This window comes from Bacillus sp. GBSW19, from assembly GCF_002998655.1.
Taxonomy (GTDB): Bacteria; Bacillota; Bacilli; order Bacillales; family Bacillaceae; genus Bacillus.
The window spans coordinates 690,765-806,107 of sequence record NZ_PVRF01000001.1 but is presented as its reverse complement, the minus strand read 5'-3'; the positions used below and the strand labels follow the sequence as shown (position 1 = coordinate 806,107).

General features: G+C 40.6%; 120 protein-coding genes (2 of these 120 cut by a window edge). 13 read left to right on the top strand and 107 right to left on the bottom strand.

Annotation, left to right across the window (positions count from 1 at the left end):
- The 21 genes from C6344_RS04265 to C6344_RS04165 all read right to left on the bottom strand — a co-directional run.
- Positions 1–605 carry the 5' portion of a major tail protein gene (locus tag C6344_RS04265; protein WP_106072763.1) on the bottom strand. It extends 22 nt beyond the left edge of the window, so the window shows 605 of its 627 coding nt (coding positions 1–605); its start codon is at positions 603–605; its stop codon lies off the left edge, out of view.
- 11 nt (positions 606–616) lie between these two features.
- On the bottom strand, positions 617–985 hold the full coding sequence (gp17, locus tag C6344_RS04260; RefSeq protein WP_106072762.1) for a tail completion protein gp17: 369 nt from the start codon (positions 983–985) through the stop codon (positions 617–619).
- Positions 982–1,365, bottom strand: a complete 384-nt coding sequence (locus C6344_RS04255; RefSeq protein WP_106072761.1) for an HK97-gp10 family putative phage morphogenesis protein — start codon at positions 1,363–1,365, stop codon at positions 982–984. Before C6344_RS04255 ends, gp17 begins: the two co-directional genes overlap by 4 nt.
- Positions 1,358–1,723 carry a phage head closure protein gene (locus C6344_RS04250; protein ID WP_106072760.1) on the bottom strand — a complete coding sequence of 122 codons (366 nt, stop codon included), beginning with the start codon at positions 1,721–1,723 and terminating at the stop codon, positions 1,358–1,360. The genes C6344_RS04255 and C6344_RS04250 overlap by 8 nt, the downstream gene beginning before the upstream one ends.
- Entirely contained in the window at positions 1,641–2,000 is a 360-nt protein-coding gene (locus C6344_RS04245) for a head-tail connector protein (protein WP_106072759.1), read from the bottom strand. The genes C6344_RS04250 and C6344_RS04245 overlap by 83 nt, the downstream gene beginning before the upstream one ends.
- 14 nt (positions 2,001–2,014) lie before the next feature.
- Positions 2,015–2,416: a collagen-like protein gene (locus C6344_RS04240; protein ID WP_106072758.1), complete on the bottom strand. Its 402-nt coding sequence runs from the start codon at positions 2,414–2,416 to the stop codon at positions 2,015–2,017.
- Between the two features lie 24 nt (positions 2,417–2,440).
- Positions 2,441–2,737, bottom strand: coding sequence for a hypothetical protein (locus C6344_RS04235; protein ID WP_106072757.1), 297 nt, complete (start codon positions 2,735–2,737; stop codon positions 2,441–2,443).
- Between the two features lie 20 nt (positions 2,738–2,757).
- Entirely contained in the window at positions 2,758–3,945 is a 1,188-nt protein-coding gene (locus tag C6344_RS04230; protein ID WP_106072756.1) for a phage major capsid protein, read from the bottom strand.
- 36 nt (positions 3,946–3,981) lie between these two features.
- A complete protein-coding gene (locus C6344_RS04225; protein ID WP_106072755.1) occupies positions 3,982–4,614 on the bottom strand; it encodes an HK97 family phage prohead protease in 633 nt (210 codons plus the stop codon).
- Positions 4,607–5,848, bottom strand: a complete 1,242-nt coding sequence (locus C6344_RS04220) for a phage portal protein (RefSeq protein WP_106072754.1) — start codon at positions 5,846–5,848, stop codon at positions 4,607–4,609. Before C6344_RS04220 ends, C6344_RS04225 begins: the two co-directional genes overlap by 8 nt.
- 6 nt (positions 5,849–5,854) lie before the next feature.
- Entirely contained in the window at positions 5,855–6,034 is a 180-nt protein-coding gene (locus C6344_RS18940; RefSeq protein ID WP_106072753.1) for a hypothetical protein, read from the bottom strand.
- Between the two features lie 11 nt (positions 6,035–6,045).
- Complete coding sequence (locus C6344_RS04210; protein ID WP_223254312.1) at positions 6,046–7,743, bottom strand: terminase large subunit; 1,698 nt, start codon at positions 7,741–7,743, stop codon at positions 6,046–6,048.
- Positions 7,744–7,757: 14 nt separating this feature from the next.
- On the bottom strand, positions 7,758–8,264 hold the full coding sequence (locus C6344_RS04205) for a phage terminase small subunit P27 family (protein WP_106072751.1): 507 nt from the start codon (positions 8,262–8,264) through the stop codon (positions 7,758–7,760).
- 401 nt (positions 8,265–8,665) lie between these two features.
- On the bottom strand, positions 8,666–9,022 hold the full coding sequence (locus C6344_RS04195) for an HNH endonuclease (RefSeq protein WP_106072749.1): 357 nt from the start codon (positions 9,020–9,022) through the stop codon (positions 8,666–8,668).
- Positions 9,023–9,140: 118 nt separating this feature from the next.
- On the bottom strand, positions 9,141–10,370 hold the full coding sequence (locus tag C6344_RS04190; protein ID WP_106072748.1) for a PIN domain-containing protein: 1,230 nt from the start codon (positions 10,368–10,370) through the stop codon (positions 9,141–9,143).
- A 183-nt stretch (positions 10,371–10,553) separates the two neighbouring features.
- Positions 10,554–11,306, bottom strand: coding sequence for a hypothetical protein (locus C6344_RS04185; protein ID WP_106072747.1), 753 nt, complete (start codon positions 11,304–11,306; stop codon positions 10,554–10,556).
- A 98-nt stretch (positions 11,307–11,404) separates the two neighbouring features.
- Positions 11,405–11,992 carry a hypothetical protein gene (locus C6344_RS04180; RefSeq protein WP_106072746.1) on the bottom strand — a complete coding sequence of 196 codons (588 nt, stop codon included), beginning with the start codon at positions 11,990–11,992 and terminating at the stop codon, positions 11,405–11,407.
- A gap of 211 nt (positions 11,993–12,203) precedes the next feature.
- Complete coding sequence (locus C6344_RS04175) at positions 12,204–12,638, bottom strand: ArpU family phage packaging/lysis transcriptional regulator (protein WP_106072745.1); 435 nt, start codon at positions 12,636–12,638, stop codon at positions 12,204–12,206.
- A 16-nt stretch (positions 12,639–12,654) separates the two neighbouring features.
- Complete coding sequence (locus C6344_RS18810) at positions 12,655–12,801, bottom strand: hypothetical protein (protein WP_189313006.1); 147 nt, start codon at positions 12,799–12,801, stop codon at positions 12,655–12,657.
- Positions 12,802–12,915: 114 nt separating this feature from the next.
- Positions 12,916–13,098, bottom strand: a complete 183-nt coding sequence (locus C6344_RS04170; protein WP_223254311.1) for an XtrA/YqaO family protein — start codon at positions 13,096–13,098, stop codon at positions 12,916–12,918.
- A gap of 91 nt (positions 13,099–13,189) precedes the next feature.
- Complete coding sequence (locus tag C6344_RS04165; RefSeq protein ID WP_106072743.1) at positions 13,190–13,705, bottom strand: putative metallopeptidase; 516 nt, start codon at positions 13,703–13,705, stop codon at positions 13,190–13,192.
- 227 nt (positions 13,706–13,932) lie between these two features.
- Here C6344_RS04165 and C6344_RS04155 point away from each other — a divergent pair, with 227 nt between their 5' ends.
- A complete protein-coding gene (locus tag C6344_RS04155) occupies positions 13,933–14,373 on the top strand; it encodes a hypothetical protein (RefSeq protein ID WP_106072742.1) in 441 nt (146 codons plus the stop codon).
- Positions 14,374–14,378: 5 nt separating this feature from the next.
- Here C6344_RS04155 and C6344_RS04150 read toward each other — a convergent pair whose 3' ends face one another.
- The 9 genes from C6344_RS04150 to C6344_RS04115 all read right to left on the bottom strand — a co-directional run bounded on the left by C6344_RS04150 (position 14,379) and on the right by C6344_RS04115 (position 20,717).
- Positions 14,379–14,918, bottom strand: coding sequence for an ERCC4 domain-containing protein (locus C6344_RS04150; RefSeq protein WP_106072741.1), 540 nt, complete (start codon positions 14,916–14,918; stop codon positions 14,379–14,381).
- Positions 14,915–15,352 carry a hypothetical protein gene (locus tag C6344_RS04145; protein WP_106072740.1) on the bottom strand — a complete coding sequence of 146 codons (438 nt, stop codon included), beginning with the start codon at positions 15,350–15,352 and terminating at the stop codon, positions 14,915–14,917. Before C6344_RS04145 ends, C6344_RS04150 begins: the two co-directional genes overlap by 4 nt.
- A 270-nt stretch (positions 15,353–15,622) precedes the next feature.
- Positions 15,623–18,043: a phage/plasmid primase, P4 family gene (locus tag C6344_RS04140; RefSeq protein ID WP_106072739.1), complete on the bottom strand. Its 2,421-nt coding sequence runs from the start codon at positions 18,041–18,043 to the stop codon at positions 15,623–15,625.
- A gap of 60 nt (positions 18,044–18,103) precedes the next feature.
- Positions 18,104–18,541, bottom strand: a complete 438-nt coding sequence (locus tag C6344_RS04135) for a DUF669 domain-containing protein (protein WP_106072738.1) — start codon at positions 18,539–18,541, stop codon at positions 18,104–18,106.
- Positions 18,542–18,562: 21 nt separating this feature from the next.
- Entirely contained in the window at positions 18,563–18,760 is a 198-nt protein-coding gene (locus C6344_RS04130) for a hypothetical protein (RefSeq protein ID WP_106072737.1), read from the bottom strand.
- A complete protein-coding gene (locus C6344_RS04125) occupies positions 18,750–19,688 on the bottom strand; it encodes an AAA family ATPase (protein WP_106072736.1) in 939 nt (312 codons plus the stop codon). Before C6344_RS04125 ends, C6344_RS04130 begins: the two co-directional genes overlap by 11 nt.
- A gap of 3 nt (positions 19,689–19,691) precedes the next feature.
- The gene (locus tag C6344_RS04120; protein WP_106072735.1) at positions 19,692–20,246 is read right to left on the bottom strand and encodes a host-nuclease inhibitor Gam family protein; all 555 of its coding nucleotides are present in this window, start codon (positions 20,244–20,246) and stop codon (positions 19,692–19,694) included.
- A 41-nt stretch (positions 20,247–20,287) separates the two neighbouring features.
- Positions 20,288–20,452: a hypothetical protein gene (locus C6344_RS18805; protein ID WP_189313004.1), complete on the bottom strand. Its 165-nt coding sequence runs from the start codon at positions 20,450–20,452 to the stop codon at positions 20,288–20,290.
- Entirely contained in the window at positions 20,442–20,717 is a 276-nt protein-coding gene (locus tag C6344_RS04115) for a YqaH family protein (protein WP_106072734.1), read from the bottom strand. The genes C6344_RS18805 and C6344_RS04115 overlap by 11 nt, the downstream gene beginning before the upstream one ends.
- Before the next feature lie 62 nt (positions 20,718–20,779).
- On the opposite strand from C6344_RS04115, the gene C6344_RS04110 reads away from it, so the two are divergent.
- On the top strand, positions 20,780–21,157 hold the full coding sequence (locus C6344_RS04110) for a DUF2513 domain-containing protein (protein ID WP_034665894.1): 378 nt from the start codon (positions 20,780–20,782) through the stop codon (positions 21,155–21,157).
- Here the strand turns inward: C6344_RS04110 and C6344_RS04105 are convergent.
- From C6344_RS04105 to C6344_RS04085, 4 genes are all read right to left on the bottom strand, one after another.
- A complete protein-coding gene (locus C6344_RS04105) occupies positions 21,154–21,399 on the bottom strand; it encodes a hypothetical protein (RefSeq protein WP_106072733.1) in 246 nt (81 codons plus the stop codon). The two genes, C6344_RS04110 and C6344_RS04105, sit on opposite strands and share 4 nt — an antisense overlap.
- Before the next feature lie 40 nt (positions 21,400–21,439).
- The gene (locus tag C6344_RS04100) at positions 21,440–21,751 is read right to left on the bottom strand and encodes a MerR family transcriptional regulator (protein ID WP_106072732.1); all 312 of its coding nucleotides are present in this window, start codon (positions 21,749–21,751) and stop codon (positions 21,440–21,442) included.
- A gap of 14 nt (positions 21,752–21,765) precedes the next feature.
- Positions 21,766–22,539 (bottom strand): phage antirepressor KilAC domain-containing protein, encoded by a 774-nt coding sequence (locus tag C6344_RS18935; protein ID WP_223254310.1) that lies wholly within the window; start codon positions 22,537–22,539, stop codon positions 21,766–21,768.
- Positions 22,540–22,641: 102 nt separating this feature from the next.
- Positions 22,642–22,893: a helix-turn-helix transcriptional regulator gene (locus C6344_RS04085; protein WP_045209998.1), complete on the bottom strand. Its 252-nt coding sequence runs from the start codon at positions 22,891–22,893 to the stop codon at positions 22,642–22,644.
- Positions 22,894–22,989: 96 nt separating this feature from the next.
- Here C6344_RS04085 and C6344_RS04080 point away from each other — a divergent pair, with 96 nt between their 5' ends.
- The 3 genes from C6344_RS04080 to C6344_RS04070 are packed head-to-tail and all read left to right on the top strand — an operon-like array spanning position 22,990 to position 25,544.
- The gene (locus tag C6344_RS04080) at positions 22,990–23,346 is read left to right on the top strand and encodes a helix-turn-helix domain-containing protein (protein ID WP_034665907.1); all 357 of its coding nucleotides are present in this window, start codon (positions 22,990–22,992) and stop codon (positions 23,344–23,346) included.
- Complete coding sequence (locus C6344_RS04075) at positions 23,327–24,373, top strand: ImmA/IrrE family metallo-endopeptidase (RefSeq protein ID WP_223254309.1); 1,047 nt, start codon at positions 23,327–23,329, stop codon at positions 24,371–24,373. The genes C6344_RS04080 and C6344_RS04075 overlap by 20 nt, the downstream gene beginning before the upstream one ends.
- Positions 24,374–24,389: 16 nt before the next feature.
- Positions 24,390–25,544, top strand: a complete 1,155-nt coding sequence (locus C6344_RS04070) for a site-specific integrase (RefSeq protein WP_189313002.1) — start codon at positions 24,390–24,392, stop codon at positions 25,542–25,544.
- 110 nt (positions 25,545–25,654) lie between these two features.
- Here the strand turns inward: C6344_RS04070 and glnA are convergent, their stop codons facing one another.
- From glnA to spoVK, 5 genes are all read right to left on the bottom strand, one after another.
- Complete coding sequence (gene glnA / locus C6344_RS04065) at positions 25,655–26,989, bottom strand: type I glutamate--ammonia ligase (RefSeq protein ID WP_060596374.1); 1,335 nt, start codon at positions 26,987–26,989, stop codon at positions 25,655–25,657.
- A gap of 59 nt (positions 26,990–27,048) precedes the next feature.
- The gene (locus tag C6344_RS04060; RefSeq protein ID WP_060596372.1) at positions 27,049–27,459 is read right to left on the bottom strand and encodes a MerR family transcriptional regulator; all 411 of its coding nucleotides are present in this window, start codon (positions 27,457–27,459) and stop codon (positions 27,049–27,051) included.
- A gap of 91 nt (positions 27,460–27,550) precedes the next feature.
- The gene (locus C6344_RS04055) at positions 27,551–28,831 is read right to left on the bottom strand and encodes a methionine gamma-lyase family protein (RefSeq protein WP_060596370.1); all 1,281 of its coding nucleotides are present in this window, start codon (positions 28,829–28,831) and stop codon (positions 27,551–27,553) included.
- An 18-nt stretch (positions 28,832–28,849) separates the two neighbouring features.
- Positions 28,850–30,112, bottom strand: coding sequence for a GTPase HflX (gene hflX / locus C6344_RS04050; protein WP_106061490.1), 1,263 nt, complete (start codon positions 30,110–30,112; stop codon positions 28,850–28,852).
- A 121-nt stretch (positions 30,113–30,233) separates the two neighbouring features.
- Positions 30,234–31,193, bottom strand: a complete 960-nt coding sequence (gene spoVK / locus C6344_RS04045) for a stage V sporulation protein K (RefSeq protein WP_034662129.1) — start codon at positions 31,191–31,193, stop codon at positions 30,234–30,236.
- 320 nt (positions 31,194–31,513) lie between these two features.
- Between spoVK and C6344_RS04040 the strand changes: the two genes are divergently transcribed.
- The gene (locus tag C6344_RS04040; RefSeq protein ID WP_106047822.1) at positions 31,514–32,272 is read left to right on the top strand and encodes an N-acetylmuramoyl-L-alanine amidase; all 759 of its coding nucleotides are present in this window, start codon (positions 31,514–31,516) and stop codon (positions 32,270–32,272) included.
- Between the two features lie 66 nt (positions 32,273–32,338).
- Here C6344_RS04040 and C6344_RS04035 read toward each other — a convergent pair whose 3' ends face one another.
- From C6344_RS04035 to C6344_RS03995, 9 genes are all read right to left on the bottom strand, one after another.
- A complete protein-coding gene (locus tag C6344_RS04035) occupies positions 32,339–32,956 on the bottom strand; it encodes a hypothetical protein (RefSeq protein ID WP_066030873.1) in 618 nt (205 codons plus the stop codon).
- Positions 32,957–33,040: 84 nt separating this feature from the next.
- On the bottom strand, positions 33,041–34,021 hold the full coding sequence (gene nrdF / locus C6344_RS04030; protein ID WP_024424085.1) for a class 1b ribonucleoside-diphosphate reductase subunit beta: 981 nt from the start codon (positions 34,019–34,021) through the stop codon (positions 33,041–33,043).
- A 17-nt stretch (positions 34,022–34,038) separates the two neighbouring features.
- Positions 34,039–36,141 (bottom strand): class 1b ribonucleoside-diphosphate reductase subunit alpha, encoded by a 2,103-nt coding sequence (gene nrdE, locus C6344_RS04025; protein WP_066030874.1) that lies wholly within the window; start codon positions 36,139–36,141, stop codon positions 34,039–34,041.
- Positions 36,101–36,493: a class Ib ribonucleoside-diphosphate reductase assembly flavoprotein NrdI gene (nrdI, locus tag C6344_RS04020; RefSeq protein WP_008360380.1), complete on the bottom strand. Its 393-nt coding sequence runs from the start codon at positions 36,491–36,493 to the stop codon at positions 36,101–36,103. Before nrdI ends, nrdE begins: the two co-directional genes overlap by 41 nt.
- A gap of 265 nt (positions 36,494–36,758) precedes the next feature.
- Positions 36,759–36,971: a hypothetical protein gene (locus C6344_RS04015; RefSeq protein WP_003212415.1), complete on the bottom strand. Its 213-nt coding sequence runs from the start codon at positions 36,969–36,971 to the stop codon at positions 36,759–36,761.
- Between the two features lie 79 nt (positions 36,972–37,050).
- Positions 37,051–37,377: a YmzC family protein gene (locus C6344_RS04010; RefSeq protein WP_106030919.1), complete on the bottom strand. Its 327-nt coding sequence runs from the start codon at positions 37,375–37,377 to the stop codon at positions 37,051–37,053.
- Positions 37,378–37,538: 161 nt separating this feature from the next.
- Positions 37,539–37,760, bottom strand: a complete 222-nt coding sequence (hfq, locus tag C6344_RS04005) for an RNA chaperone Hfq (protein ID WP_003211269.1) — start codon at positions 37,758–37,760, stop codon at positions 37,539–37,541.
- A 25-nt stretch (positions 37,761–37,785) separates the two neighbouring features.
- Complete coding sequence (miaA, locus tag C6344_RS04000) at positions 37,786–38,742, bottom strand: tRNA (adenosine(37)-N6)-dimethylallyltransferase MiaA (protein WP_106071503.1); 957 nt, start codon at positions 38,740–38,742, stop codon at positions 37,786–37,788.
- A 69-nt stretch (positions 38,743–38,811) separates the two neighbouring features.
- Positions 38,812–39,213: a YmaF family protein gene (locus C6344_RS03995; protein WP_060596355.1), complete on the bottom strand. Its 402-nt coding sequence runs from the start codon at positions 39,211–39,213 to the stop codon at positions 38,812–38,814.
- A gap of 104 nt (positions 39,214–39,317) precedes the next feature.
- Between C6344_RS03995 and C6344_RS03990 the strand changes: the two genes are divergently transcribed.
- From C6344_RS03990 to erbB, 4 genes are all read left to right on the top strand, one after another.
- The gene (locus C6344_RS03990) at positions 39,318–39,569 is read left to right on the top strand and encodes a spore coat protein (RefSeq protein ID WP_066030877.1); all 252 of its coding nucleotides are present in this window, start codon (positions 39,318–39,320) and stop codon (positions 39,567–39,569) included.
- Between the two features lie 112 nt (positions 39,570–39,681).
- Positions 39,682–40,224 (top strand): TetR/AcrR family transcriptional regulator, encoded by a 543-nt coding sequence (locus C6344_RS03985; protein ID WP_066030878.1) that lies wholly within the window; start codon positions 39,682–39,684, stop codon positions 40,222–40,224.
- Positions 40,225–40,226: 2 nt separating this feature from the next.
- The gene (gene erbA, locus C6344_RS03980) at positions 40,227–40,544 is read left to right on the top strand and encodes an SMR family multidrug efflux transporter EbrA (RefSeq protein ID WP_060596350.1); all 318 of its coding nucleotides are present in this window, start codon (positions 40,227–40,229) and stop codon (positions 40,542–40,544) included.
- A 15-nt stretch (positions 40,545–40,559) separates the two neighbouring features.
- The gene (erbB, locus tag C6344_RS03975; protein WP_034662159.1) at positions 40,560–40,928 is read left to right on the top strand and encodes an SMR family multidrug efflux transporter EbrB; all 369 of its coding nucleotides are present in this window, start codon (positions 40,560–40,562) and stop codon (positions 40,926–40,928) included.
- 47 nt (positions 40,929–40,975) lie between these two features.
- Here erbB and C6344_RS03970 read toward each other — a convergent pair whose 3' ends face one another.
- Positions 40,976–41,425, bottom strand: a complete 450-nt coding sequence (locus C6344_RS03970; protein ID WP_106061493.1) for an OsmC family protein — start codon at positions 41,423–41,425, stop codon at positions 40,976–40,978.
- A gap of 77 nt (positions 41,426–41,502) precedes the next feature.
- Positions 41,503–42,237, bottom strand: coding sequence for a poly-gamma-glutamate hydrolase family protein (locus tag C6344_RS03965; RefSeq protein WP_034662166.1), 735 nt, complete (start codon positions 42,235–42,237; stop codon positions 41,503–41,505).
- 584 nt (positions 42,238–42,821) lie between these two features.
- On the opposite strand from C6344_RS03965, the gene aprX reads away from it, so the two are divergent.
- Positions 42,822–44,147: a serine protease AprX gene (gene aprX, locus C6344_RS03960; RefSeq protein ID WP_060596349.1), complete on the top strand. Its 1,326-nt coding sequence runs from the start codon at positions 42,822–42,824 to the stop codon at positions 44,145–44,147.
- 90 nt (positions 44,148–44,237) lie between these two features.
- Here aprX and C6344_RS03955 read toward each other — a convergent pair whose 3' ends face one another.
- From C6344_RS03955 to C6344_RS03945, 3 genes are all read right to left on the bottom strand, one after another.
- Entirely contained in the window at positions 44,238–45,386 is a 1,149-nt protein-coding gene (locus C6344_RS03955; RefSeq protein ID WP_034666524.1) for a Rap family tetratricopeptide repeat protein, read from the bottom strand.
- A gap of 165 nt (positions 45,387–45,551) precedes the next feature.
- Positions 45,552–46,301, bottom strand: a complete 750-nt coding sequence (locus C6344_RS03950; RefSeq protein WP_034662173.1) for a poly-gamma-glutamate hydrolase family protein — start codon at positions 46,299–46,301, stop codon at positions 45,552–45,554.
- A 312-nt stretch (positions 46,302–46,613) separates the two neighbouring features.
- Positions 46,614–47,087, bottom strand: a complete 474-nt coding sequence (locus C6344_RS03945; RefSeq protein ID WP_034662177.1) for a CarD family transcriptional regulator — start codon at positions 47,085–47,087, stop codon at positions 46,614–46,616.
- A gap of 568 nt (positions 47,088–47,655) precedes the next feature.
- Here C6344_RS03945 and C6344_RS03935 point away from each other — a divergent pair.
- Positions 47,656–48,054 (top strand): hypothetical protein, encoded by a 399-nt coding sequence (locus tag C6344_RS03935; protein WP_034662180.1) that lies wholly within the window; start codon positions 47,656–47,658, stop codon positions 48,052–48,054.
- A 125-nt stretch (positions 48,055–48,179) separates the two neighbouring features.
- A complete protein-coding gene (bslA, locus tag C6344_RS03930) occupies positions 48,180–48,716 on the top strand; it encodes a biofilm surface layer hydrophobin BslA (RefSeq protein ID WP_060596340.1) in 537 nt (178 codons plus the stop codon).
- A 208-nt stretch (positions 48,717–48,924) separates the two neighbouring features.
- Here bslA and mutL read toward each other — a convergent pair whose 3' ends face one another.
- The 54 genes from mutL to C6344_RS03655 form a co-directional block, all read right to left on the bottom strand.
- A complete protein-coding gene (mutL, locus tag C6344_RS03920; protein ID WP_106072730.1) occupies positions 48,925–50,826 on the bottom strand; it encodes a DNA mismatch repair endonuclease MutL in 1,902 nt (633 codons plus the stop codon).
- Positions 50,827–50,846: 20 nt separating this feature from the next.
- Complete coding sequence (gene mutS / locus C6344_RS03915) at positions 50,847–53,423, bottom strand: DNA mismatch repair protein MutS (RefSeq protein ID WP_106072228.1); 2,577 nt, start codon at positions 53,421–53,423, stop codon at positions 50,847–50,849.
- Positions 53,424–53,547: 124 nt separating this feature from the next.
- Entirely contained in the window at positions 53,548–54,093 is a 546-nt protein-coding gene (gene cotE / locus C6344_RS03910) for an outer spore coat protein CotE (RefSeq protein ID WP_003212450.1), read from the bottom strand.
- A 484-nt stretch (positions 54,094–54,577) separates the two neighbouring features.
- A complete protein-coding gene (ricA, locus tag C6344_RS03905) occupies positions 54,578–55,012 on the bottom strand; it encodes a regulatory iron-sulfur-containing complex subunit RicA (RefSeq protein WP_003211238.1) in 435 nt (144 codons plus the stop codon).
- Position 55,013: 1 nt separating this feature from the next.
- Positions 55,014–56,540 (bottom strand): tRNA (N6-isopentenyl adenosine(37)-C2)-methylthiotransferase MiaB, encoded by a 1,527-nt coding sequence (gene miaB, locus C6344_RS03900; protein ID WP_060596336.1) that lies wholly within the window; start codon positions 56,538–56,540, stop codon positions 55,014–55,016.
- Positions 56,541–56,698: 158 nt separating this feature from the next.
- Entirely contained in the window at positions 56,699–57,880 is a 1,182-nt protein-coding gene (locus C6344_RS03895; RefSeq protein WP_106072729.1) for a glycine C-acetyltransferase, read from the bottom strand.
- Positions 57,877–58,941 carry an L-threonine 3-dehydrogenase gene (tdh, locus tag C6344_RS03890; RefSeq protein ID WP_106072230.1) on the bottom strand — a complete coding sequence of 355 codons (1,065 nt, stop codon included), beginning with the start codon at positions 58,939–58,941 and terminating at the stop codon, positions 57,877–57,879. The genes C6344_RS03895 and tdh overlap by 4 nt, the downstream gene beginning before the upstream one ends.
- 175 nt (positions 58,942–59,116) lie before the next feature.
- Positions 59,117–62,161, bottom strand: coding sequence for an efflux RND transporter permease subunit (locus C6344_RS03885; protein ID WP_106072728.1), 3,045 nt, complete (start codon positions 62,159–62,161; stop codon positions 59,117–59,119).
- A gap of 202 nt (positions 62,162–62,363) precedes the next feature.
- The gene (gene spoVS / locus C6344_RS03880; protein WP_003211281.1) at positions 62,364–62,624 is read right to left on the bottom strand and encodes a stage V sporulation protein SpoVS; all 261 of its coding nucleotides are present in this window, start codon (positions 62,622–62,624) and stop codon (positions 62,364–62,366) included.
- 201 nt (positions 62,625–62,825) lie between these two features.
- Positions 62,826–63,620: a TIGR00282 family metallophosphoesterase gene (locus C6344_RS03875; RefSeq protein ID WP_034662209.1), complete on the bottom strand. Its 795-nt coding sequence runs from the start codon at positions 63,618–63,620 to the stop codon at positions 62,826–62,828.
- 88 nt (positions 63,621–63,708) lie between these two features.
- Positions 63,709–65,271 (bottom strand): ribonuclease Y, encoded by a 1,563-nt coding sequence (gene rny / locus C6344_RS03870; protein ID WP_003211958.1) that lies wholly within the window; start codon positions 65,269–65,271, stop codon positions 63,709–63,711.
- A gap of 500 nt (positions 65,272–65,771) precedes the next feature.
- The gene (recA, locus tag C6344_RS03865) at positions 65,772–66,812 is read right to left on the bottom strand and encodes a recombinase RecA (RefSeq protein ID WP_034662211.1); all 1,041 of its coding nucleotides are present in this window, start codon (positions 66,810–66,812) and stop codon (positions 65,772–65,774) included.
- Between the two features lie 176 nt (positions 66,813–66,988).
- Positions 66,989–68,239, bottom strand: coding sequence for a competence/damage-inducible protein A (locus C6344_RS03860; RefSeq protein ID WP_060596326.1), 1,251 nt, complete (start codon positions 68,237–68,239; stop codon positions 66,989–66,991).
- Positions 68,240–68,255: 16 nt separating this feature from the next.
- Positions 68,256–68,837, bottom strand: coding sequence for a CDP-diacylglycerol--glycerol-3-phosphate 3-phosphatidyltransferase (gene pgsA, locus C6344_RS03855; RefSeq protein ID WP_066030887.1), 582 nt, complete (start codon positions 68,835–68,837; stop codon positions 68,256–68,258).
- A 75-nt stretch (positions 68,838–68,912) separates the two neighbouring features.
- On the bottom strand, positions 68,913–69,824 hold the full coding sequence (locus C6344_RS03850) for a helix-turn-helix domain-containing protein (RefSeq protein WP_106038724.1): 912 nt from the start codon (positions 69,822–69,824) through the stop codon (positions 68,913–68,915).
- A gap of 23 nt (positions 69,825–69,847) precedes the next feature.
- The gene (locus tag C6344_RS03845; RefSeq protein WP_003211480.1) at positions 69,848–70,639 is read right to left on the bottom strand and encodes a DUF3388 domain-containing protein; all 792 of its coding nucleotides are present in this window, start codon (positions 70,637–70,639) and stop codon (positions 69,848–69,850) included.
- A 131-nt stretch (positions 70,640–70,770) separates the two neighbouring features.
- Complete coding sequence (locus C6344_RS03840) at positions 70,771–71,028, bottom strand: DUF3243 domain-containing protein (protein WP_003211590.1); 258 nt, start codon at positions 71,026–71,028, stop codon at positions 70,771–70,773.
- Between the two features lie 73 nt (positions 71,029–71,101).
- Positions 71,102–71,830, bottom strand: coding sequence for an elongation factor P 5-aminopentanone reductase (ymfI, locus tag C6344_RS03835; protein WP_106038725.1), 729 nt, complete (start codon positions 71,828–71,830; stop codon positions 71,102–71,104).
- A 31-nt stretch (positions 71,831–71,861) separates the two neighbouring features.
- Positions 71,862–74,981, bottom strand: a complete 3,120-nt coding sequence (locus C6344_RS03830) for an MMPL family transporter (RefSeq protein ID WP_060596318.1) — start codon at positions 74,979–74,981, stop codon at positions 71,862–71,864.
- Positions 74,959–75,435 carry a MarR family winged helix-turn-helix transcriptional regulator gene (locus tag C6344_RS03825; protein ID WP_060596316.1) on the bottom strand — a complete coding sequence of 159 codons (477 nt, stop codon included), beginning with the start codon at positions 75,433–75,435 and terminating at the stop codon, positions 74,959–74,961. Before C6344_RS03825 ends, C6344_RS03830 begins: the two co-directional genes overlap by 23 nt.
- Positions 75,436–75,587: 152 nt before the next feature.
- Positions 75,588–76,880, bottom strand: a complete 1,293-nt coding sequence (gene yfmH / locus C6344_RS03820; protein ID WP_106072727.1) for an EF-P 5-aminopentanol modification-associated protein YfmH — start codon at positions 76,878–76,880, stop codon at positions 75,588–75,590.
- Positions 76,877–78,157, bottom strand: a complete 1,281-nt coding sequence (gene yfmF / locus C6344_RS03815) for an EF-P 5-aminopentanol modification-associated protein YfmF (protein ID WP_106072726.1) — start codon at positions 78,155–78,157, stop codon at positions 76,877–76,879. Before yfmF ends, yfmH begins: the two co-directional genes overlap by 4 nt.
- A 145-nt stretch (positions 78,158–78,302) precedes the next feature.
- Positions 78,303–81,419, bottom strand: coding sequence for an MMPL family transporter (locus C6344_RS03810; protein ID WP_106047801.1), 3,117 nt, complete (start codon positions 81,417–81,419; stop codon positions 78,303–78,305).
- A gap of 317 nt (positions 81,420–81,736) precedes the next feature.
- Entirely contained in the window at positions 81,737–82,966 is a 1,230-nt protein-coding gene (gene bcbE, locus C6344_RS03805) for a bacillibactin exporter BcbE (RefSeq protein ID WP_223250456.1), read from the bottom strand.
- A 102-nt stretch (positions 82,967–83,068) separates the two neighbouring features.
- Complete coding sequence (locus C6344_RS03800) at positions 83,069–83,794, bottom strand: GntR family transcriptional regulator (protein ID WP_060596309.1); 726 nt, start codon at positions 83,792–83,794, stop codon at positions 83,069–83,071.
- Positions 83,795–83,959: 165 nt separating this feature from the next.
- Positions 83,960–86,332: an FtsK/SpoIIIE family DNA translocase gene (locus C6344_RS03795; protein WP_106072725.1), complete on the bottom strand. Its 2,373-nt coding sequence runs from the start codon at positions 86,330–86,332 to the stop codon at positions 83,960–83,962.
- Positions 86,333–86,442: 110 nt separating this feature from the next.
- Positions 86,443–86,679: a YlzJ-like family protein gene (locus C6344_RS03790; protein WP_066030893.1), complete on the bottom strand. Its 237-nt coding sequence runs from the start codon at positions 86,677–86,679 to the stop codon at positions 86,443–86,445.
- The gene (locus tag C6344_RS03785) at positions 86,676–87,404 is read right to left on the bottom strand and encodes a ClpP family protease (protein WP_034662249.1); all 729 of its coding nucleotides are present in this window, start codon (positions 87,402–87,404) and stop codon (positions 86,676–86,678) included. The genes C6344_RS03790 and C6344_RS03785 overlap by 4 nt, the downstream gene beginning before the upstream one ends.
- 119 nt (positions 87,405–87,523) lie before the next feature.
- Positions 87,524–89,191 (bottom strand): ribonuclease J2, encoded by a 1,668-nt coding sequence (gene rnjB / locus C6344_RS03780; RefSeq protein ID WP_060596304.1) that lies wholly within the window; start codon positions 89,189–89,191, stop codon positions 87,524–87,526.
- Positions 89,192–89,362: 171 nt separating this feature from the next.
- Positions 89,363–90,229, bottom strand: a complete 867-nt coding sequence (dapA, locus tag C6344_RS03775; RefSeq protein WP_044142095.1) for a 4-hydroxy-tetrahydrodipicolinate synthase — start codon at positions 90,227–90,229, stop codon at positions 89,363–89,365.
- Between the two features lie 30 nt (positions 90,230–90,259).
- Positions 90,260–91,474 (bottom strand): aspartate kinase, encoded by a 1,215-nt coding sequence (gene dapG, locus C6344_RS03770; RefSeq protein WP_034662253.1) that lies wholly within the window; start codon positions 91,472–91,474, stop codon positions 90,260–90,262.
- A gap of 92 nt (positions 91,475–91,566) precedes the next feature.
- Positions 91,567–92,586 (bottom strand): aspartate-semialdehyde dehydrogenase, encoded by a 1,020-nt coding sequence (asd, locus tag C6344_RS03765; RefSeq protein ID WP_034662256.1) that lies wholly within the window; start codon positions 92,584–92,586, stop codon positions 91,567–91,569.
- A 139-nt stretch (positions 92,587–92,725) separates the two neighbouring features.
- Positions 92,726–93,319, bottom strand: a complete 594-nt coding sequence (dpaB, locus tag C6344_RS03760) for a dipicolinate synthase subunit B (protein ID WP_060596299.1) — start codon at positions 93,317–93,319, stop codon at positions 92,726–92,728.
- Positions 93,316–94,218: a dipicolinic acid synthetase subunit A gene (dpaA, locus tag C6344_RS03755; protein ID WP_003212195.1), complete on the bottom strand. Its 903-nt coding sequence runs from the start codon at positions 94,216–94,218 to the stop codon at positions 93,316–93,318. The genes dpaB and dpaA overlap by 4 nt, the downstream gene beginning before the upstream one ends.
- 123 nt (positions 94,219–94,341) lie before the next feature.
- Entirely contained in the window at positions 94,342–94,614 is a 273-nt protein-coding gene (locus tag C6344_RS03750; RefSeq protein WP_060596407.1) for a YlmC/YmxH family sporulation protein, read from the bottom strand.
- A gap of 70 nt (positions 94,615–94,684) precedes the next feature.
- Positions 94,685–95,608 (bottom strand): aminoglycoside phosphotransferase family protein, encoded by a 924-nt coding sequence (locus C6344_RS03745; RefSeq protein ID WP_060596298.1) that lies wholly within the window; start codon positions 95,606–95,608, stop codon positions 94,685–94,687.
- A gap of 73 nt (positions 95,609–95,681) precedes the next feature.
- Positions 95,682–96,911, bottom strand: a complete 1,230-nt coding sequence (locus C6344_RS03740) for a M16 family metallopeptidase (RefSeq protein ID WP_034662267.1) — start codon at positions 96,909–96,911, stop codon at positions 95,682–95,684.
- 33 nt (positions 96,912–96,944) lie between these two features.
- Complete coding sequence (locus C6344_RS03735) at positions 96,945–97,838, bottom strand: polysaccharide deacetylase family protein (RefSeq protein ID WP_223250457.1); 894 nt, start codon at positions 97,836–97,838, stop codon at positions 96,945–96,947.
- Positions 97,839–98,012: 174 nt separating this feature from the next.
- On the bottom strand, positions 98,013–100,130 hold the full coding sequence (pnp, locus tag C6344_RS03730; protein ID WP_106072724.1) for a polyribonucleotide nucleotidyltransferase: 2,118 nt from the start codon (positions 100,128–100,130) through the stop codon (positions 98,013–98,015).
- 181 nt (positions 100,131–100,311) lie between these two features.
- Complete coding sequence (rpsO, locus tag C6344_RS03725; RefSeq protein WP_008354438.1) at positions 100,312–100,581, bottom strand: 30S ribosomal protein S15; 270 nt, start codon at positions 100,579–100,581, stop codon at positions 100,312–100,314.
- A gap of 140 nt (positions 100,582–100,721) precedes the next feature.
- On the bottom strand, positions 100,722–101,687 hold the full coding sequence (ribF, locus tag C6344_RS03720; RefSeq protein WP_106072723.1) for a bifunctional riboflavin kinase/FAD synthetase: 966 nt from the start codon (positions 101,685–101,687) through the stop codon (positions 100,722–100,724).
- Positions 101,688–101,705: 18 nt separating this feature from the next.
- On the bottom strand, positions 101,706–102,635 hold the full coding sequence (gene truB, locus C6344_RS03715; RefSeq protein WP_066030895.1) for a tRNA pseudouridine(55) synthase TruB: 930 nt from the start codon (positions 102,633–102,635) through the stop codon (positions 101,706–101,708).
- Between the two features lie 68 nt (positions 102,636–102,703).
- Positions 102,704–103,054, bottom strand: coding sequence for a 30S ribosome-binding factor RbfA (rbfA, locus tag C6344_RS03710; protein WP_007499525.1), 351 nt, complete (start codon positions 103,052–103,054; stop codon positions 102,704–102,706).
- A 17-nt stretch (positions 103,055–103,071) separates the two neighbouring features.
- Entirely contained in the window at positions 103,072–103,350 is a 279-nt protein-coding gene (locus C6344_RS03705; RefSeq protein ID WP_106072722.1) for a DUF503 domain-containing protein, read from the bottom strand.
- Complete coding sequence (gene infB / locus C6344_RS03700; RefSeq protein ID WP_066030896.1) at positions 103,347–105,467, bottom strand: translation initiation factor IF-2; 2,121 nt, start codon at positions 105,465–105,467, stop codon at positions 103,347–103,349. Before infB ends, C6344_RS03705 begins: the two co-directional genes overlap by 4 nt.
- 19 nt (positions 105,468–105,486) lie before the next feature.
- Entirely contained in the window at positions 105,487–105,789 is a 303-nt protein-coding gene (locus tag C6344_RS03695) for a YlxQ family RNA-binding protein (protein WP_034662287.1), read from the bottom strand.
- Positions 105,776–106,066, bottom strand: coding sequence for an RNase P modulator RnpM (gene rnpM / locus C6344_RS03690; protein WP_034662290.1), 291 nt, complete (start codon positions 106,064–106,066; stop codon positions 105,776–105,778). Before rnpM ends, C6344_RS03695 begins: the two co-directional genes overlap by 14 nt.
- A gap of 15 nt (positions 106,067–106,081) precedes the next feature.
- The gene (gene nusA / locus C6344_RS03685; RefSeq protein ID WP_007499530.1) at positions 106,082–107,197 is read right to left on the bottom strand and encodes a transcription termination factor NusA; all 1,116 of its coding nucleotides are present in this window, start codon (positions 107,195–107,197) and stop codon (positions 106,082–106,084) included.
- Positions 107,198–107,229: 32 nt separating this feature from the next.
- Positions 107,230–107,703: a ribosome maturation factor RimP gene (gene rimP / locus C6344_RS03680; protein ID WP_003211398.1), complete on the bottom strand. Its 474-nt coding sequence runs from the start codon at positions 107,701–107,703 to the stop codon at positions 107,230–107,232.
- 241 nt (positions 107,704–107,944) lie between these two features.
- Positions 107,945–109,075, bottom strand: coding sequence for a glycoside hydrolase 5 family protein (locus C6344_RS03675; RefSeq protein ID WP_106072721.1), 1,131 nt, complete (start codon positions 109,073–109,075; stop codon positions 107,945–107,947).
- Between the two features lie 18 nt (positions 109,076–109,093).
- Complete coding sequence (locus tag C6344_RS03670) at positions 109,094–110,323, bottom strand: endo-1,4-beta-xylanase (RefSeq protein ID WP_106072720.1); 1,230 nt, start codon at positions 110,321–110,323, stop codon at positions 109,094–109,096.
- An 84-nt stretch (positions 110,324–110,407) separates the two neighbouring features.
- Positions 110,408–112,513: a glycoside hydrolase family 48 protein gene (locus C6344_RS03665; protein ID WP_106072904.1), complete on the bottom strand. Its 2,106-nt coding sequence runs from the start codon at positions 112,511–112,513 to the stop codon at positions 110,408–110,410.
- A 31-nt stretch (positions 112,514–112,544) separates the two neighbouring features.
- A complete protein-coding gene (locus C6344_RS03660) occupies positions 112,545–114,395 on the bottom strand; it encodes a glycoside hydrolase family 9 protein (RefSeq protein WP_106072719.1) in 1,851 nt (616 codons plus the stop codon).
- A 419-nt stretch (positions 114,396–114,814) separates the two neighbouring features.
- Positions 114,815–115,343, bottom strand: the 3' end of a protein-coding gene (locus tag C6344_RS03655; RefSeq protein ID WP_240667871.1) for a PolC-type DNA polymerase III. It continues 3,725 nt past the right edge of the window; only the last 529 of its 4,254 coding nucleotides appear in the window; its start codon lies off the right edge, out of view; its stop codon occupies positions 114,815–114,817.

Here is a 115,343-nt window from a genome sequence, read left to right as displayed (position 1 = left end):
ACTGAACTCGTGGAATCCTCTGTGTCTTTTCCCGTTGAAAACAACGCACCGTCGTATACAACTTGTTTAAACCATTCATCCGGGTCAAAGCCTTCGTCGAACTCAGCTTGAGCCTTCCAGCGGTTTTTCCCCTTCTTATTTTGAAGGGTCATGAAACCTGCTTTAAATTTTGGTGTTTCAGGATCGGCTTTCCCTTCGGTAGTTTTGTGTTCATTGCCCAGCAATTCAGGAAGCCCCTTCAAGAACCAATAATATCTGTGCCCGCCTGTGGATGTTTTCGCTCTAAACCCGAAAGCCAAGAAAACAGCCTTATCATCAGAGCTGGCAAAAGAAATCCCGTTCTCGACCTTGTGACCGTAAATTTTATTTTGTACCTCAATCGGGAGATCTGCTATCTCAGCCTCAAGATCGATATCGCCCATGTTGTTAAAAGAATCAAAGACGCCGTTATCAGCCCAAAATTTAGATTGCTCTGATTTAGGATCGACTTTGACGTTTACAGCTCCTGGCAGTCTTTCAGGCTTTGCATATTCAAGTCCTTTGTCGTCGTCTTGAATAAGCTCAGCATAATGGAACATGTCTAATCCGTAGATTGTTTTCCCCATCTGTTTTCCTCCTAGAAAAATGTTTTGACGTATCTCATGCCCCGATGAAAGATTTTTGTATCTGTTTCGTAAAGATCCACTGAATCATATCTTCCGTAGCCTAAATCTTTCATCAGTTTGTCTATCAGTTTTGCTATTTCTGTCTCATGCTTTCGCGTGTCTGCTTTTGAAAATATACTTAGCTGGAATCGAACCTCACTTGCTGCGGAACGGTTGTCTCTGTACTCCTGGTCCCTATTTGTAATCTCTGAAAATACAACCCTGGGGAATGCGGCCACATCATCGGCCACAAGATTATGAAAACCACCCGTGACAAGCTGCTTTAATTCATTGTTTTTTATTAACGCTGCACTTAATTCTTTTTTTGCATCAAAACTCATTTAATAGGTGCCGTGATAATTCTTTCCATGATCTTCACAGCTTGTCCCTCCCCTTCAACTGCGCTTTTTTCAATGAATGGATGCGGCGGCATTTTAGACGTGCCCCACTCTAAAAATCGCCCTCTGTAAGCGACTTTTCTATTCGGACCAACCGAAACAAACAGCTCACCGTCTTTGGATTCTCTTGCAGCTGAAACGGTAATGTTATCGACCATGTGAGGCTGATTTTTTGAACTTTTATTCACGTTACGTTTTTGGTGCGCGGCTATTACCTCGCCCCCAGCTTTAAGGGCAACCTTTTCTGCTTTTTCCACGTCGTCACCGATTTTATTAAAATATCTCGTTAAATCTTCGAATCCTTCAATATCCATATCAGCCATTTATGCCGACCTCGTTACAAGTGACTTCAAGTCGCTTCTTTTTGTTTTCTATGTCGTTATAATCCATTACATCGAAAGTGCGATAGATTGGCTCTCCTGCCTCGTCTGTTCCAATTTGAAGAAGGATTCTCATGTCTTGCTTAACGTCTTCCCGGTATCTTATTGTGATTTTCTTTGGTGACTTAACGCCTAATGCGCCAGCAACAAGCGTATCTGATTTTGTGCCGGAAAATCCTTCAATTGAACCCCATGTCTCAAAGACATTTTCATAGGATTCATTCCAATTCAGCTCGTCGTCCTGTACCCTTTTCCTTACTTGAAAGATTAGCCGCCGATTCATCTTGCTTATCTTCTTCATCCTCTTCTACCTCCACATAGCGAAGTTGAGTTAGTTGATCCCGAATAGTAAAAGGGATGGATGAGCCGGAAACGCCTGACTCATACACCCCTCGATTTTCGTACCAATGAGCAACAAGCATTCCTGTTACAAGTGCATACTGCTCGTTACTTTCAACATAACGCCCTATACCATTTTTGATATATCCCTTTGCTGCAGTAATTAAGGATTTAAGCAAGGCGTCATCTTGATCGGTATCAATTTTTAAATATTCATCTTTCAGCATTTTTAAATCCATAGAAGACCGCCTACTTATTCAGTATTTTCTTTACCCTCTAGTTTGTCGACTCGCGACTTTAAATCAGTGATCATTTTTTGCACTTCTGAATTGATATTGTCCCATTTAACGCTTCCTTTACCGATTGTCCGTGAGTTCACAGATCCATCGCCTAAGTGATCGTTTTTAATAGACCCAGTTTCAATTACTGCAGGATCTCCTTTGTCACCTTTTGGACCTTGCTCTCCTGGATCGCCTTTTTCTCCTTTCGGACCTTGAGGACCTTGTTCACCAGGATCACCCTTTAACCCCTTCACATAAAGAGGATTTTCTTCGCTATTGTCTTTCACCGTAACTGCTGTGATAGGTTTACCATCAGGACCCGCCTCTGCAGACGTGAATACTCCATTACTTTCGTTTAGGTAATCTTTAGCCATGTTTAATCCATTCCTTTCAATTGTTTATTCTTTGTTCAGTTTGCTTTTCAGCTCTTTTATTTCGTCTTCCATTCCTTTGAGTCTAGTTTCTATTAATGAGTTAAGATGCTCCGGCATGACGCTCCCTGTCCCGATGTTTGCCGAACGGACAGCTTTTTCAGCAAGCATTTCATGTGTCACGCTTCCTGGTGCAGCTGATCCGCCGCCACCTAGACTCACTTCCTGACCATCTTTGACGATTTTTCCACCTGCAAACTCTAAAACACCACCGATGACAGTTCGATCCCCGCCATCAGTGGTGTAATTTTTTGTCACTCGCATGACTTATTCACCTCTTTTTTTTACTCACTAATTGACAACTGGCCGTATACTACCGCTTCTTTGTCCCAAGCCACAACGTCTTCACGTTCAATCGCTCGTACTTTCGTTGTGTTTGTCTCAAACGATCCTGCAGCAAGATTCGTATAGTCAATAGACTGTTGCTGACGATCAAATAAGACAACTGCCTCTTTTAAATCACCAACGATTACAGGTGCTTTCCCTGCTTTTGTTTTCAAGACTTTGTTTGAGATCACCACCACGCGGCGACCAAACAACATTTTGTTTGTCGGTTCAGAAGGAATATCCTTGAGTAGATATTTACCGTCCGCATCTTTCAATTGATCAAGATAGTTAAACCCGTCTTGGTTTGTCATGATGATGGCACCAGCTGCAATGGCGGTATCTAGGGTAACGTTTAAAGTCTTTTTAATGTCTTCCAAGCCCTTAAATTCAACCTTTTTCAAACCGTCAAGGATAGCCAGGATAAGAGCGTTTCTTGTTGCAACTGATTTTTTAACGAACCATTTTGCGACATATGTCATGATCGCTTGATCTGTATCCTGCAGCAATGTGTTTGAAAGTGGTAAAAGCCCTGCATAGTCGGTGATGCTATATGTTAATTTTTTAAACTTAGGCTGATCTGTTTCTGGAATTTCCCCCATTTCCTCAATGTCTTGGAACGGTGTCATGTCCGCATTTTTTTCAAGCATACGACTACCTGAACGGGTTGCCACCGGCTCGACTGTTACATATTGCTCAAGCTGATGTAATTGCTCCCGCTTTAATTCTTTAATGGTTCTTGAAATATCTTCAGGGATTAGGATTCCGCCATCTTCTTCATTTTTTCCTGACATCGCTCGGAATTCAGGATTTTCTAGGAATTCACGTTCTTCATGTGTTAAGGATTTACCTCGAAGAGACTTCATGAACAACTTAGTGAATTTCTTTTGACGTTCTTCCTTATCCCCTTCGGCTCCTTTTCGCCCCTCCGGGTTTCGTTCTAGCTCCGGCACAAAATTTTCACCGCCAGGTAAATCAGGCACGTTCAGTGAGCGACCTTCTACCATCAATTCAATTTGATTCTTAAGCTCTTTCACTTCATCGAGAAGCTGGCGCGCCTCCTCTGTTTTTCCTTCTGCAAGTGCTTTGTCAGCATCTTCTTTCTTTTGCGTAAACTGCTGACGCAGTTCAATTTCTTTTTTTGTCATCTTTATTTTTCCTCCTCATAGAACGCAAAAAAAGCCTTATTCGGGAAGATCAAGGCTTAATAGTTCCAATTCAATTTTTAAAGTTGCATCTATTGGTGTGCTTCGTTGTTCTTTCATTTCTTCTACTTTCTCTAAGCTCCGGGCACCTACTACAGCTTCGGTATCGCTATATGCAGGTGTCGTTACAAGAGATATGTCATAAATGCGGTGAATGTTGTTTATTCTTCGTTCGTATATGTCTTCATTTTCATTTATGCGCCATTCGTCAGGCTCTTCTCCGTTATAATCCAACGAAAAAGCAAAAGAACATTGATTAATAACGCCGCTGCGTATATTCTCCATGAGATCGCGCGCATATGACGTGTCTGACGGTTTAAATCTGAATTTAAGACCTATGCCATCTATTTCGAGTTCAAGCCGTCCTGACTCCCCTGAAACGGTATTTCTAGCTAGGGGAAAATCCTCTCGATGGTTAAAAAGTGCAATGACGTTTGATAGGTCGGTAGATTCTAAGGCGCTTCTACTGATAATTTCTTTGAACCACCCTAAACGTTCGGACCATTTTTCAAATTTCAAAGCATAGCCTTCCACATATTCGGATTGTCCTTCTCCATCAGAACGGATCTCAATTGGCGTCGTGAGCAGCCGCACTTCTTTTTCTTTACTCATTCTTGCTGTCACCTCCCTTCATGGCTGAACCAGCTTTAAGCCGCTGGTATTCTTCCATAAAGTCAAGGAACACATAGTTCAAGCTAGATAGATATTTTTCGCCATGTTCAATAGGGTTTCTTTCAATCAAGTCGCGAATCTCATTTTTATTTAAAAGACCCGCTTCGCTCATGGTCTTAAAATACTCTGCTTGAGTTTTACTGTCGCCGCGCAGCTCACTATCAACATTGAATTTTACATAATGGCCCGCTTTTTGATCATTGTCAGTAAACAGCTTAATATTTAATTCCTGTTCAAAATTCACGATCCACGGTTGCAGTGTATTTTTTACGTATTCCAAGGATTGATGCTCAATGTTTGAAAATGTGGCTTTATCAAGTTCATTGAGTTTATGCAAAGGAACTTTGTAAATCATGGCAATTTGAGCTTTATTGAATTTCATAGATTCTACAAACTGCGCTTCTTGCAACGGCATCGCAATGGATTGATATTCTAGTCCATTATCAATAATGGCTATGTTTTCACCTTGGTTGACCCGCTTCCATTCTTTTCTGACGTTTTCCTTGGGCTTTTCATCCAAGAAAGAAGGAACCTTTAGAATACCTCGCGGCGTGGCTTCATTTTTATACAGCTTGGCGTTGTATTTCGTTGCAGCTGCTTGAGCGCCTATATGCTCTCGCACTACCCCAATAGGCGACTTGCCATATATGCCATCCGTAGATAACCCTTTAAAGTGCAGCACTTGGTGTTCGTATAGTTCCTTCATTCTTCCGTTAACAGTGGTTTGATACCAAATCATTCCTGTTTCGGGATGGATGTATGCGTTTGTCGCATCTGGCCGCAATGGGTAAAGATTTTCAGGGAAACCATGTGCCCCAAATTCAATCAGAGAATATGCATTACCCCAAGTCAATGCATGCGTCATCATCAGCTTTTTCCACACATAAGCTGTCATGTACGGGTTTGGTCTTGCGTAGATCATATAGGCTGATGGATGATTAGGGTTTCTGTTGACTCCTTGACTCTCTTTTTTAAATGTGTGTATCGGTAGCTTTGCGATGTCATCAGATAGTACGTTGACACATGCGAAAATGTCCGGCTGCACAAGTGAATTGCTTTCACTCACTCTTTCACCGCTTGCCGTCTCTCGACCTCCGAATAGATTGATCAGCTGACTGAAACCGTCTAATGTTGTTGAGCCTGAACGCTTTTCAAAGAATCGGTCTATAAACATTTATTTTCACCTCTCTTTCTGCCGCGCGTGACTTGACAGCAGGTAGGCGTAAAACATAAAAAATACACCCGTCAGAAATAGACCGATGTTTGTATTTACCCGATACGCTGCCAGCAGAATAAAGATGCACCCTCCAATAAACAGCAAGTCGTTTAATATTAATTTCAGAACAATAAATTTTTTCACTCTCTCACATCCTAAAAACTGAAATTTCCTGAAAAGTGATCGTTTAAGTTAACACTCGCGCCCATATTGTGATACATGGCCCTAGCAAAAGCATTCATCACCGCTGCAGCTGGATCAATACGTTGCTCGGACTTCGCTTTATCAAGCATAATGTTTTCTTGTGCATCTTGCTTAATAATTGCATTGTTAAATGCAAATGCGAGCAATGGATCGCTTGCATGAATGACTTTACCCTCATACACCTTTTGTCTAAAGTCCTTTGTGGGTAAAGAAAGATGATGAGGCCTTTGCGGCATCTCAATCATATTAAACCCCTTACTTTCAAGCCGTTGTGCAAGGTGCAGCGCATTATACTTATCGTAAGCAGCCTGGCTGACTCTCAATTTGTTGACGTGAGCAAATTCAATGATCCATCTTTCCACATATTGATAATCAACTGCCTCTCCTGGTGTGAATGTCATCCAACCTTGATCGCGCCATAAATCATAAGGCACTTTATCAGTAGCCATTTTCTCCTTGGCTCGTTCTTCGGGGATGAAGGAATGCTGACCCACATAGTAAAAGCCATCAAGAACACCAACCCACCCGACAGAAGTCAAATCCGTTGTCATTGATAAATCTATACCAAGATAGATGGCCATTTCTTTTAGATCAGGTATTTCACCATGACAGGCCCTCCATTTTGACATTTTCATATAGCCATTGTCTTTTTGATCGACCCATCGATCCATATTTTTTGTTAAAAAAGTTCTCATTTTTTCAGGGACTTCGAGAGCCGTTTCTAAATCAGATCTTAGAGACGTCAGGCCTTCTTCATAAGTTGCAACGATTGGGTTTGCTTTAATCCAGTTAGATTCGTCTTTCACATCATCACTAGGATCAAGCTCACAAATCAATACAAAATAATCTTCTTTTTCTGTGTCTAAATCAGGATCAAGTATTTTACTTGTATATTGATACTCTTTAAAACAAGGACCGTTTAAGTTATAACCAGCAGTTGTAATAATGACCATAAGGGGGCTTCGTCTCGCTACCATTCCACTATTGAGCACGTCATAAATCTCACTTGTTTCATGTGCGTGATATTCGTCTACAATTCCTAAAGATGGGTTTTTCCCGTCTCCTACCTTTCGAGCTTCCCTTGAAAGAGGTTGAATTATGGAATTTGTATTGTGTTTCTTAATCTTTCCGTTGGCATCCGTATATTTCCCCTCTAAAATCGGCGCGTGATGCAGTTGTTCAAGTATGGCTTGATAGACTTCATCTGATTGATCTCTCGACCAACCTGCAATAAACACACGATGTTTTTCTTGCGTTGGGAAGATCTCATACGAAGCCATTATAGCCAGTAGCTGCGATTTTGCATTTTTTCTCGCTAACTGGATGTATGCTTTTCTAAAACGCCTGGCACCATTCACTTTTTTGTAAAAGCCGTAGATATTAGCAGCGATGAATAATTGGAAGTCTGTAAGTTCAATTGGCTTACCTGCTAATATCCCTTCGACATGATTAAATTGCTTGGCCCATTCATAGAAATCAAGGACTGCTTCTGCGTCAAAATAATACGGGCAGTCTTCTTCTGCTAGCCGCTCTACATCTTTAATGAACCTCTGAACAGCCCACTTGTGCTTCTTTCCTGCTTTTATTTCCCCCGTTTGGATCTTTTCACAATATGACCATACACGCTCAATTAAAAGCTCTGCGGTCATTTCCTGCGTTACCATTACATGCGTCCTCCAAAGCGTTCCTCTTCTTTTGACTTTGGTTTCCCATCATCTTTTTTCGGAATGACAAGTTTGCAGCGAGAGGAAATGGTTAATCCTAAATCACTTGATGCTTGTCTGCATTGTTTAAACAGCTTGTCTTGATTTATTAGAAGATCACTATAGGCAGGATTCGCAATTTCAAATTTTTCTCCATCTGAATTTTCGGTAAGTGCTGTAATCGGCGTATCTAATATGATTTCTGTTATTTGTAAATATTGTTTTCGAGCAAACAAAAAACGGGCAAGCGCATCAACATCTAAATTTGTGATAATTCCGATGTTTTTTAGCTCGTCCGCTATCTTTTTGAATTCTCTTTTTAAGGCTTTCGGTAAGTAAGAAGGAGCTTTCACTTTGTCATCTGGTGCCTTAATTTCCTGCTCTCTTCTTTCTGCAATCTCTTTCTTGGTAAGGTTTTTCTTCCCTTTCACTAGTAACAAGTCAACTGGTTGTCTCGGTCTTGCCATCCCCTCACCTCCTTCCGAATTTTCATTTAGGGAATTTCTCGCGATGTTGAGGGAGACGCGGTCTACAGCAAATCGTTTCTAGGGATTTAAGCTAGGGGGGGCCTTCAACTTCGATGCGAAGCTGATTCATGTCTATTTCTAAATCTGCTCGTATTGAATCTATTTTCTTTTGGTGTTGATCAAGTAGACTTTTGTTCCTCGTCATCCGAATAGCATTATATAGCTTACTGATCCTGCTTTGCTGCTTTCTGATTTCTGCGTTTGTATAGTATGATGTGTACTCAGCTTTACACCTCGGACAAACTAGAAGATGTTGTTTAATCCCTTCGCCAATCTTTCTAATCCTAGAACAACTTTTAATAATGAATGTTGTTCCACATTGATCACACGCGCATGTTTGATTATCCATTCCCAAACCCTCCATCTTCTTTAGCGGTCTTTCTACTGTGACAGGACGCACATAGCGACTGCCAGTTAGAAGAATCCCAAAATAATTTTTTATCTCCCTTATGCGGTTTGATGTGGTCAACAACTTTAGCAGCAATACGTTTGCCTTGTAACATGCAAGACTGACACAAAGGATGCTTTGCTAAATAACCTTCACGCGCTTTACGCCATCGGCTATTGTACCCTCGTCGTGCCGATGATTCACGGTGCAGATCGTATGAAAGCTTCAATGTCTTATGCAGTTTGCAATATCCTTTGCGCGTTAGTTGAGGGCATCCAGGTTCATTGCATGGTTTTAATGACTTTTGCACTCGGTTTCACCTCTGAATCAAAAAAAGCACCCCGCAGGATGCTTTTTATTTTTAAATTGCTATATCTTCGATCTATCATTCTAGTAACAAACAGTCATTTATTTTGGTGAAGTTCACTTCAAAAAATTTTACTATATACATAAGTGCTAAAATCGTCTAAATCAACCATTACTTTCCCTGAGCTATCTTTTCTTAATTTTATTTCTATATCGTTAAGTAAAATATCCATTATAACTCTAGAGTATAGTTGGTCAAATTCATTTTCAACAAGAGCAAATAGATCCCTTAAGTATAGACCTTCATGATAAAATAGAGGGAGCTTTTTTTCTATAAATTCGCAAAACCTTTTCATTAATTTCTCCCTTTCTTTTTCACCGAACTCACTCATTTTAAATACAAAAGGAGGGTTCTTTTCTTCTATAGAAAAAGATGCGTGTTTCCCAACATTAGACATATCAATTTTATAAGCTTCGCTTACTTCTTTAACTTCTGAAACAGCCGATTGATCCAAACCACCTTTTATCTCTATGAAACCAATAGAGCTAAACATATAGAAGCTTTTCTTAGAATGAAAAGAAAATTCATTGAGTAGCTCTATCCTAGGACCGATAGTCCTTCCTTTAGCTTCATACCACCAGTCTTCTTTTTTTTCATCAGTTAGAAAAATTACACTAGATTCGTTTTTTTGGGCATAATCTAATACTTGTCTCCATAGAATATAGTCCCCATACTTATTTTGAATCTGTACTCCGTTGTAAAATTTAATACCTTTTTTATCTTTTACATCTTTATATCCAGGAGGTATTTTTTTAGTGAATCTATCGTCTGCTTCTTCCATTATTGTTTTAAGTTCGTCTTTAGAATAGGGGTCACCAACTCTATTCTTATACAGATCATTAATTTTCAATCTTATTAAATCTTCCTCTAAAAAATCGTCTTCTTCGCTTATGCTTTTAAAACCTTTAATCTTTTCATTAATTACTGTTTTTATCTCTTTCACTAAGGATTCCAAATCATCTTTGTGTCTTTTTTTAAAAATTGATAGATCATCATTAAGAAATTCTCTAACTTTTTTTGGAATCTTTTGAAAAGCATCACATACTTTTTCATTTGATCCCCTCTGTTCTAAGATAACTAATTTTCTATTGTAATGATATTCCAAACCTACTTGATGTGGCATCCATAAATTTTCCTTATACTTATTAAGTAGTTCAAGAATTTGATCAGATGTTTCCTTGGTATATCTGTACAAATTAAGTAAAACGTTTGTGTCTAAAATAATAGTAGATTCTCGCCAAATTTTCTCATCATTTTTATCAAAATAAAACTCACGGAATTTTTCTCTCAAACTATTTTCCCCCAATGTGTATGCTCATATGAATTATCGAACTAAATTGGATAATTTGAAGGGATTGCAAATTTTGTCGAACGAAAAAACGACCTCCGTAATGGAAGTCGCTCAGCTTTATTTAATACTATCGTAACCACTATCAGACACAACGTTTTGTAAAGGTCGTTATATTTGAGCAACTTATATAATCGGTCTTGTAGCTCCCCTATGTATAACTTCCTTTAAAATATCTAGATTAATATAGTGCTTATTTTCTTGTGAATCGTAATATATGTCACTTTTATAACTGAGGTAATTTTTAATTGTTTTATATTCTAATCGAGTAAAGAACCGTCTTACTTCATCGTAAAATTCACTTATTTCTATTCTTGACTGGTCTGGGTATTTATTTCTAACCCATTTCTTAAAATAATTAATAATATCTCCTTCTGATTTAACGCGTTCACCTTTAGCAATTATATTTACTTTCGAGTCTAAATCTGAAGTTTTCTTGTTAAATTCAGATAATAATTCATCTAGTTCTTCTTTACTTATAGATTGCTTTTCGTTATTAAACAATTCTTTTATTAACCCCTCTGTGCCAGTTCTATAATCTGATACAGATTTTAATAATTTTTCTCTGAAATCAATTAATTCTTCTAAGGTTTCTATTGATTTCTGTATAGTTTCTTGAGAAATTGATTGTGATTCAGCTAATTTTTCAGCGGTCTCTTTAATATCAACAATTGACTGCCTTTGACCAGCAACATCTACTAAAGTCATTAATATTGCAATTACAGCTAGAACAACGGAAATACCAGTAGCCATAACATTCATCTGGTTCCCAGCATCTTTATTCCCACCAAATGCTATTGCCAATGTAAACGTAATGATTAAAAGTGCAATAATACAACCATATACTAAATGTACAACACTTATTTGTTTATCTTTCACCATAAATCTCCAATCTGTTTTTAAGAACATTATATATTTAGACTGACCATTCATCCACACAGTCTATCAGTTAACTTAATTATTTATCTCTCAACATTCTATGTGGTTATTTTATTTTCTGTTTCTTGTATTAATTCAGAATTAACTTGCTGTTTTACTTCATCATAGTGCTCTATGCACTCTTCCAATAAAACCAAGATCACATATAACTTGCCAACGAATTTCTTCTGTCTTTTATAAGAAAAATACCAAAAAATAATTAAAAACAAAAAAGGCACAAAAGAAATTGATAACGCATATCGAATTACAGGTGTAAAATCACTTAGAGAATTGAACAACTCGTCAAAATTAATCTCTTTAACATCTTTACTGTCTAAATATTTACCAAAGATACTACTCATAAATGACATTAAGCTTGATACCATTGCCATTCCTGCTGACATCATAACAGTAATCATAACAAGTATTATTGAAAAAGGTTGACTGAATAAAGTTTGAGTATCTTTCTCTATGCTTATTGAAGCTTCAATTCTTTTTAACAACCTGTTTAACTGATCTTTATCATGCTCTAAGATAATTGTTTTTTGTAACTCAACATCGTCGTCGAAAGTAGTGTTGTAAATTTTACCATAGCGGTGTTCTAAATAACTTTTAACATATTTAGCTTCTCCAAGTTTCCTAGTCATATATAATCACCCCAGATTATATATCGACGTGCCATTTGAATAATTTTATCCTTCGCAAATTTTGTCGAACGAAAGTTGTTTCTGCATGTAAGATGCTTCATCAATTTATCGCATAATACAATATTACAACCTTTTTTCTGTCATGCTGCGCCAACATTGCGCCAAAAACACGCCAGTTTTCCGCCAATAAAACGCCAAAATAAAAACACCTCTAAACGGGTGCTTTATATACAACTTCATGGAGCGCATACGCCAAGTCTAGGAATGTCTTTCCTTTCAAGCGTGTATATGATCTTTCACTCATGCCGATTTCATTGTATACCTGGTAATCGAAAACAGTTTCTTGCTGCATGTAACGTTTAATGATTATTTGCCTCTCATTATAAGGAAGACGATTGACAGCCTTTTGCACTCTCTCAAGATATGCATTTCGCTTATGCTCCCACTCAATACGTTTAATGGCCGTACTCTCTGTAGAAGAATGAAAAGCATTCGTCGCAGCTGGCGGCACTATACTAAACCCGGCTGTTATTTTAGGCAGCATATCATCAGGAACTTGAAGAAGATACAAACGATAATTGTCTAGTATACGTTCAACTCTTTTTCTCGATTCCTTTTTATCTATTACAGGTAGTTCACCCAACATAAAATACCCTCCCTCTTTATCTGCTTTTTAACGCCCCGCCACGGCTTCTTTTATATGTTGGGCGGTAAATACCCATGAGTTCCTTTATCTCTTCATATGAAAGCTCCTGCGTGCGATTTTGGGTACATTTGTTCTTAGGAACGTCAGTTCTTTTTTTAGACATAGATTTACACCTCGTTTTCTTCTTTTCTGAATATAAAAAAGGGACACCAACCAAACAGCGCTTATGCTGTCATGATCAGTGCCCCCCGGCTTTCCGGTAGAACGGTTTTATTTACTAGAATAATTCGCCTTCATTGAAGGTAACACGAGTCACTTTGTTGTCATGTGTAACGATTCTTGTTTCACCATGCGGCGGTAATTGTGTATATTTCAATATGCCATCAGAAAAAACTAAAACAATAGGCTCTTTTGTGTCTAAAGTCTCTATAATTTTACTTGGAATCTCTTGTAATCTCAAGTCTTTCATTGCCTCCTTAATTCATATTCATAACAGCCAAAACAGAAACCGATCCAAACACGATATAAAAGATAAATAGACGATTTCTCATTTACTTCACCCTTGTTATACGGTTTACATCATCAATATTCATTTGGTGATCAGCCTCCCGCACAACTGCCGCGAATGATTCAATACCCGTATCCCAAAGACCATGACGTTCAATGATTTCGGAAAATTCCTCCACATCATGCTCTCGTATTCCCCAGCTGTCAGGATCATCGGCGGGCCCGTACACAGTAATCCAATTCCTCGCATCTTTCGGTTCAGGTTCTTCCGTTTTAGTACGTGTAAAATGACAAAGTTCATGATCGACCAGGGCGGCACGCTGTTTCTTGTTCATTGCCTTCCAGGCTTCCTTATTTACAAAGACGAAAAGCATGTAATCAGTCATATGGCGTTCAAAGGCCGTGCATTTTTTCGCTTTCCCCGCCCATTTGCTGCTTCCTTCTCGAATATAAAAGCCAATGTGCCCAATCGCATCTTTTAAATGTGGGTGGTGCTCATCAATTAAACTTTTAGCCAGCTGCCGCACCTCATGTGATTCTTCAAAACCTACAAAAGCCATATTCATTTTCCCCTTTCAATCAATTGTTTTTTGAATATTTCGTCTAATTCATCTAGTGATAGCTCATACAACTGCCGACCATCAGGCGTTGTTTTTAAATTTTTGTTCTGCACAATTGTCGTTCTTGCATTTTATTGCATAGCTATTTAGTCATTTTTATTAATTATCTAGTATAGATCAAAATAAAAACCATATATTTCATAAAAAGTGAATTGGAGGTAATTACAGTGACAAATTCAATTAATTCAAGTTTATCAAGACCTTACGTTCCAGCCCCTACACAAGCACAGATTGATCAACTGATATTTTTAAACAAACCAGAAAATCAACAACTTTTAGTAAAGTTTGTGCAAGAACAACGAGCTGGGCAAAATCCAACGTTGCCTAAGCCCGATTCTACTCTTGATGAAATTCCTTATTCTTTTACAATGACTCGTACATTAACTGATGCTCAGCGTAATCAACTTATTATCTGTTTAAATAGCCAATTTTTCTCTTTTGTTATTTTAGGACCAACCGATACCGGTCCATTTGTAGTTCATCTGATAAAAATTACTTTTGTAGCACCAAATTATTCTTTTTATAATGGTTGGTGGCTTAACCCTGCTAATAATACAATCCAATTTACCGGTTTTTACGAAGTATATACATGGGGTATTCAGTGTTAATGGATTCACACAAGCCCGCCTTTCAGCAATTCGCGAGCCATATAATGAAAATGATGATAGATATAGTTTCCGGTCGCACTTGGATTAATAAAAACCGTTGAGAAATTGTAACGCACCTCAAATGTTTTCAAGCTACCAAGCAGCGATTTAGGTTCATATTTTGAACGATATTTTCCGTTGAGTATTTTTTGATACCCTTCCAGGTCTTCCACAAGAAGAGTGAAAGGGTTTTTTGATGCACGAATCAATTCATTTTCAAACCTGGAACGATCCTTAATGGATTGAACAAGCTCGTCAACTCCGTTTTTCCTTTCGATAGCAGCGTTTAAATACATATCTCTATTGATCCCGTATGCCTCATTCTTGGGAATCATTGCGGAATAGTCGCCCGTCTTCATCCCTTTGAATTTGATTGATACGTTCTTTTTGCGGAGATAGTCAAGAACATGTTGATTCTTCTGTTCTCTCGTATCCACAATAATGACCATGCTGCCTAAAATTTCTTTTATCTCTGTATCTGAATAGTTGTAGTGAATAATCGTCATGATTTATCTCCCTTAAAATAAGACATGGCCCTTTCGTAAATTTCTAAAGATAGCTTGTCCGTTTCCTCACTTTCAAAATTAGAAACGGAAGTGTCAAGGTCTCTCCATCCGTTCTCCCAAAATAAAACGAGCAATTTCATCACTTTCATAACTGATTCATAATCATGATTGAACCAGTCATCTATTTTTCTATTTAAGTCTTGAGCAACGCCCATGTAATAATTAATGATTTTATCTATTGTCTGTTTCACATTATGTTCATGATCCGAGTATTCGCCTTTCAAATATCGAATAATTCGTCTTTTGTAAGACTGAACAAATTCCACAAGTTCTTGATAGACGTTTTCGGGATTCTCAATATAAAGATCGTTTCCATCGAGAACCAAACGAGCGCCCAACATTTCTAAGTCTGCACAAATTTGTTTCGGGTGCATTTTTCCCACCTCTATTTAAAAAGGGTTAATGTTTTTATTAACCCAAATCATTCATTAACTCTTAAAAACGTTGATATATAAGGCTTTATAAAAGAAACGGTTAATGAGTTAACGAATTAACAGCGAAATCTATTAAACTCCTTATATATATATATTTTTTTATTTATTTATTTTCATAAGAAAGGAACATATATATTTAATTAACTCATTAACCCATAACCCTAAAAACCATGATTATAAATCTTTGGAAATGCTTTGTTATATAAGGTTTCATAGCTTTTTTCTAATAGCTGCTTTATCTTCTTTTGGCTGATTAACTTTATTAACCCCTTTAGCTTCTTCATTAACCCCTGAAAGTAAATTATGTCCAGCGTACTGATTTAAAGTAAGACCTTTAAAATAAACTTTATTTTTTGCTCCATTTTCTTTTTTAAAGCCCCTTACTTCTAACTGGCGATAAAAGGAACGATTCTTCAAGTCTATTTCATCATTCTGAAAACACCATTTTTTATAGTTTTCGTATAGGATTTTAGCTTCTATACTGGCATCCTCATGTATAGTACAATTTTCATTTAAGAAAGGTCCTAAAATATCCATGTCTTCACGATAACCTTGTGTAGCATTTCTAATCGCTTTTGGATCTTTCAATCCTTCCTTCTGCCACTTCAAGCATCCGTCCACAATCCATCGGAGTATTCCCGGCATTTCTCTTTTTAATTTTTCAGGAAGATCAGCATCAATCTTCTCTTCCGGTATAGTTACTGTAAAAGGAACCAGTTTAATTCTGCGCCAAATCCCATTGTCGCCGCCTTTGATAATTGGCTTATGGTTTGTCGTAAAAAACACTTTAAATTCCGGTGTAAATTCAAAGTATTCTTGGCGGAGAAAACGAGCAGACATTTTCTCTCCACCAGTTATTTGCTTTACAAGTGCCTCTGACAGCTGCTGGCCCTCTTCACTCTCGACAGCCGAAACAAATCGCGCACCATCCAGACGAGCTACATCATTGTTGATTCCTGATTCATTTTTCTTCTTCAAGAAAGTATCACTGTTCGTCTGACGGGCGTAATCTCCAAGAATATCCTGAATCACATTAATAAAAGTTGATTTACCATTCCGACCATTTCCGAAAAGGAAGAACATAATTTGTTCCTTTGTAACACCTGTTAGTGAATAACCAATTGCCTTCTGTAGATATTCTATTAATTCATGATCGGGATCTCCGGCTGTTGTAAGAAAGATACTCTCAAGAAAATTGATCCAGTTTGGACAATCAGCATCTTTTTCATAAGGGATGTGTGACATTTTTGTTAGCAGCAAATTTCTATCATGTGGTCTCAACTCTCCTGTTTTAAGGTTAATGACTCCATTATCGCAATTGAAAAGAAACTTAAAGCTATCAAAATCTTTTTTCTTAACCGATACCATCGGTCGCACATCCAGTATGCTATTTATTCGAATTGAACGCCTTTCACATTTCTTTGCCCAATCATAAAGCTGCTTTTTTCGAATTTTGTCTTCTGCGGCCTCAGCCTCTCCATACAGTGCCCGCAACGTCTTAGCGGTAATGGCTTCAATTTTACGTTTGCTATCTTCTTCCCATCGCTTTCCGTCCCAAATCAGCCATTCAAGCTCGTTACAATATCGGATATTCTTTCCATGATAATAGGCGATACGTTCAGCATTACCCAGTTCGGTTAAATGAAACACAGGCGGAGTATCAATAATTTCTTCGGTATCCTCAACTTGAGAATTATGAGGACGGGAAATATATACCTCGTACGGTTGCTCTTGATGTTCTTCCATCAAATCAGAAATTGTTTTATGAGTAGAATAAACGGCAGCGGCAATGGTCATTTCTCCATATGTAGCGCCATCGGATGAATGTTGCCGATTCCATTTCTCGCGATACAAGCCCGATTCCCGAAACATCGAATCCATTTTTGAGGTGTCTTTATCGGTCCAAAACGCCAGATGGTTACACAAGGCCATATCTGTAGCAGAATGATCCTCGTTAATCAAATGACCGTTAAACAAATCCTGAATGCTCTTCCCGTTCTTGCTGTTAAACATCCTTTCCCATATTTCTTTATTAGAAAGATTGTTTATATCACGGGATGAATCAGCAGGCGGGCTAGATGCTTTTGTTTCTTCTTTTTTGTCCTTCAAATATTTATTAAAGAGCTCCTTGAGCCTGTCCGTTCGTTCTTCAATGGCTCCAATACCTAGACTGTTTCCAGTAAAGGTAAAATAGCGACCGTGTCTATATACTTCTAATCCTAGTTCGGGATTCTTTCTACCTGTTCCCTGTCCCCGCAACGGTATCTTACCTTTTGCAATAATGTGGACACCTTCTCCACTTGGTGAAAATTCGGTATAGCTGCCTACACTATCAACAATTTCTTGAGCGAATGGCGACAAAACCCCATCCTCGACACAATGGTCAATATCTATGCCTATAAACGGATCATCTTTTGAAAACATGAAGCCGATGCCGTCGTAGTCTCGATTATTATAAAATTTTAAAATGGTCGGAAATGTTGACCAGGTTCTTTTATTACTTGATTGTGCCATGCTGCCGTCAATCTGATACGGTACTTTTGTTTTCTTACCGTCACGTTCTTCGGAACGCCATAATATCCATTGAGGGGCGTTTTTGAGCTCTTGCGGTATGTTCTTAAATTCGTACATGTAATAACTCCCCTTTAAAGACGAGGGAGCTATACACTCCCTCAATTGTGTTTTCTATGATCAAAAAGGTACATCGTCGTCACTGATATTGATTGGGTCATCATTCGGGGCCGACGCTTCGGACGACTTAAACGCTTTTACTTCGGGATACTTTTTCCCGTTATGCTCTCTTTCTCCGACAACAAGACGAACTGGTTTATTTAAGAAAGCATTCGCCCATTCAAGATGATCCTTAAATTTCATGCCGTTTGGAAAACCTGCGGCTTTTGATGCCTGGTGAAATCTCCACATAGCGTTTTCTGTAACCGTGAAGTTATCATATAGAATTTTCTGCCCCTGACATGGCTGTTCAACATCCGAACGAATTTCATAATCTACGACAAGTCGCTTATTGCCTGACGCTGCTGTTTTTTCTTCAAAATGCATCACTGTTACTTCATATTCTCCTGGTTTAATTGGTTCAAATGTATCGCCTTTGCTGTGGTCTACTGTAAACATATTTAATTCCTCCAAATTTTTTTATTTACCGTTCAGAACGGTTACAAGATTTTGAGTTACTTGGTCCAATACATATGGATCGGTGGTGTCTTCATTTCTCAAATCATAAATCACGTTGTCTATGCCACTGTTTAATCTATCTATTTCTGAAATTAACCAGGGCACATCTGTTATGTCTGCACGTTCTCGAATCGTCTCGAGCTTTGTATCATTTTTCAACTTGATCACCTCCCAAGACGCCGTTTAATCTTTCAATTGCAGCATTAGCAAGTTTGACATTCCATTGATCAAGTTTCTTATTTGCTTTAATCTGAAATTCCTCAATCATTTGAGCTGCCTCTTCGTTATCTTCAATTAAAGTTTTAATATGTGTAATTAAGCCGATTCTTTCGGTTTCTTCTTCTGCTTTTACATCAATTCCAAGCTCTAACCATTGATAAAGTTTACGGCCAACATCGGGATTTAACTTTAAGGAAGAACCCTCAAACATGCGTGTATTATCCTTAGACGTTTCAGCCATATGATCAATGCTAATAGTGAAATTAAGCATAAATTCATATTCCATTTCTTCTTTTTGTACTGGCTTGGTCCCAACCTTACGAGGTGCCATTTTCCCGTTATTATCGGCTTCGACAACATATTCCGTTTTTGTTCTCATTGTTGCCAGGATATGAACATTATTTTGCGTCAATGTTTTGATTAGCTTTGTTGTTTCCGGCGCAAGTTTACCCCAGTTTTGAAAAGAGTTGCCGGACATGCTGCCGTGTGTTTCAACAATTCCACCTTCCCCCTGCCAGTTGTGGGAAAGTGAATCAATTACAACCACCTCGGCCCCTTCGTTCTTAATTGCTTCAACGGCCATTTGATAACGTTCTGTTGTATAAGGCGGCGTAAAATCAATATGTTTAAAGCTGCCTATACGAATTTCATCAAATTGTAAATTTGCGTATAACTTCGCTCGACGGTGCTCGGTATCAACGACACCGATCTTTGACCAAATTTCCTCATCACTTGCTTTCGGATATGCTTCCCGCATCATTCCGTAAGCTACTAGCAGCGCTCCGGCTGTTTTACCGGAACCACTCGGACCTATAAATCCAACAATTGCTTTTTCCTTTTCACGCTGTGCGTCTGTTACTTGAAACATGGCTTATACCTCCACTTTGAAGTTGACTGTTTCCGGTTGCACTTCTACGCCTGGAACAGCTTGTCCATTTAAATCAATTACGATCGGTTTCCCATCAAGCTCAGTGACAGTCAGTGTCTTTTTAAAATCACCCCATGCCACAGACTCTTTTATAAATTCAGTCATATCAGCATCTTTCACATGATGCAGAAGTTTTTCCTTGTCCACTTCTTTAGGCGATGCTTTGGTTGTCCGGCTTTTAGATTTCCCATAAGGTGTGGAAAGTGTTTTTGCCTTCGGGTCTTCTTGCAACTGCTTTGTATGATAGACGCTAACTAGGTTTTCAAAGAATGAAAGACTGTCACTTAAAGGCTTAAGCTCCTGCCTTTCCCATTCTTCAATACGTTGCTTTTCTGTTGCTGCCAGCGCTTTGATTTCCTTTTCTTGCGACTTGAGAGCAGCTATTTTCCGGAAAGCCCAATTAAGGCTGTTCATATCAGTAATTTCAAACTGTGGACGGTCTCCCGGCAGTTCGCCATTATTAATTTCATTTAGTTCAAAATCCTGTAATGGATTCAAATGAGACACCTTCCTCTAATTGATTTTGTTAAAGGTTCCATTTAAAATGGAACTTGCTTTTGTTTTTTTAAGTCCACATTGCAGTGTGGGCTTTTTTGTTCATCTTCTTCCTCGATGTCATCGCCATGCTCTTGATCATACTGTTGATATTCTTTCGGATATCCATTGCGAAGTATTTCAGTAATGACTGGATGCTCAAGATTCATGTATTGACCTCTTAACAGTTGAGACATCTACACCTTTACTTAAAAATTGAGTCGCAATATCATGCAGCTGCACAACTTGTTCAGGGTGATGCATTCGTTTAAGTTCCTCGCGATTTGAAACAATTGATCTTGCAATCTCTATACATCCTTCAAAATCATGATCTGTGATAGCATCGGTTAGTAACTCATCAACAAGAAAGTGAAGTGATTTAATCAACCTTGCTGCCTTTTCACGGTCAGCTTTTAAAAATTGATTTAGATCCATATTTCTCCTTCTTTCCAATCATTGGTATAATGTCCCTATCTGTTTAGATAGGGGGTGAAACTATGAAACTGAATCATGATTGTGTTAGATTGCTAATGCTTGAATTTGAAGAAAAGCTAGGTCTCAATGATGATATCTGTTTAAGCGATATCAAATCTTCTAAAATCGCAGACAAGTTTGGTCAAGATGAAACAATTTACTGTGTTACTAAACTAATTGAGACCGAATATCTTATCGGCTCTATCCAAAGAGGCGGTAATGAAATTTGGGATATTATCGTCTCGTCTATTTCATTCTCCGGACATGAATTTTTGGACAACATTAGAGACGATGGTATTTGGAAAGACACTAAAGCAAAAATTTCCCAACTCGCTAGTGTGTCATTACCTACTGTGTCTCAAGTCGCAGCTGCGTTTATTAAGTCTAGAATTGGTCTCTAGGTTTGCTTGTTCTGTTCTTCAATGAATAGGACTAAGTCTTTCAAAAACTTATCGAATTTCTCAACACCTGAATTCTGACTGATAAATAAGAATTCAACACTCAGTGTGCTTTTTAGATTATCAGTTGGATTTTCACTGATTCTTTGCTGTTTAATTCCATAACTAGAAATACCAATACGTCGAAAAAGTTTAGACTCAACCTCTGTTGCTGCAGAGGTTGTTTTATTTAGTTTGTCGCTCATTTCGTCACCTCCTTTTGATCTACAATTTCCTTCTCTCCCTTTAATTGTTTAGTTTGATTTTTTCAACGACCTCAATATGCTTTTTAATCCAATCAAGCACCATGTCTCGTGGAAACAATATTCTTTCGCCAACTTTAAACTTTGGAAAGTCTGGTCTATTAATCACGTGAACATCAAGCGTTTGAGAACTGACATTAAATATATGTTTAGCTAGCTGAGCTTTACTGATCATATAAGGAAGTTCATTTTCTTGTTTATGGTCTTCTATAATTGAAGCAGCAACTTCCTGAAGCAAATCGTAGAGATTATTTCTAAATGAATCAGAATCTGCTTTCATTGTTAATTCAAACAATTCTTGTTTCCCCCTTACGAAGCACGCTCTTCTCGTTCAATTATTGGCAGAATGCTTTGTTGCTTTAAAAGTTCGTAAATGAACAATCTTCCTTTTTGAGTCCACTTTGTTTGTACTTTAGATTTTTCAGCATCAATAACGTGAGTATGAGTTTGTGTGTACCCCTTATCTTGATGCTTTGCATACAAGAGCCATATGTCACCCTGCTTGTACTGCACGCCTAATTCATGAAGCAACTTGTTCAATTTTATGGCACTCATACCATAGTCCTTGGCGATTTTGGATACTGATAGAAGTGACTTGTTTTGCAGAACCATATCGTAATAAGAAGCTTTGGGCTGACATTCATTAACCTGTTGTAAAAGAATTAAGTTTTGTGTTTCTAGTTGTTCATTTTTCTCAACTTGACTGACTAATTGCAACAAAGCTTCTTTATAACTAGTTGGAAGTCTATATATATCTTTCAAAGAATAATAATCATCTACAAGAATTTCATAAGCATCCCAAGCTTGGTTAGAATTTAAAGACTTTGCATGTAGCCAAGCACCTTTTTCTGTCCAAAGGTATAATTTAGATACTCTTTCGACTGATACGGTATTTCCGTATTGCTGTCCAAATGACTTTAACTCGTTTCCTTGAAGTAAGAAAAAGTGCTTCCCTTCTTTGTAACGCTGTTTATTTGAATTGAAATTTTCAGATATTCTTCTATGACTCGTTCCATAAGCTTTAGCTATTTGTGCTGTAGTTAAGACTCTTTGATTGTTTTTAACCAATATTGATAAATCCATTTTTTACTCCCACCTCCAAAGTAATTGACACTTACATAAGAGTGTAAAAAAAAGCCATGTTGCATAAAAAACATTTGCGTAATCAATAATTACGGTTTATAATTACATTGTAAGATTTGATAATCTTTTACGTCCTCTTTCTAACAGATCTGGCCATAGTTCTTGAATAGGAACATCAAAATATACTGCAAATCCAAAAACTAGCTCTAACCCAGGGTCTGTATGTCCATTTTCAATATTTCGGACTGTGGTTTCAGTAACGCCCAATTTACTTGCCACTTCCCGTTGTGTTCCTTTTTGAGTACGTAAAGATTTAAAAGTTTCTCGAATTTTACGTTCAGTTTTAGAAGTCATGTTTATGTAACACCCCCTTACGTAATTGATAGTAACATGTAATTTATAATTACGCAAGAGGTTGTTAATAATTTTTATTTTTTGGAGGTGCATTACATGTCACATCCTGGGATTAGAATTAAACAATTGCGAGTGCAAAAAGGGTTATCTCAAGATGAACTAGCAGAAAAGCTTAGTATGAACAGGGTCAATATTTCCCATTATGAACGTGGAAAAATAACCAATATCCCTGGAGACGTACTTACTAAAATAGCCCAGGTACTAAATACAAACACTGATTATTTATTAGGGTTATCTAATATTGAAGATGAAGAATTAGACGAAGATTTCAGAACTATTCAACGCGCTGCCAAAAACCTGTCTCCTAAAGACAGAAAGAAAATGTTGGACATCATGAAAATTACTTTCGATAAAGCTTTTGATGACGATGACGATGATGACGATGATCTCTAAACCTAATTTTAAAAAAGCAGAATACGCAGCGTACAATCTGTTAGAACAGAATAAAGTCACAACATTACCAATAAAAGTTAAATCTCTTGTGAAACATATTCCTAATCTAAAAATAAAAACGTATTCTTGGTATGCCTCTACACATAATCTTACTATAGAAGAAACCTGCGAACATTTTGAGAGTGACGAAGGATGCTGTTGGTATAGAAAATCGAAGGGTTCATATGTAATTTTTTATAACGACAGAATAGAAAATAAAGGAAGAGTACGATGGACTATAGCTCACGAAATCGGACATTTTATTCTAAAACATAATGAAATAACAAATAAAACTATTTTTAACCGAAATTCCTTAACTTCAGATGAATACGATGTTTTTGAAAAAGAAGCTAACTGTTTCGCAAGAAATCTATTGGCTCCACAAAGCCTGATGTACGAATTAAGACCAACCAATCCTAATGTAGTCTCTGATATTTTCAACATTTCATTAGAAGCAGCTAAAAATATTTTAGACTTTTTTAATAACGGTTTAAAAAAAGGAATAATTTACTCTAGGAATACAACAATTCATAAGTTATTCAATAGAACAATCCAAAAGTATAAGTATGGAAAAACATGTTTGAACTGTGCATGTTTTTTTATACAAGAACATGCACAGTTTTGCAAAGTATGCGGAAGTACTCATTTAATCCAAGGGGAGGAAAAAAATATGGAATTTGCTAGCTTTATTTTAGACGATAACGGTAGAGCATTAAATTGCCCAACTTGTAATAATCAAGATTTACACGGTGAATACTGCCATATTTGTGGTACATATTTAGTCAACAAATGCACTGGTATTTCAGTAGAGGAAAAGCATGATCCACGTATCTCATGGCATAAATTAGAAGGTTGCGGCACTCTTCTGGAAGGAAATGCTCGTTTTTGTCATAATTGCGGTTGTACCTCTACATACTACTTAAATGATATATTGGAATATTGGAAAGAAGAGAATACCCAACAGCAAGTAGATGAGATCCCATTTTAATAACTGAGGTGAAATAATGGCCACATTCAGAAAGAGAGGAGACAAGTGGGAATATCGTATTTCCTTTAAGGATCCTTTCACACTCAAATACAAAGTAAAATCAAAAAGTGGTTTTAAAACAAAAAAAGAAGCTCAGCAAGCTGCAACAGAACAAGAAAAGCAAATAGCAGCAGGATTAGAGTTGGACACGAGCACCATATCACTCGAAAATTTTCTGATCAATTGGCTACATGAATACAAAAAAGACACCGTTAGAAAGAACACATATGAACTCCACGAACGAAACATCATGAATCATATCCTTCCCTACTTCAAAAATATCAAAATTATAGATATTAAGCCGATTATGTATCAAAAATTCTTAAACTATTTAACCTGTCAAGGTTATAGCAAGCGTACTGTGGAAATCATACACGGTACGATGTTTAATGCTTTCAGCAAGGCTGTCATTATAGGTAAACTCACAAAAAACCCTTGCTATGGGGCAACTGTGTCTAATAAAAATAGCAAGAAAAAAAACGTTCTGGAATATATGCTTTCTGAGGATATTCCAAAATTTCTTCAGGAAGCATATAAATACAACTATATTTACTATATCTTTTTTAGATCACTCATAGAAACCGGTATGCGTAAAGGTGAAGCTGCTGCTCTACAATGGACAAATATTAATCTAAGAGAAAATTACATAGACATTACTAACACCTTAGATTTCTCTGCAAAATCATCTGAGGAACTATTTGGAGAAACTAAAACATATGAATCCAAACGAAGAATATTAATTAGCTCTTCCCTCTCCGCTGCTTTGCAAAAACATAAGAAGTGGCAATTTGAAAACAAACAAATGTTACAGGATAATTATAAGCATGATCTCAATTTGGTGTTTTGCAGAGTTGACGGAAACTTTCTGCCAAAGTCAACTCTTTTTAATGCTTTTAATCGTATCTTAAAAAGATCTAATATTGATAAAATGCCAATTCATGCTTTACGCCATACACATGCTGTTCTCCTTTTAGAGTCAGGAGCTGACATGAAATACATCCAAGAACGATTAGGTCACAAAAGCATGATGGTGACAGCAGATGTTTATTCACACATTAGTAAGAAACTTGACCAAAATCGAATTAAGGATTACGAGAATTACGTCTCATCAATTGTGGAGTTAAATTCATAACTTCAAATTTTTTTGGTCATATTTTGGTCAAGGACCAAAAATATTGTTCCGTTCATTTTTTGACCAAAATAAAACCCCCTGAAACCATTGGCTCCAAGGGGTTTTCTTTATTAATACTGAGACATATACTGATCGCGTTCCCATGGGTGAACTTGGGTGCGGAACATATCCCATTCGATTTCTTTTGATTCGATGAAGTGTTCGAATAGGTGATCGCCTAGTGCGTTGATCATGACTTCGTTTGATTTGAGCAACTCAAGTGCTTCTGCAAGTGTTGCAGGTAGGTCAGAGATGCCGTTTTCAAGGCGCTCTTCTTTGTCCATGACATAAATGTTTCTGTCGATTGGTGCTGGTGCGTCCAATTTGTTTTTGATTCCGTCTAGACCTGCTGCAAGTAATACGCTTAGTGCAAGGTATGGGTTTGCAGACGGGTCTACGCTGCGCACTTCTACACGTGTGCTGATGCCGCGTGATGCAGGGATACGGATCAATGGACTGCGGTTTTGTGCACTCCATGCAACGTAGCAAGGTGCTTCATAACCAGGTACAAGACGCTTGTAAGAGTTAACCGTTGGGTTTGTGACCGCTGTGAAGCTTGTTGCGTGCTTGACGATACCTGCGATAAAGTGTCTAGCAGTCTCGCTTAATTGTAAATCTGCTTTTTCATCAAAGAATGCGTTTTTGCCATTTTTAAATAATGATAGGTTACAGTGCATACCAGAACCGTTTACACCGAACAATGGTTTTGGCATGAATGTCGCATGAAGACCGTGCTTTCTCGCAATCGTTTTGACAACGAGTTTGAACGTTTGAATGTCATCACAAGAACGGATGGCGCCTGCATATTTGAAATCAATTTCATGCTGTCCAGGTGCTACTTCATGGTGAGACGCTTCAATTTCAAAGCCCATTTCTTCAAGCTCAAGCACGATATCACGGCGGCAGTTTTCGCCTAGATCTGTTGGTGCAAGGTCAAAGTATCCACCTTTATCGTTTAGTTCAAGCGTTGGCTCGCCTTTTTCATCTAATTTAAATAAGAAGAATTCTGGCTCAGGTCCAAGGTTGAAATCACTAAATCCTAGTTCTTCCATTTCCTTTAAGACACGCTTTAAGTTATTACGTGGGTCTCCATCAAATGGCGTCCCGTCCGGCTTGTAAATGTCACAAATAAAGCGTGCAACTTTACCTTTTTCTGCTGTCCAAGGGAAAATAACAAATGTGTTGAGATCTGGGTATAGATACATATCTGATTCTTCAATACGTACGAAGCCTTCAATAGATGAACCGTCAAACATACATTTGTTATCGAGAGCTTTTTCTAACTGGCTCACAGGAATTTCAACATTTTTAATCGTTCCGAGAATGTCTGTAAATTGCAGACGAATGTACTTTACGTTTTCCTCATTTACTAATTTTACGATATCTTCTCTTGTGTATTTTGCCATTTCGTAAAACTCCTCCCCTACAAAAGGTAAAATTGTATAGCAATGCTTTTGCTAATTGGTTAACGGAAGAACCTTGACATATCCCCCTGCCTAAAGGTCGTTCCTTGTTGGAAACGTCCAGCCTGAATGAGTTCTTTCTTCAGTAGCTTCCTGAGTTCATCATCTGTCAAGTTGTGCTTGGCTGTGGTTTTCTCCTCGGCCTTTGTATTAGACGCTGGATGTTCTGCCTCAGCTTTGGCAAAAAGTTTTTTGATTCCTGCCATGTTTACACCTTGTTCGATGAGGTTTTTAATTTCTAGTAATTTATCAACATCATGGAAAGAAAATAATCGGCGATTCCCATCACTTCTTGCTGGAAATACTAATCCATTTTCCTCATAATAGCGAATTTGCCTTGCAGATAATTCTGTTAGCTGCATGACAATCCCAATTGGGAATAAAGGCATTGAGCGGCGAATGTTATCACTCATCTCAACTGTCTCCTCCTCTTTGCTTAAATTTATTATATGTCATGTTATATTATGTGTCAACACTATGTTAGGAATATTAACATGGGTTTTTTTATTGAGCAGGTATGTCGATAAAACCTTGTTCCAATAAGGCATCTACAGCACTGCAAATCGCATTTTTCACATGGGCATACGTGAGTCCGCCTTGAACGTAGGCTGTATAAGGCGGTCTGATCGGTCCATCGGCTGACAATTCGATGCTAGCTCCTTGGACGAAGGTGCCCGCTGCCATGATGACATCATCCTCGTAGCCCGGCATATAGCTCGCATGCGGTGTGACGTGACTGTTGATCGGAGATGCATATTGAATCGCCTGGCAGAACGCAATCATTTTGTTAGGATCGCCAAATTCGACGGATTGAATCAAATCCGTTCTTTTCGCATTCCACGCTGGGTTCGTTTGGAACCCGAGCTTCTCAAGAAAACGAGCCGTGAACACTGCGCCCTTTAAGCTTTGCGCCACAACATGCGGTGCTAAGAAAAATCCTTGATACATTTCCTGGAGCGCATACAGCGATGCACCCGCTTCACTGCCGATGCCCGGAGATGTCATTCGATAAGAGCAAGCTTCTACCCATTTTTCTTTTCCAACGATGTAGCCGCCTGTTTTGGCAAGGCCGCCGCCTGGGTTTTTAATGAGAGAACCTGCCATAAGATCCGCTCCCACATGACATGGTTCTTGTAATTCAGTAAATTCACCATAACAGTTGTCCACAAACACAATGATTTCTTCATTGATCTCTTTTACAAATGAGATCATTTGCTCGATTTCTTCTATTGTAAAGGAGGGTCTTGAAGCATAGCCTTTCGAACGCTGAATGCCGATGACTTTTGTTTTCGAGGAGATCGACTCTTTTACTTTGTCATAATCGACTGATCCATCTAGCCTTAAATCAATGGCCTTGTAATCAATCTGGAAATCTTTTAATGAGCCTGTCCCTTCTTTGCCGCGAATCCCTACAATTTCTTCTAGCGTATCGTATGGTTTTCCTGTCATATAGATCAATTCATCGCCAGGTCTCAGCACACCAAATAACGCAATGGAAATCGCATGTGTGCCGGAAATGATCTGCGGACGCACAAGGCCGCTTTCTCCTCCGAAGACATCCGCGTAGATCTTTTCTAACGTGTCTCTTCCCATATCATCGTAGCCATATCCAGTTGTCGGGTTAAAGTGAGAGTCACTGACTTTATGCTTTCGGTAGCTTTCAAGCACCCGCCACTCATTTTGTTCGCTCTTTTGATCAATTTGCTGATGCACGTGTAAAATGTCTTGTTCTGTTTCTGCTGCTACTTTTTCTAAAATACTGCCGTGTTTTAATGTATGAAACATCTTGATTTAATTCCTTTCTTACAACATATACTTCTTGATTTGACCTAATATGGTCTGCTCCTCACCACTAAACCCGGTGATGTCATAAAGTTCTGCTTCTTTTTGAAATTCTAGTGATTCCACGAGCGTTTCTGATTTTAATGCGGAGATGAGCTTTCCTTCATACGCTGGAATCTTCACATGATATGGCTTTAAAAAGGTTTTTTTCAGTTCAGCCATGATATCCGCTTTTAACCGCTTCACATCTTCTTCGCGTCTCGCACTGATTAACAGATGACGATGCTTTGAAGATGGGATGAAATCCGGTCTGATTCGATCTTCTTTGTTATAAACCGTCAGCATTGGAATACGATCTGCTTCTAATTCCTCTAAAAGCTCATGAACCGTCCGTTCGTGACCTTCGTAATCCTCATTAGAAGAATCGATGACGTGAAGCAAATAATCAGCTTCCTTCACTTCTTCAAGAGTGGAACGAAATGCCGCTATCAGTGTTGTTGGAAGGTCTTGGATAAAGCCAACAGTATCTGAAATCAGCACACTGTAGCCAGATGCTAATGTCATCTTACGTGTCATTGGATCAAGCGTCGCAAACAGCAGATCCTCTTCATGACTATCTGCTTCTGTTAATTGATTAAACAAAGTAGATTTTCCAGCATTCGTATATCCGACAATGGCAATTTGGAACACCCCATTTTTCTTCCGGCGTTCCCGGTATCTTGTACGGTGTTCTTTGACTGTAGATAATTGCCCGTTAATTTCGTGAATGCGGTTTCGAATATGGCGTCTATCTGTTTCAAGTTTTGTTTCACCTGGACCTCTTGCGCCAATTCCGCCTCCTTGTCTTGAGAGGCTGATCCCTTGTCCGCTTAGTCTCGGCAAGGCATACTGAAGCTGGGCAAGCTCTATTTGCAGCTTCCCCTCTCTTGTACGAGCCCTTTTTGCAAAGATGTCTAAAATCAATTGTGTACGATCAATAATTTTCACATCTAAGGCAGTTGCCAAAGCTTTTAGCTGACTTGGAGACAGTTCGTCATTAAAAATAATGACATCACATTCGAATTCCTCGCAAAGCACTTCAAGCTCTTCTACTTTGCCTTTACCGATATATGTTGCGCTGTCTTGTCTATTTCTCTTCTGCGTCATTACGCTGACAGCTTCACCGCCAGCCGTTTTGGTTAAGGAAGCTAATTCTTCCATTGAGTATTGAAAGCGTTCATCCGTGACATGCGGCAATTGACAGCCGACAAGGATCGCTTTTTCTGTCATTTCATGTTCATTCAACGTCAGTTGTTTCCTTTCTGTACTTAAGTTTTCAGTAGTACCATCATACCAAACACATCACACGTATACCACTATTCGGATGGTTTATTTTAGTATCTCTTTATAAAAAGGATACGCCATTTTAAGTAGGCGTATCCTCTTTCATTTGCAGATCGTGACTTTTAATGGTGAGCAAATCTTTTTTATCATAATGATCCACAAGCAGAAGTCTCATGGCTTGAGTTCGAATGGCCTTTTCAATCGTGTTTCGCACAAACCGGCCGTTACTGAATTTTGCAGGGCTTGTGGTGCTTTTAATGTGCATTAAATAATCTCGCAGCTTCCATTCAGCTTCTTGCGTAAATATATATTCTCTGTCAGCCATCATTCGTTTGGCAATGTCCATGAGCTGATCGACTGTATAATCAGGAAAGCTGATATTGATTGGAAATCTTGATTGCAGGCCGGGGTTTAATGATAGAAAATGATCCATTTCCTTGGAGTAGCCAGCAAGAATGAGAATGAATTCGTGCTGTTTGTCCTCCATATGTTTTACTAGGGTATCAATCGCTTCTTTCCCAAAATCCTTTTCGCCTCCGCGGGCAAGAGAATAGGCTTCGTCGATGAACAAAATGCCGCCTAGTGATTTTTTAATTAACTCCCTTGTTTTTTGCGCAGTATGACCAATGTACTCTCCGACAAGATCTCCGCGTTCCGCTTCAATTAAGTGCCCCTTTGAGAGGACATTCATTTCAAAGAAAAGCTTCCCGACAAGCCTTGCAACCGTTGTTTTCCCTGTGCCTGGATTCCCTTTGAACATCATATGAAGCGCTTGTTTGCCTACCTTTAACCCTTGTTCCTGCCTTTTTTGATTGACAAAGATCCAAGCATAAATCTCTTTTATGTTTCGTTTCATTTCATCCATACCAACAAGGCTGTTCATTTCACGCTCTATTTCCCGTAAGATGCTGTGTTTTGCCTCATTTTTCTGTAAGGCTTCTAGGTATTCTGCCTCTGAATCTGCATCAACCAATACTTGCTTTTGTCCGTTAAGTATAATATTGATTTGGCCGTTGTTTTTATATGTGACAGCTCGCTCCAACGTATTCACCTCTCGCTCTTCTCTCTTTATTCTATTCGGGTGGAGCTGTAATCGTGACAATCGCCCGCTTAAGCCCAAGTTTGCTGTCAAAATGACCCGAGATACCGAATATTGTAGGGATTTCTGCGGTTTCCCAGGAAATGATGTGCTATTTCCATTGTATTCATCCAATTTAGGCGGACAAACCAACAATTTACTTTTTCTTAGAAAAATGTAGCTTTCTCATCACAAATTATGCAGAAAAGAGTCTCAATGATTTCCGCATTTTGTACAGGCAATTCTTCTATTTTCTCATAAAATAAAGACGAGGTGATGAATAGATGGTGAAGATTTTTATTGATCCTGGCCACGGAGGAACAGATTCTGGAGCTGCTGCTAATGGACTTTTGGAGAAAAACATCACACTTCAAATCGCACTTTTACTGAGAGATATCATGATTAGTGAATATGATGGGGTTTCCGTCCGCTTAAGTCGTTCAATTGACCAATCCGTCACTTTGTCCCAGCGTACAAATGCGGCAAACAGCTGGGGAGCTGACTATTTCGTGTCTATTCATGTTAATGCAGGCGGGGGCACAGGTTTTGAAAGCTTTGTGTATCCTGGCGTTTCAGCACCGACCACCACGTATCGCAATGCCCTTCATGATGAAATTGTTCGCTCGGTGGATTTTGCCAACCGCGGCAAGAAAACAGCGAACTTCCACGTTCTTCGAGAAACTTCTATGCCCGCTATTTTAACAGAGAATGGTTTCATCGATACGACAGCTGATGCAAATAAGCTCCGCAATGCGACCTTCCTTCAAGGCATCGCTCGCGCTCATGCCACTGGATTAGAGAAAGCCTTTCAGCTGAAAAAAAAAGCAGGTAATCTTTATAAAGTACAGGCTGGAGCTTTCAAGGTGAAAGCCAATGCAGATGAATTAGCAGCCACGCTGAAATCAAAAGGCTTTGACGCCTTCGTTGTATTAGAGGGCGGTATGTTCCGAGTGCAAGCAGGAGCTTTTCGTACAAAGCAAAATGCGGATGACCTCGTCGCAAGATTGAAACAGGCCGGTCACGACGCATTCGTTTTCCAATAACTGAAGCTGTTATAACGAAATAAACCGGCTCAAGTCTGCTGCTGAGCCGGTTTATGATTGATTCTTTTATGCTAAAATGTTCACGACAAATTGAGACCATGTTTCAAGTCGATCGAAGTATTCGGGCTTTTTCAAATCGGATGCTTTCATCCATTTTCCTGAGATTTGATCTGTTTCTTTCACTTCTACATGAGCACCTGAAGATAATTCAAGCGCTGATAACAGGCCAATGTGCACACGGCCAACACTGTTGTCATCATCATTAATTAATCCAAGGGTTTTCATCTCAAGTTTGTCTTCTTCTTGAATAGAAAGTTCCTCGTCTAGTTCACGATCCGTATTTTCTTTTAGAATTTCAGCAAAGTTTTTTCCTTCGATAAAATTCATGTGACCACCAAAGCCAAGAGATAACTTATGATGCAATCGAGTCTCTCCCCCGCCTTGAAGCCTTTCATATACATACACTTCGTCCTCACGCTTAATCACGACATAAGGAATCGGCTGCTTGAAGTCAGGATTTTCTTCCGCATCGCCTCTGCGCATCTGCTTGAAGTGCTCTTCGATTTCTTTCATAATGGTGTTGATTGTTTTCTCTTCACTATTCACACCATTAAACGCAAGCGTTTCGTTTTGGAACACGCGTGCGCGCGGTGCAACTAGTATGATTTCATCCATTTTTCCCATGTTCGGTAACCTCCAGTATGTAACGCATTGTATGAAATGGCAAAAAGCCAAAACGAGTGATGCGTTTTGACTTTTACGCCTTACTTATGATTCATCTCCAAAGAAGAAGTCGTCATCTTTTAACGGCTCAACCGTCGCTTTTTTGTAGCCGTTCCCTTTCATTGAGAAGAAGTCATGCGATTTTGTTTTTGTATTGAGTCCGTTCAATACAATTGGATTGATCTCTTCTTCTTCAAAGTAAGGGGCAAATCCAAGGTTCATTAACGCTTTATTGGCATTGTAACGAATGAACTTTTTCACATCATGCGATAAATTGACTTGGTCATATATATCTTCCGTGTAATGAAGTTCATTTTCATAAAGCTCGTTCAAGAGGTCAATTGAGAAATCGTATAGCTCTTTTTGCACGTCAGGTGTTTGTTTGTTGTAAATTTCTTGTGCTAATAATCCAACGTATACACCATGAATCGCTTCATCACGCAAAATCAAGTTGATGATTTCACCACTTTGCATGAGCTTTCCTTGTCCATAGAAATAAAGCGGGTAGTAAAAACCACTGTAAAATAGGAAGCTTTCTAAATAAACAGAAGCAACCATTGCTTTAAAGAGGGAAATCGGATCGTCCTTTTGAATCGAACGGTATAAACTGACAATCATATCTGCTTTCTTTTGCAAGAATTTATTTTTCTTGACCCATTCAAACACTTCACTGATCGTTTCAGTTGGTGCGAGTGTCATGAAGATATTTGAGTATGATTTCGCATGTACCGCATTTTCCATCATCGCCATAAAGTTTAATACCGCTTTACGCTGATGGCCGTCTACATGTTCAGCCACAATCGGCATCCCTGTATTTCCTTGTTCTGTATCAAGTAAAGTCAGGCCAGCAAGTACCTTCATGTACGTATCTCGCTCTTTTTCACCTAAATATTTCCATGTTAAGAGATCCCCGTTTAAGGAAATCTCTTCAGGAAGCCAGAACTGCTTCACATTTTGGTTGTAAAACATTTGTGTAAAATCGTCTTCGTGTTTTGACCAGTTGGCTGCATCATAAATTTTTGTCACGTTAAACTCTCCTTTAATCAAACAACACAAGAAAGACAGCCTTCCTGCCCTGTATCCTTCGTTCTTGCGTAATAAAGTGTCTTAATGCCTTTATGGTGTGCATACAGATCGATGCGGTTTAAGTCACGCGTTGTCATCGTATCTTTCAGGAATAGTGTAAAGCTGATTCCTTGATCGACGTGCTGCTGAATCGTTGCGATCATATCGACCACTTTAAACATGTCCATATCGTACGCTTCTTTATAGAAGAACCAGTTCTGCGCTGAAAGACCTGGCATCGGGTAATAGGTTTTGCTGTTGCCGTATGTTCTTTCTTCGATACGTTCCATAATTGGCATAACAGAGGCCGTGGCCGATTGCACATAAGAAATGGAACCTGTTGGTGCAATACATAAGCGGTAGCTATGGTACATGCCATTTTCCGCTACAAAGTCTTTGAGTGCTGCCCAGTCTTCTTTTGTTGGAATGTGCATGCCTTCAAATAGTGCTGCTGCTTTTTCTGTTTTTGGTGTGAAATCATTCTCCACGTATTTATTGAAGTACTCACCCGTTGCATAGCCAGAGCCTTCATAACGATGGAATGTTTCTCCTTTTTCTTTTGCAAGCTCACTTGAGCGTTTAATTGAATAATAGTTCACCATCATAAAGAACGTATTCGCGAAATCTCTTGCTTCTTCACTTTCATAGGCAATTTGGTTTTGAGCCAAATACCCGTGAAGGTTCATCGCGCCAAGTCCGATTGATTTCATCGCCTTGTTCGCTTTTCGAACAGCCGGTGCATTGCGAATGTCTGTTGTTTCAGACACAAGTGTTAGTGAGTCTGTTGCAAGTTTGACCGTTTTTTCGATCGATTTGTTTTTCATGACATTCATGATATTTAATGAACCAAGATTACAAGAAATATCAAGACCAATTTCATCTTCTTGGTCATAGTCCGTGTAAGAAGAGACCTCTGAAGCCTGAAGCACTTCTGAGCAAAGGTTTGAGAATTTCACTCGTGAAATATGGTTTAATGCATGCTCTCTATTCACATTATCTTGGAACATGATATATGGATAGCCTGATTCTGAGCGAAGAACAGCCAATTTTTCAAGAAGCTTTCTCGGATTGACTTTTTCTTTTTTGATTTCCGGGTTTTCTACAAGCTCATCATACATTTCTTCCATGTCCATCTCATCAAGATGCTGTCCATATTCTTTATAGACTGTGTGTGGATAGAAGGTGTAAGCTGTTTTATCTTCTCTTGCCAGCTCGATAAATTTGTCCGGGATGACAACACCGATGGACAATGTTTTCACACGAACATCTTCATCAGCAGAGATTTTTTTTGTATCTAAGAAATCATTGATATCTCTGTGGAAAATATTGAGGTAGGCACTGCCTGATCCTTGTCTTTGTCCCATTTGATCTGCATATCTGAATGCATTATCAAGAAGCTTCATCACGCCGACGACACCTTTTGTCGCGTTTTCAACATCTTTGATTGCTTCGCCTTTTGCACGAAGTTTTGACAGGTTCAAACTGACGCCGCCGCCTAGTTTTGAAAGCTGCATTGAAATATCAATCGCTCTTGAAATATCGTTTAATGAGTCATTCACTTCAAGCAAGAAACAGCTCACAAGCTCACCGCGTCTTTTACGTCCAGCGTTTAAGAATGTTGGTGTACTTGGCTGGTACTCCTGATTGATCATCAGTTCTACAAACTCAAGTGCTTTTTCTTTATCTCCGCCCGCAAAGAAAAGCGCTACAACTGAAATGCGGTCTTCATAGCGTTCAAGGATTTTCTTTTTATCATTTGTTTTCAGCGCATAGTCGTTGTAAAACTTAAACGCACTCATGAATGATGGGAATCTAAATTTCTTCGCATATGCAGCTTCGAATACTTCTTTAATATCTGCCATGCTGTATTGTCTTAAAAATTCTTCCTCATAGTAGTCGTTTTCTATTAAGTAATCAATCTTCTCTTCTAAGTTGTGAAAGAAGACCGTGTTTTGATTAATATAATCTACGAAATAACTATGTACAGCTTCTTTATCCTTATCAAACTGAAACTTTCCTTCTTTTTGAATCATAATCTCGTTATTTAATTGTATCCACTTTGGAACCTGATTTTGTGACAATTCTTTCTACCTCCTGTGTAAACAATTCAACATCCCTTTTTGTTCCGCTTAGTTCAAAGGTGTGCAAAATAGGAACTTGATATTGTTTAGAAATCGTATCGGCGCTTTTGGCAAAATTATCTCCCCACACTTTGTTTCCACTCACCGCTACACCTAGTAAAAGGTGAGCATTTTTCTCTAAAAAGGACTGAGTGGTACTAGGGACTTGTCCAAATCCTGTCGTAAAGGTGACGAGAATAAACGGCGTATCCAAAAACTCTTCTCCAGTCAATTTTCGTTTGTCTGTAAAAGGGGTCTTGTCCAAAAAGCGTTGAACATTTCCTGTTTTTGAATCAAATACGATTTGAATCAATTCCATCACGACCTAGTTTTTAGTATTGTTGATCATTTCGTTATTCACTATATATAGTATACTATGTTTTTTCAAAACACAACATATAGATGTTCGAAACGAAAAAAATCAACCAACCCGGCCGAACATTCATAGCCGAACTCGTACGTTCAAATAAATAGAGCAGAACAGGATCTAAAAATAGACTGCTCTACTCCCTATTCAACTGAAACCGAAATCTATCATAACACGAAAAAAAATCGCTTAGTAGACTAGACTTTTTGTTTTATTTTTTGTAGGCATCGCACTGTAAATCTTCTGACACTTCTGTAATTTCCACTTCAACACCTAATTCTTTTAGCACCGCTTCAAGCGCAGAGACGATTGAAGCTTCTCTGACTAATTCTTTCCCATTTACAGAAACGCTTGTTCCATATTCGAAACAGGAGTCGTCTTCACAAGTTTGTTCCCAGTGATTAATTTTAATTTTGTGTGTCATGAACTCATCCTTTTCTGTCTAGATGTCTGATGCATGATTATAGTGTAGCGACTTCACATTCATTTGTAAATTTACGTGCTTACTCTTCAACAGAATCATCATCATATTCCTCGTCCCATTCATCTATGTACTTCGTTTTAACGAGGGTCAGTTCTCCCTCTTTTTCATCAAACCGGTACACATGTACTTCATCATCTTTCACAACAGCAAAGTGATTATTTTTTAGTGCAACAGCTGATTGTAAAAGGCCTTCTATATGTCCATTATCATCTTGATTAGCATAGTTATGCGAGCTTTCCTGTCTCGATTCAATGTTTGAAATGGCGCACGATCCAAATAAGACAACAATCCCAATCAATAGAAGGATCACTCTAATCCTTCTTAATTCAAGCTCTGCATTTTCCATATCGCTTCCCTCACCTTTCTTCATATCCAATAAGGGATTATACGTAAAATAGACAGAAAAGTTTCACGGCATGCAAAATAGCCCCTCTGCACTGACAAAAAACGTAGCGGGTTCCGGCCGGTTTATTCGCAGATGCATGGGGCTATTAGGTCGAACATATCCTATTCTAATTCTAGATTTACATTCTTTTGAGGTGCAAATGTAGAAATGGCGTGTTTATAAATAAGCTGCTGCTTCCCTTCTGTTTCAAGCAGCACCGTGAAATTGTCAAACCCTTTCACTTGACCGCGAAGCTGAAAGCCATTCAGTAAGAATACTGTGACAAAGGTATTGTCTTTACGGATTTGATTCAAAAATTGGTCCTGAATATTAATCGGTTTCATGTTTCGTCCTCCTTGATTCTGATAACTACAGTTTCGCTTTAAGTTCAAGCTTTCCTGCTATATATGCGAAAATTTCCTCTTTTTTGTCTGAAAAGTGGCAAGGCGGTGTCATGTCGAACCAAGTGACATCCATTTTATTACGAAACCACGTGAACTGACGCTTCGCATATCTGCGGGAATTTTGCTTTAATTGCCGGGTGGCTTCATCAAGTGAGCAGTCACCTTGAAAATACGCATACAGCTCTTTATAACCAATCGCTTGAACCGATTGACAATCCTTCAAGCCAGATTGATAAAGTGCGCTCACTTCCTCAATTAAGCCTTCATCTATCATCATATCAATTCTTTGGTGAATGCGCTCGTACAAAAGCTCTCGATCCATTTTCAGCCCAATGAAGGCTGTATCATAAAGAGGAACTTCTTGATGACCGTTTTGCATCTCCGACATTTTCTGACCTGTTGTATGGATCACTTCCAGCGCCCGGATCACGCGGCGGACATTATTCGGATGAATGGCTTTTGCAGCATCAGGGTCTACTGCCTTTAGCTTTTCGTGCAGCTGAAGGGGGCCATGCTGCTGTTCAAACAGCGCCATTTCTTCTCTAAAAGCAGGATCACTTTTCTCGTCGGTAAATGTATAATCATATAAAACAGATTGGATATACAAACCTGTTCCGCCGACAATCATGGGTGTTTTCCCTCTAGCGGCAATCTCTTTGATTTTCAAACGGACCAGCTGCTGAAATTCAGCTGTAGAAAAGGATTCGTCCGGCTCTTTAATATCAATTAAGTGATGCGGGACACCATCCATTTCTTCAGGGGTGATTTTAGCTGTTCCAATGTCCATTCCTTTATAAATCTGCATAGAATCACCGCTGATAATTTCTCCATTAAATGCTTTGGCTATATGAATGCTCAGTTTTGTTTTGCCGACAGCCGTCGGTCCTACTAATACAATCACTGGTTGTTTCGTTTTTTTCATAACATCACTCTCTTTTACAAACTGCCTACAGTATAGCATAACTTCTCATTCTCTCCTATATACGGCCTATCACCAGCCGAGTGGTTCATTTCCGACCACTTCGTATGTTTTTCCTTTTAAACGGTGCGTATGCGTTGGCCGCTCTTCGTCCGGACTATAGACGACTCCTCCATACGGAATAGGGACAGAATCGTTATAGGCAGAAAACGTGACTTCCTCAATCTCGTGATAGTGCGTACCATCCACTCTCGGTATCGCAGGCCCTGTGATGCCGTAGTATCTGTGGAAATGCCCCCTCTCAAAAGAGGTGATCCCGCGATAAAAATGTGTATGCTGATCTGTATTGCTTCCATTGACAGGCTGAGAAATGCCTTCTATTAAATGATAATGCTCCTCTGTTACATCCGTTCGTGCTTTATAGGCATGAGCATGCGGCGGGCATTTTGCCCAATCAGATGGATACAGGCCCATTTTTAACATTCCTCCTTATATTAGGCATTCACCCAAACACATATAGGCCATTCGAATACACTGATGTCAGTTACAGTGATTTTATGTGAGAGGAGCCTTTTTTTATGAATTATTTTGACGCACAGCCATTTATGCAAGAAGACATGAGAAGACCTTTTGGTTTTGGACGCCCGGGCTTTGGGTTTGGGAGACCTGGATTCGGTTATGGTAGACCTGGATTCTTCGGACCTCCATTTTTAGGTGGTTTTGCTGGAGGTCTGCTTGCTGGGTCTCTGCTTGCACCAGGATATGGATATGGATATGGGTACCCTTATCCGCCGCCGTATCCGCCATATGGACCATACCCTTATTATTAAATATGACGTTTTAGTGAAAATATCTGTTCATCAAATGAATCGATTGACACACTCGTTTTTGATGGGTTAACATTTACTTTACCGACCGTTCAGTAAAGTAGGTGTTTTTTTTATGTCTAAAACCAAAAAAGAGCAAATCTTTGATGCAGCTGCCCGCACGATTTTAGAAGAAGGATTAAGCCAGCTTACCCTTCAGCAAGTGGCAGAGCATGCACATATGACCAAAGCCGGCCTGCTTTATCATTTTGCAAGCAAGGAAGAGCTCATCCAAAAAATGAATGAGCACGCGATTCTTTGCTTTCGTCAGCAGCTCGAAACGTATCAAGAAACTTACAAACACGAAAAAGCGCCTTATGTACGTGCATATATATTGGCCACATTACATGATCTTGATCATCAAAATACGACCCAGCTATGTACAAGTATGATGGCTACCATGTCATTTGATGAAGCGTTATTGAACCCTTGGCGTGATTTTTATGCGGAGTTCAAAGCGAAAGCAGCTGAGGAAATAAACGACCCTGCATTGAGTCAGCTAATTCGACTCGCATGTGATGGGATATGGTTTTCAGAAATGTTTCAGCTTGAACCGCTGAATCGAGAAGAAAAAACCCTTTTACTTCATCGGATTTTACACCTATTAGAGGAGGGATGATCATGATCCTCGGATATCTTTTTCTGGCTGTGGCCATTTTTTCAGAAGCCATTGGCGCCGTGATGTTAAAACTCTCAAATGGCTTTACGCGCTTTAAGCCTAGCGCTGTCGTTGTTGCTGGCTATACACTTGCATTTTATATGCTGTCATTGACACTTAACATCATTCCGCTTAGCATGTCTTACGCAACATGGTCTGGGGTTGGTACAGTCCTCACGGCTATTTTTGGCGTGCTTTTTTTCAAAGAAACCTTGAACCAAAGAGCAGTCATTGGGATAGCGATGCTTGTCTCAGGGGTTGTACTTTTAAATATGTCATAAAGGATGTGGGAGATCATGAAAGGAATGCTCTATTTAACAGGAGCCATTTTGACGGAGGTTTTTGGCAGTACGATGCTGAAGCTTTCACAAGGTTTTTCGCAACTGCTGCCGAGTATTGGGGTCCTGATCGGATTTGGCTGCGCCTTTACCTTCCTCAGTTTGGCACTTAAAACCATTGACCTTTCGTCTGCTTATGCGACATGGTCTGGCGTTGGAACAGCACTCACTGCTCTTATCGGACTCGTGCTGTTTAACGAAACCATTCACATAAAAGGCTTCATAGGCCTTGCACTTGTGATATGCGGCGTGATTGTCTTGAACCTGTCCAAAAAACAAAAGGAAGAAAACAAAGAACAAATCGATCAAACCGAATGGACGTCATAAAAAAAGTCATTTTCTCCATTTAATAAGAGAAAATGACTTTTTTGTTTTTACCCGCCAACTTGAATGGTTTCTTCTAAGGAAATGGCCACATTTCCTTGAACAGCTCTTGAGATCATACATGAGCTTTCGGCTTTATGCGCGAGCTTGCGGGCCAGCTCAATATCATGCGGGGAAGCGGATTGTTTGAGGATGATGACAGGCCGGTGAATGATTTTTTCATATGTAAACACACCATTGGTCACATCTACGACAGCCTCAGAACTCATCGTTAGATCCTCTTTCTCTAATTGGCTCCGCTCCATCATAGCGGCAAGTGTAATAATATAACACGTAGCCGCTGCACCTAAAAGCATCTCATCTGGATTTGTTCCAATGCCGGGACCGTCCATTTCTTTTGGAATTGAAATCTTCGTTTTTAACTGTTCACATGAGATTGTACCCACATCGTTACGCAGACCAGGCCAGCTCGCCTGAAGATGAAAATGATGACGCGCCATATTCGTCTCTCCTTTTATTATCACTTTTTATAGTGTAACAAGAATTCACGCTGCTTGTCTTAACATGTGCACCATCTTTATGTATATTCCTCATCCAGCACTGTCCGAATCGCCCTGACATACCGGTAGAACGTCTCGTTTTTTGTACTCGACCGCCGCCGAAAGTCAAAACTGTCAAATAAAGCTTCACGCTGACTTCTACTAATCTCTAGCTGTACACTTTGCCCTGTTTTTGTAAGATTATTAATATTATGATTGCTTGTTCCGCTCAGGGTTGCGTGTGCGACAGCCAGTTCAGCAGAAAATCCGTTCCGCTCTAATGAGTTCACAATTTTTTCTGCACGGTCGTAATCTGTTCCGCCAACGAGAGTATGGTCAATTCCTTCCTCACCTTTGTATCCATGAACTGCTAAGATATAATCGTGTGCTTTTGCCTGCGCGACGCCGACTGGCTCATCAAAGTTTGTGCTTGTAATATGAAGTTCTGACGCATTCTCTCTTAAGCCTTCAAACAAATACGTAGAGAAATCATTATCGAAAAAATGGACGATCTCGCTCACGCCGCCTTCAATCCTCCCGCCATGGGGTGACATCACTAGAAGACGGCTTCCAGGCACTGGGTTGGCTGTAATCTGATAGCTGCTTGTTGATTCGTTTTCTTCCAGTTCTTTAAAATTGCGATAAATATCATTTGAACCGCTTTCGTCTTCCCCACCTGATGACACTGGCTCATCATGTTCCTGTGCTTGCATTGTATAATAAACGCCCCATCCGATCGCAAGCAGGAGAAGCAAAGCAAAAAACTTCTTCATTCCCGTTCTCCTTTAACAGATTTCTAAGCCGTTTCTATGATTTATACTGAATCATCATTTCTTTTCATTTTTTCCACTTTTTCTCTTCAAATTTGATCATAACACTCTAGATCATGAGATTCCTCAAAAATAAGATAATTGCATTTATATACACAGAAACGCCTCTCCTCTTTGAAAACAGAGTTAGAATAGTATGACAGACAAATGAAGTTATGTTTAAAATGGCCTAGTTCTATCCAGTCTGTTTTCTTTAATTCGGCTTGTATTTATATGGATTTGATTTTTTTCCTCTGTGACAAGCCACATTTGTATGAGCATTGACCCTGTTTATCCCCCCCTTTTTTCTGCAAAATCGATTGTTTCACCGGTTCTCTTTGAAGAACTCTCCCACCTATCATCGGCAGATTCTACATGTTTTTCACCTTTTTCTATTATTTTACAAAATGTAAGCGCTTTTCTTTTTAAAGAGAAATCAGTCAGCCGCCAATATGAAGAAAAGGAGGGGCATGAATCCGAACCAAGCAGCTCTCATTCTCATAACGTAATAGTGTACAAGAATGGATAGCTAGAATGGAGGGCATTACATGTTTGGATTTTCTATGGTGCAAATGGTCAGAACACATGCTAGTAAACTGGATCAGCCTTTAAGAGAAACCGTCCTTCACCTTTATAAACCTTTTAAATGGACGCCATGCTTTCTTCATCGTTTCTTTGAAGGAAGATTAAAGAAGAGAAAGAAGCTTCGTGTGATCATTGAATTTAAGGAAGGTGCGGTCGAAGCAGGTATTCAAAGCGCAAAACAGTTCATGAAAAAAAGTAGAAAAACAAAAATTAAACGGCACTTTTCACATATCGACTGCTGCGCTGCTGACCTAACACCGGATGCTTTAGAGGAGCTGTTAGCGAATGGTGAGCATATTCGTAAAATTTATTTAGACCGGAAAGTTCATGCACTTCTGGATATGGCCACACAAGCAAGTCATGCTGATGAAGTCATCCGAAACGGTACAACCTTAACAGGGGAAGGTATTACGGTCGCTGTCATTGACACAGGGATTTATCCGCATGAAGATCTAGAAGGAAGAATTCGCGATTTTGTGGATTTAGTCAAGCAAAAAACAAAGCCTTATGATGATAACGGGCATGGCACTCACTGCGCTGGAGATGTAGCTGGAGACGGAGCTGCCTCAGATGGCTTGTACAAAGGACCTGCTCCAAAAGCTCATTTAATTGGCGTGAAAGTGTTAAATAAACAAGGGGCTGGATCACTTTCTACTATTATAGAAGGGGTTGAATGGTGCATCCAGTTCAATGAAGATCACCCTGATGATCCGATTCATATTATGAGTATGTCACTAGGCGGAGATGCCCAGCGTTATGATGACGAACAAGACGATCCGATGGTGCGCGCTGTCAATGCTGCTTGGGATCAAGGCATTGTTGTATGCGTCGCTGCCGGAAACTCTGGTCCTAACAGTCAAACGATTGCGAGCCCTGCCGTCAGTCAAAAAGTTATTACGGTTGGCGCTTTTGATGACCGGAATACACCAGAATCAAACGATGATATCGTGGCACCATTTTCGAGCAGAGGCCCTACTGTTTATGGTGAAACAAAGCCTGATATCCTTGCACCAGGAGTGAACATCGTCTCTCTCAGATCACCAAGGTCCTTTCTAGATAAACTCGATAAATCAAGCAGAGTCGAGGACGATTACACGGCGTTATCTGGCACATCTATGGCAACACCGATTTGTGCTGGTATTTGCGCTCTTCTATTAGAGCATTCACCAGATTTAACGCCCGATGATGTCAAAACCCTGTTAAAAGAAAATACAAGCAAGTGGTCTGGAGATGACCCGATGATTTACGGAGCAGGTGCCATTGACGCAGAAAAAGCCATCAAAGAATAAATTAAAAAAGCCCTTTACGTTGATTCGTAAAGGGTGTTGTTTGTCTGTTATTACGTGTGAAGTCTTTCATCTACTTGAGCAGCTGACATGTTATGCTTCGTTCTCATACATCTCATCTCCTTTTTGAATGTGCGTACGCGCTTCGATCACAATCTCAAAAAAAGTGGAAGATTCCTTGTACATGTCGCGTTCCTTATAATAATTAGCCGCATCAAGTGCTAATTCCTCTAAATCAGCAAACATTTTTTTGCTTCGCAGACCAAAAAGGGCCGACCTTAATTGCTCACAGCTGTCTTTTTCTATATAAAGCGCCTGCAAAAATTGGAATTTCAACTGATAAATTTCATCTTCCAATAAACAAGCCTCTTTCATTCCTTTACGTATAGCCTCGCCAGCCCGCTGGATATCTCCGAGTTTAAAACAAGTAAGGGCAAGTGAGAATAATGATTTGATCATCGTGGATGCTTGATCTTTTTGATAAAGGGAAATGGCTTGTTCAAAAAAGACAGTCGCTGTATGATACGTTCCCATACTATAATGACAAGCACCTAAGTTATTAAGAGCCATCGCTTTAAAATAAGATGTGCATTCTTGCCGTTCCATCGCTTCACAGACCTTTAACGCTTTTTCTAAATAAGGAAGCGCTTTTTGGTGCTGACTCACATCAATCCAATTACCTGCCATGACAAAATCACATTGAATGCTTCTTTTTCCATAAAGCTGATGTTTCTTATAAATGTCTCTCGCCTTTTTAGCATAATGCATGGAGAAATAAGTTTGTTTCATATGATAGTATACTTCAGCGATTTTATAGTAAAATTCCGCTTTTTCAATCTCATCTGTCACTAAGATCAGTTGATGTTCCGCATGCTTGTAATAGGAAATAGCCTCGATATACCGGCGCTGGATAAACGCATACATTCCATGGAAAAAATGAAAGTAATAGCCGAGCAAGCCTGTCATCTCATCTTCTCCATCTTCCATTTCTTTCGGAAAAGACACGGCTTGAAGCGTTTCACTCCCTGCATGGACTGGCGTTAAATGCTGAAGCATCATTTGATGGCGAAAATCCATTAGAGAATAATATAGAAGTAAATCTTGATCCTCTTCCATCTCATGAATTTCTTCTTCAACAAGGCGCTTCATATCGTTTGCTTGTTCGACTTCAAATTTGCAAATATGCGTGTACCATTGATTGATCTTTACACCTACTTCGGAAGATGGTATTTTGTGTGCCATCCACTTCAGCCCCATTCTATCATATCAAACTGATAACTATTATTTTACATAATTTATGTTTTTAAGGCAAATTGTAAGTTATTACATAATTTATGTTCATTTCGCATATTTCTATCTTTTTTACCAAGTTTAAATAGAGTACTTTTGCCCATCAAAACGGTTTTTCTACGAAGATGGGTCAAATTCTCTTAATACTTCTTTTAAAGCACTGATATAACGTCTGAATGCTTTTTTCTTTCCTTTTCTCGTATCAAAATTGTCGAAAAAGGCTTCTCTCTGCGCCGTACTAATTTCTAGCTGAACACTTTCACCACTCGCATTTCGATTATTAATATTTTTGGGATCTGTTCCTGAAAGCCGTTCGCCTTCTTGCACCATTTCTGCAGAAAATCCTCGATCCTTTAATTCTCGTACAACTGCTCTTTGCATTTTTTCGTTTGTCCCGCCAACTAGCGTGTGTCTTTTATCACTTTTATAGCCGTGGATAGAAATGGAGAAGGGGTACGTTTTAATCATTTGAACCAATATCGGTTCATCAAACTTGGTGCTTGTAATATGCAAATCACGATTATTGTCTTGTTTTGTTCCTTCAAACAAATACGTAGAGTACTTTTCTTGAAATGCTTCTACAATTTCACTTGTTCCTGGTTCAATTTCCCCTCCATGAGGAGAAAAGACGAGTAAATCACTTCCACCCTTTTCGTGAAATTCTATTTCATAGCCTTCTCTTTCATGTCGGATAAGCTGTTTAAAGCTTTCATATTGATCCCCTTTTTTTCGCTCTTTTTGATACTTTTCTACCTCTTCTTGATATTGCTTTTGCTCTTTTTTTTCTTGAACAGAATGGCTGCATTTCACCATTAAAAGAGCACACAGGATCAGAAAGATGAATCCACATATCAGTAGCCTTTTCATTTCACCGCTCCTTTTCATTCTCTTAGGTGTCATCTTATCGCATTATTTTACTATCAATGGCTAACAGAATTCAAAGGTTGTCCGGCTCATTTGAACGAATCAGGAGAACTTACCTGTTTTTTATGCTGCCCTAGGTATTTCTGACTTCTTTGAATCATTCGTTGCTTGAATAAAAACTGCATCGTATGACCTTATTTTAGCTTTAGTTAAAATCACCTACAAAAATGGACATATTCTTCTGATTTCAAACAAAAAAAGCCGTAAACAAAAGGTATGCCCTTCTGTTTACAGCCAATTACGGTATATCCATCATTAAACTCTTAGTTCATTCTCTAAAGCTGAAAGGACTTCATCTTGCGACAGTCCTTGTGCAAGAGAAATCTCACTCACTAACATGCCTCGTGCATCTTCAAGCATCTTCTTTTCACTTGAATTTAATGCTTTCTTCTGATTGCGTCTCATCAGATCTTTGACAACGTCTGCACCATCTTCGATCGCACCTGTTTTTAGCTTTTTCAGATTTTCATCATATCTTTGCTTCCAAGTAAGCGTGTCGTCGTTTGTTTCTTCTGCAAAATTGTTCATCACAACTTTCAGCGTTGCTTGATCTGCTACCGGACGTATACCTAGTTGATTGATTCTGCCTCTTGGGATCATCATCTGCATATTCGGCATTTGAATCAGAAAATATTCCTCCGTCTTACCTAAAATCTCTTTTTCTTCCATTCCTTCAATCACACCGGCACCATGCATAGGATAAACAATTTTATCACCTATTTGAAACAAATCCGCCACCTCCGAAAGTATTCACATTATGATTATAACACATTTCATCGGTGGATAAAAATTTATATTCTATCATGTTATTTTAGCACTAGTCAATTCTTTTTATTTGAGTTTTTCAGAAAAAGCCTTTTTTTACAAAAAAAGCGCCATTATCCAGTCCCCTTGTCTTATTCTTGCATATACTAGCATTGAGTCACATTTAGGAGGGATGACAATGTGCAAATGCAAGTGCAAACATTCCCACTCAAACTGTTATAAAAAGCATGACGATCATTGCCATGAGGATCCATGTAAAGAAAAAAAGTTTCATCATAAAAAAGATAAATGGTTTGAGAGCGATTTCTGGGATACTTCTAGAAGCTACGATCCCTATTACTGTCCTAAAAGTGTCTGCAGCAGCTGTAAGAAGCGTCGTAGAAGAAGACATGGCTTCTCATATTAGCAATTGACGCTTTCACCTGCTTTTCGTTTTCCCGGCTGAAAAGCCGGTTTTTTTCATATGGATAGGCTCATGAAACGGATCATGCTCATAGGATATGGCAACCTGACATAAAGGATGAGATATCAAATGAACAATATGAATAGCCCAATGAATCATCATCACCAAGAAAACCCCTATCATACATTTGAGAATGTGTATACAGCCAATCATGAGCATGTGGTCGCGCCAAACATGCAGGATCCTATGAATATGCCAAAGCATGATCATACCGGTAAAAAAGATATGTACAGCGGACACTATCCGCATCATCATTCAACCTATTCGCCGTTTCCAAATCAGCATGATGCCTTTTCACATGTTCCAATGAAAGATCACCATCATCTTGGCCACTATGGTGGATACGGAATGATGCCATATCATCCATACGGATATCAAGATATGCATATGATGATGCCAAATCAGCAAATGACAGGCCATGGTTATGGAATGAACCAACCAAATGCGTTTTTCCCCCGTTATTACTAAACAAAGTGAAAAAATAAGGGTACAATATACCATTTAATACCATATAGGAATATGGTAACCTTATAGGTAAATAATGGGTGTAATCATCTATTATTTGCCTATATTCAACAAGGGGGAAGGAAAAAATGAAAAAAACATGGACAATGATCATGATCGGAATGCTTACACTGGTCATGGCACTATCGGTACCGATTGCCGCATCCGCAGAAGGAGTCAAAACGGAGGAAGGCAAAGCATCAACGAATGCAAGACCAGCTGAACTTTATGCAAAAATTACAGGTACAAGTAAGCAGGAATGGTCTTTTTCTGACATTGAGCTGACATACCGCCCAAATTCTATTTTAAGTATCGGTGCCATTGAGTTCACATTGCCTGCAGGCTTTCAAGCGACAACAAAAGACATCTTCAATGGAAAAGCATTAAAAGACAGCTACATTTTGAACAGTGGAAAAACTGTCCGCATTCCAGCTAGAATCGATTTATTAGGAATCTCACAATATAAATTACAACTTTCTCATAAAGTACTTCCTGCTGCAGGTACATATACGTTCCGCGCAGAAAACCGTGCGCTTAGCATTGGTTCTAAATTTTATGCAGAGGACACCCTTGATATTCAAACACGACCAGTTGTGGTCACACCGCCAAATCCTTGTGGATGCTAAATAAAAAAGCGCTCTAATAAGAGCGCTTCAGCGTGTAGACAAACCCTCGCATTCTTTGTCAGGTCTGTGCTCCGTTACTCACGAATGTTCAATTCGCTCCGTTCCGGTGCTCGCCCTTCCTAGACTGCAAAGGTTTTCTATCACGCTGAAAAGAAGACAAAGGGCCAAAATCAAGATGATTTTAGCCCTTTGTCTTTTTTTCATTTGATCACATGACCCGTTTAAACATTTTTTCCATTTCATATGTCGAGTGATGAATGATGATCGGCCGGCCGTGCGGACAAGTGAAGGGGTCCTTTGTCTGCCGGAGTTCATCTAATAAGGCTTTGATTTCATCATGACGCAAATGGCGATTTGCTTTGATAGAGCCTTTACAGCTCATCATGATCGCCGCTTCTTCTCTCAATTTTTTGATATCAACACGCTTCTCATCTAGCACTTGCTCTATAATCTCTTCGATCAGTTCAGCCTCTTCCCCTTTTGGAAACCACTGCGGATGCGACCGAACAATGTAGCTTCCTGAACCGAAAGGCTCTAAGAAGACGCCCACTTTCGTTAGTATCTCTTTATGCTCTTCAATAATCAGCATATCGTTTTTCGAGTAGTGGAATGTTAATGGGACGAGCATTTCTTGCACTTCCTGCTTGATCTCTCCTACCTTCTCACGATAATACTCATACTTGATTCGCTCCTGGGCCGCATGCTGATCGATAATATAAAGCCCTCGTTCATTTTGAGCCAAAATATATGTGCCGTGCATTTGCCCGATGGGATACATGACTGGAACACGTTCGTTTTCTGAAATGGTTTCTGCAACATCTTCTCTCAGTACCGACTCTTCATATTCTAGTGAAGCGGCGGATTCCTCTAACTGAACACGCTCAGATGGAGCATCTTCATAAAATACGGGTGATGACGCCTCAGTCTTTTCCTGCTCAGGCGTCCCATATGTACCCGTCTGACTTGTCTCGTATACAACCGATTCGAGAGGCTCCGGCTGATAGGATAGCGGCGTTTCCGACACGCTTGTGTTTATTTTTTTCGCATCAAAAGTTAAGGATTGCTGCTCATTTTTCACTGCTGGCATTGGTGCTTTCTTTGGCACTGAAGCACTTGGAATAAGCTGCTGCTTTTGAAATACTTCCTTAATTCCTTGTTTGATTAGCTCATGAAGTTCCTGCTCTTTACTTAGTCTCACTTCAAGCTTCGAAGGGTGAACGTTCACATCCACTAAAATGGGGTCCATCTTCATCTCAATAAATGTAATCGGATGGCGGCCAATCGGCAGCAGGGTGTGATACCCTTCATGGACCGCTTTCACGAGCGGAAAATGCTTAACATATCTGCCGTTTACAACAGAAGACATATAATTCCGTGATGCCCTTGTCACTTCTGGCAAGGAGATATATCCTTTCACTTCAAAATCAAGTGATTGCACGTGAAGCGGCACCATTTTTTTCGCAACAGCTGTCCCGTAAATGGCCGCAAGCACATGCCGCACATCTCCGTTTCCATTCGTCTGAAGCAGAACTTTCCCTTGATGTCGCAAGCGAATTGATACTTCTGGGTGAGCCAGCGCAATTCGATTGACGACATCCGATATATTGCCAAGCTCCGTATGAACGGTTTTCATGTATTTTAAACGGGCAGGCGTATTGTAAAATAAGTTGGTAACGACAATCTCGGTACCGCGGCGGCCAGAGGTTTTTTTCTCTGAAATGATCTTTCCGCCTTGCAGTACCAGGTGCGTTCCAGCTCCTTCACCAGTACTTGTTTTCATTTCTAGATGAGAGACAGATGCGATACTTGGCAGCGCCTCTCCCCTGAATCCGAGCGTTCTGACACGGAACAGATCATTTTCATCTTTGATTTTACTCGTTGCATGGCGCTGAAAGGCGAGCTTACAATCTTCAGCATCGATTCCAACACCATTATCAATCATTCTAATAGAGGAAAGACCTGCTTCTTCTACATCGATTTCAATCACTGTACTGCTTGCATCGATTGCATTTTCCATAAGCTCCTTTACGACAGAAGCCGGACGCTCGACTACTTCACCTGCAGCAATTTTATTGGATAGGTCATCGGATAATTGAATAATCTTTGCCATTTTGCTCACCTCACCTTATATTATAATTTCTTTTGCAATTCATATAGCTTTGTCATCGCTTCGAGCGGGGTCATATCCATTAGGTTGAATGACTTTAATTCCTCGATCACCGCTTGATCTTTCTGTTTTAGAACTGGTTTAGTTTGCGGTTTTTCTTCTACTTCAAAGAAAGAAAGCTGCTGTTTTCCCTCGGTCTTTTCTGTTTTTGGGGCTGCAGATACGTGCGGGGTCACTTCATGTGATCCGCTCTCAAGCTCCGTCAAAATGGTCTGGGCCCTATCGATGATGGCATCAGGCAATTCAGCAAGCTGCGCTACATGAATACCATAGCTTTTATCAGCTGCCCCCTCTTTGATTTGATGTAAGAAAACGACCGTGCCTTCATGCTCTTCAGCACGTACATGGACATTTTTCAGCTCGCTTAATTGAGACTCAAGGACTGTAAGCTCATGGTAATGTGTAGAAAATAGCGTTTTGGCACCAATATGATCGTGAACAAATTCAATGATTGCCTGCGCAAGAGCCATTCCATCATAAGTGCTTGTCCCGCGTCCAATTTCATCAAATAAGATCAAGCTGTTTTTCGTTGCATGCACCATCGCATTTTTTGCTTCAAGCATCTCTACCATAAAAGTACTCTGACCAGAAATCAAATCATCTGCCGCACCAATGCGTGTAAAGATTTGATCAAAGATCGGAAGGGTCGCCTTTGATGCCGGCACAAAGCAGCCAATTTGCGCAAGAATTGAGATAAGCGCCATTTGTCTCATATACGTACTTTTCCCTGACATATTCGGCCCAGTAATGAGTAAGGTTTGCCGGCCATTTCCCATATGGCAGTCATTTGGCACATACTCCTGATGATCCATCACTTTTTCAACGACTGGGTGACGGCCATCTATGACATCCACCTCATCCTCTGAGAATTCCGGACGGATATAACGGCGCTTTTCACTGACAGTCGCAAAACATTGGAGGGCATCCAGCTCACTCATTTGTTTTGCGAGCAGCTGTAATCTCGGAATATAGACTTTCACTTGTTCCCTGAGAGCTGCGAATAGTTCATATTCCAGTTCGCTTATATTTGATTCTGCCTCAAGAATCAGCGCTTCTTTTTCTTTCAATTCAGGTGTAATATACCTCTCTGCATTGGCAAGCGTTTGTTTTCTTTCATAACGCCCTTCCTCCAGAAGATGCGTATTCGCGCGTGTCACTTCGATATAATAACCGAACACTTTATTAAACCCGACTTTTAAGGAGCGAATGCCTGTGTATTCTCTTTCTTGCTGTTCAAGCCGTGCAATCCAGTCCTTCCCATTTCGGCTGGCATCACGGTATTCATCTAATTTTGCATTGTAGCCGTCTTTAATCAAATTGCCTTCTTTTAACGTCATCGGCGGGTTCTCATATAGCGCATCTTCTAATAAATCAAGTAAGTCACCACAAGGATCAATATCATTCGCTCTTGATTTCGCCATTTCCTCTGGCAGTGAGTGCACAAGCTCTTTAATGGCTGGCACTTGCTTTAAGGATTCTTTTAACTGAATGAGATCACGGGCATTTACGTTGCCAAATGCGACGCGGCCCGCTAGACGCTCAAGATCATATACTTGCTTTAATCGTTCACGCAGATCCTCTCGTTCAAAGAAATGATCCATGAGAATTTGCACCATTTCCTGACGTTCCTTAATTTGCGAAAGACGAATTAACGGCCGGTCGATCCACTGTTTGAGCAGCCTTCCGCCCATCGCTGTTTTTGTTTCATCTAGCAGCCATAATAAAGAGCCCTTCTTGCTTTTTGAGCGGATCGTCTCTGTTAATTCAAGATTTCGTTTTGAGTAAAGATCAATTTTCATTGTTTGTTCGAGCTCAAACACTTGCACTTGCTGAAGGTGATCGAGACTTCTTTTTTGCGTTCTTCTTAAATAAGCATATAATGTCAAAAAGGTCGATCTTAGTTGCTCGTTAAGGGGGGACACGAGTCGCTCAGCTTCATCGATTAACTCATCACTATCTTCGTATGAAATGGTCGCTTGGCACCGTTCCTTTAATGTTTTGACTGTTTCCTCATCCAGCTGCTTTGACACCACAATTTCTTTTGCACCGACAGAATAAATTTCAGACACGACTTCATCTAATCGATCGATGAAAGCCGCCATATTTTCACCTGTAGATAAATCGGAAAGTGCAAGTCCGTATCCATTTTCAAATCTTGTAACAGATGCAATGAAGTTGTTTTCGTTTTCACTTAAGCCTTTACCATCCATCACCGTACCTGGTGTAATGAGTTGAACGACTTCTCTTTTGACGACACCTTTTGCCGTTTTAGGATCTTCCACCTGCTCACAAATCGCGACCTTGTAGCCTTTTGAAATCAATTGTTCTATGTATGCAGAAGCAGAATGATAAGGCACACCGCACATTGGTATTGTCCCGCCATCTCTGCTTGTTAACGTAATTTCCAATTCTTGTGCCGCTTCTTTTGCGTCATCAAAAAACATTTCATAAAAATCGCCTAAGCGAAAAAATAAAAAGGCATCTTGATACTCTGCCTTGATTTTTAAATATTGCTGTATCATGGGCGTATAACTTGCCATATTTCTAATCCCTCACTATATTACATTCGAATTCATACCATCTTTCATTATAGCATAAAAAATCCCCTTTTTTCTCCTAGATAGGACACAAAAAAACTAGGGGGATATGCGCCCTAGTCATCAATTACTCTTCTGGATCACCCGCTAGGAATTCTGGATGAATATCCTCTAACTCCTCATCCACCTCTTCTTCCCACTCGTGATCATCTTTTTCTTTCCAGCTTGAATTGACCTCTACAACAATTTTTGTTTCTCCTACCACTTCAGCAATGAATTCACGTTCTGCCTGAACGATAATTTTATTGCCGTTTGGTGAAATGGTCACTTCTAAACAATTCGGCTGCTGCAGCACTTTTGCAATCACTTCATGCTCATCATCAAGGAAATTTTTATCTTTATATCTCAGTTTGATGATGTCTACATATTTCACCCGTTCTGTGACGACTTCTGTTTTTGTGTTATCAGCGTAAGAATACCATACGTTAATATCAAAGGTTCCTTCAATCTCAACAGTTTTACCGACCTTTTCAGCATCATACTTATGATTAATGATCCAACCACCTAGGATGCTGGTTGGTTTTTGCGATGGAGAAATGGTGTGTGTGCTTTGGGTGAATTTCCTCCCTTTTGCAACCACCGCTTTTGTAATAATCTCTCTGTATTCAGACATTCCGGCATGCCTCCTTGTTCTTGATCGTTTTATCTTATGCTGGGCATTCGTCTAGTGTGTCACGATTTTGAACTTCATGTTCAATTAAATTCATTTCTGTTTCAGTGTATGCATGGTCGCCCATAAACTTGCCTTGAAAATTGGAAAAGTTGGAGAGTGAGAGTTTGGGGTTGACTGTAATGGTGTCATTTGATGTAATATAGATAGTAGCCCTTCTTTATATAAGGAGGAGATCTAATGAAACAATTTAATATTATAATAAACATTTTTGGATTTAGCATTGAGCTTCAATTCAAATCTTTTAATCTGTAAAATCAATTAATTTTTAGTTTATAACGTATCACTATAATATTTTGAATAAATAAATCAATACATTTTTTACGAAATACAGGGCTACTGCATCAACATTTTGTTGTTGATGCAGTAGCAAAATACAAATTACATATATTCTATATAATAAAAACCCCGCATCTGCGGGGTTTTCTCATTTAATGGAGCAACTTGGTGATGAGTTTTTCACTTTTGAACCGGTTTCTCCTAATAAGAGATCACCGCCGGTTGAAAGAATGATTTCATCTGTTACTTGATTAGAAATCGTATGCGCTACGAGCTGAAGCAGGGAATTGACTTCCACTTGTGATTCTTTGAATTCTTGAATCACCGGGATTTCATCCAGTTCTTCTTGCAGGGCATCGATTTTTTCTTCCACTTGCTTTAAGGCTTCATGTTTGCCGTAATGCTTTAAATTCACAGCTTGTTTTTGAAGCGCCTTAATTTGATTAATAATCGTTGAAATTTTTGTATTTTCATTGATTTGCGCTTCTGCTTTCTTGAAGAAATCAACTTCTTCTGTTTCAGAAATCATTTTAGCGAGCTCTCTTGCACGCTCGACAATCTCTTTTTTTGAATAAAGCGTCATTTTAATTCACCTCGATAGCTTCTCCAACCATTTCTCCGTCAAGAGACCAAGTTTTGGCTTGTGTGATTTTCACTTTGACGATGTTGCCAATCGCTTCTTTTGGTGCTTTAAAATTCACAAGCTTGCTTTTACTTGTATATCCGGCTAGGATTTCAGGGTTGTTTTTACTTTCACCCTCTACTAATACTTCGACAGTCTGCCCTTCATATTCCTTCATTTTTTTCGCGGAAATTTCATTCACGAGGGCATTCAGGCGTTGCAGACGTTCTTTTTTCACATGCATTGGCACGTTGTCTTGCATTTTCGCTGCTGGTGTTCCTTCTCTTGGAGAGTAAATGAACGTATAAGCGGCATCAAACTCAACCTCGCGATAGAGGGAAAGTGTTTCCTCAAACTGCTCATCTGTCTCATTTGGGAACCCAACAATAATGTCCGTTGTTAATGAAGCATTTGGCATGGCTTCTTTGATTTTGCGCACAAGATCAAGATAACGCTCACGGTCATATTTTCTCGCCATGAGTTTCAATACAGAAGAACTTCCTGATTGAACTGGCAAATGAATATGATCGAGAAGGTTCCCACCCTTAGCAAGCACTTCAATTAAGTGATCGTCAAAGTCACGCGGGTGGCTTGTTGTAAAACGGATACGCGGAATATCGATTTTACGCAGCTCATCCATCAGGTGTCCAAGACCATATTCCATGTCTTCAAAATCTTTTCCATACGCATTCACGTTTTGACCAAGAAGGGTAATTTCCTTATATCCTTCTGCCGCTAAACGTCTGACCTCTTGAATAATTTCATCCGGGCGGCGGCTTCTTTCCTTACCGCGCGTGTAAGGGACGATACAGTATGTACAGAATTTATCACAACCGTACATAATATTCACCCAGCCCTTAATTTTTCCTTGGCGGGCTCTCGGAAGGTTTTCAATGACATCGCCTTCTTTTGACCAAACCTCAATGACCATTTCTTTTGAAAGATAGCATTCAGATAACAACTCTGGCAGGCGGTGAATGTTGTGTGTACCGAAAATCAAATCAACAAATGGATGTTTCTTCAAAATACGGTTGACGACAGATTCCTCTTGCGACATACATCCGCAGACACCTAAAATTAAATCTGGCTTTTCACGTTTTAATGCTTTTAAATGACCAAGCTCTCCGAACACTTTGTTTTCCGCATTTTCACGAATCGCACAAGTGTTTAATAAGATGACATTTGCATCTTCCGTTGAGTTTGTTGGCTCATAACCAAGCGCCATAAAGATACCAGCCATCACTTCTGTGTCATGCTCATTCATTTGACAGCCATATGTGCGAATATAAAACTTGCGGCCGTTCCCTAACCCTTGAAACCGCTCGTCAATTTGAAATTGATTGTATTCGACTTCTTCTTTACCCCGTTTTTTTGCTTCTTTTAAGGAAGGCGGAATGTACACAGCTTCAAAATACTGGCTGTAGTCCTTCTCGGATTTTTTGTCCGATGAACTTACTTGTCCGCTCGCTTTTCTCTGCTCTTCATTCATGAATTTGTACTCCTTTCAAACCAAGCTCCACCCTACAGTATAGACTATTTTGTGATGAATTGAAAATAAATTCATATACAGTTTTTCTATAAAAAATGCCTATTCAGCAAGAAGGTCACAGCCAATCTCTTTATTAAAAAAAGAGAGCCTGCGCTCTCTCAATCAAGTATGTTCAGTTTTTTTGCTTCTTCTTCGATGATCGTCAGTGCACGGTCTAGTTCTTCTTTTGTGTGCTCTGCTGTGATGATGGCTCTAATTCTCGCTTTTCCTTTTGCCACAGTTGGGAAGGCGATGCCTTGAGCAAACACGCCTCGCTCTATTAAAGCCTTTGAAAAGCGGAAAGTAAGGGCTTCGTCTCCAATCATAATTGGAATAATCGGTGTTTCTGTCGGAGCAACTTGAAACCCAAGGCTGACGACTTTTCCTTTGAAATAGGCGGCGTTTTCCCAGAGTGTGCTAATTCGCTCTGGTTCATCTAACAGCACTTCAATGGCTTCTTCACAGGCTCTAGTCACAGCTGGCGGATGTGAGGTGCTGAATAAAAACGGCCTTGCTTTATGCTTTAAGTAGTCGATTAAAACGGCTGATCCCGCTACATAGCCGCCGAGCACTCCGACAGCCTTACTAAGTGTCCCAACCTGAATGTGCACTCTGCCGTCGAGTTTAAAATGGTTGACTGTCCCGCGGCCATTTTCACCAAGCACGCCTGAGGCATGCGCATCGTCTACCATCACAAATGCATCATATGCTTCTGCGAGCCTCACAATCTCAGGAAGTGGCGCAATATCTCCATCCATCGAGAACACACCATCTGTGACGATGAGACGCACGCGGTAATTCATAGATTTCTTTAAAATTTTCTCAAGCTCTTCCATATTGGAATGACCGTATACCTTTTTATCTGCTTTTGTTAATCGGATGCCGTCAATGATTGAGGCATGATTCAGTTCATCTGAAATCACAATATCATCTTTTGTCAGGATACTTGATAAGACCCCTTGGTTGGTCGTAAAGCCTGATTGGAACACAAGGGCTGCCTCTGTCTTTTTAAATGCAGCGAGCTTTTTTTCAAGACGTTCGTGCATCGTCATTGTGCCGGCGATGGTTCGTACAGACCCTGTGCCAGCACCAAATTCATCAATTGCCTCTTTTGCCGCTTTCATCAGCCTTGGATGTGAGGTGAGGCCTAAGTAGTTATTTGAGGAGAGCTGTATGACAGATTGTTCATTTAATGTCACAGTGGATGATTGTTTTGAGTCGATCTCTTTCAATGTTTGGTGGGTGCCTTGCTGCTTCATTGTTTCCAGTTCACCTTGTAAATACGTGAATTCTTTCATCATTTCTTCCCCCTTTGATTTGATGGCATCATCAGTACGACCTTTCCGCACGTACCATTTCTCATGAGTTCAAATCCCTTTTCGAACTGTTCAAATGGCAGCGTATGGGTGACAACTGGCTGGACATCGATGGTATTCGTTCTTAACAGCTCAGATACTTGACGCCACGTCTCAAACATTTTTCTCCCCGTGATTCCTTGGACGGTTAATCCCCTAAAAACAATTTGATTCGTAATATCAATTGTCACTGGCCGTTCTGGCAAGCTTAGTATATTGACTTTCCCTCCATTTGCACAAGCTTCGAGTGCTTGATTAATGGCAACTGGATGTCCTGACATCTCGCATATCACATCTGCTCCTTCCATCCGTGTGAACTGCTTAATCACCTCAACAGGATCATCTTTTCCAATATCCACGATATGGTCTGCCCCCATTTTTCGGGCAAGATCCAGCCTGTATTCGTTTTGATCGACGGCAAACACTTGAACAGCACCGGAAGCTTTCGCGACGGCGATCGCCATTAAACCGATTGGTCCGCAGCCAAAAATCGCCACCGACTTACCTGAAACAGGTGTGTGCAGCACTGTATGAACAGCATTTCCAAGCGGCTCTTGGATAGATGCAAGCTCTACTGGCATTTGAGCTGGATTGTGCCACACATTTTGTTCAGGTACTTTGACATATTCAGCAAAGCAGCCGTCAATGTCTACCCCTAAAATTTTCGTTTCACTGCACAAATGCTGCTGACCGGTTAAACACATATAGCACTGATTACATACAACATGCGTCTCTGCCGATACAAAATCCCCTACTTTTGCACGTGAGACTTGCTTCCCTACTTTGACAACTTCCCCTGTAAATTCATGTCCAAAAATGTAGGGCGCTTTAACTCTTCCCTTTGCCCAGTCATCCCAGTTATAAATATGCACGTCTGTTCCGCATATCGAAGTGGCTTTCACCTGAATCAATACTTCATGATCATTGATTTCTGGAATCGGCATTTCCATCAGTACCGCCCCGTAAGCGCTTTCTTTTTTAACAATTGCTTTCATCGTTCCACACATGACGTACAACCCCTTTGTTAAAAAACTTCTCCCAATGAGATTTTAACACGTCTTATTTTAGTCGTAAATACCACTGTCTACTGTAAAAAGACAAATGAACACTCCACATATTTTTTTGGATATTTTTCTAAAAAAAAAAGCAAATCCCCGTAGAGAAGGAGATTTGCTTTTTGCGTCATCGTCTTTTTGAAACGGCAATATATAAGGCTGGCACAATGAAGAGTGTGAGAATCGTTGAGAAAAAGACACCCGAAACTATGCAGATTGCCAGCGGCTTAAAGAGCGGATCATTACTTAATGCTACAGGCATAAGGGCAACCAGTGCTGTAAATGCTGTTAGTAAAATTGGCCTAATCCTAGCTCTTCCCGCTTCAATGACAGCTGTCTGTTGATCGAATCCTTGCTTACGCCGCTGCTCAATAAATTCGAACAAGACAACCGCATTTCGGACCACGATACCAGCTAATGAGACAATTCCCATTGTTGCCATGAAGCTGAACGGTGTTTGTGTGACAAACAGTCCTATAACAGCTCCAGATATCGCTAAGTAAACCGTACCTAGAACTAACAATGGAAGCATCAATGAATTGAACTGAAAAGCGATGGTCACATAAATGAGCAGCAAGACAACCCCAAATAAGAGACTAATTTCAATAAAGAACTGGATTTGATCTTCATTTTCTCCACCTTGAGAAATGGTTAGCTCCTTCGCAACATCCGTTTTTCCTACTTGATTGACGACTTCTTTCATGTCATCTTTAAACGACTCTGACGTGCCAGGGTACGCCTTCAGCGTAATGGTCGGAATTCCATTTTCATGTGGAATGCTTTCGTACTGCTCTGTTTCTTTTTCTTTTACATATCGGCTAAGCGGCTCGAGTGAAGGCATACCACCTTCATTTGAATTCACAGGCACTTTTATTTCTTTTAGCTTTAATCCATTTTGGTGTGTAGCCATATCCTGTTTGACCACTAGGTCGATATCTTTTGTTCCTTGTTTAAAGCTGCCTAATGGCATGCCTTCTGTCACTAGACCGAGCTGTCTGCTGACAAACTGAGCGCTGAGTCCATCCTCTGCCATTCGGTCACGGTTTAATTCAAAGGAGATGGTTTTTACCGGCTGATTGACATCGTCAGTGATCAAGCTCGCTCCTTTTTCTTTCATTTCACTTGTGAGCGTTTCTTTGATATTAATGAGCTTTGCAAAAGAGTCACCCGCAATGGTTACAGTCACAGGCGCACCGGTTGGCGGTCCTTGAACAATGGTTTTCATAAAAATATCAGCATCTTTGAATTTCTTACGCAAAGGCTCTGTCATACGATCTATCAATTGTTTACTGGTCATCTGATCATTGTCTACTCTCACAACAACTTGACCAGTATGATCACTTGCATTTGAGATACTTTCATTAAACAGGTTCGGTACACCGCCGCCTGCAAAGATCGCCGTCTCTTCAATGCCTTTTTGCTGTTTCGTCTCTTGTTCTATTTTCTCTAATGTTTCATTTGTTTTGTCTAATGTTGTTTCACTTGGAAGTGTGACAGTGACAACCACTTCTTTCTTATTCGCTGCAGGGAAAAATTCAAATGGTGTGACGAAAATCAGTAAAAAGGCAAGCGTTGCAACGAGCAAACCACTTAGGCCAATAAGCAGCGGACGCTTCACAATGTTCGTCAGCACACGGTCTGCATAAAAATCAGCTAATTTTTTTAACGGTTTGCCTAGGAATCCTGGCTCTTTTTGAATTTTCTTGTTCTTTCTTTTTCGGTTCACGGTATATTGATAGACTGGCACTAGTGTCAGAGAAATCACCATAGACGCAAGTACAGTCGTGACTAGGACAGACGGTAATGCTCGTATAAATGAACCGTTTGCACCTGATAAGAAAACAAGTGGCAAGAAAGCAAACACAACCGCAAGTGTTGAAGTCAAAATAGACCCTGCAACTTCTTTCACACCTGCAATCGTTCCTTTAAGCGGACTTTCGTATTTTTTCATCTGCCTTAAAATATTATCGTTGACGACAATGGCATCATCGACAAGTATTCCTAGGGCAATGATAAAGCCGATAATCGAAATCTGATTGAGGTCCACTTGTAAAAATGGCAGCGGAATCGTTCCGATTGTGATCGATAATGGGATGGCAAGTGAAACGATGAACGCACCGCCAATGGTAAGACCAAGTGTGGTGACGATAATGACAGCGATGACCGCAACAATGGCTTCTTTTATCAAATCATTAAAAATGGCATCCACATCACTTTTTTGTGAATAGTAGTCTACCCACTCCACACCATTTGGAAGCTGCTTCTCTTTCTTAATAACATCACTGACTTTGTCATACATTTTAGGAATATCAAGCCCTGGTTTGATATTGACTGTAAATGAATAGGCGGGCTTTCCGTTATACGACACAATGTCACTTTTCTCTTTTTCTACTTCTTTTAAGCTGCCAAGCTGACTGATTGTGACCGGCTCACGGTTCGTTTTGGAGAAAAGCTCAATCTTTGTCACTTGATCCAAACGGTCATAGGCATCAATGGACAGCTTAACCTTCTCGCCACCTGCCCGAATGTCGCCTAGTGGAGATGTGTCAAATTCCTGATTGATGGCATTTGTAACATCCGTTACATTTAACCCTTCATCCTCCAGTTTACTCGAGTCTAAGTTTAATACCGCTTGTTTGTCATTGAATCCTTTGATGACGACACTGTCTACCCCTTTGATGTCCTCAACCTTTTCCTTCAACGCACGCAGCGATTCCTGACTTTTTGCCAAGTCCGTTAATTGACTCGCCACAACCATATAAGAACCAACCGGCACGTTGCCGAACTCATCCTTTACATCCGGCTCCATCACTCCGTTAGGAAAGGACGACGCAGCACTCGTGGTTTCATTCTTAATCTGACTTGCCACCTTTTGAAAGTCGGCTTGATCATCAATTTCAAGCACAATATTTGAAAAACCAATGGCAGAAACAGAGCTCGTTTTCTCTACACCATTGATATCAGATATGGCTGATTCGAGCTTATTGGTTACATCACTTTCCACCTGTTTTGCATCCGCACCAGGAAACACGGTGGAAATCGTGACGATATTCGCTTGGAATTCTGGCAGTTCTCGTTTAGGGAGCTGCGCGAATAAATAGCCGCCAGCAATGAGAACAATAAAAAATAAAATAAAAACAAGCTTTCCTCTTTTCAAAAAAGCTTCGAACATTATTTCACCTACTTAAATATTTATTTTTGATGAAGTATTTTTAACTTCATCTTAATTTATCATCCTGGTGAAAAAATGCAAGCTCTAATATGTCATTTTTATCTATTTCATGAACTGAATATGTTATATAAGAAATGTATAGTGGTAAACAAAAACAACCTGCTCACATGATGTAAGCAGGTTGAAAATAATAAAATTAGAATTATCGTGGTTCAACAATCAATTTGATTGCTGTTCTTTCTTCTCCATCGATAAGAATGTCAGTAAAGGCTGGAATGCATATCAAATCCACTCCGCTTGGTGCAACAAATCCCCTTGCTATGGCTACAGCCTTGACCGCCTGATTCAGCGCTCCAGCGCCGATTGCTTGTATTTCCGCTGCACCGCGTTCACGTAAAACGCCTGCTAATGCTCCTGCTACTGAATTCGGATTTGACTTTGCTGAAACTTTTAAAATTTCCATTTCTGCTCCCCCTTAAATTTACAATGGATAAGTGAGTGTTCATTAGAACAATCTTTGTTAGATGATGCTATTTTTTGAAAATCCATCCCCAAAATGTTTTTCAAAAATAGCAGGCTACCTACCATTTTTACTATATTCACGATAGAGGGCGCATATTCCTTCTTTCTGATTAATATTTTTCTGAAATAAATATGTGAACATTTATTCAAAGAAAATATGGTCATCATTTATCAAAATTCGATCAATTTTGACAGCTTTTTTCGACTGTTCGTCAATTTCTACGATTACTGCACTTAATGTTGTGCGTCCTTCTGCAATCTCAAAACGGACTGGAAGACTCGTTTTGAATCGTTTAATAATCGTCTCCCGATCAACACCTAAAATGCCATCATAAGGTCCTGTCATTCCCACATCTGAAATATACGCAGTTCCTTTTGGCAAAACGCGGTTATCTGCTGTTTGAACATGTGTATGCGTTCCAACGACACATGATGCACGGCCGTCTGTATACCAGCCCATCGCTTGCTTTTCACTTGTGGCTTCACCATGAAAATCAATAAAAATGAACGGTGTACGTTTGGATGCTTCCGCAATTAACTCGTCTACTTTTTGAAACGGGCAGTCAATTGGCGGTAAAAAAGTGCGTCCTTGTAAATTGATGACGGCCAGTTCTTTTCCTTGTTTTTTTATAAACGTAAGACCTTTACCAGGTGTGCCTTCTGGGAAGTTCGCCGGACGAACCATGTTGGCTGCGTCATCGATGAAATCAAAAATGTCTCTTTTATCCCATGTATGGTTGCCCATTGTAAGCACGTCAGCTCCTGCTTGCAGCAGCTCATGATAGATTTTTTCAGTTATCCCTTTCCCATGAGCAGCATTTTCTCCGTTGACAATGGTAAAGTGGGGCTGATATTTCTTCTTTAGCTTTGGCAAGTATTCTTTCAGTGTGTCTCGTCCAGGTGAACCGACGATATCTCCAACAAATAATATTTTCATGCGCTTTGAACCCTTTCTCTTATAAATTGACTTCTTATCAGTGTTGCATATTTACACAAAAAAATAAAGCGGCGCTAAGCGCACCGCTCTATTTTGCATACTCTACTGCGCGAGTTTCTCGAATGACCGTCACTTTAATGTGACCAGGGTAATCGAGCTCGTCCTCAATCCGCTTACGAATATCCCTTGCTAGACGGTGAGCTTCAAGATCATTAATTGAATCTGGCTTCACCATAATACGTACTTCACGTCCAGCCTGTATCGCAAACGATTTTTCAACACCTTCATAAGATTCAGAGATATCTTCTAATTTCTCAAGTCTCCGAATGTAATTTTCAAGCGTCTCACTTCTTGCACCAGGGCGTGCTGCAGATAATGCATCTGCTGCCGCAACAAGAACAGCGATAATAGATGTCGGTTCTTGGTCACCGTGGTGAGAGGCAATACTGTTGATGACAACAGGATGCTCTTTATATTTCGTCGCAAGCTCAACGCCAATTTCTACGTGGCTTCCTTCTACTTCATGATCAATGGCTTTTCCAATGTCATGCAGAAGACCTGCTCGTTTTGCAAGCTTTGCATCTTCTCCAAGCTCTGAAGCCATGAGACCTGCAAGATGTGCAACCTCAATTGAATGCTTCAGGACATTTTGTCCATAACTTGTACGGAATTTTAAGCGACCGAGAATTTTGATGAGATCCGGATGCAGACCGTGAACTCCGACTTCGAATGTCGTTTGCTCACCCATCTCACGGATATAATCATCGACTTCACGGCGTGATTTTTCCACCATTTCTTCAATTCGTGCAGGATGAATGCGGCCATCCTGGACTAGCTTGTCCAGAGCTATCCTCGCTGTTTCACGTCTAATCGGATCAAAGCCCGATAGGATAACAGCTTCAGGTGTATCATCTATGATCAAGTCAATACCTGTTAACGTTTCTAACGTACGGATATTTCGTCCTTCACGTCCGATAATACGACCTTTCATCTCATCATTTGGAAGATTGACTACAGATACCGTCGTTTCAGCTACATGATCAGCTGCACAACGCTGTAACGCAAGTGAAAGAATGTTTTTCGCCTTTTTATCAGCCTCTTCTTTCGCTCGGTTTTCAGATTCTTTCGTCATGACTGCAATGTCGTGGGAAAGCTCATTTTCAACTTGATCCAGAATGATTTGTTTCGCTTCATCTCGAGTTAAACTAGAAATGCGTTCTAACTCGGCTTTCTGCAAACGAATCATATCATCCACTTTGCTTTCCATCTCTTCAATATGTTGTTGTCGTTCATTCAGAGAATGATCTCTCTTCTCCAACAGGGACTCCCGTTTATCTAAAGATTCGTCTTTGCGATCAAGATTTTCCTCTTTTTGAAGTAAACGGTTTTCTTGTCTTTGAAGCTCATTACGTCTTTCACGAACTTCTTGCTCCGCCTCTACACGAAAGGAATGAATTTCATCTTTCGCTTCCAAGAGCGCTTCTTTCTTCAATGCTTCCGCATCACGCTTTGCATCCTCAACAATTTGTTCGGCCATGTTTCTTGCGCCGGATATTTTTGCTTCTGCAATGGTTTTACGAACAAAGTAGCCAACAACTAAACAGATTAGGCTCAGCAAAATGGAGATGATCGTAAACATCGTAGGCGACATATTTTCACCTCCTCTTGCTATGAACTTGGTTTTACAAATAAAGTGTCGGCATGTACATTGTTTTGTGTCTCAACATACAGGGCCTTCACAGGGAATGAGATCCTCACTGCCCTTGTCAAGTTTAAATTAGTTATCAATCATGTTAAGAAAAACAAGTGATACATTCCCATTGTAATTGTGTCGGAAATACTTGTCAAGCTAGTCAGACTGAGGCGTAAGTCGTTATTTCAAGCAAAGACAGAACTTTTGACCTGCTAGCTGTCATGTAAATGTAAAAAAAAGACGCTTTTCAGCGTCTTTAGCGTGTAGACAAACCCTCGCATTCGGTGTCAGGTCTGCGCTCCGGTGCTCACGAATGTTTAATTCGCTCCGCTCCGGTACTCGCCCTTCCTAGACTTCAAAGGTTTTCTATCACGCTGAAAAGAAGACAAAGGGCTAAAATAAAGATCATTTTAGCCCTTTGTCAACCATCTAAGACGCTTTTCAGCGTCTTTTAGTCTTTAAATTTCCAATTCCTCTTGTCCTTCTTCTTCTTCAGCTGCTTTCACTCCGTTTGTGTCCAAACCGTAGTGCTCTCTAATTTGTTCTTGAATCATGAGAAGAATATCTTTGTTTTCTTTAAGGAACTGTTTCGCATTTTCGCGGCCTTGCCCAAGACGTTCCTCTTGATAAGAATACCAAGCACCGCTCTTTTGTACGATATCTAGTTCGCTTCCAAGGTCGATGATTTCTCCCTCTTTTGAGATTCCTTCACCGTACATAATGTCTACTTCTGCAATACGGAATGGCGGTGCTACTTTGTTTTTCACCACTTTAATTCTCGTTTTATTCCCCATAATGTCATTGCCCTGCTTCAGCTGTTCAGCACGGCGCACTTCTAAACGAACAGACGAATAGAACTTAAGCGCACGTCCACCTGGCGTTGTTTCAGGGTTACCGAACATGACCCCAACTTTTTCACGAATTTGGTTAATAAAGATGGCAATTGTTTTCGATTTATTAATGGCACCTGATAGTTTACGAAGTGCTTGGGACATCAAACGTGCTTGTAAACCAACATGTGAATCACCCATGTCCCCTTCAATCTCTGCTTTTGGTACAAGAGCAGCTACTGAGTCAATAACAACAATATCAACTGCACCACTGCGGACAAGAGCTTCTGCAATTTCAAGTGCTTGTTCTCCTGTATCAGGCTGAGAAAGTAACAGCTCATCAATATTGACACCTAGTTTTTGAGCGTAAACTGGATCGAGCGCATGCTCTGCATCGATAAATGCAGCTTGTCCTCCCTGCTGCTGAACCTCAGCAATGGCATGAAGTGCTACTGTCGTTTTACCAGAACTCTCTGGACCATATACTTCAATAATACGGCCGCGAGGATATCCACCTATTCCAAGTGCAGTATCAAGTGCTAACGAACCACTCGGTACTGTTGAAATGCGTGTATCTGTTTGCTCTCCTAGTTTCATAATAGAGCCTTTACCAAACTGTTTTTCTATTTGTTTAAGAGCCATATCTAAGGCTGCTTGACGATCACTCATTCTATTGTTTCCTCCTTTATCAATTCCACTATCTATACTATACCTTGTTTTACGTCATTTGCCAAGAAAAAAACGAACACATATTCGATTTTTTCTTGGCAGATTTTTAAGAAAAGAGTGATTTCTATTAGAAAAAACACTCTTTTATAAAGGAGTAAACCTAACAAAAAACAAAATTAACTCTCTTTTAATAAATTGAGCAAGTGATGCAGACCGTATTTCACAGCGCGCTTTCGAATGCCCGACCGGCTTCCTGTAAACATCCATTCAAACACGTCTGTATGGTCTTTCGTAGATAGCCCGATGAACACTTTTCCGACAGGCTGTCCCTCGTGGGTATCAGGGCCTGCTACACCCGTAAAACTAATGCCAATATCACTTCCCGCGAGCTTTCTAGCACCTTCAGCAAGCTCTAGAGCACACTCTTTGCTGACAGCACCATGAGAAGACAACGTTTCCTCCCGGCAGCCAAGCACCTGCTGTTTGACTTGATTTGTATAACAAACGACACTGCCGCTTAAAATCGACGATGCACCTTCAAGATCTGTCAGCCATTCAGAAAACATTCCGCCAGTCAGGCTCTCAGCCGCTGCCACTGTTTTCCCGTGTTCGTGCAAGGCCTTGGAAGCTTCACGGACTAGTGATGTATCACCATACCCGTAGAAGTACTCACCTACCCGCGCTAAAATTTTCGCTTCTGTTTCTTTTAACAGACGCTCCGTTTCTTTTTCATCCTCATGCTTAGCCGTGAGCCTAAGTGTCACTTCACCGTCAGATGCGAGAGGTGCAATCGTTGGGTTGGTTTGAGCATCAATTAAATCTTCTAGGTCTGTTTCAAGCTGTGATTCACCGATTCCGAAGAAGCGGAGAACAACAGACACGATTTTTTCCTTTAAACCCAGTTTCTCAGAAATCAGCGGCTTCGCCTCGTTCTCAAACATCGGATGCAGTTCACTTGGCGGTCCAGGAAGCAACATATAAAATGTATCGTCTTCTTGAATAAACATACCTGGGGCCATCCCAAACCGGTTTACGAGCACATCAGATCCTTCTAGAACGAGTGCCTGCTTACGGTTATTCGGCGACATGTCTCGTCCAGTCTTTCGAAAGTAGTCTTGAATGGATTCAAATGCTTCTTCATTTAGCACGAGCTCTTTTCCGAGCGTACTCGCAATGGTTTCTTTTGTTAAATCATCTTTGGTTGGTCCAAGACCACCTGAGAAGATAATAAAATTCGATCTTTCCTGCGCCACTTGAATGGCCCTTTTTAAACGCTCTGGATTGTCACCAACTGCTGTGTGGTAATAAACATTCACACCAATTTCAGCTAGCTGTTTGCTGATAAATTGTGCATTCGTATTCGTAATTTGCCCTAGCAAAAGTTCGGACCCGACTGCAATAATTTCTGCTTTTCTCTCTGACTTCAAAGCGTACACGTCCTTTTTAGTTAGAATTCTTTAAAGCTTCCCAGTTTTTTGCAAAGTAATCCCAGCCTGACACAACAGTGAAGAACACTGCTACCCACATCGCAAGGTCACCAAACGGGAATGATACAAGTTCAAATGGCAGGTTATGCAATAGAAGTGCTGAAATCGCAATGATTTGCGCCCATGTTTTCACTTTTCCAAGCATATTAGCTGCTACCACTTCACCGCCTCCGGCTAATACAAGCCTTAGACCGGTTACAGCAAATTCACGGCTAATGATCACAATCGCCATCCATGCCGGTGTGAGGTTGTATTGAACAAGTATAATTAAAGCAGCTGAAACAAGCAATTTATCTGCAAGCGGATCTAAAAATTTACCAAAGTTTGTCACTAAGTTAAGTTTACGCGCATAGTACCCATCAATCCAGTCAGTTGTCGAAGCGACAATAAACAGGATTGCTCCAACAAGATGCGTCACTTCGATGCTGACGTGACCAAAACGCGCAACACCCCAATCTAAAGGTGCAAGCATAATGATCATAAAAACAGGGATCAAGGCGATCCTAGAAAGAGTTATTTTATTCGGTAAGTTAAACATGAAATTCAATCCTCCAATAAGCCATTTTTTTATGTATATATAATAGTAGGAACAAAAGAAAAGTCATCTACTTGCTTAAGATGACTTTTCCTTTCCTTTATTCACAATCACAATGTTTTGTGTCATAGTGTTTTTAGGGTCTAATTCGTACTTAAGCGTTTCGTCATTCACCTTGATATCAATTCCAGTCGCATTGCCTAGACGGATATCGACCTGAGAGAGCTCAGACAAGTCTGTTTTAAACGATTCGCCATCTTTTAGTTCACCCATCTTCAGCACTTTTCCAGATTCGTCTCTGACGCGCAGCCATGAAGCTTTTGTTGCAGAAATGATTAACTCCATCTCATCTGCACCTGACACTTCATACGTTGTCGTTGAGCCTTCCGTATTCGTTGCCTTCAAAGAGACCGTTTCATCGTCTTTGGATGAATCCTTTGATGAGTCATCTTTTTTAGATGATTTTTCTTGATCATCTGACGAAGCTTTTTCTTTTTTCTTTTGATCCTTTGCGAGAGATGAATCCTCAGATACTTCATATTTAGATTCTGACTGCTGAGGAGCCGCCTGATTGTTCTTCTGCCCGCTATCATGATTGACCGCCTGCACAATTACATAAATGATCGCGATGACCACAAGGACGCCTCCAATAATCAAGATGGTCGGCAGCAGCTCAAGCACCTTCGAGGCAGGCTTTGGCAGCTCTCTTTGCGGCTTAATATTTGATAATTTATCAGATACTTCATCGTTATACGTGCTCGGTACATCTTTACGAAATTCTTCGAACAATTGTTCAGGATTTAGTCCAACGGCTTCGGCATATTGTTTAATAAACGCTCTGACGTAAAATTTACCTGGAATAATATCATAGTTTCCTTGTTCGATTGCTAGCAAGTAGCGCTTTTGGATTTTGGTCACCGTCTGAAGATCCTCCAGCGACATCCCTTTTTCCTCTCTGGCCTCAATGAGCCGTTTTCCCAATTCAGTCAAAACAAACACCTACCATTACCATATTAAAAATCGAAGCCAGAAAAACCAGAATGATCAAACACTTGTGGTTCTTCAGCGTGCTCATATGTAATCTCTTCATCTGCACTATTACGCAATTCAATGATATAGTCGAAATCATCCATTGTATATTCTGAATTTTGAATAAAGATGTCTGGATGCTCAACCACCTTCGTTGCCGGCAGTCTCATAATTTCTCTTAAAAGCTGCAAGTGCTTCTCAGAACCTCTTCGCGTCGACACAATCCCATCAATAATAAAGACGTTATCTGGGCTGTATTCATCCGCAATCAGCTGACTTCGGATCGTCTGTTTCAAAAGAGTGGACGATACAAAAAGCCATCTCTTGCTGGCACATACACTTGAAGCCACAATTGATTCTGTCTTTCCGACACGCGGCATCCCGCGAATCCCAATCAATTTATGTCCTTCTTTTTTAAATAGTTCAGCCATAAAATCAACAAGAAGACCAAGCTCGTCCCTTTCAAAACGGAACGTCTTTTTGTCATCCGCATCACGCTGAATATATCTGCCGTGACGAACCGCTAAGCGGTCACGAAGTTTTGGCTGTCTTAATTTCGTTACTTTTATCGTTTCCATTGTATTTAAAATTGATTCAAGGCGCTTAATTTGATCTGTGTGGTCACAGCGCAAAAGCATTCCGCGTCTTGATACATCAACACCATTAATTGTCACAATATTAATTGAAAGCATCCCCATTAGAGAAGAAATGTCTCCTAATAGTCCGGGACGGTTTACCTGTATCTCATATTCAAAATACCATTCGAGCTTTGCCAAATGATATTACCCCCTTCATTGTGGCAAATTTTTACCTTCCTTTATCATAAAGCATTTTCACATTTTTAGAAAGCACAATGTTGCTAAACGGTTAAAATAAAAAGAGAGGCACAAACGACCCCTCTTTTTGTTTAGTGCGAGCTATTATTTTCAACCAGCTTGACCATCATATTGGCAATAGCGCGCTGCTCATCTTCTGATGCAACGCTCCAAAGGTCAGCAAGTACTCTTTCTTGCTCGTTCTTTGCTTCAACTTCGTTAGCTAAATATCCGCCAATTTCATACGCAAGGTTATTGATGGTATCATCTTTTAAACCTTTATCCTGCGCATGATTTAAACGGTCACCTAAAAAGTTTTTCCAATGGTCCCAGTTCTCAAGTACTGACATGTCGATTCCTCCATTCGAAAAGATGAATTACAGCCATAGCTTTTGTCATGGAGAGACGAATTATACACGTTTTTTAACAGTACCAGCCGCCATTAACGGATAAAATTTGACCTGTCATATAACTTGACTGCTTTGAGGCGAGAAACCAAATGACATTTGCAATCTCCTCAGGTGATGCAAGCCGGCCAAGCGGGATTTCTTCCTCAAGCATTGCAATATCTTCTTGTGTGAAGCTTTTCATCATGTCTGTACGGACAGCACCTGGCGAAACAGCATTTGCTCTAATTCCACTTGGGGCAAGCTCTTTTGCCAGACCTTTAATAAACGCATTTTGCGCCCCCTTCACCATGCTGTACAGCACTTCACACGATGCACCTGTTTCTCCCCATATCGAGCTTACTACAACAATATGACCTGCTTTTTTTTGAATCATGGCTGGCAATAGGTGTTGGGTGAGCTCATATGGACTTGTGACATGCAGCTGCACCATACTGGCTAATACATCTTTTTCTGTATCTGTCACTAATCCGACATGACTTTTACCGCTATTTAATACAAGAATATCTGGGGATACAGGCAGACGGCTGACGAGCTCATCTGCTCCGCCCATTTTAGCTAAATCCGCTTGAACGACGTGCGTCTGAATATGACTTGTTTCTTCCAGCTGAGCGGCAAGCTGCACGGCTGCCTGTTCATTTTTGTGATAATGGAGCATCACGTGGCAGCCTTCATGGGCAAGCTTTTTGGCTGCCGCCTGCCCAATCCCGCCACTGGCACCTGTTATCAGCGCCCAACGACTCATCACATGGATTCCTACTTTCTATTTGAAATATCTATTCTTTTCGTTTAAATGGGAACCAGTTAGCTGATCCGAACAATTTCACCATCACAGGTACGAACAATGGTAGCACAACGAGTGCGTACAGCAAAAGTCCTGTTAGAACAAGTGTTGCTATCTGCAGGAGAGACAGCACTCCTGAAGGAAGCATTGCTGCAAAGGTTCCTGCCAAAATAACAGCAGCAGACATAATGACAGAGCCCATATTCTTCATTGATTCGGTCATAGCAAACTGAATGTCTTTTGTTTTGTATTCATTGAACCGCTCCATTAAGAAAATCGAATAATCGACTCCGAGCGCCATTAATATGACAAATCCAAAGAATGGAACAGCCCAGTTAATGCCCGGGTATCCGAAGAAATGGGTGAAAATAAATTCTGTCATCCCGATAGCTGTAAAGTAAGTCAAAATAAGTGAACCTACCAAGTACAGCGGCATAACAAGCGAACGGAACAGGATCACCAGGATGAGGAAAATACCGATCATCATGTAAAGAACCGTCTTATTGAAATCTTGGTCTGACAGCTGTTTTAAATCAGCGTTCATACTTGATACACCTGAAACGCCGAATGATGCATCTTTTAGGTTCGTTTCAGGAAGTGCCCGCTCGACAGAAGCTTCTACTTGTTTGATCGTCGACAGGGCTTCATTGCCATATGGATTTTTTTCTAAAATGACATCAATTTTTGTCATCTTGCGGTCATCCGACATGTATGAATCAAATACTTGCTTGAATGCTTTATTTTTCAGCACGTCTTTTGGGATAAACCAGCCGGCCATGTCTTGATCTGGTGCATTTTTCAGTTCGTCTAAGTAGTCACCTGCACCCATTAACCCGCTTGAAATTTTCTCCAGTCCACTTGCGCTTTTGTTCAGCCCATCTGTCAGCTTGGTCAGGTCATCACCAAAGCCGCCAATCTTTTCTTTCATTTGTTTTTGACCATCAATCACTTTGCCAGCTCCATTTGCAAGCTTCGGCATATTATCAGCTAACTGTCCTTGACCTTTAGACGTTTGATCAAGTCCAGTTTCAATTGCGTCTAAGCCAGCAATGAGCTCATCGATTTGACTCGTCAAGACTTTCTGCTGCTCTGAAGCTTTTGCGATAAAGGCATCCGCTGCTTCAAGCTGTTTTTTGGCTTCTTTTGCTTGTTTGGCATAGCTGTCTGCCTGTTTCGCCCCTTCTTGCAAGGTCGTAGAAAGTTCATTATATGAAGCTTTGATGGCTTGATACGATTGATTTTCTTTTACCTGCGGAATTTGTTTTTCGAGTGTACTAAATTGTTGATTTGCTTGTGTGATTAATGCTTTTACATCCGCTGCGGCAGAGGATGACGTATCAACTTGCGCTAATGCTGCCTTTAATTCTTTGGAAATGCTTTTATATAGCGCAACTTGCTGATTCACTTGTGCGACTTGAGCCGTTAATTCCTTTTTCGCACTTTTAATTTTTTCTTTAATCTCTGCTACACCGTTTTTGTTTTGATCGATTCCGCTTTGCAGTTTTCTTAACATTTTCTCGACATTTTGAATGCCTGTTTGTACTGATTCAGTGCCAGAAATCAGCTGGTTAATGCCTTTTCCAGATGATTTGATCTGCGGCGTTTGATCTTCAATAGATTTACTCATTGTCGTCAGTGCATCTTGGATTTTTTTCAAGCCTTCATTGCTTTTATCAAGTCCGGTATTCAGCTCTTTGGCTTGTGATTTCACGTACAGATCACTCAGCCCTTTACCGACAGGACGTGTCGCACTTCTCACTTTACTTACGCCATCTGTTTGTTCAATTGCACGGCTGAGTTTTTCAACAGCAATCAGCCCTTTATTGTTGTCTAACAGATCAGCTGATTTGACGACAATCGTTGCCGGCAGTGCTTCTCCTGGCCCAAATTTGTCAGAAATGGTATTGAATGCATTGACTGATTCGTATTTATTACCGATTTCATCTAAGCTGTTATACGAAAGCGTTCCTTTATACATGAGAATGGGCGGAAGCGTAATGATTCCTACGATTAATAAACTGAAAAGTGGTTTTTTAAATGAAAAGCGTCCTGCTGTTTCCCACATTTTTGACTGCGGATGAGCAATATCACCTTTAATCGGCCAAAATAACACTTTTCCTAAAACCGCCATAAAGAACGGAACAATCGTGAGAAGCGCCACAATCAGCACAGCGACACCAACTGCTACTGCAACAGCTGATTTATAGAGCTGGAATTGCGCCAGGCCTATACAGGTAAAACCGATTAGCACAGCAATTCCGCTGAATAAAACGGTCTTTCCTGCTGTTTTATACGTAATCAGAATCGCCTCAATTTTATCTTTACCGTGTGCGATCTCTTCTTTAAAGCGACTGAGAAGCAGAATGCAGTAGTCCGTTCCTATTCCAAACATGATCGCGACCATGAAAATTTGGGTAAAGGTCGAGAGCGGGAAGTCGAGATATTTAACTAAATAAGCCACGATGGATTGACTCACCAAGTAAGACAGAGCTACTGCGACTAATGGTACGAAAGGCGCCACAGCTGATCTAAAGACAAGGACAAGAACGATGAGAATAAACCCAATCGTAATGAACTCTGTTTTCTTCAGACCTTCTTGCGAGCTTGTGATCACATCATCATCAATTAACGGCTGTCCTGTCATTTCAAATGTTAGGTTTAAGCTCTTCAGCTTTTCATTGACTTTTTCTTTAAAATCGGAAGCTTTGATTTTGTTTGAGTCATATGTAACTGGAACAAGGAGCGTCGTGCGATCTTTAGAGAGCATCTGTTTTTTGATATCTTTGTTGGCGTCAAAATAAGAAGTGATATCTTCTACATGTAGATCATGATCCTTTTCTAAAATCTCCATTGCCTTTTTTAAAGATGTTTCTCTTTCTTTGACGATGTTCTTTTCTTGAAAGACAATGACGATTGATTTTTCTGTATCACCGTTTTCAGACATTTTCTTTAATAACTGATTTGCATATGAGGACGGATAGCCGTCTGGTACTGAAATTTGCCCTTTTTCTTTTGTTAATTGCGCCATATTAGGAGCGGTGATGAGTAACACTGCCGCTAATACGATCCATAGAATCGTGATCAGCCATCTACCCTTTATGATTGCTCTCATTAGTACTTTGTGCCTCCTCTTCGATGATCACTTGATAGATCTTTTCATATGTTTGAATAAATGATTCCATTTCTTTTTCTTCCAACTTTTCAAAATAAGATCGAACTAGATCCTGAAGCTGCTTTTCCATTCGGCTGACCACATCTTTGCCCTCTGGCGTAACGTACAGGTGAACATTTCTTCGATCGGCTTGATCGTGCTCACGGACAATATAGTTTTTCGTAAAAAGACGATTTGTCATGGAGGTTACCGCACTTTTGTTCACATTACATACATTTGCAAGGTCAGTTGATGTACATCCAGGATGTAAATTGATGTATCGAAGCGAGTAATACTGATCAAGCGTCAGCTCTTTATCAAGCTTTTCCGTGATCATACCCGATACCTTTTTTTCCATCATGAGATAGACGTCTGCATATCTCTGAATGAGCTGTGCAATTTTATTTTGTTCCATACGCTGCTCCTTTTTAGTTTAAGTGTTTAACTATTAAAGAGTTTAACTAACGAACAAATTGATTGTCAATGAAAATTCACACAATTAACATGCTTTTATCAATTAGACATAAAAAAGACAAACTCATTTGATCTGAGTTTGTCTTTTTTTATTTATTTTGTTTTCGGGACGACTTTGAAAACGGACATCCGTTCTTCATCAATTTCTTCCTCTAAAATTTGCTGAATGTCGGCTAATTGGATTTGTTCCAGCATGGTCACGACATCAAATAAGCTCATGTCTAAAAATGCATATCGAGTGAATTGGTTCGCAATGTATTCGGGAGAGTTCATGGCTTTTAAAAAGCTGCCGATTTTCTTCTTGCGCGCGAGCTCAATTTTTTCTTCTGACATCAAGTTCTTTGCTTGAAGAAGTGTTTCTTTTAATACTTTTGCCAGTTGATCAGGATCATTTGTATCTCCGCCAACTGACGTGAAGCCAAAGCCGCCTTCTTCCGTATAATCGTAGCTGAAGGTCTCATCAATTAAGCCTTTTTCATACATTTGTTCATATTGTAAAGAGCTTTTACCAAACAGCGTCTCTAAAATGAGATTCATCCCGAGCTCATGTTTTAGCAGCTCATTTCCTTTTTTATGAGGATTCTTTGTTTTCAACCCGAACATACATTTCGAGCCTTGTACGTTCATTGGAAGTTCGTATTCTTTTCGGTACACACCTTCAGGCTCATTGATGTCTTTTCGTTTGATCTCTGGCTGGTCTGTAAATGGCTTTTTCGCCTGATTCGCTCTGACTTGATCTAATATTTGCTTTGGATCAACGGGACCGACAACAAATAGAAGCATATTGCTCGGGTGATAGAACGTTTCATAGCATTCATACAAATGATCTTTTGTAATCGGAGCAATACTTTCTACTGTTCCAGCAATATCAATTCTCACGGGATGCTCTTGATATAGATTTTCAATCAGACCGAAGAATAAACGCCAGTCCGGATTATCATCATACATGTTAATCTCTTGACCAATGATGCCCTTTTCTTTTTCGACCGTTTTTTCAGTAAAATAAGGCTCTTGAACAAAATCAATGAGCGTCTCAAGATTTTGTTCGACATTTGAGGTGCTTGAGAATAAGTAAGCTGTTCTCGTAAATGTCGTAAAAGCATTTGCGGATGCTCCTTGTTTGCTAAATGTATGAAATACGTCTCCATCTTCTTTTTCAAACAGTTTATGCTCTAAGAAATGGGCAATTCCGTCAGGCACTCGAATCATGTCTTCTTTGCCAAGCGGCACAAATTCGTTATCGACAGAGCCATATTTGGTTGTAAAAGTCGCATAGGTTTTGTTAAACCCTTGCTTTGGGAGCACATAAACGTCAAGTCCGCTCTCCATTTTTTCGTGATAGACCGTTTCTTGCAGCTGGTCGAATTGAATTGTTTTCACTGTCATGAAGCACCCTCCGTTCCTTTAAGAAAATAGGTCGTATCCCATTCGATTTTCTGACCCACTTTGATGATGTCCTCTTTTGTCACTCGGTCAAGTGCTTGTAAAAAGGAATCAAGCGTTTCTCCTGTTGGCACAACGGCATGCTGATACAGGTATTCTGCTGTCCCATAAGATGTATCGATCGTTTCAAGTAGCTGATTTTTGACGACAGCCTTTGTTTGGTCAATCGCTTCATCTGAAAAATCACCCTTTTGCATCGCTTCAAATTGTTCTTTAATAATGTCTACTGCCTGCTGGTAGTTGCCGACTTCAATTCCTGACATGACCATCATCAAGCCTTTAAAGCTCTCAAGTCTAGACACAGCGTAGTACGCAAGACTTGCTTTTTCCCGAACATTGATGAATAGCTTCGAATGCGAGAAGCCGCCAAATATGCCATTAAACAAATGCAGCGCCGGATAATCTTCATCTGCAATCGTCGTATGCGTGCGAAAGCCGATATTCAGCTTGCCTTGCTTCACGTCCTCTTCATCAATGACTTCTTTTGCTTCTTTTTGCGTTCTTGTTGAGTCAGCGTGTTGTTTGACCGGTTCTCTATCACTTGTTTTGAAGTATTGAGAGACCATTCGTCTGATGTCTTGTTCGTCAACATCTCCCACAACATAAAGATCAAGCTGATTCGATTGAAGCGCATGCTCATAAGCTTCAAAAAGCGAGTGAGCTGTGATCGTTTCGATATCTTCCATTTCTCCATTGACGTGCAGTGCATATGGTTCACCTTTGCACATTTCCTGCACAAGCCTTAAGTTCGAGTAACGCATTTTATCATCATACACTGCTTGAATTCGCTGTTTTAAAGTACGTTTTTCTTGATCTACATATAATTGACTAAACGCTCCATCTTCAACATACGGATGGAATAGTAGATCAGATAGTAAAGCAATTCCTTTTTCTAGTAAAGGTGTTTGATCCTTTAAATATTTTTCATTCGCCATTTCCAGGCGGAAGGTAATGATGTGATTCTCCCCTTTTTTCGCCATGTCTGCTGAAACAGTAGCACCATAAAGCTCATCAAAATAAGCACGCAATTCTCCTGTTTTCGGCATTTTTTCTGTTCCTCTTAACAGCACATGCGGGAAAAGTGAACGCATGGTGACGTCATCTTTCGATAGAGGCGCAAGCATTTTAAAAAGGATTGTGACCGTTTTAAATTTTTCTGTTTTGACAATATGAGTATGAAGACCAGGTGTGTCTAGTGTCTTCTCTTGTAAGTACGTCATGAGAAACCTCCTTTGTTCATCCTATTTATTATGTATTAGAACATAGCTGATATATACGTGAAACAGCCATTTAATAGACATTATATCAATCAGAGGAAAGGATAGGAAATAAAAACGCCTCTGCTATGAGCAGAGGCGCCGGTCGTTATTTCATTCTAAAAGGCCACCAATTCCATTTTCCAAAAATACGAACCATGACCGGAATAAAGAGAGGTAATACAACAAACGCATATAATAAAAGTCCAATGAGTATGACCGTTGCAATTTCAACAAGTGATAATACACCAGACGGCAGCATGGCGGCGAAGGTCCCCGCTAATATCGCGACTGCTGAAATAATGACAGAACCCATATTTCTCATCGCTGATATCATTGATGCTTGCACATGCTCTCCCTTCCATTCATTAAAGCGATCCATTAGGAAGATCGAATAATCAATGCCAAGGGTGACAAGAATGACAAAGCTGAAAAATGGGACAGCCCAGCTAAGACCGTCGTAGCCAAAAAATGTTTTGAAGATCCATTCTGTTAATCCGACGGAAGTAAAATACGTTAAAATGAGTGAAAGTGTTAAGTATATCGGCATGACGATTGACCGTAATAATATAATTAAAATGATAAAGATGCCAACTAACATGAAAATGACCGTTCGAATAAAGTCACCGTCAGATGTTTCTTTTAAATCTACATTTAAACTTGAGATACCAGACACACCGTAATTTGCATTCTTTAACCCGCTGACAGGTAAATATTGATCAAGGGTGTCCTCAATTTTGGCAACGCCTTTCATCGCTTCATTGCTGTATGGATTCACATTTAAAATAACTTCTAAGGTTGTTAATTTACGATCTGGAGACATATACGTTTTAAAGATTTGCTTAAATTCATGGCGTTTCAGCACTTCTTCTGGAATAAACCAGCCCGTTATTTCTTCATCTGGCGCTTGCTGAAGCTGCTTTAAATAGCCGTCCGCCTCGGTGAAGCCGCTTTTGACCTGCTCGAGCCCTTCAATACTTTCACCTAATCCATCTGTTAATAATGTAAGTTTTGATGAGAGCTGATTAAATCCTTTTTTGATGGCTTTTTGTCCGCCTGTCAGTTGATCTGCGCCATCTTCAATTTTAGGCATTTCTTTAATCAATTGTTTTTGTCCTTCATTTGTTTGTTCAAGACCGTCATAAATTTGATCGAGCCCGTCCATGAGTGCTTGCACTTGGCGTTTTACGTCTTTTTGCTTGCTTGATAAGGTTTGAATTACTTGATTTGCTTTTTTGATCTTTTGTTTAAAGTGAGAGGCTTCCTCTTCATACACACTCATTTGGTCCCCAGCTTGATCAAGCATTTCTTTTGTGTCTTTGAATACTTTCTTGATTTCTTTATATTCATCCATATCTTTTACTTCTGGAAGCCGTTTTTCAAGTGCTTCAAACGATACATTTTCATAGGAATTTTTTACTTTTTTAATGGTGGTCATCAGCTGCTGATTGGATTTCGCATGACGTTCCAGCGTACTCACCATTCGCTTAAGCTCTTGAATCATCGCTTCACTGCTGCGATATTCTTGCTCTAATTCCTTTTTCGCTTCTTTGATTTTACTTCGGATGGTCCCGACGCCATCTTTACTGCGCCTTACCCCATCTTCTAAAGAGATCAAGGACTCCCTTACTTCTCCAATTCCGCTTTTGATCGCTTTTGTTCCATCAATCAGCTGGTCAATGCCTTTAGCGGATTCTTGAATTTTTGGTTTTTGTTTGAGAAGGGCAAGATTTGTTTCGGTCAGGCCATCTGAAATTTTCCCGATTCCTTCGTGGCCTTTGCCAAGTTCTCCTCCCAGCTCTTTTGCTTGAGAGGTGACGTAAAGCTGACTTAGCCCGTCTCCAACAGGCCTAGTGACACTGCGGACTGTTTTTACTTCGTCAATGTCATTTAATTTACGGGTCAGTTTTTCAATCATGACAATCTTTTCTTGGTTATCTAACTTATTGTCACTTTCAACAAGTACATTCAGGGGCAGCGCTTCCCCAAAGCCAAATTGCTCTGATATCGTATTAAATGCAGACACTGATTCATACTTTGTCCCAATCTCATTTAAGCTGTTATAAGAAAGAGTTCCGTCATACATCAAAATAGGAGGCACAGTAATTAGTGCAACTAAACCTAAACTGATCAGCGGCCTTTTAAATGAAAAACGCCCAGCCCATTCCCACATTTTACTTTGCGGGTGGCGAATGTTTTCTCTTTTAGATGGCCAAAAAAGGGATTTTCCGAAAACAGACATAAAAAAGGGAACGATGGTGACTAGGGCAATCAGCAGTATGCCAACTCCAACAGCAACACTAACGGCTGATTGATACAATTGAAATTTGGCAAACCCAATGCTTGAGAAGCCGACTAACACGGCTAAGCCACTGAAAAAGACCGTTTTCCCTGCACATTTATATGTGATGATAATCGACTCTTTGACATCACGACCTTGTCCGATCTCTTCTTTAAAACGGCTTAACAGCAAAATACAATAATCTGTTCCTATACCGAACATAATAGCTACCATAAAAATCTGAGTAAAATTAGATAGAGGAAATTGCATATATTCTACTAGAAAAGCCACAATACACCGGCTGACGGCATAAGAAATGCCGATTGTAATGAGCGGAACAACAGGTGCCAAAATCGATCTGAAAACAATGATTAAAATAAAGAAAATAAAAATCATCGTAATAAGTTCAGTTTTCTTCAGACCTTGTTGAGAGCTTTTAATGACATCTGAATCCACAAATTTTTGACCCGTCATTTCATATGAGACATGATAGGGCTTTAAAACTTCCTCAATTTGTTCTTTAATCTTCACAGCTTTTGTTTCGTAGTGGTCGAATTTGAATGGAACAAGAAGTGTACTTTTATCCTTTGATAAAAGTTGTTTTTGAATGTCCGGATCTACATGAAAATACGAAGTAATTCCGTCAATGTGGAGGTCTGGGGCATGAGTCATGAGTGCAGATAAAGCCTTTTTTAATTCCTGCTCTTTCTCAGGGAACAGATGTTGTTCGGAGAATACAATGACACCCGTATCTTTTTTCCCGTTATGATCTGATAGCTTATCCAATAAGTGAAGTGCCTCAGCTGTTGGTGTCCCCTCCGGAACCTTTAATTGCCCTTTTTCTCTTGTTAATTCCTCTAAATTAGGCGCAGTAATAAACAGAATCACAGCTGTTATCATCCACACCACTAATACAATCCATCTTGCTTTAATTATTTGCAACATAGCTGCTTCAAGCTCCTTCTAGTTCATCAATCAATTTGCTGTATTTGAGCGTGTCTGAAGTGCTGACTGCGTCTCCTTCAACGTGCTAATGGCAGGATGACCTATTCAATTGTCTTTTCGTGTTGAAGAAACACATATTCATCATCAGCACGCGAGCTCAATTTCTGCCTGAAGAAAGACAGAAAATGAATGTTTTTGAACACCTCCTATTTGGGATAATTTAAAAGATATTACTATACATTAGTTTAACTATCAAAATTTTACATGTCAATTTATAAAAAAGAAAAAAGATGGCAAAATACCGTCTTTTTTCTAGATTAAACCGTTTTTAATTGTTCACTTTCATCCTTTTCATCTGGCTGGATGAAGAAGAGGACCAAAAATAGTGAAATAAGACTGCAAATGGTCGAGAGAATAAAAACGATGGAGTCCCCTTTATCCATGAGATAGGCGTAAATCGGAGGTCCTAAAGCGACACCGATAAAACGCATACTGCTGTAAAATGACGTAATGGTTCCGCACTGCTCTTTTTCGATTCCTTCTGTAATCAGGGCATCAAGTGCAGGCAGTACAATACCGATGCCAACACCGCCAACGCTTAAACAGATAAACAATACGTAAAAGCTGTGATTCCACCATAAAAACATATAGGAAAGTGATAACAAGGCCATGCCTACGATTATAAAGATTCTCATTTTCCCTTTTTCTTTTCCAATCGTTTTCCCAGCAATGTATGAACTGATGGATAGAAAAAGGAGCGGGATACTAAGCAGGAGCCCTTTTTTGACACCCTTAATTTGATAAGCTGCCTCTAGGTTATCAGATAAGTAAAAAAGCACACCAAAAAGAAGAAACATAATAAAACCGCCAATTGCAAAAATGGCATAAAGCCAGCGTCCCTCATGCTTAAAAATGGTCTTTGTTGATTTTAAAAATTCTTTGAATGTAGGCGGGTCCTCCTCTTTTTTCGCGGACTCTACCATGAACAGTACCATGAGAAAGCTGATGATTGAAAAGAACGGAATAAACCAAAACGGCACAAACCAAAACCATGAAGCCAGAAGCGCCCCAATAATCGGGCTTAATACCTTTCCAGCTGTGTTAGAGGTTTCGATGGCGCCAAGTCCCGCACTTACTTCTTCATCATCATGAAACAAATCTCCTATAAACGGCATCACGACAGGTGCTGCCCCGGCTGAGCCAACACCTTGAAGGACCCTTCCAAATAGAATCCACATGTAGGGTTCTTTCATGATCGTTGAGGCAACTGCTGCCACAGCCCCACCAAGACCTGCGATTAACAGACACGGCAGGAGTACCTTTTTACGCCCGATTCGGTCCGATAAATAGCCGGCGATTGGAATACATAAGATCGCTACAACAGAGTATACCGTAATAATGAGGGAGACTTGAAAGGAAGTGATGGAGAGTGTCTTTTCTATCTCTGGCAATACAGGTATTAACATCGAGTTCCCAAGTGTCATGATTAGAGGCACTGATGATAATGCAATAATATTCTTTTTACTGACTGTTTTCTCGCCCAACATCATTCACCCAATTCTATATACTGTTACGTATTAGTGTGGCAAGTTTTACGGGTATTATGTATGGGCAAACAAAAAGCAACCGCTTCTGGAAGCGACTGCTTGTTAAAATCGTTTACGTATCACATGAAAGCTGAATTTATCCGCTCGAAAATAATTAAGCGAGTATAAGACCGGCTGATCATCCTGATCATAGTGCATTTGTTTCAGTAATAATAATGCTGTTTCAGGGTCACATTCGAGTATCGGTGAAACCTGATCGTGGTAGCCGATTGGTTCGATGTCAGCAACTGCATATTTAATCCCGCTGTGTGGTTCTCTTCCAAACAGCTCAAAAAGAGACTCTTCTTCATGTGTAAAAGAAGCGGGAAGATGCTTGACCGGAATTTTATCTAAACAATATACCACTGGCTGTCCATCTGCCGTTCGAACGCGTTCCATTGAAAAAATCTCATCAGATTCATCACACTGAAAACGAATCACATCATTCTCTGTTGGCTCCCCTTCTTGCGAGGATAAAAAGATGGTACCAGGCGTCATATTGACCTGCTCGATCATTTTCGTGACACTTGCCAGCTGTTCTATGCCTGTTGAAAAGAGTGGTCTAGAGTTGACGAACGTTCCCACACCATGCCTTCTAATTAAATACTTCTCTTCTTCTAATACACGAAGGGCTTCACGCAGTGTCGCTCTGCTCACGCCTAAAAGCTTTGAGAGCTCAAACTCAGAAGGCAGCTTTTCTTTTTCTGCATATACGCCTGTTTGTATATCTTCTTTAATACGGTCAATCACTTTCAAATATAAATGGCGATTGTCTGTTTTGGTCGACATGTTTTCCCTCCGTCTAATCAATGCAAATGATAAGATGAGAAATCTCTATTCCGAGATAAGTTGAACACAACTATATCATGTTTTTGCAAATAAATAAATAGTCTGACTTCCAGTTAACATAATCATACTATCGTTTACTTCTTTTTTAGGAAAGCTCTCTTCGATTTATGAAGAGAGCTCGTCATATTGTTCTTTTGAGAGCAGGACTTCTCTCGGTTTACTTCCTTCATAAGGGCCGACAACGCCTCGCTCTTCCATTGCGTCAATCAGGCGGGCCGCTCGGGTATAGCCGATGCGGAATCTTCTTTGAAGCATAGAGACAGAAGCCGTCTGCATGCCGATGATGAGTTCCACTGCTTCATCATATAAATCGTCATCCACAGCTGTAAGCTGATCCTGCGTTTCTTCAGTTGGAATCATTTCTTCTTGATATTGTGCTTTTTGCTGGGTGATCACATGATCAACGACATGCTCCACTTCTTCATCTGATAAAAAGGCGCCTTGCACACGAACCGGTTTGTTTGCACCTACCGGTAGAAACAGCATATCCCCTCTGCCCAGCAGTTTTTCTGCGCCACCCATATCAAGGATCGTCCTTGAATCTGTTTGCGAGGACACGCTAAAGGCGATGCGAGATGGGATGTTGGCTTTAATGACACCTGTAATGACATCGACAGAAGGTCTTTGTGTAGCAATAATTAAATGAATCCCGGCAGCACGAGCCATTTGCGAAAGTCTTGTAATGGAATCTTCTACATCAGAGGAAGCGACCATCATTAAATCTGCAAGCTCGTCTACAATGACGACAATATAAGGAAGTTCTGGCTGTTTGGCCTCTTCTGATTGATTCATACGTTTAATGTAATCATTGTATCCTTCAATATTTCTTGTCCCCGTATGAGAAAATAATTCATAGCGGCGCTCCATTTCGCTGACTACTTTTTTAAGTGCCTGTGAGGCTTTCTTAGGGTCCGTTACAACGGGAGCGAGCAGATGCGGAATGCCATTATACACATTTAGTTCAACCATTTTCGGATCAATCATCATCATTTTCACTTCATGAGGTTTCGCTCTCATGAGAATACTTGTGATAATACCATTGATGCACACACTTTTTCCGCTTCCAGTCGAGCCTGCTACAAGTAAATGCGGCATTTTGTTCATTTCAGCCAGCACAGCTTCACCGGAAATATTTCGGCCCAGTCCAATCAGCAGCTTGGCGTTTGGACGGTCATTTTGCTTTGATTCTAATACCTCTTTTAAAGAAACCATCGCGATTTCTGCATTAGGAACCTCAATACCGATGGCTGATTTACCAGGAATCGGCGCCTCAATCCGAATGTCTTTTGCTGCGAGAGCAAGGGCTAAGTCATCACTTAGATTGACGATCTTACTTACCTTCACGCCGACATCTGGATAGACTTCATATTTGGTGACCGCCGGTCCTAAGTGGACCTGTGTAACTTTTGCTTTTACACCAAAGCTTTGAAACGTTTTTTCAAGCTTTCTTGCATTTTCGTATATATTTTTCTTGTCTGTTTGCTGCCCTGAGTGCTGCGGCTCTGCCAAAATATCAAGTGACGGCAATTCGTAATCTTTGTTTTCAAGTTCAGTAAATGTCATCGGCGGCGCCTCTTTTGGTTCATCAGCAGAATCTGATGGAACCGGTGCACTTTGCACAGACTCTTGAAGAGGCTCTGTCTCTTTTGCCACCTGCTCTTTTTGAACGAGCGGGGTGAGAATGTCATCTCTGTCAGCAAAGCTTGAGATAATCGGCTGGCTATTGTCAGAAACCGGCGTTTCCTCTTCGATCAAGATCTGATCATCATCGTCCTCTTCCTGAATACGAGACCGTTTTTTCTTTTCACCAGTTTTTTGAGGGGGCGCGCTCTTTTTCGCCTGCCTGATTCCTTTCATATCTTCAACAAACGCTTTCCACTGCTTCACCATAAATTGTGAGACAGGCAGTGTCACTTTTTTCACCATTTCTTGAAGAGAACGATTTGTAATCAGCACAATTCCAATCAGCATCAGAACGATTGCCATAATTTGAGAGCCTGCTTGTGCAAATAAGAAATAAGAAGCAGCAAATAATACGGCACCGATCATGCCGCCTCCTAAATCAGGCGACCCAGTCTCACCTTTCATGTCCATCAAGAAAAGCTCAAATGTATTTCTCATCACACTTTGAGAGCCTATCGCGCCCGCAGATGAGAGGTGCTGAAAGAGCTTCACATGAGACAAAAGCAAGATACTCGCAATGATGCAGTATAGTCCTGCTTTTCTCCTTGTCAACATATCTGGGATTTGTTTTTTCCAGAAGATGGTCACGCCAAAAAGAAATAATCCGATAAGGCAGAGAATGAACCATTCACCTGCAAAGAATCGGAATAAATGTACGAAGGTTTGTCCAACGACGCCTAGCTGTAAAATGGCAATGATCGCTATGGCAATACAGACTAACCCATTTAATTCATATTTCAGTTTTAGCTGTTTATTTTGTTTTTTTCTCGTTTTCCGTTTTCTCTTTTTAGCCATACTCATCACCTTACTACGAAAGAAAATATAACCTACCGAAAGATCAGAAAGAAAGCAGCCTGGTTTTGGCTGCATCTTGTTGTAAGTTTTCCCTTTATTATAGCATAGAATCATTCATATGAGTCGGTTTGATTGGTGCCTAATTGTAACTTCAATCGCTTGCCTGGTGCAAGCTCTTGATTCAGAAAGTCCATTGGATTGGTACTCATGACTTGAACAATTTCTGCTTCATCCTCTTTCAATTCAACCATTACTGGCACGCCTTGGATGTTTACCTGTTGAAGTTTGCGATCTCCTTGTTCCTCCGCGTAAATGGCTTCATATGGCATAGGTGTATATAAAATCATTGGATCAGCCCCTCATTTTGAGATGCCCTGTCTCCAATCAGTTCGTTCAACTTTTTAATCGCTTGTCCTACGCCGCCTACTTCATTCATGAGTCCGTATTCTGCTGCCTCATGACCAACAACATTTGTTCCAATGTCTCTTGTCAAATTGCCTTTTGAGAACATGAGCTCTTTAAACTTCTCTTCTGTAATATTGGAGTGGCTTGTTACAAAGTTAATGACTCTTTCCTGCATTTTATCTAAGTATTCAAAGGTTTGCGGGACACCAATCACTAGACCAGTTAAACGCACAGGATGAATGGTCATCGTGGCTGTTTCTGCAATATAGGAATAGTCACACGATACAGCAATCGGGACACCAATAGAGTGGCCGCCGCCAAGTACAATCGATACAGTCGGTTTCGATAAAGATGCAAGCATTTCTGCAATCGCTAGTCCCGCTTCAACATCGCCGCCTACTGTATTTAAGATGATCAAAAGACCTTCAATTTTCGGGTTTTGTTCAACTGCGACGATTTGCGGAATGACATGTTCGTATTTGGTTGTTTTATTTTGTGGCGGAAGCTGCATGTGGCCTTCAATTTGTCCAATAATGGTAAGGCAATGTATATTTGTATCTTGCGGCAGCTGTGGTATGGCTGTTTCACCAAGCTGCTGTATTTTGCTCATAATGCTGTCTTTTTCTTCTGGCTTTCGCTCAGGCTGCTGTTCATTCTTTTCGTCCATTTGTCTCCATCCTTTCCTCAAACTCTCCTTCTATTATGAACAAGAAGGCCGTATTCAATCCGCATTCCTAGCGCCACATCAAAAAAGCCCAAAGAGCTTATGCTCCTTGGGCTTTCTCATCACACTTCCATAATAATTGGAATGATCATCGGCTTACGTTTTGTTTTTTCATATAGGAATTGATTGAGTACATCGCGCATGGATTGTTTCAATGTTGACCATTCAACAATTGAGTTTTCCGTTTGCTCTTTGACAATTCCTTTGACCATTTCTGTCGCTTTTACAATCAGCTCTTCGGATTCTCTGACATACACAAATCCTCTTGTGATGATTTCAGGTCCAGAAATTAATTGTTTCTTTTGTTTATCAAGCGTAATAACGACAATTAAGATACCATCTTGAGACAATAGGCGTCTATCGCGTAACACAATGTTCCCGATATCACCAACGCCAAGACCATCGATCAAAATATTGCCTTGGTGAACTTTTTCACCGATTTTTACGTTCTGTCCTCTAAACTCCACAACATCCCCTTTATCAATCAAGAAAATGTCACTTCGTTTCATTCCCACTTCTTCAGCAATACGAGAATGTGCTTTTTGCATACGATATTCGCCATTCACGGGAATCAAATACTTCGGCTTTAGTAAGTTCAGCATCAGCTTTAACTCTTCTTGGCAGCCGTGTCCAGAGACATGTACACGTTTTTGCGCAAAAATGACTTGTGCGCCGCTTCTTGTGAGGAAATCCACTGTTTTTGAATATGTGAGTTCTTGTCCTGGAAGAGGTGTAGATGCAATCACAACAGTGTCATCTTTTTCAATATGAAGCTGTTTGTGATTTTGTTTTGCCATTTTTGTTAAAGCAGCAAGAGGCTCTCCGTGGCTTCCAGCTGTGAGGACGACCACATCGTTTTTCGCCATTTTCTTCACTTCTTGAACTGGTACAAATAATTCTTCGTCTGCTGTGACATAACCAAGTTTGATCGCCAGCTGAAGAATCGTCATCATATTCTTCCCTGCTACGGCAAGCTTACGGCCATTTTGATTCGCTGCATTAATGATCTGCTGCACGCGGTTAATGTTCGATGAAGATACAGCGACAATTACTCGATTTTCAGCATTGTACATCGCATTTGAGATTTCGTCTTGGACGAGCGCCTCAGAAGGTGTATAACCTGGTTTTTCAGCATTGGCACTGTCTGAAAGTAGTGCTAATACGCCATTGTTTCCAATTTTCGCAATCTCTCCGATGTCACAGGCTTGGTTAAGCGCTGGGGTTTGATCAAATTTAAAATCACCTGTGCATACGATTGAACCAAGAGAGGTTTTGAAGCTGATCCCAACTGAATCAGGGATGCTGTGATTCGTTCTAAAGAATGATACCTTTGTTGTTTCAAACGTAATGACTGATTTCGCATGTACCTCACGTAAATCAGCTTTTTGATTGAAGCCATACTGCTTTAATTTTTCTCGAAGTAACGCAAGGGTCAGCTTCGTTCCGTAAACTGGTACAGACAATTTGCTTAAGCAATGGAATACGCCTCCGATTGCTTCATCATGTCCGTGGGTAAGAAAAATTGCTTTCACCCGATCAGCACGTTCTGTTAAATAAGAGATATCAGGAATAACGACGTCAATGCCTAGCATTTCGTTTTCTGGATGCATCAAGCCTGCATCTACCACATATATGTCGGAATCAATTTCAATGACATATAGGTTTTTCCCGATTTCTCCAACGCCTCCCAGTGCAATAATTCTTACGTTCTCTGTATTTTTCTTTTTCAAAATTCTTATCCTCCTAGTCTCAAGCCCGTCCATCATCGCTTAATGCTATTATAACTGAATCTAATTTTAGAAAACAAGATGAAGTCACATTTTAAGAAAGTGTTTATGTATAAAAAACGGTCATACTCAGGGACATCTGAGAATGACCGCTTACGAAATCTTTTGTTTTGATCAGCTGTTTAAGACGCTGCTTAAATCCAGTCTCTCTTCTTCTGACAAAGGTAAAAGCGGAAGACGAACAGATCCGACATCTAGTCCTTTCAGCTGAAGAGCTGTTTTGACAGGCGTTGGATTTGGCGCTGTGAAAAGCTGTTTCATGATTGGGAGCAGCTTTTGATGGATCAATGCGGCATTGGCCGTTTGACCTGAAGCATAGCTTTTCAGCATTTGCTGCATATCAAGCCCTACGATATGAGACGCCACAGAGACCACTCCTTTTGCACCAACAGATACAGCTGGAAGTGTTAAGCTGTCGTCACCTGAATATACATCGAAATCTTCTGGTGTCTCTGCAATGATTTTTGTCATGGCATCAAGATCACCGCTTGCTTCTTTGATCGCGACAATGTTAGGTATTTGCGCAAGTTTAATGGTTGTTTCTGGGGCTAATGACGCAACCGTTCTCCCTGGTACATTGTAAAGCATGACAGGAAGAGATGTAGACTCGGCAATGGCTTTAAAGTGTGCATACATGCCTTCCTGTGATGGCTTGTTGTAGTAAGGTACGACAAGCATCACTGCATCAACGCCCGCTTCTTCTGCTTTTTTCGTTAGTTTGATAGACGCATTTGTATTATTACTGCCTGTTCCTGCAATGATTTTACAACGACCATTTGCTAATTTCACCGATTGCTGAAAAAGAGCGACTTTTTCTTCAGTCGATAAAGTTGGCGATTCGCCTGTTGTCCCTGCAACGACTAAAGAGTCACTGCCGTTTTTTAATAAGTAATCAATGAGAATTGATAGCTTTTGGAAATCAATGTTGCCCTTTTTATCAAAAGGTGTAATCATAGCTGTTGCGATATTTCCGAAATTCATTTTTTTCACCTCATCATGATTCAATCACATTTATCTTGAAAGTTCAAACACTTCGTGCAGGGCATTGACAGCCGCTCTCATGTTTTCTTCGTTCACTAGCACCCAAATGGTCGTATGGCTGTCAGCCGATTGTAAAATCGGAATGTTTTGCTCGGATAGAGCCGATACAATTTTAGATGTGACACCTGGTACACCCATGATGCCTGCGCCAACAGCTGATACTTTTGCACAATTTGTTGTCACAATTGGCGTATAGCCAAGATCTTTTAGGATCGATGTTGCCTTTTCAGTCATTGCACCTGTCACTGTATACACAATCTCACTCGGTGTAATGTTGAAGAAGTCGACACTGATTTGTGCGTTAGCCATAGCCTTGAAGACCTCTGTTTGGACGCTGTACTGCCCTTCTTTTGCCGGGACCTTGATTTGCGTCACATCATTGACATGTGCAATACCCGTAATGAGGCGGTCGTACACATCATGGCTCATTTTATCTGAGTAGTGTGACGTGACGAGTGTGCCCTCATCATCAGAGTATGTTGAACGGACCCTCATTGGTACTTTTGCTTGCATCGCAATTTCGACAGCTCTCGGGTGAATGACTTTCGCCCCTTGATATGCAAGGTTGCAAATTTCCGTATATGTCACGACTCTGAGCGGCTTTGCATTTTCAACAATGCGGGGATCTGCTGTCATGACGCCTTCTACATCTGTAAAAATATCAATGAAGTCTGCCTGTAATGCAGCACCTAAAGCAGCTGCGGACGTATCACTGCCGCCTCGTCCGATTGTGGTCACGTCCCCATTTTTCGCAGCTCCTTGGAACCCAGCAACAACGACAACATCATGTTCAGACAGTGCCGCCTCGAGACGTTCACACTTCATATCAATAATTTTCGCACTCGTATGCTCCTTATCTGTCACAAAGCCCGCCTGTGCGCCTGTCATTGCTACAGCCTTTAGCCCGTTTTCATTCAGCATACTTGAAAACACAACAGCTGAAATATTCTCTCCGCAGGAAACGAGCAAGTCTTTTTCTCGATTTGTCATATGCTGCGCGCTGCCATAAAGCAGACCAAGCAGCGTATCTGTCGCATAAGGGTCGCCTTTTCGTCCCATTGCGGAAACGACGACAACCGACTTATAGCCTTTCTCTTTTGCCGATAAGATATGTGCAAGTGCCCTTTTTCTACCTTGATCATCTTTGACAGATGTACCGCCAAATTTTTGGACAATTATTTTCACTGTTTTCACTCCAAGTTCATTCTGACGTAACAGAAGAGAGCAGGCGAAAGATGCCTAACTCTCTTCTGTTCGTCCTCATCATCCATTGAATGTTAAACTAATTTTAATGCTTTTAAGCTTTCTGCAATTTGAACTGAGTTCCATGCAGCGCCTTTTAGCAGGTTATCAGATACAATCCACATATGGAACCCGTTTGGACGGTCCAAATCTTTCCGAATGCGGCCGACAAATACGTCGTTTTTTCCAACAGCATCTGCAGGCATTGGATAAATTTGCTGAGACGGATCATCTTGCAGTGTAATGCCTGGTGCATCTTTAAGAATTGACTTAATGTCGTCAACTGTTGCGTCATTTGATTCTAGTTCGACGTAGACAGATTCTGAATGTCCTGTTTCAATTGGAAGTCTCACACATGTTGCCGCTACTTCTAGCTCTGGCATATGCATAATTTTTTTCGTTTCGTTGATCATTTTCATTTCTTCAAATGTATAGCCATTGTCTTGGAATTTATCAATTTGCGGAATCGCATTAAATGCAATTTGATAAGGCATGACTTCCGGCTTTACATCTTCTTTATTTAAAATGGCTTGTGATTGGCTGTATAGTTCGTCAATGGCTTCATGTCCTGCACCTGATACGGCTTGGTAAGTGGACACGATGACTTTTTTCATGCCATACGCCTGACGAAGCGGTTCTAATGCCGCTACCATTTGAATCGTTGAACAGTTAGGGTTTGCAATGATTCCTTGATGGTCATGCAAGTCTTTTTCGTTTACCTCTGGTACGACAAGAGGGATGTTTTCGTCCATACGAAAAGCACTTGTGTTGTCTACAACAATCGCACCTCGTTTGACTGCTTCAGGAGCTAGCGCCTTGGAAACATTTCCTCCAGCACTGAATAATGCAATGTTCACTCCTTCAAAGCTTTCAGGTGTTGCTTCCTGAACGGTATACTCTTGACCTCTGAATGTCACTTTTGTTCCAGCAGAACGTTTTGAGGATAGTAGAGTCAGTGTATCCATTTCAAAATCTCTGTCAGCTAGTGTTTTTAACATTTGTTGACCGACAGCTCCAGTCGCTCCAACTACAGCTACATGCAATCCTCTTCCCATCAGTAAAACTCCTTCCGACCCATCCATGTTTCTTTTCTTTCGGATGGCCATCCTATGACTTTTTACATTTTATTTTACCATAGAAAAGCAAGGCTTGAAGCATCTTTTTTGAATCTTTCATGATTTTCTAGTGAATCTATTATTCGTTTGCTCCAATTAAAATCGGCTGAATTTGTCTATGCTGGAGCGCCTCTTCTACTGTTTGAGAAAGCAAATCCATGTTTGCGACCATGGAGGTCGGTTTTTTAAATGGATCATCTTGACCAAATGGAATAAAGAAAATATTCTTTGTCGACATCAGCCTCATCAGATTTGTACCATTTAAGCCTAGCGCATCATTTGTTGAAATTCCTAAAACGACAGGACGATGATTTCGAATGGTTGCTTTTGCAGCCATTAAAACAGGGCTGTCTGTCATGGCATTTGCGAATTTCGCCATCGAGTTCCCTGTTAATGGAGCAATGACCATACAATCAAGTGGCAGCTTAGGTCCGAGCGGCTCTGCTTTCACGATTGAGTCAATCGCCTTAAAACCAGTCAGCTTCTCAATCCGCTCAATCCAGTCCGCCCCATCTCCGAATCTTGTATTCGTACTCTGGACTGTATATGACACCACTGGACGCACTTCTGCTCCTTCTTTTACAAGTGCTTCGATTTGCGGATAAACAGCTTCGTACGTACAGTGGGAACCAGTTAAGCCAAAGCCAATTCTTTTCCCTTTTAATGTTGTCATGATTCCATCCCCCTTTTTTCCTCTGCAAGTTCACATAAGAGCCCAGAAAGCACTTTTGCAATGATTTGCCCTGCTGTCTTTGGTGCAACAATTCCCGGGAGTCCAGGTGCAAGAAGCGCCTTCACTCCGTGTTTTTGTGCAAAGTCAAAGTCTGTTCCCCCTGGGCGGGAGGCGATATCCAAAATGAGTGTCTTTGGTGTCATACTGACGATGACAGATGAATCTAATACAAGGCTTGGAATGGTATTGATGATGATATCTACATCCGTTACTTCTTCTTTTAACCGGTCCATTGAAAATGGATCGAGTCCCATTTCAAAGGCCCGCGCTAAATGCGCTGTATCTGCTGCCCCTACTTTTACGTCCGCACCGAGTGCCCGAAATGTGCGGGCAATGGTGAGTCCTGTTCTTCCGAGCCCGAGGACAGCAACACGTGATCCATGAATCGTATAATCCGTTTGCTGAATGGCCATCATGATAATCCCTTCAACTGTTGGAATAGAGTTATATATGGCAATATCATCTCGCTCAAACAGCTTCACAAGTTTTCGGTTCACCTGCTTTGCCAGATTGTCTAAGTACGTATTAGAAATACCTGAGTACAAGGTACAATGGGCAGGGGTTCTTTCTAAATATGTTGCTTCTAGTAAAACCTGTTCATTTGAGAAAACTGTCGCGACAACACCTTCATCCGTTGCGCCTGATACTGGCAGGATCATACTGTCTACCTGTTCGAATGGAAGTTCTGACATTTTTAGCTTTTCAGCCCCAATAAATCCGTGATCCAGCTGATCAAATCCAACCAAAAACACTTTGGCATGCTGCTGTGACAGCTTGCGAATAATTTCAAGCTGCCTTGCATCTCCCCCGATCACCGCAACCGTTAAACCGCTCAACATACTGACCGTTCACCTTCTTTATTTAAAAAAGTCTGTAATATTTTCTGAATCTCCCTTTCAGCATATGAGGAGAGGATTCAGCCTGTGAACAAATCGGAGAGAGAAAAGAAAAAGAGCACCCATTTATGATGGATGCTCTTTTTCCCCGGGCGGCTGAAGTGATTCAGGCACATCGAGAATGATCATATCTGATCCTATTTTTTGAATGTGATTCCACGGGACGCGGATGTCATTTCCTTGCTTTCGAAAGCCAAACCACTTCACGGAAGGTATGATGAGTGCTGTAATTTGACCGTCCTGTTCATTGATTTCAAGGTCGGTTTGTCCAAGCACGCCAAGCCGCTCCGCTCTTTTGATATCGACGATCTCTTTTCCTGACAGCTCACTTAGCCTCAAAATCGCATCACTTCCCTTCCGTATCATATATGCAGCCACAAGAAGAAATAGACCGTCCCGCTTTTTCAAGTTATGAATGATGCCAATTTGAATACCAAGCTGGTTTCAGTAGATGAAAGCGATCATGGTCTGCCAGCATTCTCTCCACTCGGTTCACCATTTCTTTTACATGTTTAGGGTCATAAGAAAGCGTCCATACAATAGAAGAAAAGCAGCTCATTGCTGTATAGATGGAAAAAAGAAGCCAAAAATCGTCTGTGGCCTGCGTACTTACATAGTAATCCAGTTGCCCTGCTGAAAACGGAATACTGCTTTCTCGACTAAATAAGGACAATTTATAAAAGTCATGAACCGGGTCACCCCAGTCAGATTGATCAAAATCAATCACGCCGGCATACTCACCTCCTTGAATGATGATATTCCCTAAATGAAAATCATCATGCTGGAACTGGTTCGGTCTCGCCTTTACCGCATCAACATGTGATTTGATAAAATCTAATACGAATTGATCTTGAGCAAAAGTTACTCCACTTGATTGATAGGCATGTACATACCGTTCATGTTTCGCCATGACCCTCTCATCCCACGGTGCGACATGAGAAGGTGCGGGACATGTATGCATGAAACTTAGCTCTCTACCTGCCCGCCTCCCGATTTCATACTGCTCTTCATTTGTGAGCAGATGGATGGATGCTCTAGCATTCTCTCCTTCAATCAAGGAGAAAATACGATAGGTACAGTTAAGTTCAGCATTCATTCCAATCTCCATCACTTCAGAACATAGAAGCCCTCGATCTTTTAACTTTCGCTGAACTGACGCTTTTCTTTTAAAGCTGGAATACGTTTTGAGGTTTGATAGCTTGAGCACTAGCTTTTCACTAGAGGATGTTGTGACGAGATAAGTACGGTTTCCTGAAAAGCCAGATGTCATCGGCTGGAAGGAGATGGCTTGTGTCAGAAGCGGAGAGAGGCGTTTCAGTTTTTCATGTTCCATGAAAGCAGTGCTCCCTTCTTCTTTATATACAATAAAACGGCAGACCTCTTAGAAGCCTGCCGTGTTGTTTACATTATGATGGCTGATCACCCGTCGGACTAATAAGCGAGAGCGCATAATCTTCTGTAAAGATTCGTTTTGATAAGTTATTCACGCCGTCTAATGTGACGTGGTTGATTTCGTCAATAATTTCATCGAGTGTACGATGTTTGCCAAGGAGCAGTTCATTTTTACCGTTTCGGCTCATCTTGCTGTTTGTGCTTTCAAGGCTGAGCATGAGGTTCCCTTTCATTTGCTCCTTAGAGTTTTCAAGCTCTTTTTGCGTGATTCCCTCACGTTTTAAGACGTCTAATGTTTGTAAGATGGTTTCAGAGAGCAGGTTTAACTGCTTCGCTCCAGTCCCGCCATAAATCGTCAGCATGCCGTTATCTGCAAATGAACTGTGATAGCTGAAAACGGAATAAGCGAGTCCTTTGTCTTCTCTTACATCCTGGAACAAGCGGCTGCTCATGCTTCCGCCAAGAACATTGTTTAAGACGATTAAGTCATAGATGCCTTTATCTCCAGCTGGGAGGCCATTAAAGCCCATGCATAGATGCGCTTGCTCTGTTTCCTTTTTGCGTGTGAGCTTGTCATAGTGAAATTGCGGCGCTTCTAAAGGCTGTTTTTTCCCTTTCGTTTCATACGAACCGAACAACTTTTCAACCTCTCGAATGAAGGTGTCATCCACATTCCCTGCAACAGAGATCACAACGCGGTCCGGCGTGTAGAATTCATCCATATAAGCTCTAAGAGAGTCTCCGTTAAAAGTAGAAAGTGTTTCTTCTGTTCCTAAAATCGGGAAGCCTAAAGAATGATCACCATAAATCGCTTTGCTCAACAGATCATGAACGATATCATCAGGTGTATCCTCATACATTTTGATTTCTTCATAGACTACATTTTTTTCTTTTTTCAGCTCTTCTTCATCAAAAGCGGAGTGGAAGAACATGTCGCTTAATACATCGAGGGCGTAGCCAGCATGTGAATCAAGCACCTTTGCATAGTAGCAAGTGTATTCTTTTGACGTAAAGGCATTCACTTGACCACCAATGCGGTCAAAGGATTCTGCGATATCACGTGCAGATCTCGTCTTTGTCCCTTTAAAGAACATATGCTCCAGAAAGTGTGAGATTCCATTAATTTCTGGTGTCTCATGTCTAGAACCAGTTCCAATCCAGACGCCAATTGCGACAGATCTTACAGTGGGATTGTTTTCAAGTACAATTCTTACTCCGTTTTGGCATGTATACGTTTTGACCAAGTTTTGCTCCTCCTATTCAACAAACAGATCGGATCACGGATGTCTTTTTTCACTTAGGAGGTCTGAAACCGTTCCTAATTCATATCCTCTTTCCTTGATTTGAGTGATAAGTGCGTCAAGACTTTTCGCCGTCGAATCTGTTGGATGCATTAATATCATCGCCCCATTGTGAATTTTCCCAAGCACCCGTTTTTGTAATATGTCTGGTGACGGTTTTTGCCAGTCAATGGTGTCTACCGTCCACATAATGGTTTCCATTCCTTCTTCAGCAGCGAGTTTCACTGTTTCTTCTTTAAAGCTGCCGCTAGGAGGGGCGAACCACTTCGGTTTTTTTCCAAGGGATTCTTCAATTTGACGATTCGTTTTGGTAATTTGCTCTAATGCTCGTTCTCTTGTCAGTGTGCGCATATCCGGGTGATTGTATGAATGGTTTCCAATTTCATGACCATCTGCCACGATTTTTTTAGCAAGATCCGTGCTTTTTTTCACCCATTTGCCCTCTAAGAAAAAGGTCGCCTTGACCTGATGCTTTTCCAGTGTCTTTAACATCTTGATTAAATGCTCGTCACCCCAAGCCACGTTGATGAGGAAAGCATTCATTTTTTTATCTGGATGTCCCTTGTAAATGGGCTCAGCACCAAGTTCGTGTAAATGAATAGAAGGTTTTGTTTCATTGAAAACAAGCAGCTTTTCATCAAATGACCCTTGTTTTTTCATTTTTTCATAAGAGGCATCGATATTGACTGTCTGTCCATTTAAACCAGGCATCTTTTTCCACACTTTATCAATCTTAGCATTTTGCGCCTTCACTTCATAGTCAGAAGACTTCGATTCAATCTCTTGATATAAAATATCTTTTGAAACAGATGCAACCTCAGCATGCTCTTTCATTGATTCAATATATGTAACAGCAGCCGGCTGCTTCATCGTTTGATATGACACGAGCAGTAAAAATACAAACACAATGAATGGTAACGTTTTTTTCAATGGCTGTCCCTCCCCTTTACCACAAATTATGATGGGGAGAAACAAGCTAGAACTATTGTTAGCGCAAGAAAAGAAAGAAGCCTGGTACGGATACCTGGCTTCTAACACATTTCATTAAGACTGTTTTTCTTCTTTTTCCTTTTCTTCACGTAAAACAGCTTTGCGAGAAAGGTTCACACGGCCTTGTTTATCGATTTCAGTGACTTTGACAAGTAATTCATCGCCAATCTTCACGACATCTTCTACTTTGCCTACACGGTCAAGCGCAAGCTCAGAAATATGAACAAGTCCATCTTTGCCGCTGAAGATTTCAAGGAAAGCACCGAATTTTTCAATGCGTTTTACTTTACCTAAGTAAAGTTGCCCCACTTCAACTTCTCTCACAAGATCTTCAATGACTTTCTTCGCTTTTTGGTTCATGTCTTCTTCTGTAGAAGAGATAAAGATTGTACCATCTTGTTCAATATCGATTTTCACACCGGTATCTTCAATGATTTTATTGATTTGTTTACCGCTTGGTCCAATGACATCACGAATTTTATCAGGATTGATCTTCATCGTTAAGATTTTTGGTGCATAACGAGACAATTCTCCTCTAGAAGCAGGAATCGTTGACAGCATGCTTTCTAAGATTTCCATTCTTCCTTTTTTCGCTTGTTGGAGAGCTTCCTCCAAGATGTCTTTTGATAGACCATCGATTTTGATATCCATTTGAAGCGCTGTTACACCTTTTGATGTACCGGCAACTTTAAAGTCCATATCACCAAGTGCATCTTCCATTCCTTGAATGTCTGTCAGCACTGTGTAGTATTCACCAGATTTCACAAGCCCCATTGCAATCCCTGCAACTGGTGCTTTAATTGGAACACCCGCATCCATCATCGCAAGTGTGCTTGCGCAAATACTTGCTTGTGAAGTAGATCCGTTTGATTCCAATACCTCAGAGACAAGGCGAACCGTATAAGGGAAATCTTTTTCAGATGGGATCACTGGTTCTAATGCACGTTCACCTAGCGCACCATGCCCGATTTCACGGCGGCCTGGGCCACGCATTGGACCTGTCTCACCAACACTGAATTGCGGGAAGTTGTAATGGTGCATGAAGCGTTTCGATTCTTCAACGCCTAGACCGTCAAGAATTTGCACATCGCCAAGTGCACCTAATGTACAAATACTGAGCGCCTGTGTTTGTCCTCTTGTAAATAGACCTGAACCGTGCGTTCTTGGCAGAAGTCCTACTTCTGAAGAAAGTGGACGGATTTGATCTACACCGCGTCCATCTGGACGTACTTTCTCTTCAGTGATCAGACGACGAACTTCATTTTTGACAAGCTTGTTTAATACATCCTTCGCTTGTTTAATCGTCGCTTCGTCGCGATCTTCTTCTTCAAACTTCTCAACCACAGCTTTTTTCACAGCACTGATTGCATCTTCACGTGCATGCTTCTCATGTACTTGAATCGCTTTCAGCAGGTCTGTTTCAGCAAGTGCTCTTACTTCGTCTGCTAACGTTTGATCTACTTCATATAAAGGAATATCGATTTTTGCTTTACCGACTGTCTTGACAATTTCCTCTTGGAATTCGATTAAGCGTTTGATCTCTTGGTGACCATACATGATGGCTTCAAGCATTGTTTCTTCTGGTACTTCATCAGCACCAGCTTCGACCATGTTGATCGCATCTTTTGTTCCAGCGACTACAAGGTTGATGTCACTTTGTTCAAGCTGCTCTACATTTGGATTGATGATCAGCTTTCCATCAACTCGTCCTACTGTAACGCCGGCGATTGGTCCCTCAAATGGAATGTCAGACACACATAATGCTAAAGATGAGCCAAACATTGCAGCCATTTCAGATGAACAATCTTGATCCACACTCATGACGATACTAATGACTTGTACTTCGTTTCTAAATCCATCTGCAAATAATGGACGGATTGGTCTGTCAATTAAGCGGCTCGCAAGGATCGCTTTTTCACTTGGACGGCCTTCTCTTTTAATGAAGCCTCCAGGAATTTTACCTACTGCGTATAATCTTTCTTCGTAGTTCACAGTGAGCGGGAAAAAATCAAGTGGTTTTGGTTCTTTAGAAGCTGTTGCTGAGCTAAGCACAGCTGTATCTCCGTAGCGTACGAGGACCGCTCCGTTTGCTTGCTTTGCAAGCTGGCCAGTTTCAACTGTCAGTTGACGTCCAGCCCAGTCTATGGTGAAGACATGTTTCTCTTGTCCCATTCTGAGAAAAACTCCTCTCTTATCTTGAAATTTTAGTTAATTCTTATTATGAACAAAATGATTTTCACATATCAATGTGAAAGGTGTATGTAGAAGGGTTTTTGCCATTCTTTCAACATTTTAACCATAAAATATTAGTGATTATACGATAAAAAAGCGGGAATCCTCCCGCTTTTTACGATTATCGACGTAAGCCTAGTTTGTTAATTAACTCACGGTAACGAGTTACGTCTTTATTACGTAGATACGTAAGAAGATTACGACGTCTACCTACCATTTTCAAAAGACCGCGACGTGAGTGGTGATCTTTCTTATGAGTACGTAAATGCTCGTTCAAGTTGTTAATTGATTCTGTTAGGACAGCGATCTGAACTTCTGGAGATCCAGTATCAGATTCGTGTGTTTTGAACTCATTAATTAATTGAGTTTTACGCTCTTGAGTAATAGCCATCCTGTTTCACCTCCAAATCATGTTAGCCCCATCTACCTCGCAACCGTCGGTGAAGTCGGCCTGCCAAGTAAGTGGTTTTAAAGCTACAGGAATAATCATACTAAAAATATGCTGAATTTGCAAATGGTAGAGCTGTTTTTCTATGAATTTTTTGTTTGCCTTAGCTGATCTTGAAAAAACTGAATCGCTTCTTCTTTATCTTGACTGATTTGAACCGTTAACTCCTGGATTCCGTTAAATTTTTGTTCACTGCGAATGCGTTTGAACCACTGTAATTTAATCGGTTCACCATATATTTCTTCGTTAAAATCAAAGAGGTTTACTTCAATGGCAGGCTGATCAGGGCGCTTTTCATAAAAGGTTGGTTTATAGCCAACGTTACAAACACCGTCATACACTTTGCCTTTGACTTCTGCTCTTACTGCATAAACCCCTGTTGGCGGAATAATGTATTCAGCAGATAAACCGACATTTGCAGTCGGAAAGCCGATCGTCCGTCCTCGCTTATCTCCATGAATGACAATACCGCGCAGCTGATAAGGTTTTCCTAAAAGCTCACTCACATATTCAACATCCCCATTTTTCAATGCGGAACGTATGAGTGTAGAGCTGACTTTACGGTCTTGATTGGACAACTTAGGAACGATGGTGGCCGTGATACGCCCTTTTCCGTACTCATCGAATGTTTCCATTGTGCCTGCACCAAAACGGCCAAACGTAAAATCAAAACCGGCTACTGCGTGCTTCACATTCAGCTCATCCAAATATTGATCCACAAACTCTTGAGGAGACAGCGCTGCAAAGCTTTCGCTGAATTGCACAATGTATAAATAGTCAGCGCCCAGCTGTTCGATGAAATCAATTTTATCCTCAAGCGGTGTAATTAAGTCCTTTGGTTCACGTGCTTTTTGCAAAACATGTGATGGATGCGGATGAAAGGTCATGACTGCTAAAGCCAATCCTTCTTTTCTCGCAATGCTTTTCGCTGCGTCAATAACTTTTTGATGTCCGAGGTGAACACCGTCAAAATACCCTAAAGCCATAACAGAAGGGTCTTGATCCTTTTGATTCAATGTATGTGGGTGTGAAATATGTATAGTCTTCACGAGATGGTCACCTTTTCTTTAAGATTGCTTGTCCTGAGATAAGATCTTCGCCGGCTTCATCAGATTCTGTTTGGTCGGGTGCTTCATATATATCGCCATACAGCGACCTGAAGGAGCAAAGACAGCGACACGATCTTCCTCTGCGAAATGAGCGAATTCATCAGGCATTGGCAGGACTGCACCGTTTTCCACTTTACTTGCTAATGTATCATTTATCTCCCATTTCGGCAAATGATTGAGCGCGCGCTCGATCGGGACAAGGTGCTCATCTACTGCTCCTTCCTCGCTTATATTTCGGAGCTCATCAAGGGTGATGCATTCATCTAGTGTAAAATCACCTGACCCTGTGCGAATGAGATGTGACATATGGGCTGGAAACCCTAGTTTCTTTCCAATATCAACCGCTAAGGTTCTGACATACGTTCCTTTTGAGCATAAAACGGTGAATCTAAATGATACCTTCCCATTCTCAAATAAAGCAGGTGTTGTCCGCTCGATACGGTGAATCGTAATTTCACGGCTCGGCCGCTCAATTTCAATGCCTTCTCTTGCATATTCATAGAGTTTTTTTCCGCCAATTTTCACAGCAGAAAACATGGGAGGAATTTGTTCAATGGTTCCTTGAAACTGTTTCAGCACAGCATCAATTTCTTCTTCTGAGATGGGTTTTTGCACCTTTTCTTCTTCTACGATCTCACCTGTTTGGTCTTCTGTTGTTGTAGAAAAGCCAATCGTGATTTCTGCATCATACGTTTTCGATTTATCTGTTAAGTATTCGACAATCTTCGTTGCTCTTCCGATACAAATGGGCAGAACACCTGATACCTCCGGGTCGAGAGTGCCTGTATGTCCGACTTTTTTGGTATGCAAGATCTTTCTCACTTTGAACACACAGTCGTGAGAGGTCATTCCTCTTTCTTTATGTAATAAAAGAACACCATTTATCATCTGCGTTCTCTCCTTTCATAAACGATGAAAAAGGACAGACGATCATCGCCTATCCTTATTTCAACGTCTTATTCATGATCTTTTGTGTTTAGTTCAGCAATCAGGCTTTCAATTCGGTTTCCGTAATCTACGGATTCATCGAATTCAAAGTGCAGTTCTGGTGTTTTGCGAAGTCTAATTCGATTGCCAATTTCAGAGCGGATATACCCTTTAGCCTTTGCAAGGCCTTTTAAGGTTTCCTCTCTTTTTTTCTCGTCACCGAGAACAGAAATGTAAACTTTCGCAATTTGCAAATCACCGGATACTTCAACATCGGTTACAGTCAAAAAGCCAATTCTTGGATCTTTTAGCTTTCTGCCTAGGATGTCACCTAATTCTTTTTTCATCTGCTCACCCACGCGGGTTGCTCTCATACTCATGATCTTATCACCTCTAATTAAAACCACTCAGTTTTCGTGATCGTTCGTTCAATTTCAGGAAAAGAATCAATAAAGCTTAAAACACGCTGCAATTCCTTTTCCACTTGAACCCGAGAGGAGGAAATCACGGCGATTCCAATTGATGTACGCTGCCATGTGTCCTGGTAATCCATTTCAGCCATGGTTACATTGAATTTCTGGCGCGTTCTTGTCAATATACGCTGAAGAACCGCACGTTTTTCCTTCAGTGAGGAGGCATCATAGATGATGCACTCACATTCGGTATAACCGATCATTTTCTTTCGATTTCTTGCATAACGAATGATTCCATGACATCACCTTCACGGATATCATTGTACTTCTTAATGGTAATACCACATTCATAGCCTTGTGAAACTTCTTTCACGTCATCTTTGAATCGTTTTAATACGTCGACTTCGCCTTCAAAAATAACGACGCCGTCACGGATTAAGCGGATACCACTATCTCTTGTGATGGTTCCTTCAGTGACATAACCACCAGCAATTGTACCGATTTTAGATACTTTGAACGTTTGACGAACTTCAACTTGACCGATGACTTTTTCTTCATATTCAGGGTCAAGCATTCCTTTCATCGCAGCTTCAATTTCATCGATAACTTTATAAATAATGCGGTGTAAGCGGATATCTACGTTTTCTGTTTCAGCTGTGCTCTTCGCATTTCCATCAGGACGTACGTTAAATCCGATCACGATCGCATTAGAAGCACTTGCTAATATAATATCAGATTCTGTAATCGCTCCAACACCCGTATGGATGATTTTCACTTTTACGCCTTCTACTTCAATTTTTTGAAGAGCGGCCGTCAGTGCTTCAGCAGAACCTTGTACGTCTGCTTTCACGATCAAGTTGATATCTTTCACTTCACCTTGTTTGATTTGCTCAAATAGGTCATCTAGAGATAATTTCGCTTTGTCTGAACGCTGTTCATCAAGCTGTTTCGAAGCACGCGCCTCACCCACTTGACGAGCTGTTTTTTCATCCTTGAATACGAGGAACTGATCCCCTGCATTCGGTACATCGTTTAAACCAGTGATTTCAACAGGTGTAGATGGTCCTGCTGTTTTCACGCGGCGTCCGATGTCATTAACCATTGCACGAACGCGGCCAAATGTATTTCCGACAACGATTGGGTCACCTACATGAAGTGTACCAGTTTGAACAAGAAGGGTTGCAACAGATCCTCTTCCTTTATCAAGCTCAGCCTCGATGACAGTCCCTTTTGCCGCACGATTTGGGTTAGCTTTCAGTTCTCCTACTTCGCTGACAAGAAGGATCATTTCGATCAATTCGTCAATGCCTTCACCTGTTTTTGCAGATAGAGGAACGAAGATCGTTTCGCCGCCCCAAGCTTCTGGTACTAAACCATGCTCCGTTAATTCCTGCATCACACGGTCAGGGTTCGCTGTTGGTTTGTCAATTTTGTTGACAGCGACAATGATTGGCACTTCTGCCGCTTTCGCATGGTTAATGGCTTCAATTGTTTGCGGCATCACGCCATCATCTGCTGCAACGACCAGAATTGTCGTATCTGTTACCTCAGCACCACGTGCACGCATCGTTGTAAATGCTGCGTGTCCAGGTGTATCAAGGAACGTGATTTTCTTGCCGTTTTCTTCAATTTGGTAAGCACCGATATGCTGCGTGATTCCACCAGCTTCGCCTTCGACGACTTTCGTCTTACGAATGCTGTCAAGAAGCGTTGTTTTCCCGTGGTCAACGTGTCCCATGATCGTCACAACTGGAGGGCGTACTTGCATATCTTCTTCTTTATCTTCAACTTCATACTTTTCAAGTTCAGTTTCTTCTAAAATAATGACTTCCTCTACTGGAACGCCATATTCAGAAGCGATTAATTCAACTGTATCTTTATCCAGCTCTTGGTTAATGGTTGCCATAACACCAAGCATCATCAGCTTTTTGATAATTTCAGCTGTTTCTTTTCCAAGCTCTTCAGCCAACTGGCCGACTGTCATTGAATTTGTAAATTCAATTTTTTCAGGAAGCTCTTTCTTAGGCTTCACAGGTCTAGCTTGCTGATGCTGCGGTTTGTTATTCCCACCGCGTTTATTTTTGTTTTTGTTTTGGTTGTTGTTTTTTTTGTTTTTATTAAATTGATTATTCTGCACGTCATTCTTCTTTCTATCATTGTTTTTGTTAGATGATTGTTTTTTTTGTTCTGCGGGTTTCTCGTTAGCTGTCTCTTTTGCTTTGGCTTTTTTATAGATAGCGTCTAGCTTTTTCACAGTGTCGTCTTCAAGCGTCGCCATGTGGTTGTTCACTTCCACGTTCATATCCTTAAGCGCTGCTATAATATCTTTACTTGAAACATCTATGGCTTTTGCGTATTCATATACTCTCACTTTAGCCATTCGTTCACCCCCAAATAAATTAATCGAGCAAGCTTATCAGCTTCTTAGCGAAGCCTTGGTCAGTGACAGCGACAACTACGCGAGCTTCTTTCCCAATAGAACGTCCGAGAACGGAACGGTCTTCAACTTTTCTAACCGGAACATTATAAAATTTGCATTTGTCAGATACCTTTTTCTCTGTGTTCGATGAGGCATCTGCTGCAAGAAGAACCAGCTTAGCACGCGCATGTCTAATTTCTTTGATCACAAGATCTTCTCCTGACACGACTTTACGAGCTCGATTTGCTAGACCAAGCAAAGGATACCATTCAGATTGAGTCATTTGGTTTTTTCACCTTTTCAGCTAGTTCTAGTAATTCTTCAAATATGTGTTCGTCAATCTGTGTCTGAAATTGCTGCTGTAAACTGCGTTTGTTCTTTGCCGCAAGAATGGTTTCTTTATCGAGAGAAAGGTAAGCTCCGCGTCCGTTCATTTTTCCGGTTGCGTCAACAGACACTTCACCTTCTTTAGAACGAACAACACGGATCAGTTCTTTCTTTGGTTTCATTTCTCCCGTCACGACACATTTTCTAAGCGGGATTTTTTTTCGGCTATTCACCTTTTACATCACCTCTTATTCGTCAGATTCCTCAGCTACTGGTTCAGCCTCTAAGAAAAGAGATTCAGAGTCTTCAGTTCTTGGGAAAATACCGAGTTCCCTTGCATCTGTTTCGCTTTTAATGTCAATTTTCCAGCTAGTCAGCTTTGCTGCAAGACGAGCATTTTGACCTCTTTTACCAATGGCTAACGACAGCTGATAATCAGGGACAATCACTGTTGTCGCCTTATCTTCTTCATTTACAATGACATCAAGTACTTTTGATGGACTTAATGCATTGGCAACAAATTCAACCGGGTCATTAGACCAATGGACAATGTCAATTTTTTCGCCTTTTAGCTCGTTGACAATTGCTTGTACACGCTGACCTTTTGGTCCAACACAAGAACCAACTGGGTCAACATCAGGATCATCTGTACGAACAGATATTTTAGAACGGTCCCCAGCTTCTCTAGCAACCGATTTAAGCTCTACAGTACCATCATAAATTTCTGGCACTTCAATTTCAAATAAACGCTTTAAAAGACCTGGATGTGTTCTAGACACATAAATTTGTGGTCCTTTTGTTGTTTTTTCGACTTTTGTAATAAACACCTTAATGCGGTCATGTGGTTTGTAATCCTCATTTGGCATTTGTTCGTTGACCGGAAGAAGGGCTTCGATTTTGCCAAGTGACACGTAAATGAATTTACTGTCAATTCGCTGAACGATTCCCGTCATAATGTCTTCCTCGCGATCGATAAACTCAGTGTAGATCACGCCTCGCTCTGCTTCTCTCACTCGCTGCGTCACCACTTGTTTCGCTGTCTGAGCTGCAATGCGTCCGAAGTCTTTTGGCGTGACTTCAATCTCAACGACGTCACCTACCATGTAATTCGGGTTGATATTGGCTGCATCATCTACAGAGATTTCAAGGCGAGAATCATACACTTCATCTACAACATCTTTTCTTGCAAATACGCGAATCGTTCCCGTTTCGCGGTTTAAATCAACACGAACATTTTGTGCTTGATTAAAGTTACGCTTATATGCAGAAATGAGTGCAGCTTCTATCGCTTCAATAATAATTTCTTTACTAATACCCTTCTCTTTCTCAAGAACAGTCAGGGCATCTAACAACTCACTACTCATTTTTATGGTTCCCCCTTATATCAATGAAAAGGTTAATTGAACGAAACTGCTAATCTTGCGTTAGCTATTTTTTCGTATGGAATATTGATCTCTTTCTTTCTTGTCTTGATCTTCACTGTCACTGTTGCAATCTCACCATCAAAGCTTGTAAGCTCACCTTCAAATGCTTTTTCACCATCAATTGGTTCATATGTTTTCATGAAAACATTTTTTCCAAGTGCTTTTTCAAAATCAGCTTTTTTCTTTAATGGGCGCTCCGCTCCAGGAGAGGACACTTCAAGAAAGTAGTTTTGGCTAATCGGATCTGCCTCATCAAGCTTTTCGCTCAAGGCTTCGCTCACTTTGGCACATTCTTCGATATCGACGCCTTTATCAGAGTCAATAAACACGCGAAGGAACCAGTTTTGACCCTCTTTGACAAATTCAACATCAACGAGTTCAAGCTGTAAGCCATCTAAAATTGGCTGCACCATTTCGCTTACGACATCCACTACTTTTTTGCTCATTCTCTTCCTCCTTGTGCTTTCGATAAACGCTCTTATCAATCATTCTGCATAAAAACCCTGCTTTATGTGAGCAGGGGGAGCAGAAAACGGATGAATAATGTCGAGACAAAAATTGCCTGTTCAATACAAAAGAGCGGGTTTCCCCACTCTTGTCTCGGTAATCGTTAGCATTTCCATAAAAACTATACCATATCCAATTTTTTTATGCAAATGAAGTTCCTTATTCAGCAGGCATTCGCCATCAGTTCTTTTCGTTCATTCTTTTCGCATGTTCACTGATAAGTGCTGACTCCCTGCTCCCCTTTATGATGCGGAAACCGTCATAATCCGGATAGAGCGAATCATCGTCCTGAATACTTGTTAAAATCCAAAATTGACTGCCAGCTCCTCCGAGCCGCTCAACCGCTGACAGCCAGCTTTGATATACGTCAGGACGCGCTGATTGATTTTGAACGCCAAACTCTTCTAACACAACTGGTTTTCCGATTGACTTCCCGCGGGTGATATGGTCTTCGATCCATTTCACTCCCCAAGCAGCTGACTTGTTCCAGTGATCTGGGTACAGATGATAGGTTCCATAATCGATATTAGAGAGAGCCGTCAAACGGTCCCAATCGACGCCTTCTCCGCCTCCATAAAACCAGTCTTCATGTCCTGGTATGCGAAAGAACCCTTCATCTCCTACTGCAACAAGATGGTGACGATCCAGCGATTTGATCCACGTACTCATTTCATCTGCCCATTTGACTAGTATATTTCCCGTTGGATCTGACTGCACACGCGGCTCATTAGCTAATTCCCAAGTCATAATAGCTGGATCGTCCTTATATTGAACACCTGTGTACGTATTGGTTCTTTCTAATACATAGCGCACATAATTTTTGTAAGCTTTTTGTATACGAGGATCTGTATAAAAGGCATCATGCGTTCCTGCCTCGAACCACTTTACGTATTGATTCATCCCGCCAAAATCATCCCAATTGTTCACTAGTGGGATGACAAGTTTTATTCCTTCCTGTCCCGCTTTATAAATCGCATAATCTAGTTTTTGAAAACCCGATTCTTCATAGACCCCTGGACTAGATTGTAAGACTGAGTTTTCTTGAGGGGCCCCATCGTGAAATCCCCAAATACGTATGACCTTTAAATTCATTGCTTTCATATCATCGAACACAGCATCTACCATCTTTTTAGATTTGTAATGGAAATAGTAATTATTTGTGCCAGCGAAGTAAAATGGTTGATTGTTCAGCGTAAATTGTGTACCAGACGTCTGTACATAAGAGGCGGCCTTAATCGTAAGTGAAAACCAGCCGGCCCATATAGCGACCACAAGTATGAAGCAAAACACTCTTTGAGTCCATTTCTTCATTTAAATTCCCCTCACAATCTAGCCTTCTTCAGGTACGATCACATCTAGCCGAAACGGTGTTTGTTCATTTGAATCAAGTTCAATTGTTTGTTGTTTTAACAGTTTACTTTCTTTACCGATTCGAATCTCATATGTCCCGTGAAATGCTCGACATGTCACATTGCCATTCGCATCTGTTTTTTCAACTCTTTGTGTCGTCCACTCATTTAGAAGCTTTTCGTAACGTCGGCCTGCTTCATTTAAAGACCAATCATAATTCACGATGGCCGCATGCTCACCTCTCCAATGGGCACCTGCCCAAAATCCCCACATTAGCACTCCTTTTACGGCTGGATGACTAAATGCGACGCGATATAAAGCCTCTAGGTTATCCGCTCTTCTATTAGCGTCAGGGTGAACAGAATCGTACTCTGTAACCCATATAGGAAGACCAAGCTCAGCAAGCACATCGAGCCTCTCTTTTACAACGACTGGATCGACCCGTTCTTCAAAATGTCCTTGAACACCAATCGCCTCAATAGGTGCGCCTAACTGACGCAGTTCATTGATATGCGCTTTATAAGCGTGATGCTCACCATATGAGATCACATTATAATCATTCACAAACAATAGTGCTTGAGGGTCAATTTTTTTCGTTTCTTCATACATCCACTTCCAAATATTTTTCCCGAAGCGATCTTTAAAAAATGAACCATGCATCATTTCATTGTTTACATCCCAATGACGGAATCTCCCTTTAAAATGATTACCCGCATGCTCAAGCCGGTTTTTCATCGATTCATACACTTCGTGATTCGGTAGTGACCTCAGCCAGCTTGGATTCGCATCCTCTACCTCCCAAAATAAAGCGTGCCCTCTCACTGGAAGTTGATGTTTATCTGCAAAATTCAGCATCGCATCTGCTTTTTCGTAAGTGATTTTCCCTCTTTCAGGTTCATTCGCATACCATTTTGCCTCATTTTCAAAAACAGCCCAATTAAAATACTTCACAAAAAAATCGGCATATTGTTGATTAAACAACACTTGGTCATTCATCGCTGAACCAAATGCGAATTCATGCCTATTTTGCTTAATCTCAACCTCTATACCTGCTATTGGCTTTTTTTCATGATTTGTGACATTTATTTCAAGATCTCTTTGTCTATGCTCTGAAATTCGATCATTCGCCTCTTTTTTCCACTTCAGATTTATCTGCCCATTTTCGCCCTTGTTTAATGATTGATGAAGAAAACTTCTTTCTTTGACCATGTAAAAACACCCTTATCTTCACTGGATTTATATTTCCTAATCAAACTGCCGGCTCAAAGAAACCGGCAGCTTAAATTTGACCTGCTAGTTGATGAGACGATGATATTCAGCGTAGGCAGTGGCCATATCCACTTGAGACCAGAAACGGTGATAGGTGAAAACCGGTGCCCCATTCTCCCATTTGCCTGTTGCTTCATTAAATGAAGACTGATATTTACTCTCGAGTGAAGACCATGCTGGATCTTGTTTAATGTTCGGACGAAGATCAGCAAAACTCGTATAGACCCCATTACCTCCTCGCTGCGGAACAGAAGGAATAGTGCTGGCTCCAGGAATCTGATTCCCTTGACCAAATGTCCCGTTCCAACCATTTGGGAAATACACTTCTTTTTTAAAGAAGCGGTCATAGTCCTCTCTTTCTTCTTCTGTTACAATGCCCACGCCATCATTGTAATTCCACGCAACCTCAAGGAGCTGTGCGGCAGCATCTTTCGCTCTGACACCAAGCGCTGTATAATCCCCTGTTTCTAGCTTAGTGGCAGCAGCAAAGAAAGTTAAAGCCTTGACTAGACTCCCTAGTACGCCCGTATCCTGAGTTGGATCTTTTGTTACAGCTGTTAAGTTTGGATTTCCTGTTGCAGACTGGAACCCATTCCAAGTGTCAGGCTGTCCGCTCCAAGCAATATTTCCAGGAAGCCAAAACTCGCCAGGTGCACTCGTTGTAGCAACAGCAGCATTTGTTCCTCCTAGAATTCTTTGTCCTTGGTCATCTAAGAAATAACCCTCTTCATCCGACACAGGACGGCTGCCGATAAAAATGTAATCTAATGCATAGTTGACCCATTTTGTGATGCAAGATTTGGCCATTTGGACATTTTCAGATGTTTTGTCTCCATCTTTCACAAAAATGTAATAAAGCTCTGCTACGCGCTCCATCGGCCATGCCTGCATCCCAAACCAGTTATTAGAAGGCGGGTCAAGATAAACAGGTGCATCCTCATATGCCATATCGTAAAAAGTACTTCTTCCCGCCGGATAAGCACTATAGTCTCCATTCCAGCTATTGGTTGCACCTCCTGCAATCGCTCCCTCTTTAGATTGAAGCCATACATAAAATTCAAGCTGCCTTTTTAATGTTTTTTCCCAATCGCTTGCACCAGTAGCGGAAGATGGCTTTAAGCCTCCTTTGTCTGAGGATAAAGCATAAGCGGCGACAGGGTTTTGATACCCTTGGTGACAATGGCTAGCTCCAATACGCCATGACCAGTTGGCATGGTCGCCAAGGCCTCCGCCCCAAGAGGTATACCACGCCATTAAGTAATGACAGGCACCCTTTCCGTTTCCAGGGTACGGATTCCCCTGTTTGCCGCTTCCAATCGTTTGAAAATATTTATCGTACATACCGTAACGAAGAAAATCCCCCATTTTTTTCGCTTTATCAAGATAGGCTGACTCATTATAGCCGAGTTCCTTCGCCCAATACATCACTTGTATTGCACGCGCATCAGCATCCGTCGCATTGGTATAGCGCCACTGAGCAGCTGGTGCTTGATTTTCTTTTGTGAACAAGCTCATAAAGCCTTCATTCGGCTTTCCAAAAGATTTATCATCTTGTGAAGGATGAGGGATGGCCTCCCATACGGATTCCTGTGGACCACGCTGGAATGTGTTCACATATGCAGCTGTATGTGATGGGTTGAGCAAGTTTCCATATTTATACCAGTTATCGACATCAAGCAGCCAGTGCATTAAATACGTTTCATTCGTTCCATAGGTTGATTTCAATTCACCATCAATCGGATCTTGACCCGCAGGACGAGCACCGCTTAACTGGCTAGGGTATTGATCCGGGTATGGTTTTTCTGCTGCGTATGTGGCTGGGCTAGAAGGATTGTAGGCGCTCATATGCGGTTGCTCATCATTTCCATCTTCATTTACTGGGATGATGTACTTCTCCATATTGTCCCAGGCTGCCTCTAATTTGCTCCAATCCCCTGTGTAATGTCCGTACAACACCTCAAGCCACAGCCAATAGCTATACGCTTCTGAAGTCGTCATATGCCCATAATCAGGCGCTTCGCAAATGAGCGTCTCGATTGAATGATACGGAATTCCTTCTGGTGAAAAATATCCATTCGCATCACTTTTAATTTGATGATAAAGCGTTAAAAACCGTTCTTTGTTTGACAAGTCCTTCACCCTTTCAATAAAATTTTGATTTTTATTTGTCTGGAAGTGCACCAAATACCAAAGCACCATCATCAAAAACAGGAATCCTCGCTGTTTTTTGCATATTAGATGTTAAGCCTTGAAAGGAATAATCATTTGAGGCATCCCATATATTCGCCCCATTTGGTGCAGATAATCGAAATTGTATTTCCTTCTTATGCTCTGATTCTCCTCCAGGAAAAATCGCTACGCCCGTAAAATCAATTTCTGCATAATATACGTGGGCTGATGCGTCATATACCTTCAGCGGAGATAAGGAAGCGCCTTCATTGTAGGCTGCTGTCACTTGAATATCTTTTTCAGTGAATCCCTTTGCAAAGACCTCACTTAGATTGACATAATATCTAAAGAACAGCGTTTGACTGCTTCTTGCCGGCCAGCCGGACCGATTGTATAGAACCGCCTTCACCTGAGTTGATGTTGTATCGTTATTCATCAGAGCTGCCTCTACAAAAAACTCATCCTGAGCCTGTTCTTTAGGCGGGAAATTGGGAAGCTTAGATTGCCCCTTTCCAAACAGCTGCACCATTTTGGCTATATTTCCAGTAAAGGCGGCATTATAGTCCGTCGCCACCTCGTTTGATACATAATCAGAGATGTCATCGTCATATTGATCCTGTGCATTAGGCCCGCCAACAAGCGCTCCATAAAGAGTGTGCCGATGATACGGAGGATTTGTCAGCTGGTTAGACCATGAGCCATGTGCAGTTCGATGGTGTGGATGCTTCGGCGGGTTCTGGCCAAACCCAACGACATAACTTCTATTGAGCGGATTATCACCAAGCATATAGTGAGTTTGATTGACCGCAAACGTTTGATATCGATTCTTTTTTTCTTCATCTGAAACCCAATCAGCATAGACAAAGGCTAAAAATGCTGCATTTGCTGTGTAACGAAGCGATCCCCATTGATCTAGCCATGCCAAACCGCCAGGCGTATAAGTGATTCTTTCGACTTTTCCATTTTGAACAAGACCTGTGGTCCAGTAATCGAGGTTACGCTCTGTCGATTCTATAAATCTATTCTCCTTCGTGATTCTTGCGAGTAAGATTTGTGAAGCGAAGAAAGTATTGTCCCATGACATGGTAAACGTATAATCCCAATCCTTTGGCCATTCTTCTACTGCTTTTAGTGCTTGATTTAAATAGGTCTCTTCATTTGTTGCCAAGTACAGCCAGATTCCGCCCCAAATGAGTTCGTCAATATAGCCGCTCCAGGAGTTGTAAAACGGCTGAGCGTTTGTGACACAATCTGTATACTCGCCGCGATACCTGTCAGCAAATGCATAAAGCTGTTTCGCGTGGGTCAGAAGCTTTGCTGCATAAGGGGCATCTGTCTCTTTAAAAATGATAGAACTCGCTGCTAAAGCTGCAGCAGTTTGTGCGGCTACTTCTGTTCCTGGACAATTTTCATCAATTTTAAAAGCTGGCCGGCTCATCGGCATCACTTCTGCCGGTCCCCACCAAGCATGATCAGCGTTCCCATCACCTACCTGCGCCCAAAACTCGTTCGGACCTGTATGTGCTTTCAAAAAATAATCCGTTGCCCACCTGATTTGATCGAGGATGTCATCAAGCAGTTCTGCCTCTTCATAGGCTTCTCGGTATTCATATACTGTCCATGCAAGCACAGCTGCTGAGTAGGCCATCGGAAGCCCAAATTTCACATGATCACCTGCGTCATACCAGCCGCCAGTTAAATCATGCCCTACATCCTTCCCGTCCTCTAGTCCAGAATCTCCCCGCCAGTTGAGACGGCTGCTTTCGGGAAGCTTTCCAGACCGCTGCGCTTCATAAAACAACAAGGATTTTTGAAGAACCTCTACATAGTTATAAGATGCCATTTCCGTATGACTCACTCCTTCTTTTTAGTCAAACATGAATAGACAAGCCACCTCCTTTTATTCAGAACGTGATTTGAACAGTTTTGAAAAGAATCAAATACGTTTCAAAAATAAGCATAGTAAACAGCAATCAGCTTTACGCTCATCGAAGGTTTTTTCTCTTGATTCTTTTTGTGACTGTACCCAGAATGATCATATGTCGCATGAGAACATTTCAGACGGCGAAATTCTCTTTTTTGCTCTATTTGGGTAGAAAGAATGACATACAATCTCTTCTCTTAAAACATCACGTTAAATCAAGGTATATGAATGAATAAGAAAATGATTCCATTTGGTGGAAAATCTTTATTAGTTAACATAATAAAATTATTGTATATGAAAAAAGAACGCCCCTTTAAGGACGCTCTTCATGAATCGCATTAAAACAAAGAAAGCTGGTTTTGATCGGGAAGTGCTTCTAAGCAGCCTTGACGATCTAAATATTCTAGGATCGTTTTCGACACTTTTCCGCGTTTTTGTAAATCTTCTTTTGAAAGGAATTCCCCGTCTTGTCGTGCGCGAACAATATTTAACGCAACGTTTGTTCCGAGTCCAGGGATCGAGTTGAATGGCGGAATTAATCCATCTCCATCAATGATAAACTCTGTTGCACTTGATCGATAGAGGTCCACTTTTTTGAAATGGTAGCCTCTTTCACACATTTCAAGTGCAAGCTCTAGTACAGTTAATAGGTTCTTTTCTTTCGGTGATGCATCTAGACCTTTTGAGTTAATATCGTCCATGACTGCTCGAATCGCATTCGATCCTTTTGTCATCGTTTCGATATCAAAGTCATCTGCACGAACGGTAAAGTAAGCCGCATAGTATAAAAGTGCATGATGCACCTTGAAGTAGGCAATCCGTACAGCCATTAATACGTAAGCAGCTGCGTGGGCTTTAGGGAACATG

Coding starts and splice junctions, on each gene's coding strand:
- C6344_RS03840 (WP_003211590.1), bottom strand. CDS start 71,028: ATGTCAGTACTTGAGAACTGGGACCATTGGAAAAACTTTTTAGGTGAC.
- C6344_RS04115 (WP_106072734.1), bottom strand. CDS start 20,717: ATGGATCTAAATCAATTTTTAAAAGCTGACCGTGAAAAGGCAGCAAGG.
- C6344_RS03670 (WP_106072720.1), bottom strand. CDS start 110,323: ATGGTCAAAGAAAGAAGTTTTCTTCATCAATCATTAAACAAGGGCGAA.
- yfmH (WP_106072727.1), bottom strand. CDS start 76,880: ATGACAGTGAAAACAATTCAATTCGACCAGCTGCAAGAAACGGTCTAT.
- C6344_RS03875 (WP_034662209.1), bottom strand. CDS start 63,620: ATGAAAATATTATTTGTTGGAGATATCGTCGGTTCACCTGGACGAGAC.
- bcbE (WP_223250456.1), bottom strand. CDS start 82,966: ATGTTGGGCGAGAAAACAGTCAGTAAAAAGAATATTATTGCATTATCA.
- erbA (WP_060596350.1), top strand. CDS start 40,227: ATGATCCTCGGATATCTTTTTCTGGCTGTGGCCATTTTTTCAGAAGCC.
- C6344_RS03965 (WP_034662166.1), bottom strand. CDS start 42,237: ATGAAGAAGTTTTTTGCTTTGCTTCTCCTGCTTGCGATCGGATGGGGC.
- C6344_RS04110 (WP_034665894.1), top strand. CDS start 20,780: ATGAAACTGAATCATGATTGTGTTAGATTGCTAATGCTTGAATTTGAA.
- C6344_RS18805 (WP_189313004.1), bottom strand. CDS start 20,452: ATGAATCTTGAGCATCCAGTCATTACTGAAATACTTCGCAATGGATAT.
- miaB (WP_060596336.1), bottom strand. CDS start 56,540: ATGAATGAAGAGCAGAGAAAAGCGAGCGGACAAGTAAGTTCATCGGAC.
- C6344_RS04230 (WP_106072756.1), bottom strand. CDS start 3,945: ATGACAAAAAAAGAAATTGAACTGCGTCAGCAGTTTACGCAAAAGAAA.
- truB (WP_066030895.1), bottom strand. CDS start 102,635: ATGATAAATGGTGTTCTTTTATTACATAAAGAAAGAGGAATGACCTCT.
- C6344_RS04060 (WP_060596372.1), bottom strand. CDS start 27,459: ATGAGTGATAACATTCGCCGCTCAATGCCTTTATTCCCAATTGGGATT.
- C6344_RS04150 (WP_106072741.1), bottom strand. CDS start 14,918: ATGACGATTATTCACTACAACTATTCAGATACAGAGATAAAAGAAATT.
- C6344_RS04125 (WP_106072736.1), bottom strand. CDS start 19,688: ATGTTTCAAGTAACAGACGCACAGCGTGAAAAGGAAAAAGCAATTGTT.
- C6344_RS04085 (WP_045209998.1), bottom strand. CDS start 22,893: ATGACTTCTAAAACTGAACGTAAAATTCGAGAAACTTTTAAATCTTTA.
- glnA (WP_060596374.1), bottom strand. CDS start 26,989: ATGGCAAAATACACAAGAGAAGATATCGTAAAATTAGTAAATGAGGAA.
- C6344_RS03830 (WP_060596318.1), bottom strand. CDS start 74,981: ATGAGAGCAATCATAAAGGGTAGATGGCTGATCACGATTCTATGGATC.
- C6344_RS04035 (WP_066030873.1), bottom strand. CDS start 32,956: ATGGGAAAAATGGATGAAATCATACTAGTTGCACCGCGCGCACGCGTG.
- C6344_RS03950 (WP_034662173.1), bottom strand. CDS start 46,301: ATGAAAAGGCTACTGATATGTGGATTCATCTTTCTGATCCTGTGTGCT.
- C6344_RS04250 (WP_106072760.1), bottom strand. CDS start 1,723: ATGAAGAAGATAAGCAAGATGAATCGGCGGCTAATCTTTCAAGTAAGG.
- C6344_RS04220 (WP_106072754.1), bottom strand. CDS start 5,848: ATGTTTATAGACCGATTCTTTGAAAAGCGTTCAGGCTCAACAACATTA.
- C6344_RS03995 (WP_060596355.1), bottom strand. CDS start 39,213: ATGGGCCTGTATCCATCTGATTGGGCAAAATGCCCGCCGCATGCTCAT.
- ymfI (WP_106038725.1), bottom strand. CDS start 71,830: ATGAGTCGTTGGGCGCTGATAACAGGTGCCAGTGGCGGGATTGGGCAG.
- C6344_RS04245 (WP_106072759.1), bottom strand. CDS start 2,000: ATGGATTTAAAAATGCTGAAAGATGAATATTTAAAAATTGATACCGAT.
- rny (WP_003211958.1), bottom strand. CDS start 65,271: ATGTCGCCTACGATGTTTACGATCATCTCCATTTTGCTGAGCCTAATC.
- C6344_RS03990 (WP_066030877.1), top strand. CDS start 39,318: ATGAATTATTTTGACGCACAGCCATTTATGCAAGAAGACATGAGAAGA.
- mutL (WP_106072730.1), bottom strand. CDS start 50,826: ATGGCAAAGATTATTCAATTATCCGATGACCTATCCAATAAAATTGCT.
- C6344_RS04240 (WP_106072758.1), bottom strand. CDS start 2,416: ATGGCTAAAGATTACCTAAACGAAAGTAATGGAGTATTCACGTCTGCA.
- asd (WP_034662256.1), bottom strand. CDS start 92,586: ATGGGAAGAGGATTGCATGTAGCTGTAGTTGGAGCGACTGGAGCTGTC.
- C6344_RS04040 (WP_106047822.1), top strand. CDS start 31,514: ATGGTGAAGATTTTTATTGATCCTGGCCACGGAGGAACAGATTCTGGA.
- spoVS (WP_003211281.1), bottom strand. CDS start 62,624: ATGGAAATTTTAAAAGTTTCAGCAAAGTCAAATCCGAATTCAGTAGCA.
- dapA (WP_044142095.1), bottom strand. CDS start 90,229: ATGAATTTCGGAAATATCGCAACAGCTATGATTACACCTTTTGATAAA.
- C6344_RS03985 (WP_066030878.1), top strand. CDS start 39,682: ATGTCTAAAACCAAAAAAGAGCAAATCTTTGATGCAGCTGCCCGCACG.
- C6344_RS04010 (WP_106030919.1), bottom strand. CDS start 37,377: ATGGAAAATGCAGAGCTTGAATTAAGAAGGATTAGAGTGATCCTTCTA.
- C6344_RS03660 (WP_106072719.1), bottom strand. CDS start 114,395: ATGGCATCTTATAACTATGTAGAGGTTCTTCAAAAATCCTTGTTGTTT.
- gp17 (WP_106072762.1), bottom strand. CDS start 985: ATGAGTTTTGATGCAAAAAAAGAATTAAGTGCAGCGTTAATAAAAAAC.
- C6344_RS03745 (WP_060596298.1), bottom strand. CDS start 95,608: ATGGAACATGAAAAACTGAAACGCCTCTCTCCGCTTCTGACACAAGCC.
- infB (WP_066030896.1), bottom strand. CDS start 105,467: ATGGCTAAAGTGAGAGTATATGAATACGCAAAAGCCATAGATGTTTCA.
- C6344_RS04205 (WP_106072751.1), bottom strand. CDS start 8,264: ATGGCAAGACCGAGACAACCAGTTGACTTGTTACTAGTGAAAGGGAAG.
- rbfA (WP_007499525.1), bottom strand. CDS start 103,054: ATGAGTATGAGAGCAACCCGCGTGGGTGAGCAGATGAAAAAAGAATTA.
- C6344_RS03895 (WP_106072729.1), bottom strand. CDS start 57,880: ATGATGAAAGAATTCACGTATTTACAAGGTGAACTGGAAACAATGAAG.
- C6344_RS04255 (WP_106072761.1), bottom strand. CDS start 1,365: ATGGCTGATATGGATATTGAAGGATTCGAAGATTTAACGAGATATTTT.
- pnp (WP_106072724.1), bottom strand. CDS start 100,130: ATGGGACAAGAGAAACATGTCTTCACCATAGACTGGGCTGGACGTCAA.
- C6344_RS04180 (WP_106072746.1), bottom strand. CDS start 11,992: ATGACTAGGAAACTTGGAGAAGCTAAATATGTTAAAAGTTATTTAGAA.
- yfmF (WP_106072726.1), bottom strand. CDS start 78,157: ATGACGTACTTACAAGAGAAGACACTAGACACACCTGGTCTTCATACT.
- erbB (WP_034662159.1), top strand. CDS start 40,560: ATGAAAGGAATGCTCTATTTAACAGGAGCCATTTTGACGGAGGTTTTT.
- C6344_RS03735 (WP_223250457.1), bottom strand. CDS start 97,838: ATGAAGCAGCCGGCTGCTGTTACATATATTGAATCAATGAAAGAGCAT.
- C6344_RS03935 (WP_034662180.1), top strand. CDS start 47,656: ATGAACAATATGAATAGCCCAATGAATCATCATCACCAAGAAAACCCC.
- ricA (WP_003211238.1), bottom strand. CDS start 55,012: ATGACGCTTTATTCAAAAAAAGAGATTGTCGAGCGTGCAAGAGAGCTC.
- cotE (WP_003212450.1), bottom strand. CDS start 54,093: ATGTCTGAATACAGAGAGATTATTACAAAAGCGGTGGTTGCAAAAGGG.
- C6344_RS03970 (WP_106061493.1), bottom strand. CDS start 41,425: ATGGCGCGTCATCATTTTCATCTTCAGGCGAGCTGGCCTGGTCTGCGT.
- C6344_RS04225 (WP_106072755.1), bottom strand. CDS start 4,614: ATGAGTAAAGAAAAAGAAGTGCGGCTGCTCACGACGCCAATTGAGATC.
- C6344_RS04165 (WP_106072743.1), bottom strand. CDS start 13,705: ATGGCTTTTGTAGGTTTTGAAGAATCACATGAGGTGCGGCAGCTGGCT.
- C6344_RS03705 (WP_106072722.1), bottom strand. CDS start 103,350: ATGATCGGTTATACCGAATGTGAGTGCATCATCTATGATGCCTCCTCA.
- C6344_RS18810 (WP_189313006.1), bottom strand. CDS start 12,801: ATGTCTAAAAAAAGAACTGACGTTCCTAAGAACAAATGTACCCAAAAT.
- C6344_RS04015 (WP_003212415.1), bottom strand. CDS start 36,971: ATGACACACAAAATTAAAATTAATCACTGGGAACAAACTTGTGAAGAC.
- C6344_RS03785 (WP_034662249.1), bottom strand. CDS start 87,404: ATGGACGAAAAGAATGAACAGCAGCCTGAGCGAAAGCCAGAAGAAAAA.
- C6344_RS03675 (WP_106072721.1), bottom strand. CDS start 109,075: ATGAAGAAATGGACTCAAAGAGTGTTTTGCTTCATACTTGTGGTCGCT.
- C6344_RS04080 (WP_034665907.1), top strand. CDS start 22,990: ATGTCACATCCTGGGATTAGAATTAAACAATTGCGAGTGCAAAAAGGG.
- dpaA (WP_003212195.1), bottom strand. CDS start 94,218: ATGTTGAGCGGTTTAACGGTTGCGGTGATCGGGGGAGATGCAAGGCAG.
- C6344_RS04105 (WP_106072733.1), bottom strand. CDS start 21,399: ATGAGCGACAAACTAAATAAAACAACCTCTGCAGCAACAGAGGTTGAG.
- C6344_RS04075 (WP_223254309.1), top strand. CDS start 23,327: ATGATGACGATGATCTCTAAACCTAATTTTAAAAAAGCAGAATACGCA.
- C6344_RS04140 (WP_106072739.1), bottom strand. CDS start 18,043: ATGTACGAATTTAAGAACATACCGCAAGAGCTCAAAAACGCCCCTCAA.
- C6344_RS03885 (WP_106072728.1), bottom strand. CDS start 62,161: ATGTTCGAAGCTTTTTTGAAAAGAGGAAAGCTTGTTTTTATTTTATTT.
- C6344_RS03800 (WP_060596309.1), bottom strand. CDS start 83,794: ATGTCGACCAAAACAGACAATCGCCATTTATATTTGAAAGTGATTGAC.
- C6344_RS04175 (WP_106072745.1), bottom strand. CDS start 12,638: ATGTTGGGTGAACTACCTGTAATAGATAAAAAGGAATCGAGAAAAAGA.
- mutS (WP_106072228.1), bottom strand. CDS start 53,423: ATGGCAAGTTATACGCCCATGATACAGCAATATTTAAAAATCAAGGCA.
- C6344_RS03955 (WP_034666524.1), bottom strand. CDS start 45,386: ATGGCACACAAAATACCATCTTCCGAAGTAGGTGTAAAGATCAATCAA.
- C6344_RS04210 (WP_223254312.1), bottom strand. CDS start 7,743: ATGACCGCAGAGCTTTTAATTGAGCGTGTATGGTCATATTGTGAAAAG.
- rimP (WP_003211398.1), bottom strand. CDS start 107,703: ATGAGCAAAAAAGTAGTGGATGTCGTAAGCGAAATGGTGCAGCCAATT.
- C6344_RS04055 (WP_060596370.1), bottom strand. CDS start 28,831: ATGTTTCATACATTAAAACACGGCAGTATTTTAGAAAAAGTAGCAGCA.
- C6344_RS04135 (WP_106072738.1), bottom strand. CDS start 18,541: ATGTTTACAGTAGACCACAGCAAAGGCGATACATTTGAACCAATTAAA.
- C6344_RS03695 (WP_034662287.1), bottom strand. CDS start 105,789: ATGACTCAATCTGAATGGTATCCTTTGCTTGGTCTAGCAAATCGAGCT.
- C6344_RS03825 (WP_060596316.1), bottom strand. CDS start 75,435: ATGGAACAAAATAAAATTGCACAGCTCATTCAGAGATATGCAGACGTC.
- hfq (WP_003211269.1), bottom strand. CDS start 37,760: ATGAAACCGATTAATATTCAGGACCAATTTTTGAATCAAATCCGTAAA.
- C6344_RS04145 (WP_106072740.1), bottom strand. CDS start 15,352: ATGCACCCGAAACAAATTTGTGCAGACTTAGAAATGTTGGGCGCTCGT.
- C6344_RS03795 (WP_106072725.1), bottom strand. CDS start 86,332: ATGGCTAAAAAGAGAAAACGGAAAACGAGAAAAAAACAAAATAAACAG.
- C6344_RS18935 (WP_223254310.1), bottom strand. CDS start 22,539: ATGGATTTATCAATATTGGTTAAAAACAATCAAAGAGTCTTAACTACA.
- nusA (WP_007499530.1), bottom strand. CDS start 107,197: ATGAGTAGTGAGTTGTTAGATGCCCTGACTGTTCTTGAGAAAGAGAAG.
- C6344_RS04070 (WP_189313002.1), top strand. CDS start 24,390: ATGGCCACATTCAGAAAGAGAGGAGACAAGTGGGAATATCGTATTTCC.
- miaA (WP_106071503.1), bottom strand. CDS start 38,742: ATGAAAAAAACGAAACAACCAGTGATTGTATTAGTAGGACCGACGGCT.
- bslA (WP_060596340.1), top strand. CDS start 48,180: ATGAAAAAAACATGGACAATGATCATGATCGGAATGCTTACACTGGTC.
- pgsA (WP_066030887.1), bottom strand. CDS start 68,837: ATGTTTAACTTACCGAATAAAATAACTCTTTCTAGGATCGCCTTGATC.
- rpsO (WP_008354438.1), bottom strand. CDS start 100,581: ATGGCTATTACTCAAGAGCGTAAAACTCAATTAATTAATGAGTTCAAA.
- C6344_RS03810 (WP_106047801.1), bottom strand. CDS start 81,419: ATGTTGCAAATAATTAAAGCAAGATGGATTGTATTAGTGGTGTGGATG.
- C6344_RS04235 (WP_106072757.1), bottom strand. CDS start 2,737: ATGCGAGTGACAAAAAATTACACCACTGATGGCGGGGATCGAACTGTC.
- tdh (WP_106072230.1), bottom strand. CDS start 58,941: ATGTGTGGAACGATGAAAGCAATTGTTAAAAAAGAAAGCGCTTACGGG.
- dpaB (WP_060596299.1), bottom strand. CDS start 93,319: ATGACAACATTAAAAGGGAAAAGAATTGGCTTTGGCTTAACTGGTTCC.
- recA (WP_034662211.1), bottom strand. CDS start 66,812: ATGAGTGATCGTCAAGCAGCCTTAGATATGGCTCTTAAACAAATAGAA.
- C6344_RS03790 (WP_066030893.1), bottom strand. CDS start 86,679: ATGATTTTATATACACCTATGCCATATGAAGCCATTTACGCGGAGGAA.
- aprX (WP_060596349.1), top strand. CDS start 42,822: ATGTTTGGATTTTCTATGGTGCAAATGGTCAGAACACATGCTAGTAAA.